The sequence below is a fragment of the Vibrio sp. 1641 genome (assembly GCF_033339995.1).
GTDB lineage: Bacteria > Pseudomonadota > Gammaproteobacteria > Enterobacterales > Vibrionaceae > Vibrio > Vibrio alginolyticus.
This window is the reverse complement of record NZ_JAWOVP010000001.1, coordinates 285,742-401,084: the sequence shown is the minus strand read 5'-3', so window position 1 is coordinate 401,084 and position 115,343 is coordinate 285,742. Positions and strand designations below refer to the sequence as shown.

Sequence of the window (115,343 nt, the reverse complement as noted above, 5' to 3'; positions counted from 1 at the left end):
CCAGCCTCTAGGATGCTCTGAAGGCTTAGGGAGTTTTACATGCTTAATGATCACCGAACGAGTAGAATAAGTAACTCGGACTAACTCTCCATAGCCTCCCCATAGCGATTGTATGACTTCTACAGAGCGGTAATTACCTAGATTGAGTTCCTGGCCAATATTTTGGTAGCGTTGGTGGTTGTTACTCATCATGCGAGCAGATGTGACCACGTTTGGTTCTTCTCCATGTAGTGAATAACATATGGGCAAACTGGTTTGATTTGATAACCGAGTGACTCAATTTCTGGCAACACCGCTTCCATCATCACTTTTCCGTACCCCTTACCTCGCAGTGCTTCAGGAACAACCGTTGATGTAATGTGCATGACATTACCCTTAAGCTGATAAATTAACTTGGCTTTATAGCCCTGCTCTAAATCAACCCAGAATGTACTATTCGTGGCTTCATGAGTTACTTTATGCATATCTTGCTCTCTAATTTTTGTTACAGATTGATTGAATCAAACTATATCACTGAATAAAATCGATACCATGCGAGAGTGCTGCTTCGCCTCACGCGATTACCTTCTTACATCAGGTACGACAATTATAATGAGAAATATGAGCCCAATTGCCAGAGACGGCAAGCTACCTCTGCAAAGCAAGAAGGCACCAGAACGTCAGGCAAGTACATTAAATAGCACCGATGCAATGGCAATGGTCGAACATGGCAGTGAAGTGAGCTTAAACGTCACCACCCCCGTTGGTACAAAGTTTATTACAACCAGCACATTTGTTGGCTGTCACTCAAATAATACTGCATTGATAGAGGTTCCGAACATCTCCGATGAAGACTTGAAATTCTATTTTCAAGAAGGCTTTTGGATCAATGTAAAAGCCTACTCTCATCGAGGTGAAGGGGCCGTTATCCCATTTCGGGCCCAATTACAGCATCGACTAGGCGATCCGTACCCAATTTTGGTGCTAGACCTACCCAACACTATGCAGGTCTTTCAGCTTCGCAAAGAAGTGCGTTACGAAGTAAATTTGAGAGCGCGTGTTTGTTTAGAAGCCTATCGAACTGAATGCGAAATAAGAGATTTATCTCGTAGTGGCTGTCGTTTTGTAACATCACCAATGAGCCGGCCACTTCAGGTTGGTGACCACGTTTCATTGGATCTAACGATGCCCGGAGAAAGTCGTATGCTAGCGCCATTGCGAGGTCGTATTTGTAATTTACAAAAATCAACGCACTATGCTCGCTACGGAATGGAGTTTGATGAGGTTGGTAAAAACAACGCTAAAAACCTCCTCAGTCACCTCAAATTTGATGGTACTAAGCTCACACTAAAAAGATAGATTTGATAACCCCTATCGCTTATCAAGAAGCTTTGAAGTGCTAGAAAACAAGAAACCCCTTACTTTTCAGTAAGGGGTTTTTATTTACTAAGAATAAGGCAGTATCTTAGATAAGAGTCATGACTTAGAAGTCGTAACGTAGACCTAGCGCTAGCTCATCTTTTTCAGCCGCGCCTTCGTTATCCATTAGATCGAAGTTGTATGATGCGTAGCCACGGAAGTTAGGCTTGAAGTAGTAAGTTACATCAACAGCTAGGTTTTCTACAGTATCTGCGTCTTCTAGTTCACCTTTGTTGAACGTAGAAGTGAATACAGTTTGACCCATAGTGTAAGCAGCGGCTAGTTCGTAGCCTTTGTAATCAAAAGTCTTACCTGCAACATCCATATCCGCGCCAGTGTAGTTACCAGCGAAGTAGAAGTCACCTACAGAGTATGCAGCTACCAGCATGAACTCATCGCTGTCGTTTTGATCTGCGTAACCAGCACCTAGTTCAAAACCAGTGTTAGCAAACGCGTAAACACCAGATAGAGAGAAGCCATCTTCCTCGTTGTCTGTAAAGCCTTGTGCATCTGTTGTGCGATCAGCAAAACGGTAGCTTGCGCGTACAGCTAGTTGCTCGAATTGGCCTTTGTAAGACAGCATGTTATCTGTACGGTCAGAAACAGGCAGTTTAAGTGCTGCTGTGTTACCGTGGTAAGCCATAATGTCAGTAAAGTCAGTAAGAACCACTAGTGCGCCGTCGTTTTTACCGTAAGTTACTTCACCGTATTTGCCACCCAGACCCGCATAAGCGTAACGAGTTTCAAGATCACTATTGTTATCTACGGCACCTTCTTCTTTTGTTTTGAACTCACCTTCCCAAAAACCAACGCCGTATAGGTTTTCATTGATTTCCTGTTTGCCTAGGAAGTTAAGACGGATGCGAGTACGGTCTTCTGCCTTACCATCCATCATAGAAAGACGCGCTTCAGCGCGGCCGCCCATCTCAAGAGAAGTGCCATCTTGGTTGTATAGTTCTGAAGCGACAACTTGAGATCCTGATGCCATTAGCGCCACTGCTACAGCTAAAGTTTTTAATTTCATTGTTATTTTCCATATCATTGTTTTATATGTGTTTTCTCACCAGAAAAACAGGACTTTTCTGTACCAACGAGAAAACTGGCGGCATAGTAGCAGCTGTTATTTTTCACGCAACGTGTTGAATAAACAGCGCTTATAGAAGAAAACACCACTTAAAATGACGATATGAATACCTCTCAACCATCAAGTTATCGGTTGAGTTAAAAAAAATGTTCGCGTCAAAAAAAAATTGACGAAAAAAATGTAAAAACAATATCACAAAACGTGATATTGCCCGCAAAAAAATCTTGTTAACTGACTGTTTTAGATAGACTTATTGATAATAAATCCGATTATTACAAACAAAAAAATCCCTGAGCATTCACTCAGGGATTTAGAGATTTGATAAGTAGATGATGAATTAAAGCTTAAAGAAACTTAATTGCTCTTTCTGCTTCTCTGCAAGTAATGAAAGCTCAGTACTCGCACTTGCACTCTGGCTGATGCCCGCTACGTTTTGGTTTACAAGCTCCGACATGTTAACCACGTTGCGATTGATATCTTGAGTAACTTGAGACTGCTCTTCGGCTGCGGTTGCTACTTGCGTGTTTGAATCGTTGATGTTGGCGACCGACTCGGTAATTCCAACCAACGCTTCATTCGCTTGTTGCGTCAGCTCGTTGTTGCGGCTAAGCATATCAAGGCTGACTTGCATACTGTCATTCGCCAGCCCAGACTGCGCTTGAAGCTCTTCAATGATCGTTTGGATCTCTTGTGTCGAGTCTTGAGTACGCGCTGCTAGCATGCGTACTTCATCAGCTACTACCGCAAAACCACGACCAGACTCACCAGCTCGCGCCGCTTCAATCGCAGCATTCAATGCTAGCAAGTTGGTCTGCTCAGATACACCGCGAATCACTTCAATAACATCGTTGATCTGTACAGATTGCTCTTTTAGACGCAAAACAACTTGCGCTGCATCGTTCAATGCTTGAGACATTTGCGCACTTGCTTCCGCACTTTCTTGGAAGATAGCCAAACCTGATTGAGCAAGTCCATCAGCTTCACGCGCGGTTGCGTCAGCAGAGGTCGCGTTATCACTCACATTATTCGCAGTGCTTGCAAGCTCGTTAACCGCAGATGCAACTTGCTCGATCTCCGCCAACTCTTGTTGAGCGTTCGCTTCCGCTTGCGTCATTACCGCAGCCAATTCGGTCGATGCAGATGCAACTTCCTCACTAATACGGGTTAACTGGTCCACAGTGTTGTATAACTGCTCTGCGGTTTGGTTTACATCTTTGCTCAGCTTAGAGATCTCATTGTCCCCATCGACATCTGCACGTACTGATAGATTACCCATTGCTAACTGACGCATCACTTCTTGCAGCTTTTGGATTGGTGTAACAATCATGCCAGATAGGAACCAAGCGCCTATCAATGAGAAAGCAAATACCGCTAAAACCGTCAACATAGCGTTATTTTGCACACGTTCATTTTGCTGATGACTTCTGATAGTAGATTGTTCAGCTTGCTCGTTTACATGCTTTGATAGTGTGTTAATTTGTTGGACCATTTCTCGGCCAACATTGCGATACTCTTTGACAAATGCACGGTACTCGCTATCCGATTTCAAACCTTGATCGTATTGGTTGAAGAAAGCAACTGAGCGCTCTGAATATCGCACATAGGATTCAATTGCTTGGCGAACTTTAACGGCATCGTCACGGAATAGGTTTCGGGCTTCAATTGCGCTTAAATCGGCATCAACTTGCTTTAAGCCTTCTTTCAATTCGGTTAGAAAATTCTCACGACGAGAAGCATCGTAAATAGCGTAAACCGCGCTTATGCGCAGAGGGTAAATTTGGTCGTCAATACTCGCCAATGTGTCTTTGTGAAAAACCAAAGATTCTTGGTTGGAAGCAATAACATCTTGCTCTGCTTGAAGATTGTTTTTAGTAATCCAAAGAGCAATAAACAAAACAATCGCGGTAAATAATACCGGAACCAAAATTTGCGTTCGTACTGACAAATTTTTCAGTGATAACTGCATGACAGGGCCTCAGTTGTATGCGTGATGTCTATATCCAAACAAACTCGAGCAGTGCTTATAACAACGTTACTTTTCGGCAGTTTGAATATCTATGCTTCCTTGCGACGGGATAAATCCCAGACGAATAAACAAGCGGCGAATATTAGAGGTCGATCACACTTTTGTCTAGTACAAAAACTCTCCATTTTCAATCTGTTATTGACAATATCCCGACAGTAGCGTCGGGATATTGTCGTTATGATAAATTATGATCACTTATGATGAGATACATTCACATTTAGGACGGTTTCAGCCTATTTTCTCAACGAATTGAGCTTAGCTTGAGCAAGGCCAAAAATGGTATCGATTGGATAAGAACCTTCATCAGTTGGCTCACCAGCAACTTTCCCCGTAAACAATTCGATAGCTTCAGTAACATGGTCAATCGCCCAAATATTAAACTCGCCTTTTTCGACTGCTTTCACGATGTCGGAACGAAGCATTAGATTGTGAACATTAGAGCGCGGAATAATGACCCCCTGCCCGTCATGACGACCTTTAATTACACACACATCATAAAAGCCTTCGATCTTTTCGTTTACGCCACCAATAGGCTGAGCTTGGCCAAATTGATTCATCGACCCTGTTATCGCGATGTCTTGTCGGTTTGGTTGCTTTGAAAAAGCAGACACAACCGCACACAACTCAGCCATGCTGGCACTATCACCATCAACACCACCATAAGATTGCTCAAAGGTAATGGTTGTCGTTAATGGCACTCGTGCCGTTTTACCAAATACGGAAGATAAGTAGGCAGACAAAATCATCACGCCCTTAGAGTGAATACTGCCACCCAAATCCACGCTGCGCTCGATATCGATAACATCCCCATCACCGTAACACGTCGTCGCTGTGATGCGATTCGGTGCACCAAACATGTAGTCACTAGTGCTCAATACCGAAAGTGCGTTCACTTGGCCTACGGCTTCTCCTTCGGTGCGAATCAGCGTTGTGCCGTTAATAAAGGTTTCCATTACGTTATCGCGTAATCGGCTTACTCGCATTTCTTGGTTATTGAGCGCCTCTTCAACATGCCCAATACGGATCATGTTAGAGTTGGCTTGACGAGCCACGTAGTTCGACTCTCGAAGCAAGTTGGCGATATTAGCCGAATGTAGAGATAGCTTGGATTGGTCGCCAGACAAACGTGAGCTGTATTCGATGATTCGAGCAATGGCTTTGCGATCGCAATGCAGCATATTGTTGTCATGCACCACGCTAGAGATAAAGCGCGCGTAATGCAGCTCAGACTCCGGCGTACGTTTCATTTCGTCTTCGAAATCTGCCGTCACGCGGAACAACTCGCTGAACTCTGGATCGTAATGTTGGAGTAATTGGTAAGTTCGGTAATCACCAAATAAGATAATTTTGATATCAAGCGGAATCGGTTCAGGATCGAGTGATACCGCCCCCGTCAATGTGACTTCTTTTTCTAGAGACGTAAAACTCAATTGACGAGCACGCAATGCGCGCTTCAAACCATCCCAAACGTAAGGCTGTTCAAGTACTTTCTGAGCATCCATTAATAGAACGCCGCCATTCGCCTTATGCAAGCTCCCTGCGCGAATCAGCGAGAAGTCGGTAAACACCGTTCCCTTGAAAGTGGCTGTCTCAATCGACCCGAAGAGTGAATGATAGTTGGGATTTTCTTCAACAACGATAGGAAATTCGCTGCTTTTACGGCTTACCAAGACGTTCACTTTATAACGACGTGGCAATTTTTTATCCAAGGATGCCGTCGCAATTTCGCCTTGCTCGCCACTTTGGTCAAGGAAGATATCTGCGTTTTCAACAATATCTTTTTGCAGCTCAGTTAAGTAGGTTTTGATTTCGGAATATTGCGCGTAATCCACTTTGAGTTTTTTGATGAAGTGAGTAATCACATCAAGCGTCACTTCATCATTGAGCTTTTTGATTTTATCGCTGTATGTCTCTTCCCACTCCGTAAGCTCACGAACCATCGAGCGCAATCGCACTTCGAGTTCATCAATAGCATCGCTGAATTGCTCTTGTTCTTTTTTGCTTAGTACATCAAAAGACTCTTCCGTATGAAGCTCATCACCGTTCATGGCGACAAACTGATAATCCCCCTGCGTAGTCAGTGTTAGGCTGATGCCCTTTTCTTTTGCCTCTCGACTAATACGATCCAGCTCGTTTTGTTGCTTAGCTGCCAATTGATTTTTTAATCGCTCAGCGCGGCTAAAGTACATTTCATTGTCGAATGCTAGGGGTAAAGCATTCAATAATTTGCCCATTAAAGCTTCAATATCAACACGTAGCTTATTTCCGATACCACAAGGCAACTTTAATACCTTTGGTGTACGGGTATCCTCAAAGTTCGCAACGTAACACCAATCAAACAGGGCTGCTGCATCGTGCTGGTGGCGATTCAGATAGCGCAAGATCATGGTGCGTTTACCTAGCCCATTCTGACCAATGGCGTAGATGTTATACCCTTTCTCTTTGATGGACATCGCAAACTCGACCGCTTTTTGCGCGCGCTCTTGGCCCACGATTTCATCAATTGGAGGTAACTCCTTGGTCGACTTACATGGCATATTCTCTAGATCTGCTACAGAATATAGCTGCTTAGCTTCCAATCTTAGTATTGCCATATCCACTTCCTTTTTTCTTATTTTCGTTATTTGAGTGTAGAGATTATTTGCTTAATTTTAAGTGATTTACCTTCCACCCTAGATTGATTGGACATTTTATGAACACATAAGTGATATTAACACGCACTTGCAATTGATAATCAATTTCATTTAATATCTAAACAAATCAAATGTTGTGGAGATGGATATGAATATTGAGCAATGCTGGATGCGCTACTTAAAAGCGGAGCAACTGATGGAACAAGGCCATTGGCCAGAAGCTCATCGTTTATATGACGACGTGCTCAACAATCTACCCAACCACATTCATCTAGCGCTAGAAAATGCACAAACTAAACCTTGCCAGTTTGTATGTCTCATTACGGGGCTTAGAGATGCCAGCGTGACGCAATCAGAGATTCTCAACAAACTCGGCTTACAGCATGATGCGTTCTCAATACTCAATCAAACTTACGCGCTATTTCAATTTTTGCAGCTAGAGAGCCATGAACTGATTGAGCGCGTAGGTCACCTACTTGGTCAACAGAGCGAAGACTTGTTAGCTCACATGGCGGCATTTTGCTCTGCCCAACGTAATGCTCAATGGATGATAGAACTCGAGCACGTAACGCGCGCGCATGAGCAGTTCTTACATTTGCAAGCAATGAGTTCGGCAAAATCTTCGCCTTCTCACCTGTATAATTAATCTAAAGCTCAAGCATTGAGGCCAGCTAGGTTTGTGCTGTCCATTACTTGAGTATCATTTGCTTTATCAACCACAAGGATCTGTGATGTCTTCTAAAACCATTCTTTCGGTGAACAACCTATCAGTCAGCTTTACGACAAACGATGGGATCGTCGATGCAGTAAAGAATGTTAGCTTCGATTTAAAAGCAGGCGAGACGCTGTCCATCGTTGGCGAATCTGGCTCTGGCAAGTCAGTATCAACCAATGCACTGATGAAACTACTGCCAGACAACGCTATTTTGCATGAAAGCTCATCCATCATGTTTGAGGGTAGCTCCATCTTGGATAAAACAGAGCGTGAAATGCAAAGTATTCGCGGTGATCGCATTGGCATGATTTTTCAAGAGCCGATGACCTCACTAAACCCGTACATGCGGGTGGGTATCCAAGTCGCTGAGGCCATCATGTGTCACCGCCCGGTCGACAGACGAACAGCAAAAGCAAAGGTGTTAGAGCTGTTTGAATTGGTTCATATGCCAAACCCAGAAAAAGCGTACAACAAGTACCCACACGAATTTTCTGGTGGTCAATTGCAACGCATCATGATTGCGATGGCACTGATTAACGAGCCCGATATTTTGATCGCCGACGAACCTACAACAGCGTTGGATGTCACGGTTCAAGCAGAAGTGTTGCACCTGATTAAAGAAATTCAGGCTCAGATGGGCATGGCAATCCTATTTATTACTCATGACTTAGGCGTCGTAAAACACTTTGCAGATCGTGTCATTGTGATGTGTAAAGGAGAAGTCGTCGAAGAAGGCGAAACGCAAACACTCTTCGAGGACCCAAAGCACGAATACACACGTATGCTAATCAACTCGATTCCTAAAGGCAGTAAGGAGCCTATTAGCGAAAGTGCTACACAGCTTTTAAAGGCCGACGATATACGAGTCAAATTCTTGGTAAAGTCGCACTTTATTGCGAGCAAGAATGAGTACTTCGAAGCGGTAAAAGGCATTTCTCTTGAGCTTAAACAAGGAGAGACCCTCGGGATCGTTGGGGAGTCCGGTTCAGGTAAGTCTACACTCGGCCGAGCTTTGATAGGTCTACTGCCCTCAACTGGCAAAATAGAATACAAAGGCCAAGATATGGCCTTGCTGACAAACAAAGAACGTTTTGAGCTGAAAAAAGACGTTCAGATGGTATTCCAAGACCCTTATGGTTCGCTTTCTCCTCGTATGACTATCGGCGAGATCATCACAGAAGGATTAACTGTCCACCAACCAATGTTGAGTAAAAAAGAACGTATGCAGAAAGCGCGCGACGTGCTCCGTGAGGTCCGCTTAGATCCCGCGTCCATCAACCGTTATCCGCACGAGTTTTCAGGAGGCCAGCGTCAGCGTATTGCTATCGCGCGAGCACTGATCCTTGAACCTTCGTTTATTCTGCTTGATGAGCCAACCTCTGCATTAGACCGCTCGGTGCAACTGACAGTGATTGACCTTCTGAAAGATTTGCAGAAAAAACACAATATTGGCTACTTGTTTATTAGCCACGATCTATCAGTAGTTAAAGCACTCTCTGATCGTGTTCTAGTCATGCAAAAGGGCGAGGTCATGGAACAAGGTACGGCCGAAAAGATTTTCCAAAACCCTAAAAATGACTACACGAAAAAACTGATAGATGCCTCATTTGATCTTGAAAACAGTGAAAATCAGCACAATGCGGCTTAGGTTCATCACAGTTTCATATTCATAAACTAGGATTAAGAAAAGGTGATAAATTCATCTTGTCTTAAGAATGGCGTAGCTGCCTTTCGGTTTGGCCGCCGAGACTGGTTGGTTCAAGGGTCAGACTTAGTCAACCTGGCTCAAATACTGGCAAACAGTATGAATTGAGTTCCCCCAACCATGAAAAATGCCGCGACACTGTCGCGGCATTTTTTTATTCTCAGAAGCTTCGAACAACTAGGGCATTAAATCGACTCAATACCCATATTATGTAACGTAAATGCATACACGTCTGTGGTGAGGTCAATTTGCTTACTCAGCGGCATTCCTGCACCATGACCTGCATTGACATCAATGCGTATTAATACTGGATTAGCGCCTTGCTGCTTGTCTTGCAGCTCCGCAATAAACTTGTACGAATGTGCTGGCACAACTCGGTCGTCGTGATCGGCGGTTGTCACCAATGTCGCAGGATATTGCACGTTTTCTTTTACATTGTGAACAGGAGAGTAGCCAAGCAAGTATTGGAACATCGCTTCACTTTGCTCCGACGTGCCATAGTCATACTTCCAGCCTTCTCCAGACGTAAACGTGTGGTAACGCAGCATATCAAGCACGCCAACCGCAGGCAGCGCGACTTTGAATAGTTCAGGGCGTTGCGTCATACACGCTCCAACTAACAAACCACCATTAGAACCACCGCGAATCGCTAGGCGATCCGAGCTCGTGTAGTCGTTTTCAATCAGGTATTCCGCCGCCGCAATAAAGTCATCAAACACGTTTTGCTTTTGCTGCTGAGTGCCTGCGTTGTGCCAGGCTTTACCGTATTCACCGCCGCCTCGCATGTTGGCGACAGCGTATATACCACCCAACTCTAGCCAGTTGGCTACATTGCCAGAAAACATTGGAGTGAGGCTGATGTTAAAACCGCCGTAACCATACAACATGGTTGGTGCTCTACTATCAAGTGCAATGCCCTTCTTGTATGAAATGATCATCGGAACTTGCGTGCCGTCTTTTGAGGTGTAAAACACCTGTTTTGATTCATACTCATTACGATCGAACGGTGCCTTTGATTCTTGAAACAGTGTCGATTCACCAGACTCAACATCAAATGAGAAGATCGTCGGAGGCGTCACGTAGTTAGTGAATGTGTAATAAAGTGTGGTTTCTTCTTTTTTACCCGCCAGACCATAAGCCGTGCCTTCTCCCGGCAATTGTACATCTCGAATCCACTCACCTTGGTAGTTAAACTGCTGCACTTTAGAAAGCACATCTACCATATAAGTCGCAAACAGATAACCGCCACCTTTGCTGATTTCTAACGGCTGTTCTTGTTCAGCAATCACGTCAGCCCATTGTTCTGTCTGAGTGTTGTAGCTGACAACTTTGCCATTCGGCGCGTCTAGGTTGGTGTAAAGCAGCAAGGTTGCGTCTTGGCTATCAATTAAGTAGGTGTCGCCTTGCGTTGTATCGCGCAGCGTCACAATTGCTTGGGAGTCAGACTGTAAATCGATATAAAACAGACGATTACCCGATGTAGATTCTGCGCCAGAGATAATGAGGAAGCGATCATCTGTCGTCGTCGTACCAGACACATAACGATGAACTTGCGTATCCAACTCACCAAAAATCACTTTATCTTCAGATTGAGGTGTACCAAGTTCATGATAATAAACCTTGTGATGCTCAGTTCGAGCAGACAACTCGCTGCCTTGCGGCTTATCGTAGCTTGAGTAATAGAAGCCTTTGCTGCCCAGCCAAGAAATCGACGTAAACTTCGCATCAACAATCTCAGGCTCTAACTGTTCTTTGGTTTCCGTATCAATGACAAAGATCTTACGCCAATCACTGCCCCCTTCCGAGATGGAATACGCGACCAAACGATAGTCTTTAGAGAAGCTGACTTCGCCAAGAGAGGTCGTGCCCTCTTCGGAGAAAGTATTTGGATCAAGGAAAACCTCGGCTTCTCCCTCGCCTTTACGTCGATACAATACGCTTTGGTTTTGCAAACCGTCGTTTTTGTAGAAGTAGGTGTAGTCACCACGTACAAATGGCTGGGAATATTTTTCGTAGTTTTGACTCTTCGCCACTAAGTCACGGATTTGTTGGCGGTACGGTATCTGACCAAGGAAATCGAAGGTGACCGAATTTTGACCCGAAACCCATTGTGCGGTTTCTTCACTTAGATCATCTTCTAACCAGCGATAAGGGTCGGCAATGTCGTGACCAAAATAAGTGTCCACGACAGAATCTTTACGTGTTTTTGGGTAATGCATAACGTCCGTGTTACTCCGTTGTTTTTATTAAGTTGTTTATCTTCAATCGTTTTATTGCGGTGATTACCTTAGAGCACCCAATTTTGATTTCAACGACATTGTTTTAAATCTATGAAGAACCTAGAAATAATGAGATATCGTTAAGTACCGGTCACGAATGTGCTCAATAAGCAGCTTTACTTTGTTCGGTGGTTGACGAGTAAACGGATACACCGCGTAGATACCCAACTTTTTACCTACTAATTCAGGAAAAATATCCACCAGTTGACCATTACGAATATCGTGATACACCAAACAGCGCGGGACGTAAGCAATACCATGGCCGCCCAGAGCGGCTTTACGTAATGCGGTCGCGTTATCAGTAGAAAAGCAGCCCGATACTTTGACGATGTAATTGCCATCTTCTCCTTTAAACTCCCAATCCGTTGCACCTGTGGTTTGGTAAGCGTATTGCAGACAATTGTGCGTGGTGAGATCAATCGGCTCGATCGGTTTCCCATTTTTCGCAATATAAGAAGGGGACGCGCATACCACCCATTGGGAATCGAGAATATGTCGTGCGATCAAACTGGAGTCGGCTAGGTAGCCAGTTCGAATGACTAAATCGTAACCATCAGCCACTAAATCGACAAAGCGATTATCCAATGACATGTCCACGGTCAGACCCGGATGAAGGTTACAAAATTCGGCAACAGCATCAGCAAGTATCAAATCTCCAGAGATACACGGCACGGACATTTTTATATGACCGCTCACATTCTCTCCAAAGCCTGCAACAGCATCCATAGCCTCCTGAGTGGCCTGCTTCACATTTTTAGCACTGTGGAGTAACACCTTACCTGCCTCGGTCAAGGTTAATTTGCGCGTTGTTCGATATAATAGCTGAGCCCCTATTTCTTCCTCCAACCTCGCCATTCTTTTGCTAACTACCGAATTTGTAAGGTTATTTGCCTCTGCAACCTTACTAAAGCTGCCAAGTTCGATTACTTGAGAAAATAGGATTAAGTCGTCTGCTCTCATACCATTATGTCACTTTTGGAATTAATTATTTTCATTATTTCCCTATATCAACAAAAAATAAAGGAGTAAATTCACGCCAAATTAACAAAACCATTACAACAAAAAGTCACCTCTACAGCGGATTGACACCGTTCGAGAAGTCAGCGTACGAAGGATGTACAAATGAGTGAAACCCTACTTGCCCTAGTGGCATTTTCGCCAATTGTTGTTGCCGCCATCTTATTGGTTGGTCTCAACTGGCCTGCTAAAAAAGCCATGCCTGTTGCGTTCGGTCTAACCGTCGCTATCGCACTAATGTTTTGGGATATGTCAGCCAATCGCGTACTGGCCTCCGTATTCCAAGGACTGGGCATTACTGTCTCTGTTCTATGGATCGTGTTTGGTGCCATCTTCTTGCTCAACACTTTAAAACACACTGGAGCGATCACCACAATCCGTAATGGATTTACCGATATTTCGGCTGACCGCCGTGTACAAGCCATCATCATTGCTTGGTGCTTTGGCTCGTTCATTGAGGGCGCATCTGGGTTCGGTACCCCGGCAGCAATCGCTGCACCACTACTGGTTGCAATCGGCTTTCCTGCGCTAGCCGCTGTCCTTATGGGCATGATGATTCAGTCAACGCCTGTTTCATTCGGCGCGGTAGGCACGCCTATCATCGTAGGTGTAAACAAAGGTTTAGACACCCATAACATCAGTGAGTCGTTGGCCGCACAAGGTGCAACGTGGGAAATGTACCTGCAAGATATCACAGCGCACGTTGCTGTCATTCACGCAGTCGTAGGTACGATGATCCCAGTATTAATGGCGATGATGTTAACACGTTTCTTCGGCAAGAACAGAAGCTGGAGTGAAGGTCTGGATATTCTACCATTTGCACTATTCGCTGGTGTCTCTTTCACCGTTCCATACGCGTTAACCGGTGTTTTCTTAGGTGCAGAGTTCCCTTCACTTATCGGTGGTTTGGTTGGTCTGTCTATCGTTGTTACCGCAGCGAAAAAAGGCTTCTTAGTACCAAAGACTAAGTGGGATTTCGAAAGCGAAGACAAGTGGCCTGCAGAGTGGTTAGGCTCGCTAAAAGTCGATCTAAACGACAATCCGGGCAAGCCAATGAGCATCGTAAAAGCTTGGGTTCCATATGTAATGCTGGCAGTTATTCTCGTCGCAAGCCGCGTAAGCCCTGAGCTGAAAGGCTTTGTACAAAGCGTAAGTTTGTCGTTCAGCAACATTCTTGGTGAGACTGGCGTTAGCGCTGCGATTCAGCCGTTATACCTTCCTGGAGGCATTCTGGTGTTTGTCGCACTACTTGCTGCAATGTTACAAAGCGGTAGTGTAAAGCCATTGCGTGAAGCGTTTGGCGAGTCAAGCAAAACACTGATTGGGGCGGGTTTTGTCTTGGTATTTACCATTCCGATGGTTCGTATCTTTATCAACTCAGGCATCAACGGTGCTGACCTAGCAAGTATGCCCGTCACAACCGCAAACTTCGCCTCTGACCTTGTTGGTTCTGCGTTCCCAGCGCTGAGTGCCACCGTTGGTGCACTGGGTGCGTTCATCGCTGGCTCAAACACGGTATCAAATATGATGTTCAGCCAGTTCCAATTCGAAGTGGCACAAACGTTGTCTATTTCGAGTGTGATTGTTGTATCACTCCAGGCCGTCGGTGCTGCCGCAGGTAACATGATTGCGATTCACAACGTTGTTGCCGCATCAGCCACGGTAGGTTTGCTTGGTCGTGAAGGCGCAACATTGCGTAAGACGATTATCCCTACGTTCTACTACATTGTAATGACAGGCATTATTGGATTGGTGCTGATTTATGGCTTCCAAATGACAGATGTCTTGATGAAGTAACGCGAAATGCAGGGTTTACAGCCCTGCCTAATTTGACACAGCTGTCTGCACTACTACCCCGACATGTTGATTTAGCTTGCTACATCAATTCCCCCGACAGCTGTGTCACCCTTTCCAGTTTGCATAACTGATTGAGTGATTTAACAAAATTTTTCAACCAATTATGTAAATGGGTTACCAACATCACCGATTCAAACGTAAGTGAACCATAGGTAACTATACTCATTTTGATGTCTTCACTGCTTTGCGATGAAGGCTCAACGAAAGAGCAAATTGCTCCACAACTTTGCTTAGAATAACCGCTAGGACACCATTATGATTATCTCAGCTTCTACTGACTACCGCGCTGCCGCGAAAGCCAAGCTTCCCCCGTTTCTATTCCATTATATTGATGGCGGCTCTTACGACGAACGCACGCTGAAGCGTAATACTGACGATTTAGGTGATGTCGCTCTTCGCCAACGCGTCCTACGCGATATGACAGATTTGAGCCTCGAAACCGAGATCTTCGGTGAGAAACTGGCAATGCCAATCGCGCTAGCTCCTGTTGGTCTAACTGGTATGTACGCGCGCCGAGGCGAGGTGCAAGCAGCAAAAGCAGCCGAGAAAAAAGGCATCCCATTTACTATGTCGACTGTTTCGGTTTGTCCGATTGAAGAAGTCGCACCTGCAATTGAACGTCCAATGTGGTTCCAGCTTTACGTGCTTAAAGACCGTGGCTTTATGAAAAACGTACTTGAGCGTGCAAAAGCAGCAGGTGTAACAACGCTGGTGTTTACCGTTGATATGCCAGTTCCTGGCGCACGTTACCGTGACATGCACTCAGGTATGAGTGGTCCTAACGCAGCCATGCGTCGTGTATTCCAGGCGATGCGCCACCCAAGCTGGGCGCTGGATGTGGGTCTACTTGGTAAACCGCACGACTTAGGTAACATCTCAACTTATCGTGGCGAACCAACAAAGCTAGAAGATTACATCGGCTGGTTAGGCGCAAACTTCGACCCTTCTATCTCCTGGAAAGATCTTGAGTGGATTCGTGATTTTTGGGATGGCCCAATGGTTATCAAAGGCATTCTAGATGAAGAAGACGCGAAAGATGCGGTACGTTTCGGCGCAGATGGCATTGTGGTATCTAACCATGGTGGCCGTCAGTTAGATGGCGTACTTTCAAGTGCTAAAGCACTACCAAGCATTGCGGATGCGGTAAAAGGTGATCTTAAGATCTTCGTAGACTCTGGTATTCGTACTGGTCTTGATGTCGTTCGTATGCTCGCACTTGGTGCAGACTGTACGCTTCTTGGCCGTTCATTTGTGTACGCATTGGCAGCACAAGGCGGAGCAGGCGTTGAAAATCTACTGGATCTGTACGATAAAGAAATGCGTGTAGCAATGACGCTGACTGGCGCTAAGTCTATCGCGGATCTTTCACGCGATTCGCTAGTGAAAATCCCATAATCTTTGCAATCGAGCAAAACAGAAACGAAAAAACGAGCCAACAGTGGCTCGTTTTTTATTGCTCTTCAACCCGATAATTTGACGAGCAAGCTAGCTAACTTGGTGAACGTACTCGATCACGACTTGGTTTCCGTCGATAAACACGTTACTGATATCGCCATCCACCGTCACACGATTTTGTAAATAAACGGTACCAGATGCAGATAGGTCACGCTCCGTCAAAGACGGAATCACCTGACCAGGACGTACATGTAGCTGCTCGCATAGCTGTTTTACAAAACCTAGCGTCAGTGGAGAATTACCACGTAACAAGCCAGAAAACTCGTGTAGACTCAAACCAAGGCGCTTCGCCATTTCCATTTGAGTGATGTGCATTTTGGCTTTTTGTGACATCCAGATGTCGTAGAGCGCGTTTCGATCCAGCTCTGTAAATTCCATATCTGCCTCCGCTAATTCAAGAGCCAATACACTCTCACACTTACTTAAGATAAATGTTAGCGATAAGTCAGAGAAGTTATAATTGATCGTCCAAATATCAACCCTCAATCATTGGTAGCGTACCTCTGAACATGCATGAGGCGGTCGCTCAGCAAAACGTAAAGGTAACTCTCTTGTCATTGGAAGGAAAAGTCCATCTCGGGCGGTTTAGACATAAGTAAATGATTTAAAGGAAATCACTGGGGTGAAGGAGTAATATCTGCTACCTTTCCTTCCATGGTTCACTAGAAATAAGTTACATATGCCACAGTGGTTTACCGAATTACAAAGCTACATTGAAACGTCTCATCAAAATTGGAGTGGAAGCGTCCTTTTCATTACGCTCGCTAGCTTTATAGCTTGGATAGCTTGGCGGCTGATCCGCTCTCGCCTCGCTGCGCTCGTAGAGAAAACGCCCTTCCACTGGGATGACATGTTGCTTGATGCGCTAAAAGCGCCCGTCAGCACACTCATTTGGTGTTGGCCAGCAACCGTCTCTATTGGCATCATATTGGAGAGCGAGCTCAACGATAAAATAAACTGGTTAAGTACGCTGAAACTGATTTTAATCATCAGCATCTTCGTATGGACCGTTATGCGGCTCATTACCAATGTTGAAGAGCATGTTCTCGAACAAAAGAACCGAGATGAAACAACAGTACAAGCGATAGCTAAGGTCGCGCGCCTGTTCTTTATTACCGTCGGAATTCTAACCGTAATGCAGGCATTTGGTCTGTCACTATCGGGCCTACTTACCTTCGGTGGTGTTGGTGGCTTGATCGTCGGTTTAGCGGCGAAGGATTTGCTGTCTAACTTTTTTGGAGGTCTTATGATCTACTTCGATCGTCCATTTAAAGTTGGCGATTGGATCCGTTCTCCAGACCGACAAATAGAGGGGACGGTAGAACGCATTGGCTGGCGTATGACCATTATCCGAACTTTCGATAAGCGTCCACTGTATGTGCCAAACTCAGTGTTTAGCAGCATTGTCGTAGAAAACCCATCTCGCATGCTGAACCGACGTATCTACGAAAAAATTGGACTTCGTTACGACGATGCTGAAAAAATGCCGCAAATTATCACCGCGGTAAAAGAAATGCTGAAAAATCACAAAGACATTGATGCACGCCAAACACTTATCGTCAACTTCGATACATTCGGTCCATCATCGTTGCACTTCTTTATCTATACCTTTACTAAAACCGTGAATTGGGTGAGATACCATGAGGTTAAGCAGGACATACTGCTTAAGGTAATCAACATCATTAAAGAGCACGATGCAGATATCGCGTTCCCTACTCAGACGCTTAAGCTTGATCCTATACAAATGGTAAAAGCGGAAGAGCAAGAAGATCACGGCTTCTAGTTCTCACCAATACCCAAATAATCAAGCCCGCTGTGTTTAAGCGGGCTTTTTATTTTTCTTCGCATGAAGTGGTTATTGTTGCGTTAACACCATACGTGCATTCAGCGGTTGGATTGGGCGATTGTTTTTCCCCATTACTTCCGAAAAAGATTTTATCTGCTCAGGAGAAATAGTTTGTGCTTCTTTCATCACCAACCAACGTACACCTTCAGAGCATGGCGGTGTCGTTAGTGAGCCGTTAAAGCGGTAGTAGTCTTTATCACTTGGGATAAGGGCATCAGCATCAAATGGAACCTTGATGGTAACGTCTTGATCTTTAGTTGGAATGTTAGCTAGCATCTTAGCTAGATCTGGGTTCGCGTCACCCAGTTTAAAGAACACCGCGACAACAGCTAGATGACCTACTTTGTCGGCATGCACAAAGTGTGCTTCTAGAGGGTATTCTTTACCGTCCACATGGTTTTCAGATGGCGTATGGAAGTGGAACTGTTTCAACGTAAACTCTTTACCATCAATGGTGAGTGTGTTTTTACCTTCTAAACCAGTCTGTAAAGTGTGACCGTTGTTCAGCAGTGAAATTGCCTTACCTTCGTAGTCGAAATTCAATTTTTCTAGCTTCGCTTCGGTCGCCGATTCAATGTTGATTGGGCTCTGGTTTTGACCTTTTGCGCACTCAGATGCAAACTCACCCCAATGAGCAGGTCCATGGTTTCCCTCGTAGCCCCAGCTTGCTGCATAAGCTGTTCCTGTAAATACCAGTGCCAAACCTAATGTTGTTAGTGACTTCTTCATCATTTTCCTTATTTCTGAAAGTTAAATTCCGTGAGAATAAAGCCATACTAATCTCACAAAATTAAGCAGTGACAGAGTGAAAACTATGATTACAAAAGATTTTTGGAATAGAAGCCTCTAATGATGTAATTGACATGATGCTCAAAATTGAACGTCAACGATTATTGAGTCGGTGTAAGTACCTGCAGGAGGGGTCGTTTGGCTGGTTAGTATCTGCGCGCGATAATTATAATTCTGTGGAGTGATACCATCAGGAATAGAGCCGCCAGTATCGACGTCACTGTGTTCACGACGTTCAGAACTGGTTCCTCCCCAGCGATCCATCGATGATGACTTATAGATTTCATACTCCAAATAGTGACCACTAGAAATCATTCGCCGCTGACCGCCGGACGCATTTAGGCCATCATTCAAGCCAATGGAGAAGGAACTATTCTTGGTACAAGTTAACGATATAACCTGACTGACTGGCTCAAAACCGGCCACTAATGGGGACGAACCAAAATCAATATCTGGCGCCGTGATCATACAATCAGGGGTCACTTCCAACTCAACCGTAATCACGCTTTGAGCGCTGCCATTGGCGCGGCCAATGCATACCCCTAGAACCCCGATACCCTTACAGTAATCCCAAATCCAGGATACGGTGATTTGGTCTTTGTAAGTCCCAGCGGAAAGATTACTACCCACTCCCGTCCGAGCATAGAGCGGAAACTCGGCTTGAGTGCCAAACAACCCGAGTAAATCGAGTAACCCGATTTCAAAAAAATTGTAAGTTTGGCCGAATACATACTCTTGTGAAAGACCTGGATCGCCAAAAATCTGATAGCTGAGCTCCGAACTCGGATCATCCTCATTTAATAGCAAACCATTATTTATACTGTTAAACGTTGCTGATACGTAGTCGCCACTTAACAAAGACACAAGTGTAGAAAAGTCACACGTAATCCCCGCATGAGGCTGAGCTGAGCTTTGCTGCTGAGAGCTTGCAACAGTAAACGAAGAAACATTGCCAAACAAGATTAAAGGTGCTGCCGCCGTGAGCTGACAAGCCATTGTCGAGCACGAGAAAAAGAGAAGTAGGCTAGCAAACCAGCTGCGCAAAATCATAGTGCGGTCTCTTCTTCGGCTTTGATACAAACCTGCTCAGGCAATGTTTGTATTTTTTGACTGTCACGCTGATACAACCCCTCAATAAACACTTTACATGGCGACTGTCCTTGAGGATAAAACTGAATATAGCGGCCTGGGTCAACGCCTTCAAAGTACGTAAAACCATCCCAACCAATTTGGCTTGTTAAGCCCGTTTCTGAGCGGCCATATGTACCAATCGGAAGGAACAAATGATTTTCGTCTACCACCGTCATGCTCAGTGCAATTTGTAGCTCTATTGGGAACTCTAACAGGTAGCCGTAGCCCGAATGTATCGAAGCAAACTGCTCTGTTGCGGAAAACGCAGCATTGGCAGGTAAATTAAGTGGATCGATTTCATATTTGGCGGTGTAATACGCCGTAGCCCAAGGAACAAGTAAGTAACCTTCATCATCTGTCACTCCGACAATTTGATTTTCATATTTAACCGGAATACCTTCAAAACCACTGGTGCTCACCACAGCGAAGCTGTCATACACTTCATTCGCTGGGAATATTTCTCCATCCAACGTAGAGACCGAACCTGCCATTTCCGCAAAATAATCATAGTCGCCACTGGTGCCATTTAACCCCGCTCTGAACTGCGCCCATGACGCACGGTAGGTCAAATCAGCCTGTTTACGGTTTTCTGGGTGTTCGTTAATATCATGCGCTAAATTGACGCCCCATCCACCTCGTATTGGCGCAAGGCGGCTGTAACCCACTCGCCCTCGCACATCGCCATCGTCCTCTCTTTTCAGCGTTAGCCCCGAACTTCCCCCCAAAGAACTGAAAGGTGGAGAGAATTGAGCCAACGTAACACTCTGACCACCAATACTATGGTTGTAAGAAAGGGACATATTGATATTAAAAGGCAGAGCGTAGCTATAAGTAAGATTTAGGGTACGTGAATCTGAGTCGGATTGTTGAATATCAAAGTACCCACCAGAAAGTGAGCCCCAATCTCCCAAACGGACTCCCATATTGATTTGTGATAGATGGCGCGACGCGAGTGAAGCGTCCTTGCCTTCATCGAGCATTTCGTAATTTGGTAAATGAGATAAGGTATAAAAGTCGGCTTGTTCTACTTGAGTTCGAGCAGCGAAGCTAAACAGCCGAGACTGATAACTATAACCTAGCGCATATGAGGTAGATTGATCCTGAAAATTACTCACACGAAACGAGGCATCCACCGTACCTAAGTTGAAAGCATTGGTGACAAAGCCCAGCCTCGCAACGATCAGGTCATCTTTTGCTTCAGCTTGAGCTTCTAATGTTAACCAATCAGTCATGCCATGACGCAGAGCGGTAACCACGCCACCGTCTCCATAGTCGTTAGATGCATTACCGAAATTTTCTCTGATCGCACCAATACTCGCACTGTAAGATGTAAATCCGGTCTTGAGTAGATCGGAAGAGAGAAAAAATGGGCTGGTCATGACCGTTTGCTTACCCTGAGCATCCGTTGCAATTACCGTTGCTTCCCCAGCACCAGAGAGCATTGGAATATCGTTAATAATGAAAGGACCGGGACCAACATTCATTGAGTCAGTTTTAAAGCCATTGATAAACAAATCTAACGTAGTGGGCGCTGTGACTTCACCGTAAAATGCAGGTAACGGCGTCGTCACGACATCCGGACGCATAGAGAAATCATGTGATAACTGAATACCCGCCAGTCTTACTGGTTGGCTCCAAGATAAAGGGCGAACAATATAGTCCCCTACCTCCATACGAATTCGCTTCTCTTGATTGACGTACTCGTAACTCGTATCAAAACGAGTGTACTGGCTGCTTTGCTGGGACTGAACATCGCGATGAAAGTTAGATTTAAATATCCCGGTAGTAGAAAAAACGCCAAACTCAGAAAAGGCTCTGACTTCATGATTTATAGAAACCTCCTTTTGTCGGCTTTCGTTCTCGTACACACCAAATACGTTGTAGTTAAGCAGGCCACCACGCCCAAACTGAGCCGGGGAAAATCGCCCCATATCCTGCGCTGATAAGCTCTGCATCGGTAACCAATTAGGCGGTACGTCAATTGTAAGTTGCAATGACGATTGCAAGTAACGCACGTTAACTCCTGGGATAGACGTAACCTCAAGTCTCTCTTCAGTTCCAGGCAACGACTTGGCGGTAACCCCAACTGAAATGAGGTCCTCCCGGAGCAAAAAGAACTGATCGCCAACTCGCTCAACTTTCGCAACAAGCCCGGTTGCTCTTTGATTGATCACCAACTCCAGATTGAGGCTAATATTCTCAAACTTTTCTAATGAGAAATTTTCAGGACTCGGTAGCTCAGAGAAGTGGTTTGCTGAATTTGCACAAAGACCAATACTGCTCCACGTTACGCTAAGTAATATCAACCAAAAGAAAGCATTCATTGTATTAAATCTATTCATTATTGCTTCAATGGTATTTGGTAACGTTTACCTCCAATATTCGCGCTCAAACTCATAGGTCTGACATTACTATGGGGAATAGACCAAACCTTATACTGTTCAGGAAGAATATAGCCAGCTAGTCCATCGGAAATAACGACAGGATCTTTATTTGGTAGGTTCAATTGTAAATTCACTAAGCGAACATGGTGTTTTCCTGAATTTTTAATGTGAACAAAACTCTGATTATTTTTCTTAATAAACTGTGCCTGTAAATCATCCCATAATTCACTGTCACGGTTTGGTTTTTGAGTATCAGTCAGCCCTTTCCCGTAAATAAACAAAGGTATCGAGTAACGCATTCGGACTTTTACAGCGAGTTCATTTTCCGTCAATTCTGTTTGAGGGTTTTGAGTTGGCGGTAATTCATCTATGATCACTCGGTATGCATACTCCTTACCCGCAGAGGCCTCATCTTGGTTGATGATGCGGATTAACTGCTTTTCACCTGGTTCAATTTTGACAAACGGAGGAGTTGCAATTAACTGGCTTTGACTTGAATAACTATCTTCTCCTTCGTTTTGTTCCCACTTAAAAATTCTCACCTGTAAATAAGAATCAACACTGCCTTTATTTACCATCCAAAGTGATGTTGCATTACTCTCCTCTGATATTTTGGGGTAAATCGGCCAAATTAATAATGAGTTAGCGTTGGCATTTGAGAAAAAAACAAAAAGGAAGGTTATTAATAATAGTTTTTTGAGTATGAATTCCATTTCACCCCTCCAAAGTTCACTTACCACTCTAATGTCAGCGTAAGCGTATCCATATAAATTCCAGCCATTTCATTCCCATTTATTGTCGCCTTTGCCCAGATAGGAAACTGAATATTATCTGGGTCTTGGTCAGTATCGACGGAATATTGCGTGTCAATATCAAGCACCTGCGTGTAATTTAGATCCTGGAACAAAAAGTAATCTACCGTTGTCGCTTCTTCACTGTGCTTTAGCTTACGTACACCATCCGATGCATTCATCCCGCCATTTACGGAAACATTCATCGTAATACCCGGAGTACAACTTAATGTGAGTGATGAACTGTAAGTGATGCTGCCTTGTACTTCCGTCGCGTAAACTGAAGAATGCTCACCAAAATCTAACGTGCCTATTTGCCCGGCTTGGGTTGCGCTTTCTTCTTGTACTGCGCCGTTAATCAAACAACCTGTATCTACGGTGGCAGACACCTGAAAAGTTTGTGTCGCATCAGCCAGCACAGTTAAAGAGCACAAACTCATCGCGACAAGTGAAAAGCCCCTAACAACCAGCGTCACGTTTTACCAGCTTAGCGTCACACTGATGGTATCGGAGTATGTACCGGCAATGCTGCTCGTACCGTAAGCTTTCGCAAAAAGCTCAATAGTTTGCGATGTTGCACTAGTAAATTCAGACAGAGCTACCGTCCCGCCTTGTATAATTTGTGTGCTTCGGTCTGAGTCGGTAAACAACGTATAATCAATAAATTGCGCGCCATTTGACATCGCGTAGGTACCAACGGTCGCACTTGCATCATACAATCCGGTGCCCAATGTAAACGTCGGTGTCACACCGTTACTACAAAGCACTTCAATACCCGTCGCACTACCACCATTTACCACACCATCTTGTTCACTGAAGATTGCAGGCACGTCTCCAAAGGCGAGTGAGCCAAAGCCAACGCCAGAAGCTGCATCTACCGCATTGTTTCCATTAATCACACAACCTTGTACAAGGTTAATTGAAACATCAATCGTACCGCTCACTGACGCTCCACTCGCTTGCCAACTAAATGAGGTTAAGAGCAGAGGCATCATCAGATAAAATCTTTTCATATAAAGCTCCATTTTTACATTCCACTGTATATCGGTAACCTTTTTATTAGTTATAGCTCAATTATGACAAACCAAATGCATATGAAATGTAAAACAATAAAAAGAAGCAGGATAAGGATAAAGACGAACAGCAAATAAAAATATTAAACTTAAAAGTGACGATTTTTAAGCATGTAATGCTAAAAAATAACCACTAAAAACAAATGGTTATTATCTTGTTCCAAATACAGAATCGACAATGAGTTAGAAGGTAGGGTGAAGTTGAGTGGAAAAAATCTAAAAAAAGTAGCAGAACGACACGAGAAGTTTAGAAAAGATTGGCGACCATTTCTTCCCGAAACAAGAATCTTCATGAAACAAAAATGCGCCCCAAAAAGGAGCGCATTTCTTACTTGAATAAGTTATTCCCAATCAAGAATAACTTTGCCTGACATACCGCTGCGCATTACATCGAAGCCTTCTTGGAAGTCATCAATCTTGTAGTGGTGCGTGATGATTGGCGATAGATCCAGACCAGATTGGATCAGTGAAGCCATCTTGTACCAAGTTTCGAACATTTCGCGACCGTAGATACCTTTGATCACCAAGCCTTTGAAGATAACTTGGTTCCAGTCGATACCCATGTCTGACGGTGGAATACCTAGTAGTGCAATGCGACCACCGTGGTTCATTGTGGTTAGCATTGAGTTGAATGCTGCTGGGTTACCAGACATTTCTAGACCAACGTCGAAGCCTTCTGTCATGCCTAGCTCAGCCATTACGTCTTCTAGCTTCTCTTCAGCCACGTTTACTGCGCGTGTTACACCCATCTTACGAGCAAGTTCTAGACGGTATTCGTTCACGTCTGTGATCACTACGTGGCGAGCACCAACGTGTTTAGCAACCGCTGCTGCCATGATACCGATTGGGCCAGCACCTGTGATAAGCACGTCTTCGCCTACTAGGTCGAAAGAAAGTGCTGTGTGTACTGCGTTACCAAACGGGTCAAAGATAGACGCTAGATCGTCAGAGATGCCTTCAGGGATCTTGAACGCGTTGAACGCTGGGATCACTAGGTATTCAGCGAATGCACCTTCACGGTTAACGCCCACACCAATCGTGTTGCGACATAGGTGAGTACGGCCGCCACGACAGTTACGACAGTGACCACACGTGATGTGACCTTCGCCAGATACGCGGTCACCGATTTCAAAGCCACGAACTTCCTGACCAATCGCAACCACTTCACCCACGTATTCGTGACCAACAACCATAGGCACTGGAATTGTCTTTTGTGACCATTCGTCCCAGTTGTAGATGTGTACGTCTGTACCACAGATAGCGGTTTTCTTAATTTTGATCAGAATGTCGTTATGGCCAACTTCTGGTTTATCAACCTCAGTCATCCAGATGCCTTCTTCAGGCTTTAGCTTTGATAATGCTTTAATTTTCATAATGTAACCTTAATTAAAGGCCCTATTGTCTAAGGCCTAGAATCTTAAATAAGACCCATGTCCTTACCAACTTGGATAAACGCGTCGATTGCACGGTCTAGCTGCTCGCGAGAGTGCGCCGCAGACATTTGAGTACGGATACGTGCTTGACCTTTTGGTACTACAGGGAATGAGAAGCCGATTACGTAGATGCCTTTCTCCAGCGCACGCTCTGCGAATTCTGCTGCTACTTTTGCGTCACCAAGCATGATCGGAATGATTGCGTGGTCAGCACCACCCATTGTGAAACCAGCGTCTTCCATACGAGTACGGAAGTGTGCTGCGTTTTCCCATAGACGATCACGTAGGTCACCGCTCTCTTCTAGTAGATCTAGAACGCGGATAGAAGCGCTTACGATTGCTGGTGCAACAGAGTTAGAGAATAGGTATGGACGAGAACGCTGACGTAGCCAGTCAATCACTTCCGCTTTACCAGATGTGTAACCGCCTGAAGCGCCGCCCATTGCTTTGCCTAGCGTACCAGTGATGATGTCGATACGGTCAACTACGTTGTGGTGCTCGTGCGTACCTGCACCTGTTTTGCCCATGAAGCCAACAGCGTGAGAGTCATCAACCATAGTCAACGCGCCGTACTTCTCTGCTAGGTCACAGATAGCCGGAAGGTTTGCTACTACGCCGTCCATTGAGAACACACCGTCCGTTACGATAAGAATGTGGCGAGCACCTGCTTCTTTCGCAGCGATCAGTTGTTGCTCTAGCTCTTCCATGTTGTTGTTTGAGTAGCGGAAACGCATTGCTTTACATAGACGAACACCGTCGATGATTGACGCGTGGTTTAAAGCGTCAGAGATGATTGCGTCTTCTTTGCCTAGAATAGTTTCAAATAGGCCCGCGTTTGCGTCGAAACATGATGTGTAAAGAATCGTATCTTCTTTACCTAGGAACTTAGAAAGCTTCTGCTCAAGCTCTTTGTGGATGTCTTGCGTACCACAGATAAAACGTACTGAAGCCATACCAAAGCCGTGCTCGTCCATGCCTGCTTTACCCGCTTCGATAAGTGCCGGGTGGTTAGCAAGACCAAGGTAGTTGTTCGCACAGAAGTTTAGTACTTCTTCACCAGTAGAGATTTTAACAGCCGCTTGCTGTTGAGACGTGATGACACGCTCTGATTTGTAAAGGCCTTCCGCCTTTACTTCTTCGATTTGCTGCTGAATCTGTTGGTAGAATGCAGAAGACATTTGAAATTCCTTCCTAGTTATTTTGGCGAGTATTTACTCGTTTAGAATTAGGCTTAGCCTTTATGTGACGGGCGTCACGGGCTATCACTCATCAATTAATTGTAGTGTAATTCAAGGAAGGAGGAAGGATTATACCTTAAGGTGGAAAAGCATTAATGAATCCTAGGCACAAATTCAATTAATGCTTTTCTATGAGGTTGTTATAAAAGGAATTATAGCCAGGTAGGCTTAGCCAAAAGTGCTTCAAAGTCCTTAGCAGGTAATGGTCGGCTATAGTGGAAACCTTGTCCGAACTCACAGTTTAGGTTTTTCAGGTAATCCACATGACGCTGTTCTTCGATGCCTTCTGCGACGATCTTAAGATCCAGCGCTTTTGCCATTGCTATGATTACGTTCACAAGCTCGCGGTCTGAGTCGTTCTCGAACATATTTTGCATAAAGCTACGATCAATCTTTAAGCGGTCGAACGGAAACTTCTGCAAGTAACTCAGCGCAGAATAACCAGTACCAAAATCATCAATAGTAAGTTTGGTGCCTAACGCTCGTAAGTTATTAAGCATGTCTAATAGCTCAGAATCGTGATTGAAGAGGAGACTTTCTGTCACTTCAATATCGAACTTATCTGACGGAAGACCAGACTCCTCAAGGCTGTGTTTAATAAACGTAAGTAAGCGCTCGCAGTACCTAAATTGAACACTAGAAAAGTTTACAGAAACAAACAACGGAGTCAGACTCTGCCATTGTGCCGCTTGTCGACACGCTTGTTGAATAGCAAACTCACCAATTTGATGAATTAAACCATTTTTCTCTGCAATAGAGATAAACTCTTCAGGGTTTACGAATCCGTACTTGTCATCATTCCAACGCATTAGCGCTTCTGCCCCTACGATTTTACCACTACTCAGCTCAATAATTGGCTGATAATACAGCTCTAACAACTGATTGGAGATCGCACTTCTCAGACGATTTTCCAGATCTAAGTAGCGTTGCAAGTCTTGGTTCATATTATGGTTATAAAAACAAAAGCCATCACGCCCATCTTGTTTCGCCCGATACATTGCCATATCTGCACATGCAAGAAGCTGCTCAGCGTTGTCTCCGTCATCCGGGAACACAGACATTCCAACGCTGCTACTCAAGAAGAATTCATGGTTGTTCCAAACAAACGGATCGTTAAACGCCGAAAGCACACTTGAAGCAACTCGCTTTGCAGTATCATTATCAGGCAAGTCTGGGATGACGAGTAAAAACTCATCCCCACCAATTCTCGCCAATAAGTCTGTTTTTCTTGCGACTTGATACAGTCGCTGAGCACTGAGTTTAAGGATTTCATCCCCAACAAAGTGTCCCATTGAATCGTTAATCTGCTTAAAGTGGTCTAAGTCGATGAACATCACCAAAACTTTAGACCCACTACGCGATGCCCTAATTAACTCCAAAGCCAATCGCTCGGAACCATAACTACGATTAGGTAAATTGGTTAATGTGTCATATTTAGCTTGGAAGGCGAGTTCTTTTTCAGACGCTTTTCGACGTTCAATTTCGTTCGTTAATTTTTTATTCTGTTGAGAAAGAATATCTTTACGCTTTTTTTCTTCCTCAAGCTTAATTTTCAATTCAATCCTATTATTGTTCGTGATGAATGCATAACATAAAGCAATGACGATCATAACGGCCAGAATACTCAAACCAATAATAAAGAGCCGTGATGTAAATATATCTCGTTCACTCAAAGGCTCGAACCACGCCATCAATTTGAAGTGGTGTTTATCCACAGGCACTTCAAAGTAAATTTTTCCGTCTACAGCCTCAGAAACGAAATAGTTCTCATCCTTATTGTGAGAAGGTGTTTTATTTATGGTATCCCATACAACCATTTCCACGTCTTTTATTTTTAGCACCATTCGGCTATAACTATCTTCGTGTTCTTGGTTAGTAAGTTGGTCAATAACAATATTCTTATTAAGATCGGCAATTAAAAAGGCAACAGGCTTTCCGGAGAACTTAACTTGCTTAATGACTTGAATGCGAACGTCATCATTGTATCGCGTCGCACAAACCTCTTCGGGATGCCCGTGTTGAGTCATTAAGGTTTGTATGTCCATTTTGTGCTCGGCAAGGTTTTCAGATCCAGTGGTGACAATGGTGACTCCATCACTGCCGACCAGCGTGAGCTTTTTATAGATTTGGCTGCTATTAATTAGCTTACTGTCTATCTTCTCATCGAAGCGACGCTTTAAATTAATTAAACTGGCACCTAACCCATACTCCATTGACATGCCAGAAGCTAAATTACCAAAGAATGTTTGTATTGTTTTATCTGTAGCTAGATTATCAACATCTTCACTCGCTATGGTAAATAAATTATCGAGTGTGCTTGCATAACTTTTTACTTTTAAATCTAGTTCTCTGTATTGAGATTCTTTTAATTTATTTTGACCTACGCTAGTCACAGTAATAAGCATAGCTAAGTAAATTGAAACTAATATTGCGCTTATTGTAATAAATCTTTTACTGGAAAATTTTTTAACGGCCTTATTCATCGGACTTTCTTTTTATCTTCTATAAAGTAATCGTTATAAAAGTAGTAAATAGATGGATAGTATTTTTTTACTAGTTTTTCGTATGATCCGTCTTTTTTTATCGAGTCTAAATAACGATCAAATGCTTTGCGTAATTCAGGGGAATTTTTACGGAATGCAACAGCCATTTTTTGATTTTCAGATATAGGGCCAATGACTTTTATTTCACCCGGCCATTTTTCGAGGGCAATTAGCGTATCCGCAACATCTAATAATGTGCTTTCCGCATCATTTTTCATTATCGCTGGAACCATCTCATTAAGGAGACGCGCCCCATCAGGTAATATAACTTTTGCACCTGTGTCATATAAGTCATAAAGGTTAGGATCCAAGCAAGAATGTTCTAAAGCTAACACTTCGCGACCATCGATCAGCTGCTTGACGTTTTTAACATCTTCATCGACCGACCCACTTGGTTTAATCGGGCTCAGACTAGAGTCGGATCTGGAAACCAACCATACACCTGAAGGAAAATAATCTTGTGAAAAATCGACAACCTCAGAGCGCCAATCAAGAATAGTAACGCCATTTGCGATCAAATCGCCTTCAATTGGAACACTTTCTCCGACAACAGCCTGCTTGTTGTGATATTGCACATTTTGCCCTGTCAACTTACCAACCACGTCGCTCCACTGTGCTGGAACATACTGGTACTGAACACCTAACGACTTGGCAAAACCTTTTATTATCTCTACATCCAAGCCAGTCAAAGTTTCCACTTCACCTTGTTCAATATAGGAGACAAAGTTAGCGTACGGGACACCAATATGACGCAGTACACCGCGTTCACGGATTTGTTGTAAATCGTCTGACCAAGCGGCAGACGACGCAACAGAGGTAACCATGAGCGCCACCGTCGCTAAAGTTCTTTTGAATGTTATGACTGACATAATAATATCCTTACCTTTCACAAAGCGCCCAATAATGGGCGCTTGAGTGATAAACAACGATGTTAGAACGACGAGTAATACAAATTCGTCATCGCCACTACGAGCCCTTCCACATCTTGTTCGTCATGGAACAAATGCGTAGAGATACGCAGCGCGTAAGTATCAAAGTCATCATCCTTATGCAGCTTAAAGCTAGTCGTACGGATGATGTAACCATACTCTTCACGTAAACGATCTCGGAATTCCGTCAGTATCTCTTCATTAGTTACATCGGAGAACGGGTTAACCGTCGTTAAGCCACTGGTTAAGCCTTCCACGTTTGGTGAATACATTTTGGCTTGTGGTAAGTACTCTTGAAGCAAGGTTTTACATAAACTACCAAGGCTTACAACTCGCTCTTCGATACGGTCTCGACCAATCTCATCCCACATTTTGCAACTATCAACTAGTGCTTGTTTCGCAGGATAGTTATCGTTACCAATGTATTGCATTTGCAGCTGTTTACCCAGGTAATCAGCATGAGAAAGTGAGGAGTTGATCAACCATAACGGGTTCTCTCGGTCACTCCAATACTCATTCAAACGGTTACCGTTATCACGAACATACAGAATACCCGTCGCGCCCGGACCACACTGCCACTTATGACCAGATCCTGCATAGAAATCACAATCCATATCGTGGAAATCAAGGTCAAACATACCGACCGTATGCGCGCCATCAACAAGAGTAGGTACACCATACTCTTTTGCTAAAGCACAAATGGCTTTTGCTGGTAGCGCGGTTCCTGTTTTGTATGTGATATGAGAGAAAACAATTAGGCGAACGTTTTGATTCGCATCAAGCGCGTCTCGGAACGCTTGAATGTAATCTTGCTCAGAAACGTTTTCGGTACCAGTAAATACTGGTAGTTGAATTTCTACCACATCCACACCAAAACGATGTTTCGCTACGTTCATAGGTGATGTTGCAGCAATATGTTCATGGTGTGTCGTTAGAATCACATCACCTGGTTCAAAGTGTAAGCCATTAATGATCGAGCATAAGCCATCAGTAGTGTTGCGGCTGAGAATGATCTCTTCTGGGTTAGCACCAAAACCTGGTGCGACGTCTTTAACCATCTCAGAAACATACGGCCAAGAGCCAAATTTGCCTTTCATATCCCAAGGGTATTTAGCCACCAGCTTGTTGTTATGCTCGTAATCTTCAAGAACATGTTTTGGCATTGAACCTGTTGTACCAATGTTCATGTAAGTGGTTCGTTTATCCAAAACGAACTGTCTTCGCACTTTACGCCAGAAGCGCTTATCGTGTTTTCTACCTAGCCCGCGGCTGCTCCAATCAATTTTCTGTTCTCGTGCTTGAGCTACGCCTGAGAAAGCGGAAGCACTCACACCAGCAACAACAGCTCCTGTTGCGCCTTTCAGAAAATTACGGCGGCTGCTATTAGTCTGAATAGATTCCTTGTCTTTCATCTTTTTCAATCCTTGTCGGAAATTAGCCATATTATTAATTTTAAGTGCGTAACTATCTGTTACTAAAACATTATTACCCATTACAATCAGAGTTTAATTTTTTCCTCTGCCATTAAGTGACTTTAGTTCCAATTTTTTATCTTATTTGATGATATAAGCAACAGTTTGACCACAAATCTATAAACAACAATGTTCACATTAATATATTCGTTAATTTGATTATTCTTTATTGCGGACAATTCCACCAAATTCTTTATAAAACAATTATGAGCTTTGTTATAAAGTCATTAAAAATTTAACTTTGCGTTAATTTAAAAATATTCAGGCTATTTTAAGATTGGCGTCTATTCTTTTTATATCTTAACGATCTCAACATGTTAAGACTAAATAAAAGAAAGCTGATTTCGGATCGAGATATCAGTTTAAGACCATAAAGTGATACACATCACTCTATGACATAAACTCACCGCTCAACAGACATAAGTAAAACAGGTTTTCACTAATATGTGCTTGAGCGTACACCCTAAAAGAAGGAGGTCCCATGTTAAAAGGATTGCTATGCATTTCAGTTGCATCCGCTCTTGTCGCCGCCCCTAACGCGCTAGCAAAAACGGTAGAAATGACTGCTCTCAACACCAATGAGAGCGCTGGTACCATTGAGATTTCACAAAGTGATTATGGCGTTGTTTTTACGCCTCAATTATCAGGTTTGTCAGCAGGTGTGCACGGTTTCCATGTTCACACTAATCCATCTTGCGATAGCATAGAAAAGGATGACAAAACCGTATTAGGCGGCGCAGCAGGTGGCCATTATGATCCTAACAACACAGGGAAGCATGGCTATCCTTGGACCGATGACAATCATTTAGGCGACTTGCCTCCACTCTATGTGGACATGGACGGCAATGCCAATCAGCCCGTTGTCGCGCCTCGCCTAAAATTATCGGATTTAAAAGGTCGAGCGTTAATGATCCATGCAGGTGGTGACAATCACTCCGATCACCCAAGTAAGCTAGGTGGTGGCGGCGCTCGCGTCGTATGTGGTGTTATTGAATAAACATTAACTTATGTCTCACACTTCTCTTTAGATTGCGAGAAGTGTGAACTTCTGTTGATATTGAGAGGATGTTGCATTGGTCTCAAGGTAGCTGTGGTGAAGCATTAAGATCGATTGGACAATCTTCGTCCCAATCCCCAAAGAACCGCCCTCCGCTTCTTCCTCGATATGATTAACGAAGGTAAAGTGGATACGCGACTTATCCTCACTCAAATGCGCTTGGCAATGCACTTCCGAACCAATTGGGCTGTGGCGTAAAGCATTTTCAAGTAAGTTAAGCACCAACCGCTCCAATAGCCCCTTATCACCCACGGTTTGGATTTCGCTATCGATATCCACTTTCAACACCACTTCTTTACGAGAAAACTGGCTCTGCATCGTTTCGGCACATTCTGCCATCAACGTGCCAAGATCCACGGGGCGGTACTCGTAGTTTGGCATTGGAGCTTCTTTACGCGCTGCGTCTAATAGAGAGTGCAATTGAGTTGAGAGCTTCTCACAATTTCGAAAAGCAACGTCAATCAAAGGATCGGATTCAGGATGTTGCAAACGCCATGTTTCCAAATAGCCAAGCACACTCGATAACGGCGTTTTTAAATCGTGACTGAGCTGCAACAAGCTTTGACGACGATGAGACGATTGATACTCCAACTGTAAAAATTGCTGCTGAATGTGCTTCGCCATCATCTGATAAGAGTGAGCAATCGGCACGAGTTCTGGCACTTGGTGAGTAAAATCAGGTTGCAGGCGGAAATCATGTTCAGCTTGTTGTTGAAGTTGCTTGGTCACACGTTCAATCGGATTCAATAGACTACGTTTGACCAGCACATAAGCCCCGAGGGCAAAGCCTAAAATGGACACTAAGACCAATCCTGCCAGCGCGATGTAAGGAGTATCGACTTGAGCATTGGCAATGGCGTCATGTCGGGTACTGCCAATCACCACGTAGAGATAACCGATCGTAGAGCCTAATTCTTCTATCGCAGCGACAGAAAAGACTTTGTGCTCGCCACGATTACGTGGGTCTTCACCCAAAATAGGAAAAGGCTGGTCATTTAAGAATTGCTTAATGGGATTGAGATCCACCTTCCCCATGATCTCCGCCCCTTCCGGTGCTGCATGAGTGGTGATGTTGCCTTGGCTATCAAGGAAGTAGATTTCAAAATCAGGGCCGATCAGCATGAGCGTGTGAAAAATCGACTTAAGTGCTTTAGGGTTGTAATCCGTCCCGATCATCAGCGGATTATCGTCACGCATATGGCTAGCTAGCTCTTTATGCAGGCTTTGCTTAGTGCGTAACTCAATGGTTTCTTTTTGCCAATTGTAAGTCAGTGCAATCACCACCGCCGCGAGGCAAAACCACAAGCTAGTAAATACTACCAAGCGAGATTTGAAGCTCATCCTATCGCCTCCTTAAACAGCGGTGTTTTTGAAACACCCGTGATGATTGAAAAATGACGGTGAAAACAACTGCCGACTTACTGTCTTGGCTTGATGTTTTGACTTACTTTCTTGCATTAGTGTCTTGGTTGAAACTTATATCCAACACCCCACACGGTTTGAATGAAGTGATGATCAGAATCAGACAACGACAACTTGCTACGTAAACGGTTTATGGTGCTACACACCGTGTGGTGATAACCAGAATGACTGGTGTTCCATACGTGATCGAGCAATTCATCTTTACTGTAGACTCTGCCCGGGCGAGTCGCGAGAAACTGCAGCAAAGTAAACTCTGTCGCGGTAAGAGTGACATCCTTGTCGTTTAGGGATACTTGGTGCAACTCCGGAATGATTCTCAGCGGACCAAAATCCATCGCATCGTCGAGGACTTCATCTACTACTTTGGCTTCTGCGGTTTGGCTGACTCTGCGTAACACGTTTCGCACTCGTGCTTGGAATTCTAATACGCTAAATGGCTTAGTGATGTAGTCATCAACGCCCGCTTCTAAACCGTCAACCTTGTCCATTTCACCGTCTCTGGCTGTCAGCATGAGCACTGGGCTCCAATCTTGTTGCTGACGCAAATAATGGCAAATGTCTAGACCATCACCATCTGGTAAACCTCGGTCAAGGATCAATAAATCAAAGGGTTGTTGCTGGTATTGCGTTTTAGCATCGGCGACATTTGTGGCTCGCGATACTTGGTGTCCTTGAAACTTGAGATGCATCTGAACCAGTTCTGCCAAATCATTGTCATCTTCCACCAACAAGATGTTCGCGACTAAATTGATTGCCTGTTGTTCCATGGTCCTTTCCTTGCCTTCGAGTATCCTCACTTTGCACATGACCGGAACAAATTAGAAATTCTTTCAAAAAAGGTTCCGATGACGCCATGAGGGATAAAGCGCTCGGCTACAAGCGCTTTGGAAAGGAGACGTCATCGGAGCCTGTGTTACTCGACTCGAGTGATGGTGACTTTCGCACCTGGGTTCAGGAAACGATGGTTCGCAGAAAGTGCTGAGTTTGCTAATCCATCATCTTGGCTAACTACTCCCGCATGAAAAGCAACAACGTCATTGCTGTCATTACGAGCGGCATTGAAACCCTCACCGCCACCTGCTGGGCCTGGGATGGTTGCGGCAAGCTCATCGTTTAGCTCTGTACCGGAATCCCAAACGTTCATGCTCATTTCGTAGCTTTCACCTACTGCGAGCGATTTGAGCGATAGCCCCGTTTCGCCAACAAAGGCATCATTGGTATTCACAAACATAGACGCCACAGACAAGTAACCGTAACGACTAGGGTCAACCATGATGGTGACTTCGTCCGATGCACCCGGCAACACCAATCCATTGCCCGAAATACCTTGGTAAACACTGTCATTGCTGTTCATCAATTCAATTAGCTCTGCGTTACTACCGCCTTCGGCAAGATGCTCAAGTTCTACAGATGCGGCTTGTCCAATTTCAAACAGTTGGTAGTCACCATTGTGAGTGAGTACCGCGAGCGGAGACATTGGTTGATTCGCAGTCAAGTTCGCCACGTTGACGGTGTAGCGGTACGATTTCACTACATCGTTATCATCATCGCTTGGACAACCGGCGAGCAAGCCGACTGAAGCTGCTACTAGTAAGATTCTGTATTTCATACATCCCCCTTACTTCACAACGATTGTGATGGTTGCGACTGGGTTTAACCAACGATGGCTGCTGCTGTCTAGGTCACTGATACCGCCAGTCGGGTCACTATCACCAAGGTTACCCGGATGCACGTGAACTTTGTCGTTAGTTACCGTTGCTTCAACGCCTGTGCCGCCAGTACCAAAGGTAATGAAAGGTGGGTTTGGCATGCTAGACGCAAGTTCATCGTTCGCTTCTGTACCAGCATCGTAACTTCTTAGCGTTGCTCGGTATGTACCTGCTTCCGTTGGAATCTTCCAACTATCTAGACCGACAAAACCGTCATTGGTTGGCAGCAACATCGCGCTCAGAGAAAGATATCCGTGGTCGCCACTGTCTAAGGTGAAGGTGGTTGCAACACCCGGATTCAAAATACCACCAGCAGGGTTCTCTACCACCGCACCACCAGCGTTACCAATCACACTAGCAAGCCCAGAGATATCACCGCCTTCTGCCATTGCTTCTAGTTCTGGCGTTGCTGCTTGACCCGTTCTGAACATTTGAAGATCAGAACCATGTGCGGCAACAATAAGAGGCGTAAAGTAGATGCCTTTGGTTGCGTTTGTCACGGTGATTTCCAATTCCGCCGCATTCACTGATGCAGAGCCTAGTGCCATAGCGACTGAAGTCATGACGAGTCCGAGTTGGGTACGTTTTTTCATTGTGATTCCATCCTTTAATGAGGGTTGAACTACCCAAGCCCATGTGTACGGCTTTACTTCTTTGTTCGTGACTTGAGTAGGTTAAGCATTACGTTTCGAACGTTTTGCGTTCTTGCCTCTAAGAATGACGAGCAAATCTATCAGCAACTTCATCGAATTCTCATAAAATTCTCACAAGTTCTGTTCGAATTCTGTCAGCAGCACTTTTTTACTCTTAATCAGGTGTTTACACTTCGCGCTTTCCCCTCCTACAATGCGGTATTCCCTGTTTAAATCACGATTCTCACCATGATTCATAACGTTCTGTCTGCCTACTATGGCGAAATCTACGGCATCGCTTTTTTCAACCACTACTTGAGCCATTACGCCCAAAGTGAACAACAAACGCTGTGGCAAATCTTGATTGAAGTGGAAGAACTCACTGCAGAAAAGCTCAGACCTGTACTTCTGACAAATGGCATGGATATCGAAAGTCGACACCAAGAGATGCTGGATAAAGGCTTGGCAGATGCAACCAAGTGGATTGGTTTACCATGGCAAGAGTTAATGGCGACTCTTTTGAAGTGGGTGGAACCTTATGAGGTTAAGTATCGAGAGTGGCATGAAGAAGTGAAAGATTCACAGCAGTATTCAACCGCTGAGCAAGAAGCTATCGAATTGATTGCAGACCACGAAACGGCCATTTATCACTGTTGGCAGCAATACCATACTGGTGAATCTGGCTTGCCTGCACTCAATGCATTTTTGGCAAAATATCGTTAAAGCGAGACGGTGACACTTGAACCTCGTGAAACCGTACCAGACAATATCGTTATTCCGCTGCGCAGAACTGAACAATTATGGTTAATCCAAAACTCATTGCCCTACTTCCTGATCTTGCTTCGTTTATCTTGGTGGTAAACGAAGGCAGTTTTACCGCTGCTGCTAAACAACTCGGCGTAACGCCATCGGCTTTAAGTAAGTTGATCACACGGTTGGAACAAGCCCTCTCGGTCAAACTGTTTGAGCGCACGACTCGTAAGTTGATCATCACTCAAGCTGGGCAAAAGGTTTACGACCAAAGCATCGCAATGGTGAATGCAGCGCAGCAAGCCGTTGAGCTATCTGCGGAAGATCATGCTGAGCCAACAGGCGCACTCACAGTAGCAGCCCCTGAAGCATTTCTTAATTCGGTGCTTCAACCGTTTGTGTTGCCATTCCTAGAACGTTATCCAAATATTCAGCTTAAGCTGCGTGCAGCAGATGGTGAGATCGATCTGTTCCGCCAAGGTATTGATGTCGCCTTTAAGCTCACCGACAAACCCGATGAGAATCTGGTACTCAAAGAGATCAGCAAGACCAACCTTGTTTTGTGCGCCTCTCCAGATTACCTAGCCAAACATGGTATGCCTGAGCATCCCACTGAACTTGAGCAGCACGACTGTATTTACCTTGCCGAGAACGACAAAGACAACATCTGGTCGTTCTTTAAAGAGGAAGCCTTTCATTCGATTGCAGTAAGTGGACGCTACGCCGTCAACCATTCTCAAATGCGCTTGAATGGGGTTAAGTCTGGCTTGGGAATTGGAATCTTCCATGACTTCGTGATCAAAGACGCGTTAGAGCAAGGTGAAGTGGTGGAGGTTCTGCCGGATTGGATGATCAAGAGTAACTACCACGGCGCTATCGCGATGCAGTATGCACAAACTAAATACATGCCTGCTCGTCTGCGCGTGTTTATCGACTTCGTTAAGGAGCATTTAGTCTCCGACGATACTAACCATGCTTGAAGAGGCTAACCATGTTTAATGCCATTCATCACGTCGCGATCATTTGCAGCGATTACCCAAGGTCAAAACGCTTTTACACTGAAGTGTTGGGATTGAAAGTCATTGCTGAGAACTATCGCGAAGCCAGAGACTCATACAAGCTTGACCTCGCTTTACCTGACGGCAGCCAAGTTGAACTGTTTAGCTTTCCGGGGGCACCCAATAGACCGAGCTTTCCTGAAGCACAAGGGCTAAGGCATCTCGCTTTTTTGGTTGATGATGTTGAACAGGTGAAAACCTACCTAGAATCGAATGACGTTGAAGTTGAGCCAATTCGTATTGACGAATTCACAGGCAAAGCCTTTACCTTCTTCCAAGACCCAGATGGCTTGCCGCTGGAGATTTACCAGAAATAAAAAGAGCCAGCACGTCGCTGGCTCTTTTACTATTTCATTCTTTGTCTGTTACTAATTCAACGCCGTTTTCAGCTTCTCAACGCGGTTGAACAACAGCCAATCCAGAGTGAGAACCGTAACAATCGCCAAACCGCCCATCGGGAACGCCAGACACAATACTACCAACGTTACTAAGCCAAGCTTCCAAATGCCGTCTTGCTGAAACTTAGGTGGCGCACCCAATGCAGCACTGCGACTTGGTCTACGAATCCACCACATCACCACACCTGTGATTGAGATTAAGATGAACGCCAAACAGAACACCACGTTGAGCACTTTGTTAAACACACTGACATCGCCTTGATGCAATGACACACCTGCCGCCATGAACTTGGCAAACAAACTGTAATCTTGCCACGTGACGTCCACCAACAAGCGACCGGAATATTGGTCAAAGTGGCTGATGCGATCTTGTCTTGGGTCGGAGATATCGCCACCCATGGAGTTAGCTGCAACGGTGTAAACGCCCGTCTCAGAGCGTGGCAAAAACAGCTTATAGCCAGTGAAGCCCATCATTTCAGCCTTGAGGATGATATCATCAATAGAGAGCGCATCATGGTTGCCTGCGTATGCCATATCTTCCTTCATATTGGCATGATCATGAGCGGGTTTGTCTTTCGATTCAGGCACAGCAGCAAGCTCTAAGTTCCATGGCATCTCTTCTGATGCACCATGATTCAGGTCTTTGTGTGTCAGTGTCGACTCTGGTTTCTCACCCCATGTGTAATAGGTTGGGAAGGTATTCCAAGCTTGCACCATTTTCGCGCCCCATATCCCAGCCCAAGACAGACCTGAAATCAAAAAGAACAACAGAACAATTGATAGCACACCGCCTAAATTCGCATGCAGATCTCGCATCAAAATACGAGTTCCACTGCCAAAACGAATTTTCAAAAAGCCAGCACGGCTTGCGTTGTCTCTTGGTAACCACAGGTACAAACCAGACACCAACAGTAAAATGCCTAAACTGGCGGCGATTTCAATTAAACGGTCGCCTAAGTCTCCGATGAGCAACGTACCGTGAATGCTGTTCATCAGTTCATAGATGCTATCACCACGATTAATGGTGCCTTGTACGTCTCCTGTATAAGGATTTACTGCAACAATCAGTGAGCTGCCTTCTTGGTTTTGAATCGAGAAGCGGTTGGCAATATCGGCCGTTTTAGCAGGTACAAATTGAGTGACATTAAAATCGGGGTAGGCCTGCTTTACGGTTTCTAATTGTACAGAGACGGGAACCATTTGCTCTTGTGGTGAAACTTGTAATGTCGCTTCGTATCGAGCCAATTCGATTTCGTCATCAAACAACATCACCAACCCCGTGAGGGAAAGCATGAGCATAAATGGAATGACGAACAAACCTGCGTAAAAGTGCCATCGCCACGTCATAAAGTAGATGGATTTTAAGCGTGAGGCTTCCTTGAGTTGAGGCTTTGCCGAGTTTCTCAACATGTGTATTTTCCTTTTTTCATTGTTGAACACCCAAATTCAGTCAAACGCATCCTGCACATACACATTCGTATGCGGCGCTAATTGACTTAGATTTGGGAGTACCACTGCTCGAAGTGGCAGTGTTGTTGGCTATATACCCAAGTGACTTCAAGATGCTGGATTCAGAGCGTTGTCATTGATTCGAGTGCAAAGAAAACAACGCTGTGTAATAGACAACTCTTTCCAAGTTGTTTGAAGCAGCAATCGGAGCAATGACACGCTCCCGAAGGGCGAGTTGTCTTGGCTTGTATACTTTGTTGTCGATATCTTGATTTAGACCCACTAGACCTTTAAATCGCCGCCGCGTCTACAAACCAAGTCATTCTCGCTAAACCAAGCATCTCGAGGTTACTTGGGTATCGTGTAATTGTTTTTGTTATGAGAAAAGGGAAACTGGCGGCGCTCTAGGAACTGGTGTTTCAAATCGCACACTTAGAGCCAAATAAGCGTAGCTGTCAGAAGTCACCAAGCTCTGTCTTGAAAGTATCGGTGTCGTTGGAAGTGTATCGTGATGAAAAGTCGAGAAGTGGCTAAACGGACAAGGCTTGCCTTTGTGGCTGACCGAATTGTCGCCCTCTTCTATTTGGACCAACTCAAATCCGTTAAGCGTACATAGCGTCGCCCACACGCCCATGCTGTTACCATGAGCATTGATAACAGGCATCAGTGTCACTAGCACCCAACTGAGAGCACTAGCAAATAACATCGAGCGGTAAAAAGGAATTAATCTACGCATAACGGTGACTTAACAAATTTCACACAGCGTAACCAATTTTGAGTGATAGCTCAAAAAACAGTATCAATAAGTGGTTGCTACCTCACAGGTTTTCTTGAATGCATCGATTGACAGGCGCAAAAAAGCCCGCCGAAATGGCAGGCTGATAATGTGTTCATTCATTACTTAGAGATAACGCGTAACCCACTGCCACGAGCAAATGCTCCGCTCAGTAGATAATTAGCCGAACAACTTGCTCCAAATGCTTGGATTGCGCTTGTCGTGGTACTCTTCACGAAGACTATCGATTTCACGCAGTTGAGCTTTTGCTTCTTGTAGCTTGCCCGCATCAAGATCCGCTTCAATCTTATCTAGCGTTACCGTCAGCTTGTTAAAGCCTTCTAAGTAAGTATCAAACTTCTCTGGTGGGTAATTACCACGCTTAGATTGTTCAACAATCGCTTGCAAGCTATCAATCGCAGATTTCATGGTTTCAACATCAGACGCTTCCGCCGCCTGTTTGAATTCCATCTTCATCTGTTTCATGTTTTGTTTTAAATCAACCGCTTCTGCCATTGCGTATGTTGAGCCAAACGCAATCGCACACCCTAGGACTAAAGGACGTAACATTTTTCACTTCTCCATTTATAGTGCCGAATTCTGTGTCGGCTTTATTCACCCAAATAACCTACGCCATAAGAGGCGAAAAACTAGCTTAGTTGAGTATTTCCGGGTCGCAGTGTAAAGCAATCTGGCGTCGGGTGCATACCTTAAATGTAATCAAGTTTATGCGTTGAGAATGCTGTCATATTCTGCAATTGGTTTACGGCCTCTCAAAGCTAAGAAAGACAAAAACTGCTGAGCGGTGTGAGTAATCACTTTCTTGCTATCAATACCCACTTTGTCCATTAACTCTCCAACCAAATCCAGATTACCAACATCGTGACAGAAATGCGCGTCACTGCCCGTGGTGAAGAAAACACCGAGATCTTTCCCGATTTGTGCAATCTCGTGGCAACGGTCTACGCTGCCTACTCGGCTGTTGCCTTTCAGCGTGGTGTTATTAATTTCAATCGCGACATTGTGCTCTTTCGCGCACGCTAAAACGGTCTGAAAATCAAAGTCGAAATTTGGATTACCAAGATGACCGAGCGCATCAATACGACCACTCTGAATGACATTAACAAGTGCTTCCGTGTGAGTTTGCTTGTTTGCAGGACGAAAAACGGGTTCATGAAAACTCGCGATCACCCAATCTAAGTTGCGGTCTACACTCAGCGGAATATCAATGTCGCCTTCGGTATTCATAATGTTAGATTCAACGCCGCGAATAATCGCAACGCCTTCAAGAAAGCGAGGCAGAATTTTCTGGTTAGAGAAGAACCAGTAATGAGGCGCACCCGGCATTGATTCTGCGTGATCGGTCGTGCAGAACATATCCAGCCCGTTCTCTTTTGCCAACTTTGCATTTTCAATCAAGGTACTGTACGCGTGACCACTGGCGTACGTATGTGTATGGGTATCAACTTTAAATTCCATCATCCACTCTCTAAGGTGCGCTATCTTGCGTGCTATTGTATACCTTCAGGCAACGCATCGTCAGCCCAAGATAAGCAAGAACCCTAAGCTTGCTCTTCACTAATGGCTTTTATCAAGGGTAAGGCTTTTTCCCATCCGTGATTAAACATGGAAACAAAGTCATTGTGAGTATGAATGGTAACATTGAGTAGTAAACGATCGTTGTTGGTATCGATCTGGTAGATCTCTCGCGATCCGATCCACCTAGATGCTAGGTCAGCATCGAGTTGTTGACGATTATCCGGATTAAAAATGGCAACATGATGAAATTCAAGTTTTTGAAGCGGTAGCACCGTATCTATGATCGCCCTTGTCCCGCCCATATCTGGATCAAAAAAAGTGATGCCACCTCCTTCTTCCCAAGCTCCTTCAAATTGAGACTGCGGTGAAAATGCTTGTGCCCAACGTTTATACAACTCAACATCGGTTAGCACTTCCCACACTCGTTGCGGTGTCGCCGAAATTTCGACGTAATAATTTAGCGTAAGCATGATTTCTCTCCCTGAACCTTTCTTGACGCTAGCCCATACTCAGGAAAAATCAAACCACACGACCAATTTATCTACCTGCCCCCTTCATTTTCCGACAGACTAAGAAGTTCTCGCTTGTAAACCGCCACTGCGATGCGCCGTAAAGCGAACCCAACATGTGTTCAGTATGATTGCGAGCACTATTAAACTCATCCCAACAATTTGACTTTGACTCATTCGGTCTTCAAAAAACAGGCTCTGCCAAACCGCAGTGAACAATAAGTTAGTAAAAATGAGTGGCGCAAGTTGAGAGCCACTGCTTGCCAGTTTATATGCTTTGGAGCGAAAAACTTGGGTGTTAATGATCATCAGAGACATCATACCGATCCACAGCGTATTTGAAGAAATCTCAGGCGCCATAACACTCATATTAAGTAACGCGTCGAAGTCATTAAACAAAGTTAGCGGCAACAGAAATACGGCAGCAAAACCAAACGCCCAAAAGTTGATTTCTAGCGGCGACATATTTGTTTTACTCACTTTATATAACGTAAGCTGAGAACCAGAATTGAAGAGTCCACCAGCCAAGCCGAGCAATAAATCCGCTCGCCAAGTAATCTCACTTCCACCGCCCGCCAACATAACCACACCAGTGAACGCCATTGCTAAAGCCGCCAATGTTGAAACACGAATGCGCCCCCTCATGAACAGCTTTTCAACCAAGGGAATAAATAATGGGCCAGTAGCAAACAACACAACCCCTTCAACGAGCGTTAACGTTTGTAATGACGCGATAAAGCAAAGTTGTGACAAACCGATACAAAGAGCACGCAATAAAATAGGCTTTAGCGTACCCGCTTTAGGAAAGGTAAGGTTTTTCACACGAAGTAAGATAAGCAAGATAAGCGCAGGCACCAAAAAACGTAAGAAGCTAAATAGTGTGACGGAAAGTTCGCCTGACAACTGCTTTGCTAACAGTCCAGTAACAGATAAGCTTAACGTAGACATCAACATGAAAAGGATAGATTTATTTACAGCATTCATTCAATACTCCTTAATATATGGAGCATTTTAAAAGACATCACTTATCGTAAATAGCGAGTAATATTAACCATTGATGTAAGAAAAACTTACAGTTTAACTTATCTATCACCAGCTACGGTTTTTAAATTATGCGGAAACTAGTCCCCTTAAAGTCCATCTACGCATTTGTTGCAGTAGCTGAGTCTGGCAGCATGACAGAAGCAGCACAGATATTAAGTGTGAGCCACTCAGCCGTAAGTCAGGCAATTAAATCGCTGGAGAGTCAAGTCAACAAGCCTCTATTTGATCGCATAGGCAGACAAGTTCAACTCAACGCGGACGGTAAAAAGTATTACAGGAAGGTGGCACCCGCTTTAGAGCAAATTGTCGATGCAACGGAAGCACTCATCCAAGATCAGAACTTGCAGCGTGTTACGCTCAATATGGTGAATTCATTGGCTCTTCACTGGTGGATTCCTCGAATGTCAGATTTACAAGGGTTTGCTCCTCAATTAGACGTTCGTTTATCAAACCTGTCTGGCAGATTCAATTTAGAACAAGAAGGTATCGACGCGGCCTTGGTGCATGGAAATCCCGAAGAATGGCAGGATTACTACTGCGAAAAGCTCAGTGAAGATGAACTGGTTTTGGTGTGCAGTCCTGAATTGATAGCGAAGACAAAGGACTCAAACATCACTCAACTCTTAAAGCAATATCCCATCATTGAAGTTACTAACGAGCGAAGAAAAAATGACTGGAACGTGTGGCAGGACGCGACGGGTATCCAGCGACCTAAAAATAAAAAACCAATCACTTTTAACATGTCGATACAAGCCGTCCAGGCCACAACTCGTCGTTTGGGGTTATTGGTCACTCATCGCTTGTTTGTGAAGGATGACATCAAATATGGTCAGCTAATCGAGCTGGGTGAACCCGTCATTAATCCTCATCAACAGCTTTACTTTGTATGCCCGCCACACAAGCTAAAGCTTGAATCGTTTCATCTGTTGCGATCTTGGCTACAACAATCATTCAACTATTAGAAACTTTTGTTAAGCACATTCACTGAAAAACTAGTATAAAGTTAGAGGAGCACTTTTCATCCAAGGATGGTTTATGAAGCAGTATCAAATATGGCTAAGCGCACTCTGTTTTGCAGTATCTTTGAGTGCGACCGCAGAAGCAGAAAATGATAACCGCCTTTCAGAACAAGGGATCTCCACGGCAATTATTGGAGGGCAGCAGGCGACCCAAAACCAACTTCCTTTTTTTGCACGTCTTATTCTACATAAAACTGGCGCTAATCAGTTTGCCAATATTTGTGGGGGAACCATTGTAAACGACCGTTTCATTTTAACTGCGGCTCACTGCGTAGAACCAAGCGTTTTCACTGACGGGTGGACAATCAACGATCTACGAGTGCTAGTCAAAAACCCTACGATGAATGACGTGTTTGTTGAAGAATTCAAAGATGTTCGCTCTATCACGATTCATCCTGATTATGTGCCTAGCGATTTATGGATTAATGACATCGCTGTCCTTGAATTGACTCGCCCTATTACCGATAACGTTCAATCCATCACTTTACCGCAAGACTTTGGAGACTACAGCAGCAAGACGGTTTATCAGATATTCGGTTTAGGTCAGACCTCGACTAGTGATGAAAACGGGCCAAACTATTTACGCTGGGCAGAAGTAAAACCCCTTACCGACACCCAATGCGCTTCGCTGGTAACAGGGTTTAATGCTCAGGAAAGTTTATGTGCGAATGGATTTCCTGAGCGAAGCTACACTGGTATCTGCCGCGGTGACTCAGGCGGTCCTCTCACTTATCAAGACAATAATGGCATGTATCAGCAAATCGGTATTGTTAGCTATGGTTCTTCTGTTTGTGAATCTGCTGCGATTCCGAGTGTGTTTACTGAGGTTCTAAATTATACAACGTGGATTGAAGCCCAAACCAGTTCGGGAGTGAAAACTCGTTATAACCCCCTCTTAGCAAGTACAGAAGATTATCATAGTGAAGGCGATTCCGGCTTTGAACCAGAAGATACTAACACGTCGGGCTTTGACGATAACGGCAGCGGCGGCGGCGGTGCTCTCGGATCAGGGTTGATCATGCTTGGAGGCTGGTTTGGTTGGCTAAGACACCGCAGAAATGATTCGCGCTCCTAGTTGCGTCAACAAGACATCATAATATCTTGCGCTTAACGCGAGAGTTAATGATGTCTTCAATCATCTTTTGCTCTTTTTTCGCTTTTTCATAGTTCTGCTTAGTACGCCAACGCTCAAGCACTTTTTCTAACCCTTGAACGCGTGCGTGCTTGTGTTCTAGTGTTTTCTGTACAGATGCACATTCCGCTTGCATAACGGCTTGCTCTTGCTCGTGGTGACGAAGCATTCTTTGTAGCATTTGGTCAACACGATTAAAGTTCATCAAAGCCGCGCTCGTCAGCGTCGGGCCGGTTCGGGTTGATTGTCCAGCGTGGCCTTTCAACGCCGATAACTGTTCCAATTGCATTGAAAGATGGGAGTGACGCTGACGCATGGCATCAAGTTGTTGACCCACACGATCACGCTGTTTTTCTTCCATTTGCTGTAACTTGCTTACGGCTTTTAACTTGGATTTCATTTCAGCCTTGTCACTCCCATTTGATTAAGCACTTTGAAAAAGCTGCGCGAGCTCGGTCAAACTGGTTGGGTAATCTACAGACTCATTGGCAGCTTGTTGTAGATATGCACGCAAGTTTGGATACATAGCAACAGATTGATCTAACTCAGGATCTTGTCCTGGTTGATAACCCCCTAATGGCAGTAACTCTTTAACCTGAAGGTAGTTGGAGTACATTTGACGGAAGTTATTCGCAATCGTGCTGTGTGCGTCCTGCGTACAAGTATTCATACAACGGCTAATAGACGCGTTGATATCTATCGCGGGATAATGCCCTTGCTCTGCCAGTTGACGCGATAAAACGACATGCCCATCTAAGATGGCGCGCGCGGAATCCACGACTGGATCTTGTTGGTCGTCTCCTTCTGCCAATACGGTGTAAATTGCCGTTAAGCTACCATGTTGATTTTCACTGTTACCCGCTCGCTCTAGGAGTTGAGGTAACACGCTGAAGACTGAGGGCGGATAACCACGAGAAGCTGGTGGCTCACCGAGCGAAAGAGCGATTTCGCGCTGTGCCATGGCGTATCGGGTTAGAGAGTCCATCAGAAGTAGAACGTCTTTGCCTTGGTCTCGGAAATACTCTGAAACGCGATGACAAAGTAGTGTCGCTCTTAACCTCATTAGCGGGGATTCATCAGCAGGAGCCGCGATAATAATCGCTTTCTTGCGCGCTTCTGGGGTTAAGTTTCTCTCAATGAACTCACGTACTTCTCTGCCTCGCTCACCGATAAGCCCGACCACAATTACATCGGCCTCCGTGTTTTTGGTGATCATCCCCATTAACACACTTTTACCGACGCCACTGCCAGCCATCAAACCAATACGTTGGCCTTTGCCTACCGTCAATAGTCCATTAATCGCTCGCACGCCTACGTTGAGTGGTGTATCAACTGGGCGTCGCTTCAGTGGGTTAATCGGTTTTGGTTCAAGTGAAACTCGATCTCCCCCCTTAAGCGGTGCCCCATCATCTAACGGCTCACCTAAACCATTCAGTACGCGTCCTAACCACTGAGAGCTTAGCTGTACGGTACTGTCACCATCAAGAGGGATGACTTTTGCACCTGCAAACAAACCGCCTAAACGGCGGATAGGCATAAGGTAAGCAATGGTGTGTTCAAAGCCCACAACTTGCGCTTCGATCATATCGCCTTCCGCGGTTTCTACGAGACAACGCTGCTCAAGCTTAAACCGACACCCTACGGCTTGTAACATTAGGCCGTTTACTTTTATCAATCGCCCTGTTACGCGAGCAACAGGGATTGAATCGAGCGAAGCCAAGGCTTCGCTCAAACGCTCACTTAATAGTTCATGGCTTAGGGTATTACTCATGCTCAGACTCTACCTGTGGAATACTGACTTCATCCAAAAGGTGTTGCTTTACATTGTCCATACAGGCTTCCAAGCGAGAGTCGCAGCTCGCATCCGCTTCTGCGTCATCAGTCACTAGCTGGCAACCACCAATAGGAAGCTCCGTATTAGGGACCAGTTTCCAAGATTGCGGCAAATCAGCATTGATGTGAGTAATGCGCTCTAAGTCTTGCGGATTTAAATGCACAGTTACGGTTTCCGCTTTACCAGGCATGGCAGACAATGTCTCGTCCACCAAAGCTAGGATCTGCTGAGGCATTAAAGTGAGCTCGGCACGAATCACTTGCTGAGCTACCTTTTGTACCAGTTCACAAATCATATGGCGTTGTTGCTGCTCTTTTTCATCCTGCCAACGAGAAAGGGCGTGAAAAAGTTCATTGACAGGCTTCGCCGCCTCCAAAAAGCCTTGCTTTCCAGACTGCTCACCGGAAACAAAGCCTTTTTGGAAACCTTCTTTTTGGCCTTCCAACAGACCTTGTTGCTTGCCCTGTTCGATACCTTGGCGTAAGCCTTCCTCATGCCCTTGTTGCAAACCTTGTTGAAAACCTTCTTCAAGTTGCTGTTGGATATCAATTTGAGGTTCTTGCCAGCCTTGGTTATCTAGCCCGAATTCGTCTTCGATAGTCTTAGGTTGCGCTAAAGGCGGAAAACGGTGTAAACGATACCCGCTCGGAGGCAATCGCATAGTACTTGATTTTGTCTCTAGCATGACCTTACTCCACCGTTGGCTCTTCATAGAGAAGCAGCTGAACTTCACCAGATTCATCCAGCTCACGTACCATTTGCATGATGTCTTGACGTGCTTTTTGAACTCGACTTAACGCAACAGCGCCGCGTGCGTCCATGTCATCTTCTAGCGCTTTCACCATACGTTGCGGCATTGAACGCTTAATAGCTTGCTGTAAGGTAATATCGGAACCTTTTAGCGCGACTGCCCACAACTCTAGCGGGATTTGCTGCACCAACATGTCCATAGTTTCTTCGCGTTGTCGGCCAAGAACCATAAAGTCGAACATGTTTTCTTCGATTGCATTAACAACATCTTCATCATGCAACTTCAGCATTTCCATCAATGAACCACGGTCACCTTCAAAGCGGTTAATGATATCTGCAGCTTGCTTAACACCTGATAACGGCGTGCTTTGACTTGCGGATACTTTTTCGATGCAACGCTCAACGAGTTCATGCAAATCAACAGCAACTTGATGATCGATATCTTGCAATTGAGCAATACGGAACAAGATTTCGTCATGGTAATCTTGTGGCAAGTGCTTCAATACCGCTGAAGAGCTGTCTGCTGGCAAATACGCTAGAAAAATTGCTTGCATTTGTGGGTGCTCGTTCACAATGAAACGAGCGAGAGTTTCTGCTTCCACCCACTGTAAGCGCTGCATATTGTTGCGAATTTCATCGCCATATAAGGTATTTAATAACCCTTTTGCCAAATCGTTACCCAATGCTTTACGCAATGTATTAGATAGGTATTCCTTCGAGGCTCCTCGAATACCGCTGTGCTCACGGAAATCTTCAAAGAAAGTTTGAATAACACCACGAGCAGAATCGCTCTTAATGCCATTTAACTTCGCCATTGCACGAGTCACACGCTGGGTTTCATCACGGCTAAAGTGTTGCAAAACCTTTGCTGCGGCATCCTCGCCCATGCCTAATAGCACGAGCGCGGTTTGTTCAACATAACTAAGCGTCTGCTTTGATAGAACTGTGTTCATTGATGTTTACCCATTGTTTCAGTATTTCGGCTACGCGCTCTGGCTCTTCATTAGCAATAAGCTGTAGGTGTTTCAATTGAATTTCTAATGGCGAACCTGCTGGTGGTAGCATGTCGCTGTTTACATCTAAACCTGAAGAGGCTGAGATGCCTTTTTCAGATAGGCGGCGATCAAGTACTTCTTCATGCTCGCGCTCTTCACGCGTTTGCAAGTTTTCGTAGTCAGGTTCTTCCTGAGGCTCAGCAAAATTTAGCTCAGGCACAGGTTTATCAACGCCAGTTAGGTGCATGATTAATGGACGCAGTACGAAGAAGATCATCGCCAAGCCTAACAAGCCACCAATAACGTAGCGTATTGGCTGCTGTACTGTAGGGTCTTGCCACCACGGCAGTGCAGGAGGAGCATCAATTTCAATTGGGGTGAAGTTGAAACTCATTAAACTTAAGCTGTCACCACGTGTGGCAGAGATACCAACAGCATCCATGATCATGTTTGAGATTTGCTCTTTATCGGCTTCACTCCACGCCACACCATCTGGCGAAGCTTTGGAGTTCAACAGAACCGATACACTAAGCTTTTCTATTTGGCCTTGTTGGTATTGAGTACGACGAACACTGCTCCCTACAGCATATTGACGATTCACTTCAGATCGCGCATTCGTGTTTTGGCTATCGTTCGTTTCCACTTCACCAGATCCTGTCACTGGCGGTTGGTTACTTAGAGAACCAGGAACACCCAACGCAATTTGATCAACCGAGTTGTTATGAATGGTGTGCTCATTACGCACAACCGGTGCGTTATCCAAAATTTCTTGTGTTTCTTCAACTTGGCTAAAGTCCAGATCGGCAGCGACTTGTACTCGGAAGTTACTCGGCCCCACAATCGGCGTAAGCATATCTGCTGCGCGTTGGATGATCTGTTTTTCAACATTCTTCTGGTATTCAAGATATTTCGCATTTACTTTACCAGCTTCCGCAGAAGCGACATCCGCACTAAGAAGACGGCCATACTGGTCAATGACAGAAACAAATTCTGGCTTCATTGCCGTGACACTGCCGACCACTAGGTTAATGATCGCTTCAACTTGTTCAGGCTTTAAGTCTTCACCAGGTTTGAGCTCAAGCATGACAGATGCTGAAGGATTCTCACTGTTTTGGCGGACGAATAGAGTTTGACGAGGTATTGCTAAATGAACACGCGCGTTCGCTACTGAGTTCAAAGACATGATAGTACGTACTAACTCACCTTCTAAACCATGACGATAACGCGCCGTTTCCATAAATTGGCTCGTACCAAGAGAGCTATCTTCCTTGAGCGAATCCAAACCTGTCGGCAGCTTAGCTTTAACACCTTTTGATGCAAGCAACATGCGTACCTTCGCAACCTCACCTTCTGGTACAAGAACTTGTCCATTTTGCTCTTGCATGCGGTAGCTTACGCCTTCGCTTTCTAATACCGACACAATTTCGCCGATATCAAAACGCTCTTGTTGGCTATAAAGCGGACGAAAGCTCTGCGAGGAACTCCATAGTGCAACCACAATAATCGCTGCAACAATCGCAGCTAACACCGCAGATAGCACTAAGTTTCTCTGACTGCTAGACCAGATTTGCTTCAGCTTCGTTGTCACATCGTCCATGCCATTGGCAGTAGAAAATGTCTGTGCTGTGCCGGTAGCCATAGCTGTGTTTCCGGCGACTTGGGGGGTTAGTTCTGACATGAATTACACCGGCATCTTCATAATATCTTCAAATGAGGTCACGACTTTGTTGCGCACTTGCATCAAAGCATTAAAGGACAAGCTGGCTTTTTGGCTCGCGACCATTGCACCAACTAGGTCATCACTTTTTCCTGTTTCTACGGCCGTCATTTTTTGACTAGCCACTGATTGATGTTGATTCACTGTATCCAACACATTTGTCATCGCTTGTGAGAACGATAAAGGTGCGTTTAGTGATTGTTGATCTAAAGGATTTGCACTCACGATAAACTCTGGCGGCTGCACTTGTGCCTGCATCGCCTGCATTTTTGACAACATAAGTTGCTCTGCCGAGACCGCATGAGTAGGTTGACTTGCCATCTATTTTTTCTCCTATTAGGCAGCCGAGCCTAGTGCCGACTGTAAATCAATACCATGTTCTCGCATTGCTGCGAGCTTGTAGCGTAGCGCTCGAGTAGAGACTCCAAGCGCGTTTGCGGTTTTCGTTCGGTTTCCACCAAACTGACGTAACTTTTCCAAAATAAACTGATATTCAGCTTGCTTCTTCGCTTCTACATGACCAAAACTTGAAGTTGGCTCTGCTGTAGGAACTGACGCGACAAGCTCAATAGGCAGCATCAGGTCATGGGCTGTAATGTAATCACCATGACGCATGACCAAAGCGCGTTGAATGACATTTTCCAACTCACGAATATTGCCCGGCCAGTGATACTGACTCAGCGCACTAATCGCATCTTGGGATAGGTGACAGCGGCTGCTATCTTGATACTTTTCAATAAAGAATTGGCTAATCGGTAGAATGTCCTCTTTTCTTTCACGCAAAGGCGGCCAGTGCAGAGGCAGCACATCTAATCGATAATAAAGATCTTCACGGAACGTGCCTTTTTGAACTTCCTCACGTAAGTCTTTGTTGGTTGCCGCAATAACACGAATATCGAGCTGAACGGCTTTATGGCTACCAACACGTTCTACTTCACGCTCTTGAAGGACGCGCAACAATTTCGCTTGAACCGCAGGTGACATTTCACCAATCTCGTCAAGCAGAATCGTCCCGCCATTTGCTTCTTCAAACTTACCGCTTTGAGAATTTGTCGCTCCGGTGAACGCGCCTTTTACATGACCGAATAGCACAGCCTCTAACATTGACTCTGGAATGGCGGCACAGTTAACTGCCACAAATGGACCATTGATACGCGGAGAGTGCTCATGCACATATCGCGCCAGCACTTCTTTACCCGTTCCCGATTCACCTGTAATAAGCACACTCGCGTTAGTACATGCTGCACGATGCGCTAATTGCAGAACTTGTTTGCTTCTCCAAGACTCCGCAACAATGTTGGCCATTGGCTTACCTAACGCTTCAACACGTTTAAGCAGATTAACCAACTGATTAGATTCAAATGGGCGTAATAGATAATCAGTAGCGCCCGCTTTCATCGTCTCAGCAGCCAAGATGCCTTGTTCTTGGTCGACAATCGCAATAACAACACCCGAATTTCGCTGCTTTTGGTGACACGCGACAAACTCACGAACACACATATCCGGCAGCGTAGAGCTCACTAAAGTGATTTCTGCTCGCTCTTCAAGCAAAGCGCCTCGACCAGTACGAGTGTGTTTCGCGGTGTAACCTGCATTTTGCAACACATCCAATACTGGTTGAGCAAGAGCTTCATTTGGCTCAACCAACAAAATTTTCGTTTTCGTCATCATTGAACCTTAACTTTCGTTTGTTGATTTTGTGATTGTAGATCTGGGTAGTGTTTCGCAGCCGTATACTCGTTGTCCCTCACTAAACGCAGGGTGACACGTCGGTTTTTTGCTTGGCCATTAACCGAGTTATTGCTGGCAATTGGGTAACGTGAACCATGAGCTCGTGTTTCGATCATCGACTCGTCGACCCCAAGCTCAATCAAAGTATTGGTGACTTGCTCTGCTCGAGTACGTGACACAGAAAGGTTCGTTAAACTTGAACCAACGTTATCGGTGTGACCGTCGATGAGGATTTTGGTCACTCGATCATCCACAGATACATAGCTATACAGCGCTTCTAGTGTTGCTTTCTGTCCACGACTTAACGTCTTCTGACCAAACTCAAATGAGAGCGCCATATCCCTTGCCTCTGAAAAAGACAATTTAGGCAATCGCGCGCGACACGCATTAAATGATTTCAATGCGTTTTGAATTTGAAGAGTAGGAATCACAATCTCTGAAACAGAGGAAGCATTACTTCCTTTAAGTGACAGCGTCACCCAACTGCCCGAAGCAATTGAATCCATGAATTCTTCAGCGCCTTTATTAAAGATGAAGCGCTGAGACGGCTTAGTAAATTCAAGGGAGCCAAATTCTTTTCTATAAAGCTCATTACTCCAAGGAGCATTTTGAGTTGTTAAAGCAATCGTTTTCCATTTATTGTTTTCATATTCTATATCGGAAATAAAATAGAATTTATTATTAGGTTCCGCTAGGAAATAAAACTTCCCATAGTCATTATTTGATTGCAACAAGTTGCATTTGAATTTATTTCCCTCATATGTCCATTTAGAGAGGTCCATAGGGATTGTTAAGACTTCTTCTGAATATGACACTTTTGAAAAAATAAAACTGATAACAATAATTGTGTTACAAATTATCAAACGGACATGATTCATGTATATCTTACATTCCCATGACTTAAACCGTTTAATTAAATATGCCACCAAGCCGAGAGAACTGGCATAGCTAATCATTTTAATTACCTATTCTGAATATTAAAATTGGTTACAAAACGCTCAAGAGAGCACGCTTAGCCTCCAATGGAAGCTTTAAGCATAAAAAACAGTATCTTATAATTTATTTATTTGAAGTTGTTGTTACGCCATAAAGGCAATTTAAAAAATCTATAACAACTAAAACGCTCAACATTGTTATTTTATTTATTAAGCGATTTATAAAGAAAACTAACTCTTTTTAAATTTCATTAAAAGATTATGACTATATGAACAAAGCAACATGTGAACTAAAGTCACAATCTTAGAGTTTGGAGCTAAAAGATCATTAAAATTTCTGTGTAGACTACACGCCATTAAGTTAAAACACTTTCGATTGTTAACGCACGGTAAAATATAAATGGAAAATAGAGTTAGCGAGCCTATTTCTGATAGTCAACTACTTGATGTAGAATTATTAGGCAAACCTATTCATATCATTCGTGAGAAGCTCGATAATTTAATTTCAGAATCTTGCTCAAACCTTACGACTGAATTACAAAATTGGCTCAGCACAGGAAAAGTGGAAGCTAGCTTAACCTCAGTAGACTTGCACCGCTTTACATCGGTTGAGATGGACAAAGAGCAAACGTCGACCTATCAACATCAGGAAGGCGGCATGGTATTCATCCATGGTAACCCTCACACGCTAATAAAGTTGGCTGATAGATTTTATGGTGCAAGTGCAGAGCGTTCAGCCGCTACTCTGACGGCCAGTGACTTACGTTTACAAGAGCGCATCAGTCGAATCATCATCGGTTGGCTTGCTCCTGGTGAAATGTGGGACACGGGTGAGTATGAGACCCCTAGAGGAATTGGCATTAACGTTCAATTAAACATTGCGTTTGACGATCATCAAGGCTCAATTCATCTCAAGCTAGATGGTCATCTTATTCAAACGCTGATCGAGCAGCTTGAACTACAACCTGATACCGATTTATTTCAACCTTTCTGTCGTTCTTTAGAGACGACCCCCGTTCGACTGAACGTTGTTCTAAGTAAAAAGAAGATGCCTTTAAGTGATGTGGTTGGCTTACAACCCAACGATATTTTACCTATTGAGCTTCTTAACACGGTTCCAGTAAGCATTGGCAACCAATCTCTATTTACAGGTCGTATTGCCGAGCAAGACGGCCAACTTGTTTTGATCTTTAACCCTGATAAGGAACCGCAGCGATGAGCGAAGCGCTAGAAACTAATGCATTCGACGCAGAAGAACTGAACTTTGATGATTTTCAATTAGAAGACTTTGAAGCCGAAGATACGCTCCAACAAGAACCAGCCACTGCGGAACGTGACCTTAGCTTTTTCAAAAGCATTCCTGTCACAGTCACGCTGGAAGTTGCGAGTAAGGAGATCCCACTTGGGGACTTAATGAAAGCGGGTGAAGGCACGGTTATCGAGTTGGAAAAGCTCAATGGCGAGCCTTTAGACGTGAAAGTAAACGGTTCTCTTATGGGCCACGCTGAAGTTGTCGTTGTCAATGATAAGTATGGACTTCGTCTGATCGATGTACATGACTCTGCATTGAGTGGCGTTGGTCAATAATCTTAGGTAGGCATCACAATGAAAAATCTGAGCGCTTGGCACCGTTGGTTACCTCTTTTGGTATTGGTGTCACTTTTGTTTGCTTTCCCAACAATGGCGGCTGACAACGGCTTAACTATCTTGTCCGTTTCTGATGGCGACACACAACAAGAATACAGCGTTAAACTGCAAATTCTGTTGTTGATGACGGCGCTCAGTTTTCTTCCAGCATTTATTTTGATGGCGACGAGCTTTACTCGAATTGTCGTTGTCCTTGCGATTTTGCGCCAAGCTCTTGGTCTTCAACAAAGCCCACCTAACAGAGTGTTGGTCGGGATCGCTCTCGCATTGACGTTACTGATTATGCGCCCTGTCTGGAGCGATATTTATGAAAATGCGTTTCAGCCATACGACAACGGCGAAATCACGCTAATACAGGCTTTTTCTGTTGCAGAGAAACCAGTGAGAGAGTTCATGCTGGCACAGACGCACCAAAGCTCTCTTGAACAAATGTTACGTATTGCCAATGAGCCTCTCGACCAAAACGTTGAGGATATTTCATTTGCCGTTGTCTTGCCTGCATTTGTCATTAGTGAACTAAAAACCGCCTTCCAAATTGGTTTTATGCTTTTCATCCCGTTTTTGGTCATCGACTTGGTTGTCGCCAGTGTCCTGATGGCAATGGGTATGATGATGCTATCACCTTTAATTGTCTCACTTCCCTTTAAGTTGGTGGTATTTGTACTCGTGGATGGTTGGGCAATGACAGTTGGCACCTTATCTGCCAGCTTCGGTTAACTAGGAGCAGTTATGACCCCAGAACTAACCGTAACGTTATTTTCCGATGCAGTATGGCTGATCATTTTGATGGTTGCCGTATTGGTTGTTCCAGGCTTAATTGTCGGTTTGTGTATCGCCGTATTTCAGGCTGCCACACAAATCAACGAGCAAACACTCAGCTTTTTGCCACGTTTGCTCGTTACCTTATTAATGGTGATTTTTGCAGGTCACTGGATGCTCCGTAAGATCATGGAACTGTTTGATTTCTTGTTCCACAACATACCAGGGATGATTGGCTAATGGCCATCACATTTGCAGAGCTCTCGGCGATACTCGGTCAACTCTGGTGGCCGTTTTTTCGTGTGGGAGCCGTATTTATTTCAATGCCTTTCTTTGGTGATGCGATTATTCCTGTTTGGGTTCGTACTTTACTGGCCCTCTCGATCGTTGTCATTACTGGACCGTTAATGCCACCCATGCCACAAGTCGAGTTATTCTCTATGACTTCTCTGTTCCTTGCTTTTGAGCAAGCTATTTGGGGAGTAATGTTTGGGTTAATTTTGCACATGCTCTTTAACGTTTTCACCATGCTTGGTCAGGTGATTTCTCTGCAAATGGGCTTAGGTATGGCGATGATGAATGATCCTATTAACGGGCTTTCTGTCGCCATTTTGGGACGCATATTTCTGATTTTCTCAACCTTGTTGTTTCTTGCGCTAGAAGGACACTTACTCGTCATAGATATCGTGATTCAAAGCTTTGTTGTTTGGCCAGTCGGATCTGGTATCACATCGCTTTCTCTGCAAGGTGTTGTCAATATTTTCGGTTGGATGTTTGCCTCTTCACTCGCTTTGGCTTTGCCCGCTATTGTTTCCATGCTTCTAGCCAACATCAGTTTTGGTGTAATGAACCGAGCCGCACCATCACTTAATGTCTATGCGTTAGGTTTTCCTATGACGATGCTGCTGGGTCTATTCAGCGTATTAATCTCAGTTTCTGGTGTTCCTGGTCGCTACACGGCGCTCGTTCACGACACCATTAGACACTTGAGTAACTTTATGTTGGGGGGAGCATGAGCGATCAATCTTCTCAAGACAAAACTGAAAAAGCCTCACCGCAGAAGGTAAAGAAAGCCCGTCAGGAAGGACAAATTCCTCGCGCGAAAGAGTTTACTACTGCGGTTATATTTCTAGCGGTGGCGCTCTACTTTTACTCTCAGCTTAATAGTATTTGGGAAAGCATGTCGGGGATCTTTCGCTACAACATGATGCTGACGCGAGCCGACCTAGAAAATCCTAAACAACTTGTCGAGCAATTGGGACAAAGTTTAGCAGTCATCATCGACATGCTATTACCATTGTTTACCGTCATTATTATCGTGACCTGTGGTAGTAGCCTTGTGCTAGGCGGCTGGATGTTCCGTCCCGCGAACGTGATGCCAAAGCTCAGCAAAATTAATCCTTTGAGCGGGATAAAGCGCATTTTTTCGACCCGCTCAGTGGTTGAGCTCTTAAAGTCGACGTTCAAAGTAGCCGTGATCTTCGGCATCTTATATGGCTATTTAGACAACCACTTACAGCCATTACTTGGCATGCAAAACCTCCCACTCAGCCAAGGTTTTTCTCTAGTAATGTCAATTCTGTTTGAAGGCTTACTCTTAATGGGCTTCGCCTTGTTGTTATTTGGGGTTATCGACATTCCTTATCAGCGTTGGGAACACCTAAAAGAACTCCGCATGACGAAACAAGAATTGAAAGAGGAATTTAAAAATAATGAAGGTCGTCCGGAAGTAAAACAACGTATTCGTCAAATACAGCAACAGTTTGCGCGCCGTAAGATCGATAAAATGGTGCCGACGGCTGACGTGATCATCACAAACCCAACGCACTACGCAGTCGCACTGAAATACGAGCCTTCGCTTTCTGACGCGCCCTTTGTCGTCGCAAAAGGCGTAGACGAAACTGCTATGCACATTCAACGTATCGCCCGAGAAAACAAAGTGGAAATCATTAACTCCCCGCCACTTACCCGTTCGATTTATCACACGACGGCGATTGAACAAGCAATCCCAAGCCAACTGTACATCGCAGTGGCACATATTCTTACTTACGTTTTGCAATTGAAAGCCTTTCGTAAAGGTGAGGGAAAAGAGCCAATTCCTTTACCTCATTTTTCGATTCCAAAACATTTGCAGCACTGATTAACCCGCGTTTATCCAAGGACACGAAAGTATGCTTAACCGGTTAAAACAACTTCAAACATCAACCAAAGGCTACGTTGGCATTCCAATCGTCTTGCTAATGATATTAGCAATGGTGATTCTTCCTTTGCCTCCTCTGCTACTGGATGCGCTGTTTACCTTTAATATCGTCTTAGCAATCCTAGTATTGCTGGTCAGCACAACCGCAAAGCGACCATTAGATTTCTCTGTTTTTCCAACTATTTTGCTGGTCGCAACATTATTACGTCTCACATTGAACGTGGCTTCTACGCGAATTGTACTCCTAGAAGGACATAATGGTGGTGACGCAGCGGGTAAGGTCATTCAAGCATTCGGTGAAGTCGTCATTGGCGGTAACTACGTCGTTGGTATGGTGGTGTTCGTCATCTTGATGATCATCAACTTCGTCGTAATCACCAAAGGTGGTGAACGTATTTCTGAGGTTTCAGCCCGCTTTACGTTGGATGCTTTACCAGGCAAACAAATGGCAATTGATGCCGACTTAAACGCTGGCCTTATCGATCAGGAAACGGCTCGCTTACGCCGTAAAGAAGTCGCCAACGAAGCCGATTTTCATGGTTCGATGGATGGTGCATCAAAGTTTGTGCGTGGCGATGCCATCGCAGGTTTGTTGATTCTGTTTATCAATATCATTGGTGGTATCAGTATTGGTGTCTTCGAGCATGGACTCGCTGCGTCTGACGCCTTTAAAACTTATGCCCTACTCACAATCGGTGATGGTCTAGTTGCTCAAATTCCTTCACTACTATTGGCAACGGCTGCCGCGATTATCGTTACGCGAATTAATGATAGCGATAATGGCATGTCGGAAACCATGCAAAAGCAATTACTGGCAACTCCTGCAACGCTATTTACTGTCGCAGGTATTATGGCGGTAATCGGTATGGTACCGGGTATGCCACACCTAGCCTTTTTTGCGTTTGCTGGCGCATTAGCGTTCGCAGGGTGGCGTCAAACCAAGAAGCCAGTGCAAGACTCCCAGATTGAAGAGGTCGAAGCACTTTCACAAGCAATGCAAGACGATGATACACCGCTGACATGGGATGATATTCCTCACGTCCAAACATTATCACTTGCGCTTGGTTATCGACTCGTCCATCTAGTCAACAAAGAACAAGGGGCTCCTTTATCACAACGTATCCGCGGTGTGCGTCGAAACCTTTCTGAACAAGTTGGCTTTTTATTACCTGAAGTTCGTATTCGTGACAACCTGAGCCTCAAGCCAAACCAATACACAATTTCTCTAAATGGCGAAGTCATTGAGCAAGGTTTTATTGAACCAGAGCGTTTAATGGCGATAGCGGTTGGCGAAACTTACGGTGAGGTAGATGGCATTTTGGGTAGCGATCCTGCTTATCAGTTGCCAGCTGTGTGGATTGAGCATCAAGATAAAGCAAAAGCACTTAATATGGGTTACCAAGTTGTCGATGATGGCACTGTTATTGCCACTCATATTAGTAAAATCATGAAGACAAACCTTGCAGAATTGTTTACGCACGACGATGTGGAAGCAATAACCCAGCGTTTGACACAACAAGCCCCGAAACTAGCAGAAGCATTAGCAGCAGCACTTAATCCAGCACAGCAGCTGAAAGTATATCGTCAGCTTTTATTGGACCAAGTGCCACTAAAAGATATTCGCACGATTGCCAACACAATGTTGGAATCCGCGGAAAATACAAAGGACCCGATCCTACTTGCATCTGATGTACGCTGTGCACTAAAGCGTACGCTTGTTAACTTAATTGCAGGACAAAAGAACGAATTAAATGTCTACGCACTGTCTGATGAGTTAGAACAAATGCTACTAACTTCACTGCAACAAGCACAATCTTCTGGTACGGTAACACTAGATAGCTTCCCAATTGAGCCAAACATTCTTGGTCAGTTCCAACAAAACTTGCCATTGATCAGACAACAGCTTAAACAACAGGGGCTACCTCCGATCCTTCTCGTTATGCCACAGCTGCGCCCTCTTCTAGCGCGTTACGCTCGTACATTTACACAAGGGCTGGCAGTATTGTCTTACAACGAAATCCCAGAAAACAAACAAATCAATGTGGTAGGAAACCTTGGTTAATCTTATTTCAACACATGCGATGTACGAACATTTGGTTGGTCTCGCAGTACAACATATCGTCACGGATGACGATCAATTAGTCTTTGATGCTTTAAAACACAATGATGTCCAACACGCATGCCAAGCAATTAGGGAAGCTCAATCAGGAGAAGTAGAATTCCAACACCTGACGTTGAGATTTGGTATGCGTGGAGAACAAAGTGTCTATCAATTCAAACTCTCTGAACAAATGCAGTACTGCCTGGATTTGTTCAGTCTTTACCTTGCACTAAGACAAACACAATTTCAGTTAGAAGCCTTTCATCACGACTTGATTAGTAATGTTGTCGTGCCGATTCGCGTGGATGCATTACTGTGGGAGCCTGGGGTTTATTTCCTCGAACAGACGATTCAATTCCACTCTTCTGCTTTTCAACATGTGATTCCTTCTCTTCAAGCTGATGAAACGTTATGTGATCGTGATAAAGTCGCCACACTCACCAAAAAGTTAAAAGAGAATGCATATTCACTTTGGTTTGAAGTCGCGACATCGCAAGTGAACTTCGAGCGCGTCGCAGACTTTAGTCCCGATATGATCAAATTGTCAGTCACACTAGAGGATAAAGAAGAAAGACACGCTTTCCTACCTATTGCTAAGTTCTTAAGAAAGCATAAATATACTTGGGTTGCCGGACGTGTAGCGAGTCAAACGGAACTTAACCGCTATCGTTTATTGGGTGCCAGTTATTATTTTGGTTATTTCAGCGATATCCCAACCTCTCTCTCCTTTCAGTCTTTTGATGAGGAATAGTTGAAACTCAACCATTTATATTTAAAACAGCACGATTTATTCGTGCTGTTTTTTTATTTATAACGGATAACCACAAGATCATTGGGCAATAGTTTCTTTAACTTAACTAAAAAATTTAGGCTTATATGATGATTTTCCCGGTTTTCATGGAATACAAATCACTAAAAATCATCAATTTTTATCTTTTTTAGAAATTTTTTAATTTTCAAATTAATCATTAAAGCCGACCGACCGCCTCTAGTTAGTGACAAGGGAATATCCCGAGGCCTGAAAGATATAGTGACTAACTAAGGAGACTAAGATGGCTTTATCAATGCACACTAACTACGCTTCGCTTGTAACTCAAAACACAATGAACACAACAAGCGGACTTCTAAACACAGCAATGGAACGTCTAAGCACAGGCTACCGTGTGAACTCAGCTGCTGATGACGCTGCTGGTCTTCAAATTGCTAACCGTCTAGAAGCGCAAACACGCGGCATGTCAGTAGCAATGCGTAACGCACAAGACGGCATCTCTATGATGCAAACTGCTGAAGGTGCGATGGATGAAATGACAAACATCGTTTACCGTATGAACGACCTTGCTACACAATCGTTGAACGGTTCAAACAGTGCAACAGACCGTGCGTCTCTTAACAAAGAGTTCACACAGCTTACTGCAGAACTAAACAACATCGTAGACAACACTAAGTTCGGTGGTCAAAACCTTCTTAAAGGCGGCGGCTTCGGTGCAGGTGACGTAACATTCCAAATCGGTGCATCTTCTGCTGAAACATTGACTGTAAGCGCAAGCGCAGGTATCGGTGAAATCACTACTATCCTTGCTGATGCAGCAATTACAGATGGTATCGATGACGCGACTAAAGCAAAAGCAGCACTAGACAAAATCAGCGGCGCTGACGGTCTAGTAGAAAAAATTGGTAGCTCTCGTGCAGACTTCGGTGCGAACATCAACCGTCTTGAGCACACTATGGCTAACCTTGGTAACATGGTAGAAAACGTTACAGCATCTAAAGGTCGTATCATGGATACAGACTTTGCAGTAGAGTCTTCAAACATGACTAAGAACCAAATGTTGATGCAAGCAGGTACAACTGTTCTGTCTCAAACTAACCAGCTTCCAAGCATGGCAATGTCACTACTACGCTAATTACTTAGTTAATAGTGCGCTTAATTTAAATCGTCTTAATTATAAAGCCTTCCTATGGAAGGCTTTATTTTTATCTACGAATATAAATAGAGCTCGTATTATCTTTGTGAGATTCAGGCACTCTGAATCCGAATTTCAACATAATATTAAATAAAACCTTATTAAACAGTTCTAATTCTATCGTCTCTAATTTGCTTCCTATTTTACTATCTCTAAGTTCAGGAAAATTGAACTTAGCTTCCTTTAAGATACTAGCTATCTCATCAGAATTGATGCTCTGTTTACTTAATAGTTTTTTGTTAATGAACTCTTCATATGCACGAGCACATTTCATCAATCGTAACGCAAATTCATTCATAACTGACATTCTTTGAAACGTAAAAAATTTAATTTTTAGTGAGAACACTTGCACATCGCACTATCAAAAATAATATCAGAACGCAATTAATGCACTCTGTAAGAATTATCTGAATCAAGCTGAAGTAAAGGCTGAATATAACGTCTAATTAAAACATCTCTCCTAATTAGAACCGTCAATACAATTAAATATTTTCTTTGTTTAGGTCGCCTTTTCTTATAAGGAAATTACTTTTTCCATGGAGGAAGGCGGAACAAACAAGGTGGAAACACCACTTCCTCCCAAGAAAACAAAATAGCTTTAAACCTTTGTTTTAATTGAATTTAATATACGGCACGCATCTTGCCACTGATAATTAAACTAAGGCGTAGCATTCAAAGTATTCAAGCCAATAAGAGATGAGAGGAGCACACCTCATGAGTTCTTTAGACCCAGTAAAAATGGCAACCCAATTCGCACAATTGGACACAAACCCATTCAAAAACCGTTACCAAGCGCAAGCTAATGTGTACCAGTCACAACTGTCAGCTTTTAATAAAGTTGAAAGCGCACTACGTGATTTTCGTACTGCAATGAAAGAGATGAATAACAGCACAAACAGCATCATCAAAAACAGTGCGACACTCTCTCAAGAAGGTAACTTTACTGCAAACGCGGATGCTAAAGCGCTAACGGGTAACTATCAGATTTTTGTAGAAAAAGTGGCAACGGCGCATCAAGTATCTACAGGAATGCCTGCAGACCTTGAGGCGACGACAGAAGTACCAACAACTGGATCTTTAGAATTCACCATCAACGGTGAAACAATGACACTAGACTTGTCCTCCGTTGATATTAATGGTGACGGCACTGCAACGATCAGTGATTTAGCAAGTGCGATTAACAATCACACGGATAACCCTGGCGTTAACGCCACTCTAGTTCGCTCGAATGGTCAAACACACTTTATGCTATCGAGCACTGAGACTGGTGTCGAAAATAAGATCAACGTATCTGCAACGGGTACTGGCCAAGCGTGGTTTGAAGACGCCTTCACCAACCTCAAGCAAATTAACGCTCCGCAAGATGCGGTTATGTGGCTAGGTGCAAAAGACTCAGGCCTGAAACTAACCAACGCAAGTAATACTTTTGAAGGTGTCATCGACGGTGTTGACATTACCGTATCTAAACCGCAAGCCGCGGGAGATTCGCCAATCGGTTTAAAAATTGGAGCTGATAGCGAAGGCACTAAAGAACAACTAGATAAGTTTGTGGAAACCTACAATGCCCTTGTTTCGACTATCGATCAGTACACCCAAATTGGCGGTGAAGATCAGAAACGCGGCGTGCTCGCTAGCGACTCGACATTGCGTTCTATTGAGAGTCAGTTAACGGGGTTAATCCGAGGTGAACACAATGGTATGCGCCTAAGCGAGATCGGCGTGAGCCTAGACCGCAACGGTAAAATGAAAGTTGATCAAGAAAAGTTCAAAGAAGCTCAACAAACAAACAGCGCAGGCTTAGAGGCGTTGTTTAATGGGGATGACGCTTTGCTAGATTCTCTTGACGCAATGGTAGAGCCTTTCTTGAAGTTCTCATCAGGTACCTTCAGCACGCGTAAAGACGCAATACAGTCAAGCTTAGACCGAATCAAAGATAAACAAACCAATTTAGAGCGTAAGTACGAAATGTCGTACAACCGCTACCTCAAACAATTCACTCAAATGAATTCAATTATGACCCAAATGAACCAAACCATGTCCATGTTTAAAGCTCAAAAATAAGACATTTGGTTCCAAATTTAGGAGAAATATTCATGCTTATGGATTCTGGTTACGATTCGTACCAACAAGTCGATCTCGACGCTCAAGCGGCAGCAGCAAATCCACACCAATTGGTCATCATGTTAATCGATGGCCTACTCGATGAAGTTGAACGTATTCGCGGCCACCTAGCCGCAAATCGTTTGGCCGAGAAAGGGAATGGAATCAACAAATGCATGAACATCTTGATTGGACTAACAAGTGCTTTAGATGATGAAAACGGCGGTGAAATTGCGGAAAACCTACGCCAGCTGTATGACTTCTGCCAAGTCGAACTTTATTACGCTAGCGTGCAAAACGATGCAAATCGCTTGGTTAACGTTGAGCGTGTAATGGGTAACATTCGTGAAGGTTGGATGAATTTTGGACAACAAGCATAAAGTATCGCCAGAGCGATTCCGTCATTTATCTCAGCTCATCCAGTTCGCCGCAAAAACGGCCGATTGGCATGCGCTCAAGCGGTACGACTTGCAGTTGCGAGAGCTTTTGATCAGTCACAAGCCTTTTTTGAAAGATCCTAAGCTTGCACCTGAAATCCAGCGAGCGAAAGCAGTGCACGCTAATGCCTTCGCAGTATTAGAGAAGTCGACCAACGAGTTGAAAAAAGAGATGAACATGGTCAATGACCATCAAGAACGCGCTATGGCCTATCAATTAGCAATGACCATGGAGCTAACTCAATGATCATACCTTCTTCAACTCAGCACTCAGTTAATTCGCCAGCTAACAATGAGGGTCACATCAAGCAAGCGAACTCGGTACACGGCTTTTCTCATGGTTTTAAATCAGGGAACAAGCAGAATGGTGAGCAAGACTTTAACTCTGCGTCAGCGGTACCGAGTTTTCACCTTACGGCCTCTACTTTGAACAACGCAAACAAAGTACAAAGTCATGGTTTTGATACTGATGACCGCTCAGCTTCAGATCCGGATGCCAACTTGACCAGTACACCAGGGTTAACAGAATCGACTGATCTTGCAGCGCAAGCTCAAGCTTTAACCCAGGGTATGATTACCATGGCAGAGAAGCAGGCTGAGAAACTAGGAAAAGCGTCATCTTTAATGACTGCGAGCGAAGTTAAGTCTGTTACTCAAGATTCGTCTAACGCTATGTTAAACACATCATCAAAACAAGATGTGAAGCAAAGTCTGCCGACTTCATCGAGCTCGCGTTTGCCTATCTCCGGTGTTGAGTTTCAAACTCTTTTGAATCAACCTGTTCAAGGGCAACCAACCGCATCTCTACTTCAAGCACAAGCTCCTACAACACAACCTGCACATTCACCGGTTGCGACGAGTCATGTTCAAGCTCAAGGCTCTGAGTGGGCAGCGGTGCGTGTTGATACCACTGCCGGAAAGTGGGGCGAGCAAATGATGCAAGTTTTACATGATCGCGTGACGCTCCAAGCTCAACAAAATGTACAAGAAGCAAAAATCCGCCTAGACCCACCAGACTTGGGGAAACTGGATTTACTTGTACGTGTTGAAGGTGACCGATTGAGTGTCCACATCAACGCCAATGCCGCAGCAACACGAGAAGCTTTAATGCAAGTTTCGGAACGATTGCGTACTGAGTTACAAGAGCAAAACTTCGTTCATGTCGATGTCAATGTTGGCTCTGATCAAAACCAAGGTCGAAATGACCCACATGCAAACGAAGAAGACGCCAATATTTTCGCCGCACGAGAATCTGGTGCATTCCAAACCACGACAACAACTAACTATTCAGAACACTGGCTAAGCACTCAAGCTTAGTGAATCTTCGAGGAAAAAGGTTATGACCAAACAACAAATGATCGCCCTGTTTATCGCCATGATCATCACCAGTGCCCTCGTTTCGGCCGTCACAATTATGGGCGGAATCTGGTACTTAAACAAACACGCTCAAGAGTCACCTGACTCTGGTTCACTGATCGAAGACTCCCCACTGTCTTTTTTGGTCACAGAACAACCGACAAGCAAAGGTCCTAGCTTCCATCCTTTGGACAAAGTCGTTTTGACCGTTAAAGGCAAGAAACAGACTCACTTTGTGATGCTAGAACTGGCAATTGAGACACGCCGCCCAGAGCGTATCAAAGAGATCGATGAATACATGCCTATGGTACAAAACTCTCTATTAAAACTGTTTAGCGACAAAACGTTTGATCAGTTACAGCAAGCGGGTGCCATCGATATTCTGCAAGACGAAGTGAAGCAAACGCTTCTACTCGCTTTTGCTAAAACAGACATCGTCCGAGAAATCGACGATGTTTTGTTGACTAAATATGTTGTGCAATAACGGAGCACAACCATGTTAGACATGAATGTACAAGACACTTACACCACAGAAGAGGAAGTGACAACACCGTCACGACCAATTGATGAAAACGCATTGCTACAACGTCATCAGGTCATGGTAAAACGCGTAGTTAACCAGCTGCGCGTTCATGCCACTTCTCACTGTAGTATTGAAGATATGCAGCAGATAGGCCTTATCGCTCTAGTCGAGGCTGGACGCCGATATGGCGATGTTGACGATCCTCACTTTCCTGCTTTCGCCGTTTGTCGAGTTCGGGGAGCTATTTTAGACGAATTACGCCGACTAGATTGGCGTTCACGTAAGACTCGTCAACAAGCCCACGAGCTCAACGACGTGACTCGAGATCTCACTCGAACGTTAGGTCGAATGCCAACGGATGCCGAAATCATCCAGGCTTTAGGGACGAATGAGCAAGATTATTACAACCGCCAAAATGCCGCTCTCGCAGGCGAGATGCAAAGCCTTGACCAACTGATGGAGAGCAGCGGTGATAGCTACATTGGCGGGCAATACGATGGCATGGAACATGAACATATTCGTCGTAGTTTAGACAGTGCTTTGGGTAAATTACCTAAGCGCGATCAACTGCTCCTGACTTTGTTCTATCAACATGAACTCAACTTACACGAAATAGCTCTGGTATTGGATCTGACACCACCTCGTATATGTCAGCTTCACAAACAAGCGCTGAAACAACTCAACCAATTAATGTCCTCTTAGGAGTCACAAGATGCAAAAGTTTTTTGGAGTGCTCACTATCCTGGTGTGCGTCTTCGGTGGATATATGTGGGCCGGTGGTAGCTTAGGTGCTATCTGGCAGCCAGCCGAATTCCTTATCATTATTGGCGCCGCTGCTGGTTCTCTGATCATCGGTAATCCGCCTCATGTACTGAAAGAAATGCGTCGCCAAGTGCCAGCGACCATTAAAGGTCCAACAGAAGAGCATGAGTACTACATGGAATTAATGGCACTACTCAACAACTTGCTAGAGACAGCGAGAAACCGCGGATACAAGTTTCTGGATTCTCATATTGAGGCTCCGGAGCAAAGCTCTATGTTCCTCGCTTACCCGACGATCGCAGAAGATCATCGCCTAATTTCTTTCATTACTGACAATTTACGTTTAATGGCAATGGGACAGATGTCGCCTCATGAATTAGAGGGACTGCTAGAGCAAGAAATCGAAGCAATACAGAACGAAATGCTTTTACCTTCACGCTCACTACAGCGTACAGCAGAAGCACTACCTGGCTTCGGTATTCTTGCAGCAGTTGGTGGCATCATTATCACCATGCAAGCTATTGATGGCTCAATCGCTATGATTGGTTATCACGTTGCGGCAGCTCTCGTTGGTACATTCATTGGTATTTTCGGTTGTTACTGTGGCTTAGATCCACTAAGTAACGCCATGGCTCAGCGAGTAAAACGTAATATGACTGCTTTTGAGTGCGTTCGTGCAACCTTGGTTGCCTACGTAGCGAAAAAGCCGACATTGCTCGCCATTGACGCTGGTCGTAAACATATTCAGCTAGACATCAAACCAACATTCAACCAAATGGAGAAGTGGTTAGCTGAACAGGAGGGATAATGCAAAAACAAGAGCATGTAGTGTTCAAACGTGCCAAAGTATACAGCCATGATGAGTCGTCTCATGGCGGCGCGTGGAAAGTCGCGTTTGCTGACTTCATGATCGCCCTAATGGCGCTGTTTCTTGTACTTTGGGTTATGCAGGTGGTAGACAAAGAAGAGCGTAAAGCGATTGTTGCCCACTTGCATAGTTCAAGCGTATTCGACAAGAGTTACGGCAACCCATTTGATACGTCACAAAGTATTTCTCCTATCGACTTGGCACAGGACTCTTCTGTGCCAAGTAAACACAACTCCAACCATGTGGTAAGCTCTTACTTCAAAGGTGATGGGGATGGACCAGAAATTGATTCTTTGATTCCTGGTAACTTCGATACTCAAGAGCAACTTGCCGCACTAGCGAAAGTAATTGAGCAAATGACTGCCCAAATCAATGCGCAGGGAAATGTAAACGTCACGGTGACACCACAAGGTTTGCGTATCGTCCTTCAAGATGATTACAAACAGCATATGTTCAGCCGTGGTGGTGCAGAACTTACTCCTTTTTTTGAAGATTTACTGCTCGCACTAGCACCTGTATTTCATCGTGTTAACAACCCTCTGATCATCAGCGGACACACAGATGCAATTCCATTTAAAAAGCGTTTTGGTCGTCAATCTAACTGGGCGTTATCAGCCTCTCGAGCAGACGTAGCAAGAAATACGTTAGTTGAAGGCGGTATGCCGGATGATAGAGTAATGCAGGTAACGGGTATGTCAGATAGAGCGCTGCTTAATCCTGATGAGCCAGATTCTAGCGAAAACCGTCGTATTGAGCTGTTTGTTTTAACGACTCCTGCCGCTAAAGTGCTTGAGACCCTTTTTGGCAACCACCAAGAAAGCGAACTGCAAAAAGCGAAAGATAAGGCTGAATTCAACCAACCAGTCATTCGTCAAGAAGTCATCAATTACTCCGGCGATACCGCCACCAGCGAAGTAAAAATTCAAGAATTATAATCTTAAAAGGTCACCACTCTGATGGTGACCTCTCTAACCAAAGCCTCTGTTACTGTGACTTTTTAGTTGAGTTCTATATGCACATAACATCATCCGAAAAAAGAAAAAGCGACTTACTAAAGAAAGCCTTTTTATGGCTCATTGTCTTCGATTACCTTTTATTGGCGTTTTTCTTAACTCAGCTATCAAGTATGACACTAAACAGCGGAACCATGATCAGCTTGTTACTTGTTGTTTATAACGTCTTACTTGTTTCGCTATGTTTTCAACGAACCAACAAGCAGGACTCTTACATTATCTACCCTGTTTTGTCCGCAACGTTATTAGCATTTGTCTGCTTTCTTTACTTCTTTTTTTTAATTTAGCTCCCCGACTCGACCATTGATTTTATTTTTACTGCTTTTTCGAAGTGGTCGAGCTGATGAGTCTGAATCCACCACGTAGCCGCTTCCATCAACAGCTCTGGGTCGTCATTTTTATTAGCGAAAAACGCATAAAATGAGAGACCAACCAATTCACCTTTACTCGCGATCTTTTTGTCACAGATCTCTATAATTTTGTCTCTCAGCGAAGCTCTCATTTCTAATCCCTTAACCTAGTACATACTCACTAACCATACGGTTGAAAGAAATCAAATCAAACGAGCCTTTAATTTCAAAACGCACTCTTCCCACCTCACTCATGAAGAACTCGATTTCACAATCCAAATCAAAAGTACCAGAGGTCTCGATAGAAAATGCATTGATCTTACTGTAAGGCAAAGAAGTGTAATCCACTTTTGAGCCGGTAATCCCTTGCACATTTGCCGCTATCACTCGCTTGTTCGTAAACACCACTTGGTCACGAACTGTTTTAAAAGCAGCGAAAATAGTCTCACCATCAATCAAGAACTTAAGGAAGTCTTCTCTGGCACTAGCAACGTCAATCGGCTTAAGCTTAAATACAGAGGAATTGTCGAAATCAATCATAATTAATCCTTTGAGTGGGCGTTAGAACGAATTATCAACGTATCAGATAGCACCACTTTTGCCTACTCGCAACGCACGTTTCTGCTTGATTCGCCCAACAACGAAGCGTCACTCACTTCCACCCTTGCATCCATTGCTCAGAGTCTTTTAGGTCTTGCCAGTTCATCTCTCGGTCGCGTTTACTCATGACTGCCTCGATGACACATCTCACAACGTTACCATCTTCATCTAGTTCCATTTCCGTCACGACAAAATGCTTCTCTTTGTTTTTAGGTGAAATTGCCGTCCATTTACTGTGCAATAGTTTCTTAGGGTGGATTCTGTTCATCGCATTGTACCAATTTAACTACCATGTTGATGTATACGACTGAATACCAAGAGAGAATCAGATTTTGTTTTTGCAAACCGACAAAAGATAAAACCGCAAAAGAGATCACTCCCTTTCGCGGCTCTAACTACAATCCGACTAGGTCTTCTGACCATTCAGTCGAGGGTTTAAGTACTGACTTTGTAGCAACTGTAACCCTTTACCGACCAGAACAATCACTATCGCGCCAATCAGGACAGGCGTGAAGAGAAAACTCCATCCCTGCCCAGACGCCATGATCAAAATTGGATTTGCACCCGCAGGTGGATGAGTGGTCTTCGTAATCAGCATCGCAGACACACCCAGCCCCGTCGCAATCGCGAGCGTGACCGGCGTGACGTCAACATACTGGCTAAACGCAATACCGATAGAGGCCGTGATGAAGTGACCAATGATCACGTTTTTGGGTTGAGCAAGAGGGCTGCCTGGCACCCCAAACACCAGTACTGCGGTAGCACCAAATGGTGCCATCAGGAGTACAACCTCCGTCAGTGATACCTCAGCGTAGGACAATACGCCAATAGCCAACGTAGCGCCAAGCCCGGCAACCAACGATAAAATTAAATTATTCATAAACACCTCAGAGTAGACCGAATTGTCTACAAAATAAAATAGACAAACCTGTCTACCTTTGTCAATATGTGTTTATGGAACTTTTTGAGGACATAGTTATGAACAAAAAGAAACAGTTATTGATCGACACAGCTTTGTCACTGTTTTATAAACAAGGCATCAACTCTATTGGCATCAATGAAGTCCTCAATGTTTCCGGCGTGGCTAAACGCACGCTATATAACCATTTTGAGAGCAAAGAAGCGCTTATCATCGCCGCATTAGAACAACGCCACCAAGTATTTATGGAATGGTTGGAGGAAAAGCTTTCTTCAGCACAAACGTGCGCGGAGGTGATCGATCAGTTATTTACAGCACTCAACGGCTGGTTTCATGGCTCTGAAGAAAAGTTGGGCGAGTTTCGCGGTTGCTTTTTCATCAATACGTCCGCGGAATTCAGTGACGACAGTGGCGAGATCGCAACGTATTGCCGCTACCATAAACAGCAAGTCAGAGAGCTAATTCAACGCTATCTCAAATCAGAAAACGCTTCATTACTCGATGCCATTTGCATCATGAAAGAGGGCGCGATCACTACCGCTTACATGACGAAAGAGTACGACAACATCACGAAGAAATGCGTGACCATTTTGCACAAGCTTTAATGCGTTCAGGTATAGTCATTTGCGGATTAAGTATTCAAACGAAAGGCACCAATCGGTGCCTTTCGTTTTAGTTAGTGAGTGTACTTACAGCTCGTGCTCAGTACGTGCGATGATGTCGTCTTGCGCATCTGGTGATAACGCGGTGAAGAAAGCTGAGTAGCCTGCAACTCGCACAACGAGATCACGATATTGCTCTGGGTTCTTCTTCGCGGCTAACAAGGTCTCGCGAGAGACGATGTTGTACTGCACGTGCCAACCTTTGTGGTGGTTGAAGAAGGTACGAATCAACATAGAAAGCTTGAGTTTATCCCCTTCAGACTCAACCGCTGCCGGGCTTAACTTCTGATTAAGCAGTACGCCACCAAGGATCTTATTTGCTTGGATCTTACCGACCGAATTGTACACAGCCGTTGGACCTAAACGGTCTGAGCCAGATGACGGGCTTGCACCTTCTGCCAATGGCGTTTTCGCTTTACGACCGTCTGGCGTTGCCATGGTTGAAGCACCGAATGGGACATTTGCCGAGATACTTGATGTACCTGCGTAGTAACCGCCGCCAATTGGACCACGCCCATGACGCGTATTAACAAACTGCTCTAGCTCATCAATGTACACTTGGTACGCGTCTGCGAGCAGTTGGTCTACCGCGTCATCATCGTTACCGTATTTTGGTGCAAAGTTGATAAGACGTTGGCGAAGCTGTTCGTTCTCCATGCCGTCGAAATCTTCTGCCAATGCTTTTGCCAGCTGTTGTTGTGAGATAAGGGGCTGGGTGATTTGCGCATCATCGAAAACAAGGTGCTTGATGGCGGCTAGGCTGTTGCCCAAGTTTGCGATACCGACTTGCAAGCCAGATACCCAGTCGTATTTCGCACCGCCTTCTTTCACAGTTTTACCACGAGCCAAACAGTCATCCACCAGCGTTGAACAGAAGATGTCTTGTGCCTGCTGTTCAAGTACGCTGTCGACTACCGTATCAATCTCAATCGATTTACGGGTGTAGTAGCGGATTTGCTCTGCCCAAGAAGCTGTCACTTGCTCAAAGTTCTCAAAGTTGCCTTTTGCTAATGACTTATCGTGCGGCAAGAAAGCTTTACCCGTTGTTGCATCCACACCTTCGTTCAATGAGGCAAGCAAGATACGAGCGAAGTTAATGAAGCTCATGCCCGTACAACGGTAACCCCATTTGCCCGGAACCGCCGTCTCGATACAGCCGATAGAGGCGTAGTTGTAAGCGTCTTCTTTCTCTACACCAAGCTTGATGAATTCAGGAATAACAATCTCATCGTTGTTGAACGCTGGCATACCGAAGCCGCATTTAATCACTTCGATACAACCCATTAAGAATTCTTGGTTCAAACCTTCGTGGTAACGCACACTCAAGTTAGGTTGCGTTGAACGTAACTGACCGCAAGATTCCAGAATCGCCCAAGAAAGTGGATTAACTGCGTCTTCAGGCTCACCCTTTTCATTCAACTTCTGACCGCCGATACACACGTTTTGGTACAGCGGAGAACCTGCCGATGCTTTTGAGTGCGCGCCAGAGCGAATCTTGTTTACTTCAAGCAGCTTCAACCAGCAGCTTTGTAAAAGCTCTAGTGCAAAGTCTTTTTCAATCGCGCCGTTTTCGACATCGCGAACATAAAATTCGTTTAGGAATTGGTCCATACGACCGAAAGAAACCGAGTGACCATTCGATTCGATTTGTAGCATCAACTGAACGAAGTAGCTCAATTGCAGTGCTTGCCAGAAGTTTTCTGGTGCGTGGCTCGCGACATGACGACAGTTTGCCGCAATGCTTTCTAACTCAGCTTTGCGCAGCGGGCGTTTCTCTTCTAACGCCATTTTTGCCGCCAATTCAGCGTAGCTCACCATGTGGTCTTGAATGGCAAGCAGTACAATTTCGACCGATTTGTAGAACTGCTCTTTCTTCAAGCCTTCAAAGGTCGAAACATCATTGTTAGCACGGTGCTGACGAACATCCTCTAACAAACCGTTCATGCCTAGCTTCAAGATTTTCTCGTTATCCACCGCAAGGTGCGCGTCACCCGAAGTCATGTTGCCTTCAGCTTTAATGATGGTGCTGGCTAAGATTTCTTGCTGCTCATCAGTGAACAAGCCATAACAACGGTCTTGAACGGTTTTACCGCGCCAGTACGGTGTGATGCTGTGAATGCTTTGCTTATCTTCTTCAGTAACAGCAAAGCCTGCACCAGGACGGTCGGCTAGCTCATCAATTTCCGCTTCAATCCAACGCACTGTGTATTCTGGGAAAATAGGCGCAGCGCGTACTTTGCTCGCTTGGTTACCGACGATTAGCTCATCGTGTTTAATCCAAATAGTACGAGTGCGTAAGTGCTCTTGCAGTGCTAGCGCACGTTGGACAATCACAGGTTTGTCTTCGTTTGCTTGATAAGCACGAGTGTATGCCTCTGCACGCTCGGTACAGACAGGTGGCGTTACGATATTTACCAGTGCCGATTTGTGCGCTTTGATACGCTCAGGAAGGTAATTCAGGTCCATAGTTAACCTCTTACAATCACGTTAAGTTGGGTGTTTTCGCTTGCGTATTGCATGGCGCTTTCTAGCAGTTCTGGTTTGTTTAATGGCTTGTCAGAACACTCGTAAGGCATATCGAGCAAACGGTATTTATTGATGCCGAGCGTGTGGTACGGCAGCAAGTGAAGTTCTTGGCAGCTCTCTAGTGAAGCCGCAAAATCGATGATGTCTTTCAACTCTTCGATGGTGTCATTGAACCCCGGCACCACGGGAACGCGAATCACAATGCGTTTCGCGATAGGCGCCAGTTTTCGGAAATTGTCTTTGATACGTTTTAGTGAACCTTTCGCCCAGCTAAGAAACTTCTCTTCATCGGTGTGTTTTAAATCCGCCAACCAACAATCGATATGCGGCGCGGCTTTTTCGACGTTCTTCCACGGCACATGCATGCACGATTCAATCGCAGTCGAGACTTGGTTGTCATGCAGACGCTGCGCGAGTTCTGCCACCAAATCCACTTGCATGAGTGGCTCACCACCGGAGAAGGTCACGCCACCTTGGCTTTGGTCGTAGAAAGGTTTGTCTTTCATTAAGGTGTCGAACAGCATGTCTGATTTTGCATCTTCACCACAGACGGTCAGTGCTTGCGTAGGACATACGTTTCGCAGCGCGATCAGTTGGTCTTCTTTGATGGCTTTGCGATTAATGATGATCTGGTTGTCGATACGTTGAATACCATCGCTCACCGTTTCAGTACCCGCCGTGGTTTGAGTTGTAGCTTGATACGCAGAAACGCACAGCTGGCAATCTTCCATGCAGCTTCGCTGATCAAACAACAGTGAATGCTTTTCGCTGCGGCTTTCTGGGTTTTGACACCAAGGGCAAGACAAGCTGCATCCTTTAAGAAAAAGAATGGAACGAATGCCATCGCCATCATGGGTAGAGAATCGTTGGATATTGAAATACATCTCTGCTTGCCTCTTGGTCTGTGCTACCGCTGTGTACTTAATCCGTTTCTTGCTGGTTAAGTCTTACGAGCGGCTTTTCTTTGTTCGAACTGAAAGCTTCATTTGACCCTTTACAAGTTTCACTTAACTTTCATTTAATGAAATTATTATTGTTTCAAATGAAATTTCAATTGATCAAAATCAAGATCTCGTTCGATTGTCAGATCTATAGTGATCCCATCATCAAAACGAAGATTTTGTTTAAGGTAGAAACCATGATTGAACTTTATTTAGATACTGCTGATGTGGCAGAAGTAAAACGCTTTAACCAGTGCCTACCGCTAAAAGGCGTGACGACAAACCCAAGCATTTTGGCAAAGTCAAAACAGGGACTGAATGAAACCCTAGCAGGCATGCAAGAAGCACTTGGTGGTACACCTCGCTTTCATGCTCAAGTTGTGAGTTCAACCGTCGAAGGTATGCTGGCAGAAGCGCGCCAACTGAATGAATTGCCCTACGATATGGTGGTAAAAGTGCCAGCAACAGAAACCGGCTTAGCAGCAATTAAGCTAATGAAAAAAGAGGGAATTCAGGTTCTTGCTACCGCTATCTATTCAGCTCAACAAGGGTTCCTTGCAGCACTGTGCGGCGCAGACTACCTAGCGCCTTACGTAAACCGCATCGATGCGATGAACAGCAATGGTGTTGAAGTGGTCGCGGATCTTCAATTGTTGCTCGATCAAAACCAACTACCAGCGAAGATTTTGGCAGCGAGTTTCAAGAATACTCAACAAGCAATGGAGGTGATGAAACTGGGTATCGAAGCCATTACATTACCAACAGATGTGGCAGCGCAAATGTTCGCTCACCCAGCAGTAAAACCTGCGGTTGAACAGTTCGATAAAGACTGGAAAGAGACGTTCGGCGACAAGCTTTCATTTGAAAGCTAATTAAAAGTAAGAACTCAATATTTTAGTCAACAATAAGGGAATCTTAACTCACCCTGTGCGCCGGTGAGTTTAAGATTCCCTTGTGTCTTTCATATAAAGAGGCGATGTTTACAGCAGTTCTCTATTGGTCAGTGACCAAAGGTACACGCGCTTGAGTAAACTGATTTTGAACCTCTTACGAATACCTCGTTTGGAATGTCGACGTCGGTTTGGTGGCACAATGGCTTTCATCTCGGTTTTCATTTCTTTTCCATCCACCAACGCAGTAGACCCCCGATGCAGTAAGCCAGCATATCTTTCCAACCAAATGTGGCGCCCAAAATTACAGCCAGAGGAGATGAAGATTCGATACCAAGCCAAACTGCGACCTGTAACAGTTGCCCCAACTCGACGGCAAACGCAATCAACACCACCAGTGAAACCAGCCAGTTAACGGGCATGGAGAACAAGCTTGCAAGAAAGTAGTAGAGCCAAACCACAACCAGAACATCACCAAATGTCGGGCGAATAAAGCTGTCTCGAACATAGAGCGCAATAACGACCAATGTGATAAAACACACCAAGCTTTTCAGTCCATTTTTTGCAGAAAATTGCAGGCGGATAGCAGACGTCTCTTCCACCATATCGCTTGGCTGCCCAGTGAGAACTGCTCGCTTAAACGTCTTCATGATTCGCCTTTGCACTTTCTTCTGCTTTCTTATTTCGTGCGTACCAGTCGATGTTGCGTGTAATAACCATAGTGAAACTCAAAATCGCAAAACACAGTAATGTCCCCATAACCAATGCGTAGCTTTCTGCTTGTAGCAAGCCAAACAGTAATCCGTAGAGAGTGAGCAAACACGCTCCGAAGATCGCGCCGTGTTTGGTGTTGCTCAACATACCGCTCACGTAAACACTTAAAAGCCCCGTCGATGCGACTGCTGACACCACATATGCCCAGTTAAAGCCGAGGTGTTCACTCATCGAAATCAGCAATAGATAGAAAAGTGCTAAAGCCAGACCAATAAAGCCGTATTGCACTGGGTGAACCGGACGCGCTTGGAACAGCTCCAGTAAGAAGAAACTCGCAAACACTAATGTGATAACCAACAGTGAATAGTTCACAGCTCGGTGGGATTTCAAATAGTGGTCCACGGGATCAATCAAATCTACGCCCATTTGTCGCTGTTCAAGCTCGTGACAAGCGTGATTCGATGACAAACAGCTTTGGAACAGCTGCGCGATATTGGTAGAGAAGTTATTGCTCGCCCATTGTGCATTAAATCCATCCTCAGAAACTTCTGATGACACCGGTAAGTAATCACCGATAAAGCTTGGATGTGCCCAAGTTGAAGAGAGCTCCACCGTTGTTTGACTGCCGATTGGTGTGACTTGAAGCTGCCCCATCCCTTGTAGCAAGAAGTTAAGATCGAATGCCAAAGGTTGTGCTGGGTTTAGGTCTGCAAGTGTCAGATCACTGTGGAAGCCTTGTGGTAACTGATTTAACCCCGTTCCCGGTGCGACTTCGATATCAGAGCTCGCCATGGTCATGTCATCCAAACGAATCAATCCACGGCTGTCTTCAATGCCAACGACTAGGCTCATGTTGTCAATATCAAGCCCCTGCAACGCCGCGAGTTCGTCTGCATCAAAAGTGCCTTTCAGTGCCACTTGTGCTTTGTATAAACGCGCACGGTAAATACCTCGGTACTTTTCAAAACTGTCCAGATTTGCGCTCATATCAAAAGTGCTAGGTAGGAGGAATTTACGACGCTCTTTAATCTGTACTTTGTCATCTCGGTAACTGGTTTCGGTGTAGTTAACCATGATGAATGGGCCAATGATGCGCTGTTCGCCGCTGCTGCTGCGTGCGATGTCGTTTCTGACTTCATCTTGGCGATATGAGCGTTCTGAGATCAGCCCTGTGACCATTGAAAGCGGGATTTGCAGTAAGACAAACAAAAACAGCACGAAGGCGAACTTCGTGCCGAGTTGGTTATTGAGGATCTTTTTCATGTTTCATTCTCCATTTGCTGATGGAAGTAATCTAAATCAGCAATTTGGAGAACGAATGGAGCTAATGTGGAGTTTCTATGGAGTTGGTAAAATCAGGGTCACTTTCACGCCAGAATCGACGTTTTCGACTTGTAACTGACCTTTGTGCAGCTTGATCACTTGCTCAACAAAATTCAGCCCGAGCCCAGTGCTCTTAACGCCATTTTCCCGAGCGAGGGAGTAGAAGCGTTCCGTCAAACGCGACATCGCGTAGTCGGGAATGTGAGGACCTGAATTGAAAATCGACAGGCACATTTTCTCTTTCGCGACCTCAGCTTTCCATTCAATGCATCCCTCCGAATCAACAAAATCCAGCGCATTGTCCATCAAGTTAAAAACGGCTTGTTTCAGTAAGAAGGCATCACCAAGCACGGCGAGATGGTCATCAATTTGGATGTTGGCAATCACCGACTTTGCACTCAAGCGCGCATCCGCCGATTCAACCACTTCATTGACCATTTGTTTTAGCGAGATAGCTTCGACTTGCTCTAGCTCGGGGCGCTTTTCAAGACGAGCCAGTTCGAGCAACTTATCAATCAATGACTGCATGCGGTCGCTTTCTCGCTCAATGTTACCAGCAAAGCGCGCGACCTTTTCTTCAGGCAACGGCATTTGTAATATTTCACTCGCGCCTTTAATCGCTGATAACGGGCTTTTCAGCTCATGAGTCAGCGTTTGTACGTACTCTTCCACATATTGTTTGCCATCGAGCTGATTGCGCATTTTCTCTAATGCGTCGCTTAGCGTGCCGTACTCATAAAAGATACGAAATGTCGGCTTAGAGACCTTTTCACCCTCACCCATTTTGGTCGCGTAGTCTTCTAGCTTGTTCAGTGCTGAGTGAATTCGCCAAGCAAACAATGCCCCTGCCAATAGCACTAAACCACTCATCCACACCATCCAAAACAGCACATTGCGTTTAGAAAGATCGATGAAGGGTTGTACTGAGCGATTGGATTTTGCCACCGTCACGCTGCCAATGATTTCACCTTTGTGGTAAATGGGCGCAGCCACGTGCATAACGGTTGAGAGCGGATCTTTCGGGTCTTCGATAGTACTGCGCGCGCCGTATTGACCACGCAACGTGAGATAAACATCGTTCCATTGCGAGTAGTCTTTGCCTACGTCTTGCAGCCAAGAATCCGCAATCACAATCCCTTGTTTATCGGTGATGTAAATTCGATGGTTAATCGCTTTTTTACCGATTTCCCAAATGCGCGCTTGAGGCTCTCGCTGTCCATAAGCCGTTAATAGTTTGGAGAAGCGACTCTCAGACAACTTTCCGTTCGCAACGTCTTCTTCCGCCAATACCGCAAGCAAGTTCGCCATATCCACTAGCGTCTCTTCGGTGGTTTGGCGCACGGTTGGCTTAAGTTCTTGGACAACCGTTTTGCTCACCATGTAAGCCGTCATCCCGACTAAGATGAAGTAGAGAAAAAACAGTCTGAGTCCAAGCGGGATCTTCGGCCAGCGATTCATCATTCACCTTTTATGCAGTAAAAGTAACCAAAGCCACGCTTGGTACAGATGCGTTCAGACATCTCAAACGGCTTCAACTTATGGCGAATGGCTTTGATGTGGGTATCGATATTGCGCTCGTACGCAGCTTCCGGCGCCATGTCAGCAGCGATCATAAGTTGCTCTCGACTCAATACATTGGAAGAGACGGAAATCAGCTTATCGAGGATCTTAAATTCCAGCGCAGTTAACCCAAGCATTTGCCCGCCAACACCGTAGTCAAAGTTCTGCGCAACCAAATCTTGACTAAATTGAGGTTGATCTGGAACAGCCACAGGCTCTGGTTTGTGCTCCATCATTGGCGCTTTAGCTTTGATTCGAAGTTTAATGCGAGCCAACATTTCGCGCGGGCTAAATGGCTTAGTCACGTAATCATCCGCGCCAATCTCCAAGCCCACGACGCGGTCAATTTCATCGCTTCTTGCGGTGAGAAAGATAATGGGGATATCAGAAAACTCACGGATGGTTTTGCACAATTCAAAACCATTGCCATCCGGTAAGCCTACGTCTAAGACAAGTAACGCTGCGGAGTTGTGCTGCAAAAAAGCTAAGCCCTCTCCTGCTGTTGCAAACCACTCTGCGTGGTAGCCATCCATCTCTAATACATGAATCAGGTTCTCTGCGATAGCAGATTCATCCTCGATAATAAGGACGGTGGGTTGTTCGCTCAATGTCTTAGCCTCATTGACGGTGTTTATCTTTATGTTGGTATTATCACTTAATTTGGGGCCAAGGCTAGTGGATTGATGCAGCAAAGGCGCAGTTCGTGGATAATACTAATCAAACACACTTCTATTCAGCATAATAAATTTATCACTTAGATTAATGAGTCACCACAATTGTGAATACAATGATTTCAACCATTGATATGAACAGTGTTCATTTTAAACTCAAGTTATCAATTCGATTTTATTTAAAGGACAGTCACTGATGAAAAGAGCGCTAATCCCCCTGGCTTTACTGACTTTGCTCTCAGGTTGCGCCAGCATGTCTCCGGATGAGTGCAAAACGGCAAACTGGTACAACGTAGGTTATCAAGATGGCCGAGACGGCAACGATCCAAACATTATCAATAGCTATACCGAAGACTGTGGTGAAGCGGGTGTGACACCCGACCGAGCGAAATGGAAAGAAGGCTTTGATAAAGGCACTATCCAATATTGCTCACCAGACAATGGGTACACTGTCGGTATCGAAGGCAAAGAATATTACGGTGTATGCAGCAGCAAAGAGTTTATTGAGAACTACCAGTTAGGTCATCAAGAATATCAACGCCAGCAACGCATCCAACAAATCGATACTGAAATCTCGGTCATCGATAATCAGCTTGATGGCAATCCAGACAAAGATAATGCCAAGAGACTGAAAGAGAAGAGAAAGCGATTGGCTGACGAGCGTTCAAGCCTCCTATCGCCAACCATCAACTTGAATCTGAATTTCTAAATCGATTGGATTTAGCTTCTAAAAATTCATGGCCCTAGCTCAGTTCTAGGGTCATGAATTGACTGTTCGGATCGAGTTCGTAATCCCCGAACGGCTCGCAGTACACAAAGCCATGCTTTTCATACAACAGGCGCGCTGGTTTAAAAAACTCCATCGAGCCCGTTTCTAAACTCAAGCGCTGCAAACCTTTTTGCTTCGCTTGCTCAATCACATGAATCAATAATTGAGATGCCACACCTTGGTTTCTTGCCGTAGGCGTGGTGCGCATGGATTTCAGCTCCGCGTGTTGGTCATCCAACTCTTTAATCGCCGCACACCCAAGCAGTTGCTCACCTTTCCATCCGGTCCAAAATGTCACTTCTGGCGCCTTGAGCTTATCTAAATCTAACGCATGCACGCTTTCTGGTGGTGACGTGGCGTACATGTCCTGTAAATGTCCTTCCAACAGCGCTATCACTTGCGGCCGTTCTAAATTGTCGATTTCAATCCTCATCTTTCCATCCTTGGTTTTTCCTAGCTAAAGCGGCTGTCTCATAATGTGTTGCGGTCCAACGGGGCCTCCGTGGTAAAGCTCATTGGTATCTTCAAACCCTGATTTTAAATAGCACTGATAAGCGGGTATGTTGCGGCAATTCACAGTGAGATAAAGCGCATCAAACTCGGGATAATGGCGTTTGGCGAAATCGGCAAACTGTTGAATGGCTTGCTTGGCGATGCCTTTGCCTTGATGACGGTGATCCACCAGCAAAGCACGTACGCCTAAACTGTTTTTCGGGCAAAAATCGTATTTCTCGCTGTAAGCAGCATCAAATAGAAAAAAGCCAACCACGTCATCGTCTGCCAAAATCAGATGCGGAAGCTCTGTGGGTTCAAGACGTGTAAGCATTTCACCCACATCCGCGACCGTAAACTGCGATTGCTCTTCTAGAACGCTAAGTTCGCAAGTGTGTTCATGTCGCTCAGGCGAATACTTTTCAATAGTAATCATAATCTTCCTTGTTGTTTTTATGCTCAATTCATACAGGGTATGTCGTAAATAGAAATACCTAGTGTCGTATTTCCCACTCGCAGGCAAACGTTTAGCACTCTATTATCCTCGCCATTCGATAGAGAGGTTTCCATGTCCCGTTTTTTACTTTGTAGTTTTGCACTCGTTTTACTCTACCCTACTGCCATTGATTTGTACCTTGTTGGTTTGCCTCAAATTGCGTCAGATCTCAACGCCAGTGAATCTCAGTTGCATATTGCGTTTTCGATCTATTTAGCTGGCATGGCTACCACCATGTTATTCGCGGGGAAAATTGCAGACTCTGTGGGACGAAAACCTATTGCCGTCGTCGGCGCGATGATCTTCGTGCTCGCGTCTTTTCTCGGCGGGATGGCTGAGCAACCAAACACTTTCTTGATTGCTCGCTTTTGCCAAGGCATCGGGGCTGGATCTTGCTATGTCGTCGCATTCGCGATTTTACGCGACACGTTAGACGATGAACGCCGCGCGAAAGTATTGTCGATGCTCAATGGCATCACCTGTATCATTCCAGTGATCGCACCCGTGATTGGTCACTTGATTATGCTGAAATTTCCTTGGCCGAGTTTGTTTACCACAATGGCAGGAATGGGCATTCTCGTCAGTGTATTGGCCATTTTTGTTCTCAAGGAATCACTACCCAGCCAACAAGGTGAAGAACAGACAACGCCAGAGAGCCATCAAGAGACTTTCTTCGAGCGATTTTTTATCAGTAGGCTGATCATTACTGCACTTGGAGTGACCACCATCCTGACCTTTGTTAACGCTTCACCAATTGTTGTGATGAGTATGCTTGGTTTTGATCGCGGTGGCTATTCTTCCATCATGGCGGGGACTGCGACGATCAGTATGTTGATTTCGTTCTCGGCGCCATTGGCATTGGGGATTTTCAAGCAGCGAACCTTAATGATGAGCTCTCAAGTATTGCTCGTTTGTTCAGCCATCGTGCTCAGTGCAGCCCATTTCCATGATGGACAACCTTTTTACTATGTGTTCGGACTTGGGCTGATTTGCGCAGGCTTCGCTTGTGGCTTTGGCGTGGCCATGAGCCAAGCGCTCAGCCCATTCTCTCAACAAGCTGGCGTGGCGAGCTCGTTACTGGGCATTGCTCAAGTTTGTAGTTCCGCGTTCTATATTTGGTTTATGGGTTTCATCGGCGTTACTGCACTGAATATGTTGGTGTTTATCTTAGTGCTAGGTAGCGTAATCAGCCTTGCTCTAATACTATTGATTCCAAAGCCTGTTCACGATACCCATTATGAAGAAATCCCTAGCGCGACTTGATTTAAACTTACTGTTCACTCTGCAATTATTGTTGCAAGAGCAAAGCGTCTCGAAAGCCTCGAAATAGCTGAACGTTACGCCCTCTACCGTAAGTAAGTCGCTCAACAAACTTCGTCATTGGTTCGATGATCCTTTGTTTGTCAAAACACCTAAAGGTCTTGCGCCAACGCCTTTGGCACAAAGCATGGAGCAAGATCTTGCAGAATGGCTGCAAATTGGCAGCCAAATTGCAGAAAAACGCAGCGATATTACGCCTAAAGGAGTGCGTTTTGATATCACGATTGAGTCGCCATTAGTGCTCACAGTGCTGGACAGACTCATCGTCGCTATCCACCAGCGATACCCTGAAGCGAAAGTAAAAACCAGTAACTGGGATTACGATTCACTCGACGCCATCATTCGAGGCGAGACGGATATCGGTTTTACCGGCCGAGAAAGTCACTCTAGATCGAAAGAGTCGTTGGATCTTCTGCCTTATTTCTTGGATTTTGAGATTCTATTTTATGACCTGCCGATGGTGTATTTGCATAAAGATCATCCGGCTTTACAGCAAGAGTGGAATCTCGAGACCTTTCTGAGCTACCAACACATCAATATTGTTTGGGAAAAAAGTGAAACTTGGGCGTTGGATGAAGTATTAACGGAACTAGGGCTACAGCGCTCTATCGGGCTGACGATGTCCAACTTTGAGCAATCCCTTTTTATGGCAGCGCAGCCGACGCATGGCATGATCACCACCGCGCCGCACTATTGCAAAAGTTACACAGAAAAGCTGCATCTCGATTTGGTGTGCTTGCCAATTCCGTTAGACCAAGCTCAACAAGACAAGTTACTGATTCCATTCACCATGATTTGGCATAAACGCAATGCGTACAACCCCAAATTGCTATGGTTGAAAAACACCATTAAGTCATTGTACAAACAACCTTCCCAACCACAGTAAGACTCAGGCTAAGGTCAGGTTTTCTCTGGTTATTTTTAATGACTTTCTTGCTCTGATAGCTATAACTAATCACTTTATCAACTAATAAAAATGTTCTTTTGGATCTACACTAGCTGTTCATTTACACGCTAAGGATCAAGGATGTCGACCTTCTTACTCACTGCTATTGCAATGCTGGCGTTCGCTGCCAATTCATTATTGTGCCGACTTGCCTTGGCAGAAGGGTTAATTGATGCAGGAAGCTTCACGCTCGTTCGATTGATATCTGGCGCGATTACCTTAATCGCAATGCTTGTCGTGAGAGGTCAGTGGAAAACCGATCGGCCAACTTCTCGCTTTCGCTTTTTTGCTGGCGTGGCGTTATTTGGTTACGCAGCCCTTTTCTCTTTCGCGTACTTACAACTGGCGACAGGAACTGGTGCTTTGCTTTTGTTTGGTGCCGTGCAACTTACGTTACTGGCAATCTATTGGTGGCAAGGTGAGCGCTTTCAGTTTCTCGAAATCATCGGTATCGGCCTTTCAATTGTTGGATTTGTTTGGTTGATGTTGCCATCTGCCACTCGCCCCGATATTAGCTCTGCACTTCTCATGTTGATTTCTGGCGTTTGTTGGGCTGCGTTTACTGCGCTCGGTAAACAAGCGCCTTCTCCAAGTAGTGGAATCACGTGGGGATTCATCGCAGCATCAATAATTGGCGTGCTCCTTTCGCCATTAATCTTGTCCTCAATCCAACTTTCTTTGAGCGGAGTGTTGCTCGCTATCGCATCTGGTGCCATTGCCTCTGGCCTTGGTTATACACTTTGGTACCAAGTCGTACGTAAGCTCTCTTTACTTCAAGCCGCCGTCAGCCAACTTTCCGTGCCAGCCATTGCTTTACTACTCGGCAGCATCGTACTCCACGAGCCTCTTTCACTGCATACTCTTTTAACCAGCGGCATCATTCTTGGTGGGATCGCTTTGGTTTTTTTATCTCGATCCAAAAAAACAAACGAACAATCGGCAAGCCGATAAAAAGTAATAACTTTCCCTCTCAAATACCCATTCATCATCTATGCTTTTTAAAGCAGTAAAGCTCATTGCAGATGGTACAAGTGGTCTGCTTTGGTACCAGGCGAAGAATATAAGGTGAGAATTGGCTCACACAATGCAGCGATTTTGTTTCAAAAGTGAGAATCATCACAGATCGCGAATTTGCTCGTTTTAGGCGTTTCACCAATAACGCCAAGGGCTAGCACGAGATCAAGCCAAATACGCACTTTTTGTTTTGACAAAGGGTTTACAAAGCACACTTTTTCACCCGCTATATTCCGCCCCCCGAATTTATTCAGAACAAGATTCTGATTATTCATATAAGAAATTCATCAACTTATAACGATAAGCCTGAGCAAACTTTGACACTATGAACGACAAAATAAAATTCGCTATTAAAGTATCGCTTAGCCTGACTCTGGCTTATCTGATCCCGTTTGCCATGGGTTGGCCGCAAGCATCGACGGCCGCAACTACTGTAATGCTGATTGCATCGACAGGCAGTCGTCGTGAATCACTCGCCAAAGGTACCTTACGCGTGTTAGGTACATTGGTTGGTGCCGTGGTTGGCTTGTTACTGGTGGGGTTGTTTGCTCAAGACCGCTTGCTGTACATGCTGAGCGTGTCGGTTGTGGTCTCATTCATTTTTTACTTCCGTAATGCCTATCAAAAAGATCCAACGCTACTCATGCTGACCGGCGTGATGACACTGATGATGTCCAATGGCGGTGACGCAGAAGGTGCGTTTCTTTATGGCGTTGACCGCGCCTACATGACGGTGTTTGGGGTGGTGGTTTACACACTCGTGGGGACTTTCTTATTCCCGACCAAAACAGAACAAAACCTAAGACAGCTCATCGAACAACTCAACCAAGCACAACGCGCGTTGTTCACCTCTATCTTGCAAAATTTCGAGCAAAAATCGGCAGGGCAAATCTCTCCTCAAGAAGGCGGAGAAGAAAATCCAGAAGCGGAAGAGCCACAACCTCCTAGCGTGGACACTCTCATCGAACAGATGTTTGCCGCTCAAAATGCGCTCGAACAGCGTTTTGCCACGGTCAGTGTGGAATGCAGTGACGTGTCGGCCTACATGAAAGAGTGGCGCTTGGCAGTTCATTTGAACAAGCAGGTAACGCAACAATTGACCGTCGCGGCGCACAGCCACTTTAGCCACCAGCAAGACCGTGAAAGCATCAGCAACTTTGATCAAGCCGTGGCGGAAATTGACGCGCTATTTGATACCTGCCAACAAGTCTGGGACGAAAAAGAACCCGCTTATCGTGCCCAGGAATTCAAAGTCAAATACAACCAAGCGTTGCTAGAAGACGCAGCTCACCTAGAGAAAGGCTCTGCGCTTACGCTTGGTCACCTGTTGGAACTGATGCATCAAAACTTGTCGCGTTTAGCGGAGAGCATTAGCTGTATTGACTCTGTGACGAACAATGTCTCCTTTGACGTGCCACTGCCGAAACCGAAAGGCAAGTTTCTATGGTGGGACGCAGAAAACTTTAAAACCGCGGTCAAAACCTTTGTCACTTATTGGGTTGCTGGACTGATTTGGATTTATTTCAATCCACCAGGCGGCTATTCATTCGTGGTCTTCTCGACCATGTTTATGTCTTTGCTGTCGTTCGTGCCTGTGCACCCAATTTTGTTGCTTGTGCTGTTCACTTTCGGCTTCTTGTTCGCGGTGCCTTCTTACGTCTTCATTCTTCCGCAATTGGATCTCGGGTTAGAACTTGGCCTGTTCATCTTTATCTACACCTTTATCGGCTTTTATCTGTTTAACGGGCCAGTGACGATTTTCTATATGATTGGCTTGTTTGTTCTTGGTTTAGACAACAACATGTTTTATCACTTCGGGATCCTCATGACGATCATGCTGTTGTTCTACATGGTGGTGTTCATGATTATTTTCGCGCACTACTTCCCGTTTAGCTCACGACCAGAACACCTCTTTTTGACCATAAAAGAACGCTACTTCCGACATACCCGAGAGCTGTTCACTACCTATCAACAGCAGTCCAGCTCGGTTATTACGCCGCTCAAACGGGCCTTGCACTTGGTGACGCTCAATGTCTCATCGAAAAAGCTCAAAGTCTGGGGTTCGAAAATCAACCACAAACACTTTGATAAAACCACGCCAGAAGCGATTGGCGCGTTTAGCAAAGCGTGTGATGTACTCAGTAATCACATCAACATCTTAATGGCCGCCGAGAAAAAGTTGATGACCAATCCACTAATTACTCAGCTTCGCCAACAGCACCGCGATTCCATCATTCCTTTGATGGCGGGCGCTTTAGCCAGCCATCAAGCAACACAAGAACTCGACTCCGTATTCGACCAATACAGTCAGGATTACCAAACATTCGAAGATAAACTGGAAGATTTTTTTAGTGAGTTGGATTTATCTGACTACGCTTATTCAGAGATAGCCGGTTTTTATATCTTGCTGAATTTAAAACGGAACGTGTTCGAAGCAATCAAGCATTGCAAGCAAACCTACGAGGATATCGATTGGGTGAACTTACAACAGAAGCGTTTTTAAAGGTGGGGATATGATGCTTCCAAAACTAACCAAACCAAGCCTCGCCATACTTTCTTTGCTCGGACTCAGTGCGTGTACCACGGTAGGACCAGATTATGTTCATCCAAAGCAGGCGCCACTGCCAAGTGACTGGTCGGTGCAAAAAGCAGCCAAAGATACGCAGCAATCAGAGCAACAGCTACAACAATGGTGGCAGCAATTTAATGACTCAACTCTTAATCAGCTGGTTGAGTTGGCGAGCAAACAAAACCTCGATTTAGAAGCCGCAGGGCTACGAATTGTTCAAGCACGTTCATTGCTTGGTATTTCGACTGGCTTGCAATACCCACAAGTTCAAACCGTGTCAGGAAACCTAGCGCGTGCCTACGTAAATGATCAGGGCGTGAATAACGCCACTTTGTCGTTTGATGCTGCTTGGGAAATGGATGTTTGGGGCAAGTATGCTCGCGGAATTGAGTCGGCAGAAGCGGGTTACTACGCATCCATCGCATCGTATCACGACATCATGGTCACCATAACCGCCGAAGTGGCGCGCAATTACATCAACTATCGCACATTCCAAGAACGTATTTTGCTGTCTCGCCGCAACATAGAGATTCAAGAGCGTGTCGTACGTATTACTCAGGTGCAGTTCGACTCTGGCAACGTTACAGAATTGGACGTTCAACAAGCTAAAAACCAACTCTACACCACCAAAGCAGCGTTACCGAGCCTCGAAGTGGCAATGAAGCAATCACGTACTGTGTTGGCTTTGCTACTGGGTCTGTTACCAGAAGAAGTAGATCGACTGCTACAGTCAGATGGGATGCACAAGCAAATCGCTGAGTACGAAGCCCAGTTCAAATCGACGGGCAGAAAATCGGCGCTATCGGGCACCGACGAGCGTTCCATTGTGCCACGTCCACCGCTTTTGGATACGCAAGTGGATGCTAACTTAGTGATGCGACGTCCGGATTTGCAAGTCTCTGAGATGCAAGCTCGCGCGCAAAGTGCGCAGATTGGCGTGGCAGAAACCGCTCTGTACCCAAGCTTTTCGTTGTTCGGTTCCATCGGTATCGACAGTACGGTTCCCGATGGCAGCAGTTTCAGTTTTAGCGATTCGCTCACCATGGTGGTTGGCCCAACGTTCAGTTGGAACATTTTCCAATACGGACGCGTGAAAAATAACATTCGTTTCGAAGATGCTCGCTTCCAAGAAACGCTGACGAACTACAACAAAAAGGTACTGCAAGCCGTTAATGAAGTCACCAATGCAATCGAAGCGTATGACCTGTATTTGCAACAAAAAGATTTACGCTTGCAATCGGTCAACTCTTCCATTCGTGCGTTCAACATATCCATGACACAGTACGAAAACGGACAAATTTCATTCGAACGTCTGCTTAACTCGGTAGAAAAAATGACCCGCGCAGAAGACAGCTACGCAACGATCAAAGGTAATGTTGCGAACCAAGTTGTCGCGCTCTACAAAGCCCTCGGTGGAGGCTGGCAAACCCAAACAGGCAAACCTTTCATCAGTGAATCGATTGCCACGCAGATGACAGAGCGCACTGACTGGGGAAGTTATTTAAATGAAGAAAACCGCGTATTGCCGCCTTTGCGACTCGAAACTCCGGCTGAGACCAGTGATGAAAACAAAACGGAGGATCGGTAATGCCTCATGAACTCTCTTGGGGAGACGTTTACTTTTCTCCTACGCTACTGGTGCTCTTTCTCGCCGTCACGGCCACGTGGATAACGGTGATGATATTGAACAAGACACGTTTGTCTCGCTTCATCGCTTTTCCGTCTCTGACGTTTATTGCCATCATGGTCGGTTATGTGGTGGCCATCGACAGCTTTTATATTCAATTTTAGGTGCCAAACAAGATGAAAAAACTATTCGTAATCGCACTCAATCTTGTCATTCTTGGTGGCGCAGCTTGGCTCGGCTATCAAAAGTTTGAGGAATACTTTAATAACCCATGGACACGAGATGGGCAAGTGCGTGCTAACGTCATCAAAGTGGCTCCTCGCGTATCAGGCCCAATTGTAAATGTCGCAGTGCAAGACAACCAAGAAGTAAAAACGGGGGATTTACTGTTTGAAATCGACCCTGCGACTTACCAGGTTGCGTTATCTCAAGCCGAAGTAGCACTGGAGCGCTCCATTGTTAGCTCTCGCGGTAAAAAAATCGAATATGACCGCTTAAAAGACATTCGTGCCAAAGACCGTGGCGCAGTTTCTCATAAGGATCTGATTCGTCGTGAAATCGCTTACGAAGAATCGCTACTGCAAATCAAATCTGCAGAAGAACAACTAAAATCAGCACGCCTTAACCTCAGCTTTACCAAAGTTTATGCGACCGTCGATGGTTTTGTATCTAACCTCGATATTAGAAACGGTACGCAAGCGGTCGCAAACCAACCACTGCTCGCACTGATCGACAAAAACAGCTTTTGGGTATTTGGTTTCTTCCGTGAAAACCAACTTGCGCAAATCGAACCTGGCAGCCAAGCGCGTGTCACTTTGATGTCTCACCCAGACACGCCAATTGACGCGACGGTTGACTCGATTGGTTGGGGTATTGCGCCCAAAGACGGCACGGTCGGCTACAACCTTCTTCCAAACGTAAACCCTGTTTTTCAGTGGATTCGCCTAGCACAACGTATTCCGGTGCGAATCTCCCTACAAGAACTTCCTGAAGATGTTGATCTTCGATTCGGGCTTTCTGCGTCCATCATGGTGATGAAAGAGTCATCCGCAGACAGTGAACAATAACTAAGTGAGAAGAGCCATGGTCATTGGTAAAAACCTCAAAAACATTAATGAAGAAAACAACTTCTTCTATCTAACCTTAGCGCTAGTGATTTTGTTGCTAGGGAGTGCGATGGCACAAGTAGTAGGTGAAGGGACGATTGAACACATACTTCAGGCTTTCACGGTTCTGACGTTTATCGTCTGTTTTGCGAGCCTTCGCTTTGACAAAACCTGGTCTCGTTTCCTCTACAGCCTGTTTGGTGTTTGGGTTCTTGTGATTGTGATCAAGACCGTTTTCGACATCAGAGAGATGAATGTGGTGATGCTTGCCCTCACCTTTGCGTTCTTTTTCGGCACTTTCAAATCCATCGCAAGACAGATTCTTTTCACCGGCCATGTCAACAGCAACAAAGTCATTGGCTCGGTAGCGCTTTTCTTGCTGCTTGGTCTGATGTGGGCGATTGCCTACCTCATTCTGCTTGAGTTTTCGCCTGAAGCCTTTACCGGTATGGAAGCGATTTCTTGGGGGCAGAACTTCTCCAATGCAGCGTATTTCAGTTTCGTTACCTTAACCACGCTCGGTTATGGCGACATTAGTCCTCTAACACCACTGGCTCAAGTCGTGGTGTATTTAGAGGCCATCACAGGTGTTTTTTATATGGCGATTGTTGTTTCAAGTCTCGTCAGTTCTAACATTGATCATCAGGTAAACAAAAATGGATAAACAATCGGTAAAAATCGACAGTAAGCTTTTCATCAGTAATATGGTGGAATCGGCAATACGCATTGGCTTGATCTTTGTCTTGCTGATGTTTACGTACGACATCATCAAACCCTTCATACTTCCGGTTATTTGGGGCGCTATTATAGCCGTCGCTTTAATGCCGCTTACCCAAAAATTGCAGCGTGTATATGGTGGTCGTAGAGGCTTGGCAGCCACAACCATTGCTTTACTTGGTATTGCCCTCCTTGTCACGCCACTTGTTATGGTATCAGGCTCCATTGTGGATGGTGCAACGCACGCGCTTGAAGTACTACAAAATGGACAAGTGAAAATACCAGGGCCAAAACCTTCCGTAGCGGAATGGCCTATCGTGGGTGATAAGCTCTACGAAGTGTGGACCCTATTCGCTACTAATCTTGAACAAGCTATTCAAACCTTTATGCCACAAATAAAGGCAGGACTCACATCTTTACTGGGTACACTGGGGGGCGTATTGGGAAGTTTACTGCTTTCAATCTTGTCACTTGCGATTGCAGCAGGTTTCATGACGTACTCTGAATCTGCAGCATCAGGCTTAAGAACCATCGCGATTCGAACCGCTGGTGAAAACGCAAAAAGCTGGACCACGCTTATCGCTGCGACAATTAAAAGCGTACTGCTTGGCGTAGTCGGTGTAGCAGCGATTCAAGCACTGTTGATCGGTGCTGGTTTCTTCGTATTTGGCGTTCCGGCAGCAGGTTTACTCACACTGCTTCTAATGATTTTATGTATCGCTCAGCTCCCGGCGTTGCTCGCAGTGCTACCTGTGATTGGCTTCATGTACATGACCCAAGACACCTCAACAGCAACCATGTTTACTGTTTGGGTCGTAGTTGCGGCTCTTTCTGAAAACCTGTTCAAACCAATGTTAATGGGACGTGGCGTCGACGTGCCAATGCCTGTGATTCTGCTCGGTGCCATCGGTGGTATGCTTTTCTACGGTATCGTTGGTCTGTTCTTAGGTGCCGTTATCCTAGCAATTTGGTATGAGTTATTTGTTTGGTGGTTGAGCATTGAGAAAGCACAACAGCAAGAAGAAATGGCAGAACAACAAGACGCTTCTGATGACCAATCAGAACCTGGACACGGTGCTGGCATTTAATAAATCAATAAGTTAGAAAGAAATTTAATCTATAACTTATGATATCAAACCGCTGCATTTCAGCGGTTTGATTCTATTTGGATCACAGTTTCGTCGTAATAAATGCGATAAAAATGACGTTCTTGTTAAATTTTCATACTTATTACACTTGGGAGTTGCAATCGGGCAATGAACGATGCACTCTCGATGACCACTAATTTGCTTAGGATAAAAACAATGAAATTGATCAAGCCTTTAACTTGTGCGCTTGCTCTCGCAATGAGTGGCATGGCATTCGCAGATGTAACCGTGAGTGTTCCTGACAACGTTTCAGTATTAGCGGCTAACGGTGAAAAAGCAGATCTTTCGGGTGGTTTTTTCGCCTCTGAAAGAACACTGACGTTACCTGATGGCCTTAACCAAGTCGTATTTCGTTTCGCCCCTTACTTCAACCAAGGTAATGACCGTTTAAGTGTTGAAAGCGATGTTATCGTTACACGATTTGACGCGACCAATGCCGAACTCACTCTACAAATGCCAGAATACCGCAACCTACGTGATGCGGAAGAGAAGATCAAAGACTTAGATTGGAAACTGGTTGATGATTCTGGCAACGCAATCGCGGTTGACCAGGACAAGTTGCTCAAACCGGGTATGCAAATCGGTCGTGATTACGTACGTGAAATCGAAGATTATAACCAAGCTGGCGGTGCAGCAGCCGTGGCTTTTGCTGGCGCAGCAACCATGCAGCCAGTCACGCTTCCTGCAAAGGTTCCTGCGGATATGAAGCAAGTGAGAGCAACTGCGGTTAAAGCGGATTCGACAGCTGAAGAGATGCTGCACTTCTGGTACCAAAAAGCAGACGCAGAAACCAAAGCTCGCTTTAAGAAATATGTTAATCAACAGTAAATCTGGTTAACTTTATCGATATTAAAAAAGCCACTTCACGTGGCTTTTTTGATCAAAAATTAGGAAGCTTGGACAACTTTAGTATTGGCGATCAAGTCATGCAACAAACGTCGCTCCGGATGAAAGAACAACAATGCCAAATTTACCAACGGGATCCCCGGAATGAGCATCTCCAGCAAGTAGCTAATAACAAGCCTTAACCCTGCTGTAACTTTCGTTGCCTTACTATCATTTTTCATTACAACTTTAATACCAATCATGCGCATACCAATGGTTTGCCCATGACTCAATGCATTCCAGTTGATCATTAAAACCGTTGGTAAAGAAAGCAAGTAAAACGCCTGAGTTTCACGAACAAGCGTGAGGTTATCTGCTAAAGAGAGCTGAAAGTCGTTAAGAAAAGAGTTAATACTCAATGCGATGATTAACACGACCACCATCGTAAAGAGCAGGTCGATAAAACCAGCAATGATTCTCTGTTGCTTGCTCGCGATAAAAGCATACATGGACTTCAGTCACCTCAATGTAATTGGTTAAGCGAGAATGACTGAGTGTACAGACGCGCAATGGTGAGCGCAGTTTAGGTATTGCCAACATAATATTCAACTAAGAACATACTAAATCGCGGTCGTATCTCAAAAGTAATCATTACATCTTGAGCATAACCGTATCAATTTAACAAAACGCTACCAGTAACGTTCGTAAATGATATTTCCCCCGGTTTGATGGCGATACTTTTCCAAGCCTAGCTCTTGTAAGACGGGCACGGTATCTTTGATCATTTGTGGATTCCCACACATCATGACAAAGCTACGCTGAGCTGAGAATGGCGCATCAGCGGCGTTGGACAGTAAACCCGATTCGATGAGTTCAGGAATTCGGCCTTGTAATTTACCGTCAACCACTTCCCTGCTGACTATCGGTATATACTTTAATCTGCCTTCATATCGTTGCTGAAGCTGTTCAATAAGGTATTTATAAACCAGATCTTTTTCGAAACGAACGGCATGAACCAGCACAATGCGCTCATTGTGAGGCGGTAGGTTTATATCATCCAGCAGCGACAAAAACGGTCCAATCCCCGTACCTGTAGATAGCAGCCACAGGTCATGAGCCTGTTTAGGAATAGAGTCATGGATTAAATCGCCATGTGCGGTGGCACCGACATAAATGCTATCACCAGATTTAAGCTTTTGGAGCCGTGGAGAAAGTTGTCCTTGAGGGTCGGCTACTATTAGAAATTCCAACCAATCGAATTGCTCGCTTGGTGCATTAACCACAGAGTAAGCACGGCTGATCGGCTTACCTTCATCATCAAGCAAAGCAAGCTTGGTGAATTGGCCAGCTTTAAAGGAAAGAGGCGCGCCAGATATTCTCAAACTGAACAGCTCACCTGTCCAATCAATGCGTTTCTCAACTCTTGCGAGGTTGAAACCTTTGAGTTCAATCATGAGACACCTCCTATCTGGTTACTCTTAGTTAAACTTACGCCTTCAACTCGATTATGTAAAGTTTCTAGTTTACATAATCAAACCACTATTTCATTTCACATTTTAAAAACAATTTTATTACATATTAAATGATTACATCTAGAATAAATGCTCAAAGTGATAAGTCGCGTCGCAATTTGTGGCAAAGCAGATGAAAAAGGAGCAATAAAAATGGACACACTGTTAAAGGACTTTCCCGTTATCACAGAGATAAAAGTCGCATGGGGTGAAATGGATGCTCTGCAACACGTAAATAACGTGGTCTATTTTCGCTACTTCGAGACCGCACGTTTAGATTACTTCAACAAAATTAACCTGCTGGTCGACCTGCAGACCTCGCAAATTGGACCAGTACTGAGCGAGACTCAATGCCGCTACAAATTGCCTGTTACTTACCCAGACACGCTATTAGTCGGTTCTCGCGTAATCGACATGCAAGAAGATCGCATCACGATGGAGTACCAAGTGCTGAGTAAGAAGTGGGGTAAAATTGCGACCATCGCGACCGCCACTGGTGTGATGTTTGATTTTAAGAACAACGTTAAAGCTGCGATTCCAGATCACGTTCGCCAGTCGATTTTAGAATTGGAAGGAACCGTGGGTAGTACGCATCATTTGGAGTAGCAAGAAACGAGAGATTAAAGGCGAGGTTCCCGACAGCGATTCTTCATCGCTGTCGGGAATAACGTATGGCTAATTTTCCAACCTACGCGATAAGAGAACTAGCGTCATTCTAGCGAGCCAAGGCGAGACTAAGAATCTACTTACCGCTTGCTGCAGGCCTATAGAGATATGAATAAACTCAATAAAATCCTGAGGGTAGATTCTGAATCACGCTCGTTCCTCGCTGTTCAGAATGACGGTTCGAGTTTAGCTCTGACCTCTATAAAACCATCTAAAAAGCTATTCCAGACAAGCCTAAGTGACCATCCGGAATCTCGCCTTAAATGTAACAACATAGCTACTCTTCCAGCCTACGCGATAAGAAAAACTTCGTCATTCTAGCGAGCAATAGCGAGACTAAGAATCTACTTGCCGCTTGCAGCAGACCATAAAGCCATGAATAAACTCAATACAATCTGAGAGTAGATTCTGAATCACGCTCGTTCCTCCCGGTTCAGAATGACGGTTCGAGTTTGACTCTGATCTCTACAAAACCATCCAAAAAAGCGATTCCAGAAGAACCTAAGTGAGTCACTCGGAATCTCGCTTTAGACGTATCAGCAGAGCGACTCTTCCAGCCGACGCGATAAGAAAAGCTGCGTTATTCTAGCGAGCCATAGCGAGACTAAGAATCTACTTACCGCTTGCTGCAGACCATAAAGCCATAAATAAACTCAATACAATCTGAAGGTAGATTCTGATTCACGCTCGTTCCTCGCGGTTCAGAATGACGGTTCGAGTTTGACTCTGACCTCTACAAAACCATCTAAAAAAGCGATTCCAGACAAGCCTATGTGACCATCCGGAATCTCGCTTTAGACGTATCAGTAGAGCGACTCTTCCAGCCTACGCGATAAGAAAAACTTCGTCATTCTAGCGAGCCATAGCGAGACTAAGAATCTACTTACCGCTTCTGCAGGCCATAGAGCTATGAATAAACTCAATACAATCTGAGGGTAGATTCTGAATCACGCTTTAAACATAACAGCAGAGCGACTCTTCTAGCCTACGCGATAAGAAAAGTGGCGTCATTCTAGCGAGCCAAAGCGAGACTAAGAATCTACTTACCGCTTGCTGCAGACCATAGAGCGGTTAGCAGAATGTCTCGATGTACAGCGCTTCCACCTTATCTCTGGCCCATTGCGTTTTGCGCAGGAACTTCAGCGACGATTTGATTGAAGGATCTTTCTTGAAACAGTTCACACGAACGCGCTCATACATGCCATTCCAACCAAAGTGTTCAACTAGTCGGGTGACGATTTTCTCTAAACTCAACCCGTGAAGTGGGTTATTCGGCTGCTGTTGGCTCATGCTATTGATCCGGTAAAGTGAAGTTGCGCGCTAATCTAACTCAAACTCGCCGTGCAACCTAATGTTTTAACCTTGAATTGGCCTACGACTCTCCCCTATAGTAGCCCAAACTTCTTAAAAGCCTTTTTCATTATGAAAGCCCTCAACGACCTCAATATTTTTGTCGAAACCGCGCGCCAAGGCAGCTTTTCAAAAGCCGCTAACAGCATGGACATGACACCTGCCGCCATTAGCGCATCGATTAAGCGTCTTGAAGGGCAAATCGGTTTCCCGTTGTTTGTGCGTTCAACCCGAAGCCTGCGTTTAACCTCAGATGGCGAACTGTTTTTAGACAAAACCATGCAAGCGTTGGCAACATTGCAAGAGGGGTTGGATCAGATCTCAAGCGCGCGTGGCGAGTTATCTGGTCAGCTGCACATTACTGCACCCTCCGATTTTGGTCGCAATATGTTGCTCGATTGGGTGGATGAGTTCATCGATCTCTACCCAAATGTTTCCATTAAACTAGAGCTGTCCGATAGCTTGACGGATATGTATACCAAGCCTGTCGATATTGCGATTCGCTACGGCGAACCGGCCGACTCCAATCTGGTCGTATTGGCATTGTGTGGGTCAAACGAACGGATATTATGTGCATCGCCAGAGTACGTAGCTACACATCCAGAACTCGCCTCTCCTGCCGATTTAACGCAACACAACTGCTTGTGCTACATGGTCGCGGATTCGGTCTACAACAAATGGACGCTCACTCGTGGCAGCGAGAAAGAACAAATCGTGGTCAGCGGTAACTTGTTGAGCAACGATAGTGACTTGCCACACCGGTTAGCGATCAAAGGCAAAGGCATTGCGAATAAATCATTGATGGACATTAGCCGAGACTTAATCGAGGGAAGATTGGTACGAGTGTTACCAGAGTGGGATTGCGGCCCAGTGCCGCTCTACATGGTATGTGCCGATCGTCGATTATTGACGCCAACGATTCGGACTTTCCGCGACTTTATCCAACAAAAATGCTGCCAGCAACGCGCCAACGTGCTGGCAACCTTCTGTCATTAGGCGATAAATCGAAGAGGACGAATCTGGGTATATTCAACCCAATCATTCTCTTCCAATGTTTCAAGAAACGTCGCCATATGCGGGCTTTGCAAATGCTTATCCAAGGCCTCTTGCGATGCCCAGATTTCTTGGAACATAAATAGGCCATCAACTTTTTCGTCGAGATACAACTCGTATTGGCAACAGCCTTCTTCTTTGCGAGTTGGCTCTAGTAAACCAGCAAGCAAATTCACCACCTGATCCTTACTATCTGGATAGGCTTTCACTTCTGCGACTAAGTGGATCATCGTTTTATCACTCTTTTGCGATTTATATATTGATTACAAGGTTCTACGTCACCTGCAAGTAAGCTCGAATTAGATCTCGGTGAATACGGTTTCTGCGTCCCAGCGAGACTTTGGCGTTTTCGCGTTGAAGTCATCTTCCGCGTGGTAGCCAAGCGGCACGATCACAACACTGGTATAACCTTTTTCACGCAAGCCAAATTCTTCATCCAGCACTTTTGGATCAAACCCTTCAATTGGTACTGCATCGATTTCTAACGTCGAAGCACCCAACAGCAACGTACCCACGTTGAGGTAAACTTGTTTCTCCATCCAATGGTTTGCATCTTTCAGATCAAAACGGTGCATGTTCACAAAGTAGCTACGACCACCGCGTACAGCCGCTTTCGCTTCTTCAGTTGGGAATCGACCATCTTTTTCTTCTTGCACCATTAGCGCTTCAATGTAGTCGTTATCAATGCCTGTTTTCGCACAAAACACCAATACGTGAGAAGCGTTGAGAATCTTCGCCGCGTTAAATGCGTAGTTCTCTTGCGCCGCTTTAGCGATGCGCTGTTTGCCTTCTTCTGTGCTTGCCAGAATGAAATGCCAAGGTTGAGAGTTCACACTCGATGGACTAAAACGAATCAGCTCTTTAACTGCATCGATTTTTTCTTGAGATAGCTTGCGCGTTGGGTCAAACACTTTCGTTGAGTAACGAGATTTTGCAGCTTGTACGATATCCATGAGGCTCTCCAATTAATGAGTTTAAGCTGAGTAACAGCATAACCTCATGAGATAAAGGGAAAAACCGATTTCGATTAAAAACATTTTCAAAATAAATTTGAAAATAAAACGATAAGAAAGGCTTTGAGCGTTCTCACTGAACTTCTTCATCTTTTCGGCAATAATGCATGTTTGCTCGCAACCAAACTCAACTCATGCTGCCTCAAGATAACGTTATTACATCCTTTCTGTGCAAAAAGCTCGGTCACAATCACCTTCGAATTGCCGGCGAATATTGGCACATTGAGAAGTTGGTGGCCTTGCAATGCATGATGTTGAAAGAAGCGCCTAACCTCCAAGAAGGGCTGCTTTGGTGGAGTAAAAGTGTCTCATTATTCGACCGCCGTTTGTACGTCACATTGCAACATGGTGATGCCCAAATCCATCTTCAAGTCGAATGTAGAACGGGCGATATGCCAAATTGGGCGGAGTCGGTGTTTGGCTTGCTCAAAATGCAGTTGGAAATGCTTGAGTTAAGCGAATCAATACAGGTACAAGTTCACGCCAACAATCCACTCGCGGCCAATATTTTTCTAGAGGAAACGCGAGATTCTAAAACGAGTTCAAGCGTGTTTGAACTGGTGAAACATGTTTATTTGCTGCTTTCTCACCAACCAATTGAACAGCCAGAATTGCTGAGTGTTTTGAACGCCTTGTTCATCAAAAACAGTAATTACGCGCTCAAGTTAGAGCAAGCGGCAAGGCAACTGGGCGTCTCCAAACGCACCTTGCAACGTCGACTGCAAGAAAAGCAAATGAGCTACTCTCAATGCGTTGATTTCGCTAAAAGAAAGCAAGCACTCACTTTGCTTGCCGACACCCAACTCACAACGCAGCAAATCGCCTATCAACTTGGTTATGAAGAACCTTCGAACTTTCACCGCACTTTTCGTCGTTGGTATCCGTTTTCACCCATGCAATATCGCCAACAATGTTTGGATAACCGAACTCAACTAAATCAACAACCGATCCGCTTATACTACGCCAAAGCCAATACCTTCGACGATAACCACATCGACCAACCTGTCGGCAAAATCTGGATGGAAGTGGACAATATTGCGTTTGAAAAAGTGGTCTCGGTAGAATGCCGTGACCGTGATGGCGCATGGCGGCGCTACCCCGCCTTCTTCGAGCGTTTTTTAAGTCATGGTACCGAGCTATGGGCAACGACCGAACTTCCGGTAGCGCATCCCCTTACCTTTCGCCTGTGTTATGAAGTCGATGGAGAACGTTACATTGAGAATAACCACCAGCGTGATTATGTGGTTTCTAAGGGGCTTTTAATTGGCGCAACGGAATATATTGTCCCGACTCGGCAGCTTATTAATATTGGGGCGCAATACACGCTCTTTATCGAACTGGCATGCCGACTTGAAAACGTTGTGAGGATTGACTGTTACGCCGATGATGACCCCACACCTCACGCAATGCGCTTGACCCAACACTCGCAACATTATGCTTGTTGGGTGCTGCAATTATCGCTCACTCAAACTGCAAAGCAGTGCCGTTTCCGCCTTTATGATGAATCCGACAACGAGCTCGCGAAAGAGCATTACCCGATACAATATCCTATTGTGCAACCGCTCAATTAAAACTGTCGGTCAGATCAAAACCATCACTTCGTGACATCATTTCACGTCTTTTTTGGCGTGAGATGACACTCTCAATTTCAAACCTTTGCTTTATCGTTTCTGCATTGCTGCATAACGGAGGCAAAAACTGTGTTTGAAACTCTACCTAACCCAATGAATAAAATAAAAATACTTCCTTTAGCGATCGCTCTTGCTCTTTCTGGCTGTGGAAGCGACGAAACCACACCAGTCGATACAGGCAGCCACGTGGCATCTCCTGATTGGCAAGATCAAATCATTTACTTCCTGATGATCGACCGTTTTAACGACGGCGACAGCGCTCTTAATGATCAAGGGCAAAACGAATTCGATCCGACTTCGGATAAAAAATTTAGCGGCGGCGACCTCGTTGGTGTGAGTGATAAGTTAAGCTACATCGAAGATCTCGGTGCCACATCGATCTGGATTACTCCGCCAGTTGCTAACCAATGGTGGGATGCAGAGCAAAACTACGGCGGCTACCACGGGTACTGGGCGCGCGATTTCCAAAAAGTGGATGAGCACTTTGGTGACATGGAAAGCTACCAAGCGTTAGCACGCGAAGTGCATGCGCGTAACATGTTCTTAATTCAGGACATCGTGACCAACCATGTAGGCAACTTCTTCACCTACGATGATCCTTACAGTTATGATCCAAGCCTACCTTGCCAAGGCTTCCGTTTGATTAAAAATGCACTACCCGCCGGGCAAGAACTGCCGTACCCACTCAACATGAACGAGTGTAAAACAGACGGCACAGGCAGCTACCACTGGACGCCGACCATCACCGACCACAACGATCCAGTACAAGAAAAAACCTGGCAGCTCTCTGATTTGGATGACCTTAATACGTCCGATCCTGAAGTACGCGCTTATCTAAAAGAGAGCGACCGAAAATGGATTCGCGAAGTCGGCGTCGACGGATTCCGTATCGATACGGTGAAGTTTGTTGAACATGATTTCTGGAATGACTTCCTACACGCCGACGATGGTGTGATGACGCAAGCGGTTGATACCGGTCGTGACAACTTCCTCACTTTTGGTGAAGTATTCGAAACATCGACGCCATACCACACCGAAGGCGAAGAGAAGATGCTGACTTACATCGGTGAAAATGGCTCACCGAAACAGCTAACCTCGGTACTGAACTTCCCATTGCAAGCGACCATGACGCGCGTATTTGCAGCAGGGCAACCGACCGACTATTTACGTTTCCGTCTTGAGAAAATGATGGAGATGTTCCCGAATCCATACATCATGCCGAACTTCATTGATAACCACGACATGCCGCGCTTTCTGTCGCAAGGTAGCGTGAATGACATGAAACAAGCATTGATCACCATGATGAGCGTACCGGGTATTCCTGTGATTTACCAAGGTACAGAACAGGCGATGTCAGCGGCGCGCGATGCTATGTTCGCCGGAGGGTACCGTGAAGATGGCAACTACGTAGACTCGTTCGACCAAAACAGTGAGATGTACTTGTTTATTCAAGAACTTGCCAAGCTACGCACTGAAAACAAAGTCATGACACGTGGCGAAATGAAGGTGATTGGCAGCGACAAAGCGGGCGCGGGCGTGTTCGCCTTTACCCGAACGTTGGATACCGACGAAGTCTTGGTGGTCATGAACACATCCAACTCGCCGATGTTGATGAACCAACTCGATGTAGAGCAAGCGGGCGGTACCGTCTTCAAACAGCAAATCATGTCGAACTGGGCAGACGCTCCAGAGCAGTTAGTCGCCGATGAAAACGGTCATGTAACCCTAGAGCTACCAGCCAAGTCTGCAGTGATTTACTCAAAAACAAGCAGCAATCAATCTGTAGATACGCCAGACCTCAACATCCAACTAGCGCAAGATTGGGAAGGAAAAACCATCACTGGTGATATTGTTATCGCGGGTAGTGCGAACGCCAACGAGAAGTTGAACCTTGTCGTCGATGGTAACTTGGAAACAGCACAAACCATTACTGTAGGCGCTGATGGTCAGTTTAGCGTCACGCTGTCGACTCGTCACTTTGCAATTGGCGAACAGCAACACCGCTTCGCGATTTACTCCACCGAGAAAAAAGCAGGCATCGAGGACGTGAATTTTGTCTCTAACCTAAGCTGGTCAAACACACCGGATGACACCATTGATGATGCAGGCGATGCACAAGACGGCATGGGCGGCCCTAATGGTAACTACTCGCTACCAACTGATCCAACGTTCGACAAAGACAACAGCCAACTCGCAATCAATAAAGCAGAAGTGTTTACCGTTGGCAGTAACGTACGTTTGACCTTCACTATGGACAAAATCACCGACACTTGGTTACCACCAAACGGCTTCGACCACGTAGGTTTCACCATCTTCATTGATTTACCTGAAGAAGCCGCAACCAACTTGTCTGAGCTACCGAAGATCAACGCTTCTATGCCAAGCGGAACCTGGAGTCGCAATGCGGTTGTTTTTGGCTGGCAAAGCTCTATTTACAACACCAAAGGAGCAAATGCGACGACATGGGGAGAAGCCGTAACGCCAGCACCAACAGTGACAGTAGACAAAGCCAACAACACCATTTCAATGGACTTTGCTAGCGATGCACTAGGCCGCCCAGATTCGCTCGATGGTATCCGTTTCTATGTCACGACTTGGGACTTAGACGGTCTTTCAGCAACTTACCGTCCGCTAGAACAAAACAAAGGCCCTTGGAACTTCTCCGGTGGCGCATCGGATGAAAGTAAGATTTGGGACGATTTACCAATCATCACCTTGTCGGAATAAACCGTTAAATAAGACACCGCCCAGCGTTATGACTGGGCGGTCATCAACAAAAGAATGCAGAAAGAAACTTCTGCTCGTTTTTATTCTAGCTAAAGAATGATTTCACCCACAGCACCAAACTGTCCCAAAGCTGACCAAACCACGAGCCCTCTTCTACCGCTTGGCTGCTGACCAAGGGATAACTCGCCACGGTACTGTCATCGCTTTTCCAAACGACCTTACCAATCTCATCTCCTTGCGCGATCGGCGCAATCAACGGTTCATTTAGCACCACACTCTTATCAAGCCCAGCCGTCATTGAACGAGGCAGAGTGAGATAGGCATCTTTAGCAAAGATCGCCTCAACTTGATTGGTATTTCCCTTCCAAACGCGAACTTTAGACTCAACTTGGCCTTGCTTAGCAACTTGCTTGGTGTCATAAAAACGAAAACCATAGCTGAGTAGATTCTTCGATTGGCTGATCCGAGCCTGTTTACTTGGCGTACCCATCACCACCGAGATAAGGCGCATTCTTCCTTCTTTGGCCGAGCTCACCAAGCTGTATCCGGCATTGCTGGTGTAGCCGGTTTTTCCCCCGTCGACATCAATGGAATTGTCCCACAACAACTTATTGCGGTTGTACTGCGTAATGTCGTTCCACTTGAAGACTTTCTCACTGTATAGCGCGTACACATCAGGAACATCGCTGATGATCGACTGCATGAGTCTTGCCATATCGGTTGGTGAGGTTTGGATGCCATCACTATCAAGACCATGGGAGTTCACAAAATAGGTGTCTTGCAGTCCTAATTTCTCCGCCCAACCATTCATCAAGGCAACAAAGCCGCGTTCACTGCCTGCAACATGCTCAGCCAGTGCAACGCACGCGTCATTTCCTGATTGGATGATCACGCCGCGCATTAAGTTCGCAACACTAATTTCATCTTTCGGTTTGATGAACATTTTAGAAGAACCGGGAAACTTGGCCGACCACGCGTTTTCGCTCACGGTGACAACATCATCCCATTTCAAACGCCCCGCTTTGATTTCTTGTCCAACTACATAAGCGGTCATCAACTTGGTTAAACTCGCCGGAGCAAGGCCTGCTCGCCCGTTATACTCGGCAATAATGGCACCGGATTGAAAGTCCATTAATACGTAGCCTTTTGCCTGTAACTGAGGTGGGTTGGGCGTAACAACGGCAAAAGTAGGTACGCTTATTAAACAAGTCACAATTGTCCATCGAGCCAGTGACACTTTCATCCGACTTCCTCCATGCTCTTACTTTGTCGCAACTCTATTGAGCATAGCTCACTCAACCAGTTGCACCAGTCGCTAATCGTTTCATTTTCTTGAACTTACATTGATTTGACCAAGGTATAGAACTGAAGAGGCGATTGGGAAATAGCATTGGTTCTTCATGCCATTCGCAGTAAAGTAGCGCTACCCCTCAATAAGGAAATAAAGATAACAATGAACGCTCAATCATTTATCGACGCAGGATTGCTTTACACTCCCCACAGTTTTACCGTTCCTCTGGATTACCAAGACGCGAGCAAAGGCACCATTGAAGTCTTCGCCCGTGCGGTTTGCCTAGTTGGCGATGAAGAATCGACCAAACCTTGGTTGGTTTACTTTCAGGGCGGGCCTGGCTTTCCCTCTCCGCGTCAAAACGGCAATAGCGGCTGGGTAAAACGCGCGCTGCAAGAGTACCGAGTTTTGCTTCTCGACCAGCGCGGTACGGGCAATAGTTCAGTGATTAATCACCAGACGCTTGCTCACCTCACGCCAGAGCAACAAGCAGACTACTTGAGCCACTTCCGAGCGGATAACATCGTGCGCGACGCGGAGTACATTCGTAAGCAATTTGGCGTCGAAAAATGGGCGATCTTAGGTCAAAGCTTTGGTGGGTTTTGCTCCCTCACCTATTTGTCTTTGTTCCCAGACAGCTTGCTACAAAGCTACATCACAGGTGGCGTGCCATCAGTCTCGCGTCATGCCGACGATGTGTATGAAGCCACTTTCAAACGCACTATGGAGAAAAACCAAGCGTTCTTCCAACAATTTCCCAATGCACAGCAACTTTGCCAAAACATTGCGAATCACTTGCTAGAAAATGAAGAGTACCTACCAAATGGTCAACGCTTCACGGTGGAACAATTTCAACAAATCGGCATCAACTTTGGTGTGAGTGATACTTTCTTACCAACTTACTATTGGCTAGAAAGCGCGTTGATTGAAGTGGACGGCAAACCACAACTTCGCTATGAGTTCTTAAACGATATGTTGGCGCAGCAAAACTTCCAAACCAACCCGATCTACGCCATTTTGCATGAATCGATTTACTGCCAAGGCTTTGCGTCGAATTGGAGTGCGCACCGTGTTCGCCAAACCCGACCAGAGTTTAATTATGAACCTGGCCAGCCATTTTACTTTACGGGGGAAATGGTCTTCCCGTGGATGTTCGACCAATACGTCAACCTCAAACCACTAAAAGACGCCGCAGAAATATTGGCCGCGAAAGACGATTGGGCTGCGCTGTACGATCAAACTCAACTGGCTCAAAATAAAGTGCCTGTCAGTTGCGCCGTTTACGCCGATGATATGTTTGTTGAAATGGATATCAGCCGAGAGACGCTCGCGTTAATCCCAAATTCAAAAGCGTGGATCACAAACGAGTACGAGCACAACGGTTTGCGTGCCGACGGTGAACGCATTCTCGACAGGCTCATTGCCATGGGTAAACAGACCGCAGCTGCGTTGAAATAAGCAGGACAGACGTTAGAAATACGCCTTTTTAGTATTTGATGAAAAGGCGTTTATAGCGGTTTATGAACAATGGCGATCAGTCATTCACTCTTTGTCCCTAAACCTTTATCCCTCACCACCTCATGTATAAAACTGCGACATGTCCTTTCCTTGTCAATGACTCCGGTGATTACTTGGTGCTTCTTGCGCCTAACTTTTTTGAAGGGCCCAAAACAGCATAAATTTAAACCAAAAGTATCGGCTCCAACCTACCTAACCCACTATAATTAATGCTTATAATTTGAACACATAGCGGCTTCACCTGCGGACATGCTCCCCCTATCAAAGACCGCCAGGCCCCGCCTACTCATAATATCCGTATAATTTGTCCGTATTTCCGACTAGTTTAGTCAGGTATACTTCGTGCCGCTAAAATTTTAAGGTCGTTGACCACCTGTATTTTTAAAGGAAACCTCATGAGTCAGTATGTAGTTTGTGCGCTGTACAAGTTTGTTGAGCTGAATAACTATCAAGAGCTACGCGAGCCATTACTTGCGTTGATGGAAAAACACCATATTCGCGGGACATTACTACTGGCAAGTGAAGGTATCAACGGCACAGTTGCATCTGATCGTGCAGGTATTGATACGCTACTGGAGTGGCTAAACAACGAACCTCGTTTGACTGGCACCGTATACAAAGAGTCGTATTCTGAGACCCAGCCATTCAATCGCACCAAAGTGAAATTGAAAAAAGAGATCGTAACATTAGGTGTTGAAGGTATAGACCCTCGCCACGTAGTGGGGACTTACGTGAAACCTCAAGAGTGGAACGATCTTATTGCTGATCCTGAAGTGTTTGTTGTCGATACACGTAATGATTACGAAATCGAGATCGGGACATTCAAAGGCGCTGTAAACCCAAATACTGAAACCTTTCGTGAATTCCCAGACTATGTAAAAGAAAACATGGACCCGGCAAAACACAAGAAAGTTGCGATGTTCTGTACCGGTGGTATCCGCTGCGAAAAATCAACGGCTTACATGAAAGAACAGGGCTTTGATGAGGTCTACCACCTAGAAGGCGGCATTCTTAAATATCTTGAAGAAGTTCCTCAAGAAGAGAGCATGTGGGAAGGCGATTGTTACGTATTTGACGGTCGTGTTGCCGTGAACCACCAGCTAGAAAAAGCAGATTACGATTTATGTAACGCTTGTCGTCTACCGATCACTGAAGAAGACAAACAGTCAGAATTGTTCGAGCAAGGCGTGAGCTGTCCAAAATGTCACGGCACACACTCAGAAGAACAAATTGCTCGATTCCGCGAGCGTGAAAAACAAGTTGTTCTTGCAGAGCAGCGAGGCGAGCAGCATGTTGGTGGTGAAAGTGCCAAGCAAAGAGAAGCCCGACGTGCCGCTAAGTACGCGCAAAAAGAAGCGCAGCGTAAACAAGACTAAGCCCAACTCTCCTTATATTTAGCGAGCTGCCGTAAGGTGGCTCGCTTTTACTACGCACCAATACTCTTTCAATACAATTTTGTATCCCTCACCAATACCTCTAGTTGATTGCCTCTTTTGCCTTCGGGTAGCCCCACCATTTCATCATAAGCACTTTGATGCACTAGAACCTGCTTATTTGCTTTGATATTCCTGCACTTCTTTTGCATCTCGATCAGGGAATGAGCCCTCAAAAAGATGCCGTTGTCATCAGTGATAAATTGCGCTTCTCCATCAATCACAACAGATGCCTGATACAATGCGAGATCAAGCGAATGAATGACCAATTTATCTACATAGAAGTATTTTTGTAACTTACTCAATGGTATTGCCATGTGTCACCTCCCTAAAAGTTACCTCTACGTTTTGTAGAATAAAACCGATCATTGGATGAGATTTCTTCGGTTTACTTGCGTACAACATCGGAAACTAAAGAGGATTCCGATGCAAACAATCAATGTCGTGTGGTTAAAACGAGATTTAAGGCTGACTGACCATCAACCACTAACTCAAGCATTATCAACAAAGCACCCAACTGTGCTTTTATATATTGTTGAACCATTGCTATTGAACAACCCACACTATTCTGAGCGCCACTGGCGATTTGTTTGGCAATCACTGCAAGACATGGATGAGACGCTCAAAGCATATGGGCATCGAATCACGGTGCTGTTTGACGATGCCTTAGCATGTTTTCAATCAATTCAAACGCAATATCAAATCAACGCTGTTTTTTCTCACCAAGAAATAGGACTCAACTGCACCTTTGAGCGCGACAAACAAGTTGCCGCTTGGCTATATAAGCAGAACATCGACTGGTTTGAGTTCGAACACGGTGCTGTTATCAGAGGTGCAAAAAACCGGCAAGGTTGGGACAAACATTGGGACTCTGTCATGAGAGCCTCAATAAGCCCTATTGAGCTCCAAACCGACTTATTGCATTCATTGGATGCAGAAGCTCTCGGCTGTTCGTTTTCGCCACCATCATCCTGGCTATCAAAATGCAAAGGAATGCAAACGGGAGGAAGCCGGCTCGCTTGGAAAACACTAGAGGATTTTTTTCATCGTCGAGGTCGTGATTACTATCGAAGCATTTCTAGTCCCACAGCCTCACGCACAGCCTGTACTCGACTTTCTCCATATCTCGCTTGGGGTAACATATCCTTGCGTGAAGTTTATCAATACCTTTTGAAACACTGGCAAGTCGCTGGGTTTCGTCGCAGCTTAATTGCATTGTCTTCACGGCTTCATTGGCACTGTCACTTCATCCAAAAATTCGAATCGGAATACGACATGGAGTTTTACTGCGTTAATCGGGCTTACGAACCATTGATTAGACAAAGTAGTACTTTCGATGAAGAAAAGTTAGCAGCATGGAAATCCGGGCATACTGGCGTACCTTTGATTGATGCCTGCATGCGCTGTTTGCACCACACTGGTTACATTAACTTTCGCATGCGTGCCATGCTGGTTAGCTTTCTTACTCACCACATGAACATGGATTGGCGAGTAGGTGTAACGCATTTAGCGCAACTGTTTCTCGACTTTGAGCCTGGAATTCATTACCCACAATTCCAAATGCAAGCAGGAGTAACCGGGACTAACACAATACGTATTTATAATCCGATCAAGCAAGCCCAAGAACATGATCCTAACGGTACGTTCATCTACAAGTGGGTGCCTGAGTTACAAATGGTTCCTCCCCCTCTTTTATTCGAGCCCTGGACAATGACCCAGATGGAAGCTGTCATGTATCAGTTGCAGCCAGATAGCCGTTACCTTGCACCTATTATCGCACCAGACAACGCAGCTAAGGCAGCAAGAGAGCGCTTATGGGCGTGGCGGAAACGAGCCGATGTGAAACAAGAAGGCAGACGAATTCTTGCGCGACATGTTAGACCCTCAAAAGAAAGTAGGACGCGATGATCATCTTTCAATCACAATGCGTACAAATGCAAACACACTCCAGGGAACCCGTTGTACCCTCAACTAGTAAGGAACACACTATGTTCAAACGTATCTTAGTTATCGCGGCTACACTGATGGCGACATTATCTTTTATGCTTCCCGTTCAGGCTCATGAGCATGGCATGATGAAAGCCGATATTGTCGACGTTGCCGCTGAAAATGGCTCTTTCAATACGCTTGTTGCTGCGGTGAAAGCAGCGGGCCTGGTTGACACTCTCAAAGGGGAAGGCCCATTTACTGTTTTTGCACCAACGGATGACGCTTTTGCAAAACTGCCAGACGGCACAGTCGACATGCTCTTAATGCCGGAAAACAAAGACAAGTTAGTATCTGTTTTGACTTATCACGTCGTCCCAGGGAAAGTGATGGCTGCCGATGTTGTTAAGCTAGACAAAGCGACTACGGTTCAGGGGCAAGATGTGATGATTAAAACCATGGGCGATAAAGTCATGGTTAACGATGCAAATGTCATTGCAACCGATGTGAAAGCTAAAAACGGTGTCATTCACGTGATTGATACTGTCATCATGCCGAAATAACACCATTCAAAGGGCGGTACACTCCGCCCTTTAGACAGAACTTCTTCCACCCTTAGCACGATTCCTCTCCACTTATCCCCAACAAACCTCCACCCATTCACCATGACTATAAAAAAGATAAAAACAAAATTAAAATCAATGCCTTGCAAGACGACACTGCACAATATTGACGAGGTTAAGATATCGTTATCTTTCAATTTGAGAACAGGATTCCATGTCAGTGACGTTTACTTTTCCACATGTAAATTCTTAAGCTAAATTTTGGCTGCTCAATCACATTTCGGCAAACCATTCGAAAGGGTGGGACGCAAAGCTTCCGGTCTGTCTGCATTTAAAAATCTAAAAGAATGCTCATGATAGCGGGGTTACCATGACGCAGTGTTACAGAAGTCCAATTTCTGTAGCGTTGCTTTATGCTCAGCATGCGCCGGGGTGTGACACTAGTTTGTCAGCCATAACAGAGGACATGTGATGAAATCATTTCCAACCAAATCCGTACTCGCGTTAGCACTTGCAAGCATTAGCTCAGGTGCTGCGGCTCACGGTTATGTATCAGAAACCAATGGTGGTGTCGCTGCAAGTCGCTCGGCACTATGTAAGTATCCAACGCCAGATACTAACGAAAAAAATAATAACTGCGGTGCGATTCAATATGAACCGCAAAGCGTTGAAGGCCCTGATGGCTTTCCCGAAACAGGGCCTCGCGATGGTAAAATAGCGAGTGCCGAAACCGCTTTAGCAGCTGCCCTTGATGAGCAAACTGCCGACCGTTGGGTAAAACGCACTATTCAAGCAGGTACACAAACTTTTGAATGGACATTTACCGCTAACCACGTGACGCGCGACTGGAAATATTACATCACCAAGCCTGATTGGAACCCAAACGCTTCACTATCACGAGACTCTTTTGATCTAACTCCTTTCTGTGTCGTCGACGGCAATATGGTTCAACCCCCGAAACAGGTAAGCCATCAATGTAATGTGCCTACTCGCGAGGGATACCATGTCATCCTGGCAGTATGGGATGTTGGCGACACTGCAGCCTCATTTTATAACGTGATCGATGTGAAATTTGATGGTGACAGTCCCGTTATTCCAGATTGGAAGCAAGGCGGTCAAATTATTCCTACAATGGATTTAAATATTGGGGATTCAGTTTATACGCGCGTATTTGATCAAGCAGGTGAAAACGTGGCGTATAGAACTGAACTAGAAATTACCGATGCAGCAATGGGCCAAGCGAAAAACTGGTCTTACGCACTCGCGACTAAGCTAAACCAAGAACAAGCAAAACTGCAAGCCGGGCAGTATGCAGAGGACAAATTCACTCCTGTTTATGGTACTAATCCGGTGTATCTGCAAGCAAATAGCGGCCTTGAGCGAGTAGAGATCGGCTATAACATTGAAACTCCTGTTCCAGAATACTCACTCACAGTAGATGGCTTAGCAGACGAATATATCATTGAGTCAACACCGACAACGTTGGATCTGACACTAACTGCTGAAGGCGATTTAAATGCAGAACTCACCGTTTACAATCACCATCGCGAACCACTTGCAAGTTGGGCAAACGAAATGAAAGACGGCTCGGTAGAGGCGATATCGCTCGCTTTAAGTAAATCGGAGCCGGGTCACCATATGCTCGTAACACGTATTAAGGATAAAGATGGCAACTTGGTGGATCAGCAAACACTCGACTTTCACTTAAAAGAAGAGTCAGTTACTCCACCACCATCTGATGAGTACGATTTTGTCTTCCCTGAAGGACTATCTAGCTACACGGCGGGCACAAAAGTGCTTGCCAGCGACGGGGGCATTTATCAATGTAAACCTTTCCCATATTCTGGTTACTGTATGCAGTGGAAAGAAAGCGCAAATCATTACGAGCCTGGAATAGGTTCACACTGGGAGATGGCTTGGGATAAAGTCAACTAAATCACCCTTTGAACGTTACGCAAAAGAGCCTCACTATGAGGCTCTTTTATAATCAAATGCAAAAATGACAATTTTCCCGGTCTAAACCATGAACACCAGATAAACTAGTGAGATGCGCTCGCCCCTCAATCAGTCCCATTTCATACCCTTCTAGTAAAACGGATTGTCGCATTGATAAGCGCTGAACATGAAAATTATCTGGTGGGGCAATCACCCTAACATGTGTTCCTGGTGGAGGGTTACGAATAAACTCTAATGATTGATTATAGTTATCTGCACGTCTTAACATCGCATCCGCCATTTTGGGGTGCTCCGCAAAAAGTTTCTTCATCAGCCATGTGGTCTTAACTGGCTTTTTGGCATAATTCAGTGGGTGAGAGAGTACTACGGTTATGTCGCGAGCCCCTCGACGATAAGCCTCACGCACTGGGATAGAATCAGCGACCCCACCATCGGTATAACAACCGCCAGAAAAACAAGGGGTATGCTTGTAGGCAATCGGTAATGCTGTTGTCGCTTCAATCGCATGGTGAAAATTATCACGTGTCACGCGGTAATAATCTGCCTGCCCTGTATCTACATTTGTTGTCGCTGCGAGAAAAGGAACGCCATTAAACAGTTTATTTTCATCGACGGGATACAAGCGATTAGATTCTTCAAACAGCCACTTCACATCGATGAGGTCCCCACCTTTAACGAAGCGAGTTGGGTCAAAAAAGCGTTTGCTTGTGGCCAGCTTAGTAATGACGTTAATACTGCGATGCGGATAGTCGGTCAAATACCCAATCAAATTTGATGCACCAGCAGATACACCGATTGCAAAATCAAACGGTTTATAACTCTGCTCTAAAAACGCATCTAACACTCCGCTTGCGAAGACACCTCGCATCGCGCCACCTTCTACTACAATTGCTTTTGTTGCCATATTTCCCCCATTCTCCTTGCCAAAAGAGTAATGAAATTCGTGCAATCACAACAATTGAATATTCTTATTATTGAAATAGGTGAAGTCTATTTATTTCTCTCTTAGAAAATGAAAACTAAAGTTCAAAAAATCCGTACCCGTTAGAAATGTAATTGCGGGCTTAACCAAGGTGGCAAGGTCTAAGAGAAATCTAGGAGAAAACCGTTTTATAGGCTTCGCCCGCGCCATCAATGAACATTTGAGTACCAATAACCGCTAGAATTAAGCCCATCATTTTAGTCACAACATTTAGAGCACTTGGTCCAACCGCTTTGACCAATTTGTCTCCAAATAAAAACAGTACATAGGTGATCACACAGAGGACAGCGAAAGAAACGATAGTAATAATGGTTTGATCGAAACCACCCGCTGTCGCAAAGTTCATCGCGGTAGCAATCGTTCCAGGCCCAGCTAATATTGGCATCGCCAGTGGAGACACTGCAATACTCAATGCCGCCCGTTGCTGAGCTGGTGAATACGCCTTCTCTTTGGTTTTCTGATGCGTCGAATCACCTTGAAGCATGTTAAAACCTATCAAAAACACCAAAATACCGCCTGTTATTCGCAATGCATAAAGCGTGATACCAAACAAATCAAAAATTAACTTACCGGCAATAGAAAATATCGCGATGATAATAAATGCAATAAAAACCGAGCGGAGCGCAATGGAACGGATGGTTTCTTTATCTTCATCAGCAGTTAAACTCAAAAAGATGGGAATATTGGCGATAGGGTTCATGATGGCAAAGAAGCCCATAAACACCGTAACTGTATGAACAATGAGTTCTTTCATATTTTCCACTGCATTTAAATTATTGATTCTAAAAACAGTATATACGCTCTCAAACAGAACGAGTGGTGTATTCTCGATTCGTCTTCACACTTATGCACCAAGCATTGTTTTTCTTTTGAGATAGTTTACCGACTCATCAAATGTCGCTAAGGTGAGTCTTCAGCCTTTACACGTAACAGGGGATGTTAAGTCACCATGAACAGCACGATTCAAACAATTCTCAATCACCGCTCAATTCGAAAATTCACCTCACAACCGATTGAGAGCGAACAATTAGATGCCATTCTTCAAGCCGGCCTTGCGGCGTCCTCATCAAGCATGTTGCAAGTCGTTTCAATTATCCGCGTGACCGACAAAGAAAAACGTACACTATTAGCTCAATATGCCGGAAATCAAGGGTACGTTGAAAGCGCGGCTGAGTTTTTGGTGTTTTGCATTGATTACCAACGCCACGCCAGTATCAACCCAGATGTTCAAGCTGACTTTACCGAGTTAACGCTAATAGGCGCTGTAGACTCGGGCATCATGGCACAAAATTGCTTGCTAGCGGCGGAGTCGATGGGACTAGGAGGTGTGTATATTGGTGGTTTACGAAACAATGCCCAAAAAGTAGACGAATTATTAGGTTTACCTAAAAATACCGCCATTTTATTTGGTATGTGTCTTGGTCATCCAGATCAAGCCCCTGAAGTAAAACCTCGCCTACCTAAGCATGTCGTGGTGCATGAAAATCAGTATCAAGACCTAAACTTGGATGATATTCAGACGTATGACCAAACTATGCAAAACTACTATGCAAAC

112 protein-coding genes, 1 pseudogene and 1 riboswitch (2 of these 114 only partly in view) are annotated in these 115,343 nt (G+C 45.0%); of the genes and pseudogenes, 53 read left to right on the top strand and 60 right to left on the bottom strand.

The window, feature by feature from the left end; all coding sequences use genetic code 11:
• Both R7Z47_RS01820 and R7Z47_RS01815 read right to left on the bottom strand, forming a co-directional pair.
• A protein-coding gene (locus tag R7Z47_RS01820; protein WP_154204428.1) for a phosphotransferase crosses the window boundary here: on the bottom strand, positions 1-192 show its 5' portion. It extends 786 nt beyond the left edge of the window; the window shows 192 of its 978 coding nt (coding positions 1-192); its start codon is at positions 190-192; its stop codon lies beyond the left edge, outside the window.
• A complete protein-coding gene (locus R7Z47_RS01815; protein ID WP_104976440.1) occupies positions 189-464 on the bottom strand; it encodes a GNAT family N-acetyltransferase in 276 nt (91 codons plus the stop codon). The genes R7Z47_RS01820 and R7Z47_RS01815 overlap by 4 nt, the downstream gene beginning before the upstream one ends.
• A 127-nt stretch (positions 465-591) precedes the next feature.
• Between R7Z47_RS01815 and R7Z47_RS01810 the strand changes: the two genes are divergently transcribed.
• Positions 592-1,338: a flagellar brake protein gene (locus R7Z47_RS01810; RefSeq protein WP_042521645.1), complete on the top strand. Its 747-nt coding sequence runs from the start codon at positions 592-594 to the stop codon at positions 1,336-1,338.
• A 124-nt stretch (positions 1,339-1,462) separates the two neighbouring features.
• Here the strand turns inward: R7Z47_RS01810 and R7Z47_RS01805 are convergent, their stop codons facing one another.
• From R7Z47_RS01805 to R7Z47_RS01795, 3 genes are all read right to left on the bottom strand, one after another.
• The gene (locus R7Z47_RS01805; RefSeq protein WP_064354918.1) at positions 1,463-2,422 is read right to left on the bottom strand and encodes a porin; all 960 of its coding nucleotides are present in this window, start codon (positions 2,420-2,422) and stop codon (positions 1,463-1,465) included.
• Between the two features lie 397 nt (positions 2,423-2,819).
• Positions 2,820-4,448, bottom strand: coding sequence for a methyl-accepting chemotaxis protein (locus tag R7Z47_RS01800; RefSeq protein WP_005375120.1), 1,629 nt, complete (start codon positions 4,446-4,448; stop codon positions 2,820-2,822).
• A gap of 293 nt (positions 4,449-4,741) precedes the next feature.
• Positions 4,742-7,102, bottom strand: a complete 2,361-nt coding sequence (locus tag R7Z47_RS01795) for a Lon protease family protein (protein ID WP_005375118.1) — start codon at positions 7,100-7,102, stop codon at positions 4,742-4,744.
• Positions 7,103-7,289: 187 nt separating this feature from the next.
• Here R7Z47_RS01795 and R7Z47_RS01790 point away from each other — a divergent pair, with 187 nt between their 5' ends.
• Positions 7,290-7,787, top strand: a complete 498-nt coding sequence (locus tag R7Z47_RS01790; protein WP_005375116.1) for a hypothetical protein — start codon at positions 7,290-7,292, stop codon at positions 7,785-7,787.
• An 85-nt stretch (positions 7,788-7,872) separates the two neighbouring features.
• The gene (locus R7Z47_RS01785; protein ID WP_017635486.1) at positions 7,873-9,504 is read left to right on the top strand and encodes an ABC transporter ATP-binding protein; all 1,632 of its coding nucleotides are present in this window, start codon (positions 7,873-7,875) and stop codon (positions 9,502-9,504) included.
• 242 nt (positions 9,505-9,746) lie between these two features.
• On the opposite strand, the gene R7Z47_RS01780 is transcribed toward R7Z47_RS01785, so the two are convergent.
• Together R7Z47_RS01780 and R7Z47_RS01775 are read right to left on the bottom strand one after the other, a co-directional pair.
• Positions 9,747-11,780, bottom strand: a complete 2,034-nt coding sequence (locus R7Z47_RS01780; protein ID WP_262606617.1) for a prolyl oligopeptidase family serine peptidase — start codon at positions 11,778-11,780, stop codon at positions 9,747-9,749.
• A 120-nt stretch (positions 11,781-11,900) separates the two neighbouring features.
• Positions 11,901-12,800, bottom strand: a complete 900-nt coding sequence (locus tag R7Z47_RS01775) for a LysR family transcriptional regulator (RefSeq protein ID WP_005375112.1) — start codon at positions 12,798-12,800, stop codon at positions 11,901-11,903.
• 162 nt (positions 12,801-12,962) lie between these two features.
• On the opposite strand from R7Z47_RS01775, the gene R7Z47_RS01770 reads away from it, so the two are divergent.
• Together R7Z47_RS01770 and lldD are read left to right on the top strand one after the other, a co-directional pair.
• Positions 12,963-14,654, top strand: coding sequence for an L-lactate permease (locus R7Z47_RS01770; protein ID WP_005375111.1), 1,692 nt, complete (start codon positions 12,963-12,965; stop codon positions 14,652-14,654).
• 315 nt (positions 14,655-14,969) lie between these two features.
• The gene (lldD, locus tag R7Z47_RS01765; RefSeq protein WP_005383962.1) at positions 14,970-16,109 is read left to right on the top strand and encodes an FMN-dependent L-lactate dehydrogenase LldD; all 1,140 of its coding nucleotides are present in this window, start codon (positions 14,970-14,972) and stop codon (positions 16,107-16,109) included.
• A gap of 90 nt (positions 16,110-16,199) precedes the next feature.
• Here the strand turns inward: lldD and R7Z47_RS01760 are convergent, their stop codons facing one another.
• Complete coding sequence (locus R7Z47_RS01760) at positions 16,200-16,547, bottom strand: helix-turn-helix domain-containing protein (protein WP_005375109.1); 348 nt, start codon at positions 16,545-16,547, stop codon at positions 16,200-16,202.
• A gap of 301 nt (positions 16,548-16,848) precedes the next feature.
• Here R7Z47_RS01760 and R7Z47_RS01755 point away from each other — a divergent pair, with 301 nt between their 5' ends.
• A complete protein-coding gene (locus tag R7Z47_RS01755; RefSeq protein WP_005375107.1) occupies positions 16,849-17,952 on the top strand; it encodes a mechanosensitive ion channel family protein in 1,104 nt (367 codons plus the stop codon).
• A gap of 72 nt (positions 17,953-18,024) precedes the next feature.
• Here the strand turns inward: R7Z47_RS01755 and R7Z47_RS01750 are convergent, their stop codons facing one another.
• From R7Z47_RS01750 to R7Z47_RS01700, 11 genes are all read right to left on the bottom strand, one after another.
• Positions 18,025-18,744 (bottom strand): carbonic anhydrase, encoded by a 720-nt coding sequence (locus R7Z47_RS01750; RefSeq protein ID WP_005375106.1) that lies wholly within the window; start codon positions 18,742-18,744, stop codon positions 18,025-18,027.
• 141 nt (positions 18,745-18,885) lie between these two features.
• The gene (locus tag R7Z47_RS01745) at positions 18,886-19,854 is read right to left on the bottom strand and encodes a spore coat U domain-containing protein (protein WP_154204007.1); all 969 of its coding nucleotides are present in this window, start codon (positions 19,852-19,854) and stop codon (positions 18,886-18,888) included.
• Positions 19,851-22,277: a fimbria/pilus outer membrane usher protein gene (locus tag R7Z47_RS01740; RefSeq protein WP_411913048.1), complete on the bottom strand. Its 2,427-nt coding sequence runs from the start codon at positions 22,275-22,277 to the stop codon at positions 19,851-19,853. The genes R7Z47_RS01745 and R7Z47_RS01740 overlap by 4 nt, the downstream gene beginning before the upstream one ends.
• Complete coding sequence (locus R7Z47_RS01735) at positions 22,277-23,032, bottom strand: molecular chaperone (protein ID WP_154204008.1); 756 nt, start codon at positions 23,030-23,032, stop codon at positions 22,277-22,279. The genes R7Z47_RS01740 and R7Z47_RS01735 overlap by 1 nt, the downstream gene beginning before the upstream one ends.
• Before the next feature lie 20 nt (positions 23,033-23,052).
• Complete coding sequence (locus tag R7Z47_RS01730) at positions 23,053-23,550, bottom strand: spore coat U domain-containing protein (protein ID WP_017820521.1); 498 nt, start codon at positions 23,548-23,550, stop codon at positions 23,053-23,055.
• A 39-nt stretch (positions 23,551-23,589) separates the two neighbouring features.
• Complete coding sequence (locus R7Z47_RS01725; RefSeq protein ID WP_005375099.1) at positions 23,590-24,135, bottom strand: spore coat U domain-containing protein; 546 nt, start codon at positions 24,133-24,135, stop codon at positions 23,590-23,592.
• Between the two features lie 389 nt (positions 24,136-24,524).
• Entirely contained in the window at positions 24,525-25,556 is a 1,032-nt protein-coding gene (tdh, locus tag R7Z47_RS01720; protein WP_005383983.1) for an L-threonine 3-dehydrogenase, read from the bottom strand.
• Positions 25,557-25,600: 44 nt separating this feature from the next.
• Entirely contained in the window at positions 25,601-26,794 is a 1,194-nt protein-coding gene (locus R7Z47_RS01715) for a glycine C-acetyltransferase (protein WP_005375095.1), read from the bottom strand.
• Positions 26,795-27,006: 212 nt separating this feature from the next.
• Positions 27,007-29,337 (bottom strand): putative bifunctional diguanylate cyclase/phosphodiesterase, encoded by a 2,331-nt coding sequence (locus R7Z47_RS01710; protein WP_005375094.1) that lies wholly within the window; start codon positions 29,335-29,337, stop codon positions 27,007-27,009.
• Positions 29,334-30,266, bottom strand: coding sequence for a transporter substrate-binding domain-containing protein (locus R7Z47_RS01705; RefSeq protein WP_005375093.1), 933 nt, complete (start codon positions 30,264-30,266; stop codon positions 29,334-29,336). Before R7Z47_RS01705 ends, R7Z47_RS01710 begins: the two co-directional genes overlap by 4 nt.
• A gap of 62 nt (positions 30,267-30,328) precedes the next feature.
• Entirely contained in the window at positions 30,329-31,738 is a 1,410-nt protein-coding gene (locus tag R7Z47_RS01700; protein ID WP_005375092.1) for an aminotransferase class V-fold PLP-dependent enzyme, read from the bottom strand.
• 541 nt (positions 31,739-32,279) lie between these two features.
• Between R7Z47_RS01700 and R7Z47_RS01695 the strand changes: the two genes are divergently transcribed.
• Positions 32,280-32,795, top strand: coding sequence for a superoxide dismutase family protein (locus R7Z47_RS01695; protein WP_005375091.1), 516 nt, complete (start codon positions 32,280-32,282; stop codon positions 32,793-32,795).
• A gap of 27 nt (positions 32,796-32,822) precedes the next feature.
• Here the strand turns inward: R7Z47_RS01695 and R7Z47_RS01690 are convergent, their stop codons facing one another.
• From R7Z47_RS01690 to R7Z47_RS01675, 4 genes are all read right to left on the bottom strand, one after another.
• Positions 32,823-34,196 (bottom strand): sensor histidine kinase, encoded by a 1,374-nt coding sequence (locus R7Z47_RS01690; RefSeq protein WP_167415870.1) that lies wholly within the window; start codon positions 34,194-34,196, stop codon positions 32,823-32,825.
• Between the two features lie 116 nt (positions 34,197-34,312).
• Complete coding sequence (locus tag R7Z47_RS01685) at positions 34,313-35,044, bottom strand: response regulator transcription factor (protein ID WP_167415869.1); 732 nt, start codon at positions 35,042-35,044, stop codon at positions 34,313-34,315.
• Between the two features lie 146 nt (positions 35,045-35,190).
• A complete protein-coding gene (locus R7Z47_RS01680; protein WP_262606618.1) occupies positions 35,191-35,886 on the bottom strand; it encodes a spondin domain-containing protein in 696 nt (231 codons plus the stop codon).
• A gap of 9 nt (positions 35,887-35,895) precedes the next feature.
• A complete protein-coding gene (locus R7Z47_RS01675) occupies positions 35,896-36,579 on the bottom strand; it encodes a spondin domain-containing protein (RefSeq protein WP_005384002.1) in 684 nt (227 codons plus the stop codon).
• Between the two features lie 288 nt (positions 36,580-36,867).
• On the opposite strand from R7Z47_RS01675, the gene R7Z47_RS01670 reads away from it, so the two are divergent.
• From R7Z47_RS01670 to R7Z47_RS01660, 3 genes are all read left to right on the top strand, one after another.
• Complete coding sequence (locus tag R7Z47_RS01670) at positions 36,868-37,341, top strand: hypothetical protein (RefSeq protein ID WP_005384003.1); 474 nt, start codon at positions 36,868-36,870, stop codon at positions 37,339-37,341.
• 77 nt (positions 37,342-37,418) lie between these two features.
• On the top strand, positions 37,419-38,348 hold the full coding sequence (locus R7Z47_RS01665; RefSeq protein ID WP_005384005.1) for a LysR family transcriptional regulator: 930 nt from the start codon (positions 37,419-37,421) through the stop codon (positions 38,346-38,348).
• 11 nt (positions 38,349-38,359) lie between these two features.
• The gene (locus tag R7Z47_RS01660) at positions 38,360-38,743 is read left to right on the top strand and encodes a VOC family protein (protein WP_005384006.1); all 384 of its coding nucleotides are present in this window, start codon (positions 38,360-38,362) and stop codon (positions 38,741-38,743) included.
• Positions 38,744-38,794: 51 nt separating this feature from the next.
• On the opposite strand, the gene R7Z47_RS01655 is transcribed toward R7Z47_RS01660, so the two are convergent.
• From R7Z47_RS01655 to R7Z47_RS01630, 6 genes are all read right to left on the bottom strand, one after another.
• Positions 38,795-40,234 carry a PepSY-associated TM helix domain-containing protein gene (locus tag R7Z47_RS01655; protein ID WP_262606619.1) on the bottom strand — a complete coding sequence of 480 codons (1,440 nt, stop codon included), beginning with the start codon at positions 40,232-40,234 and terminating at the stop codon, positions 38,795-38,797.
• 415 nt (positions 40,235-40,649) lie between these two features.
• Positions 40,650-41,009 (bottom strand): hypothetical protein, encoded by a 360-nt coding sequence (locus R7Z47_RS01650; protein WP_080276971.1) that lies wholly within the window; start codon positions 41,007-41,009, stop codon positions 40,650-40,652.
• A gap of 219 nt (positions 41,010-41,228) precedes the next feature.
• Positions 41,229-41,618: a cytochrome b562 gene (locus R7Z47_RS01645; protein ID WP_021035869.1), complete on the bottom strand. Its 390-nt coding sequence runs from the start codon at positions 41,616-41,618 to the stop codon at positions 41,229-41,231.
• Between the two features lie 156 nt (positions 41,619-41,774).
• Positions 41,775-42,527, bottom strand: coding sequence for a phosphatase (locus tag R7Z47_RS01640; RefSeq protein ID WP_005375066.1), 753 nt, complete (start codon positions 42,525-42,527; stop codon positions 41,775-41,777).
• 83 nt (positions 42,528-42,610) lie between these two features.
• Complete coding sequence (locus R7Z47_RS01635; protein WP_005375065.1) at positions 42,611-43,057, bottom strand: SRPBCC family protein; 447 nt, start codon at positions 43,055-43,057, stop codon at positions 42,611-42,613.
• A gap of 99 nt (positions 43,058-43,156) precedes the next feature.
• Positions 43,157-44,080 (bottom strand): DMT family transporter, encoded by a 924-nt coding sequence (locus tag R7Z47_RS01630; RefSeq protein ID WP_053307934.1) that lies wholly within the window; start codon positions 44,078-44,080, stop codon positions 43,157-43,159.
• Positions 44,081-44,208: 128 nt separating this feature from the next.
• On the opposite strand from R7Z47_RS01630, the gene R7Z47_RS01625 reads away from it, so the two are divergent.
• Complete coding sequence (locus R7Z47_RS01625; protein WP_053307935.1) at positions 44,209-45,102, top strand: LysR substrate-binding domain-containing protein; 894 nt, start codon at positions 44,209-44,211, stop codon at positions 45,100-45,102.
• A gap of 73 nt (positions 45,103-45,175) precedes the next feature.
• Positions 45,176-46,234: a S1 family peptidase gene (locus tag R7Z47_RS01620; RefSeq protein ID WP_158155482.1), complete on the top strand. Its 1,059-nt coding sequence runs from the start codon at positions 45,176-45,178 to the stop codon at positions 46,232-46,234.
• 16 nt (positions 46,235-46,250) lie between these two features.
• Here the strand turns inward: R7Z47_RS01620 and fliJ are convergent, their stop codons facing one another.
• The 8 genes from fliJ to R7Z47_RS01580 are packed head-to-tail and all read right to left on the bottom strand — an operon-like array spanning position 46,251 to position 54,274.
• Complete coding sequence (gene fliJ / locus R7Z47_RS01615; RefSeq protein ID WP_158155484.1) at positions 46,251-46,691, bottom strand: flagellar export protein FliJ; 441 nt, start codon at positions 46,689-46,691, stop codon at positions 46,251-46,253.
• A gap of 24 nt (positions 46,692-46,715) precedes the next feature.
• The gene (fliI, locus tag R7Z47_RS01610; protein WP_005375057.1) at positions 46,716-48,062 is read right to left on the bottom strand and encodes a flagellar protein export ATPase FliI; all 1,347 of its coding nucleotides are present in this window, start codon (positions 48,060-48,062) and stop codon (positions 46,716-46,718) included.
• Positions 48,055-48,810 carry a flagellar assembly protein FliH gene (gene fliH, locus R7Z47_RS01605; RefSeq protein WP_005375050.1) on the bottom strand — a complete coding sequence of 252 codons (756 nt, stop codon included), beginning with the start codon at positions 48,808-48,810 and terminating at the stop codon, positions 48,055-48,057. The genes fliI and fliH overlap by 8 nt, the downstream gene beginning before the upstream one ends.
• A 4-nt stretch (positions 48,811-48,814) precedes the next feature.
• The gene (locus R7Z47_RS01600; RefSeq protein ID WP_005375048.1) at positions 48,815-49,828 is read right to left on the bottom strand and encodes a flagellar motor switch protein FliG; all 1,014 of its coding nucleotides are present in this window, start codon (positions 49,826-49,828) and stop codon (positions 48,815-48,817) included.
• Positions 49,797-51,548 (bottom strand): flagellar basal-body MS-ring/collar protein FliF, encoded by a 1,752-nt coding sequence (gene fliF, locus R7Z47_RS01595; RefSeq protein ID WP_318129771.1) that lies wholly within the window; start codon positions 51,546-51,548, stop codon positions 49,797-49,799. The genes R7Z47_RS01600 and fliF overlap by 32 nt, the downstream gene beginning before the upstream one ends.
• A 3-nt stretch (positions 51,549-51,551) precedes the next feature.
• Positions 51,552-51,908: a flagellar hook-basal body complex protein FliE gene (gene fliE / locus R7Z47_RS01590; protein ID WP_005375045.1), complete on the bottom strand. Its 357-nt coding sequence runs from the start codon at positions 51,906-51,908 to the stop codon at positions 51,552-51,554.
• 15 nt (positions 51,909-51,923) lie between these two features.
• Positions 51,924-53,255, bottom strand: a complete 1,332-nt coding sequence (locus R7Z47_RS01585) for a sigma-54 interaction domain-containing protein (RefSeq protein WP_031778880.1) — start codon at positions 53,253-53,255, stop codon at positions 51,924-51,926.
• A complete protein-coding gene (locus tag R7Z47_RS01580; protein WP_154204017.1) occupies positions 53,255-54,274 on the bottom strand; it encodes an OmpA family protein in 1,020 nt (339 codons plus the stop codon). Before R7Z47_RS01580 ends, R7Z47_RS01585 begins: the two co-directional genes overlap by 1 nt.
• A 379-nt stretch (positions 54,275-54,653) precedes the next feature.
• Between R7Z47_RS01580 and R7Z47_RS01575 the strand changes: the two genes are divergently transcribed.
• The 9 genes from R7Z47_RS01575 to lafA all read left to right on the top strand — a co-directional run bounded on the left by R7Z47_RS01575 (position 54,654) and on the right by lafA (position 62,864).
• Positions 54,654-55,472 carry a FliM/FliN family flagellar motor switch protein gene (locus tag R7Z47_RS01575; protein WP_005375039.1) on the top strand — a complete coding sequence of 273 codons (819 nt, stop codon included), beginning with the start codon at positions 54,654-54,656 and terminating at the stop codon, positions 55,470-55,472.
• Positions 55,469-55,840: a flagellar motor switch protein FliN gene (gene fliN, locus R7Z47_RS01570; protein WP_005375038.1), complete on the top strand. Its 372-nt coding sequence runs from the start codon at positions 55,469-55,471 to the stop codon at positions 55,838-55,840. Before R7Z47_RS01575 ends, fliN begins: the two co-directional genes overlap by 4 nt.
• A gap of 18 nt (positions 55,841-55,858) precedes the next feature.
• Positions 55,859-56,617 carry a flagellar type III secretion system pore protein FliP gene (gene fliP / locus R7Z47_RS01565; protein ID WP_005375037.1) on the top strand — a complete coding sequence of 253 codons (759 nt, stop codon included), beginning with the start codon at positions 55,859-55,861 and terminating at the stop codon, positions 56,615-56,617.
• Positions 56,618-56,629: 12 nt separating this feature from the next.
• Positions 56,630-56,899, top strand: coding sequence for a flagellar biosynthesis protein FliQ (gene fliQ, locus R7Z47_RS01560; protein ID WP_005375036.1), 270 nt, complete (start codon positions 56,630-56,632; stop codon positions 56,897-56,899).
• A complete protein-coding gene (gene fliR, locus R7Z47_RS01555; protein WP_005375027.1) occupies positions 56,899-57,675 on the top strand; it encodes a flagellar biosynthetic protein FliR in 777 nt (258 codons plus the stop codon). Before fliQ ends, fliR begins: the two co-directional genes overlap by 1 nt.
• Positions 57,672-58,799 carry a flagellar biosynthesis protein FlhB gene (gene flhB, locus R7Z47_RS01550; RefSeq protein ID WP_005375025.1) on the top strand — a complete coding sequence of 376 codons (1,128 nt, stop codon included), beginning with the start codon at positions 57,672-57,674 and terminating at the stop codon, positions 58,797-58,799. The genes fliR and flhB overlap by 4 nt, the downstream gene beginning before the upstream one ends.
• 31 nt (positions 58,800-58,830) lie before the next feature.
• Entirely contained in the window at positions 58,831-60,921 is a 2,091-nt protein-coding gene (gene flhA, locus R7Z47_RS01545; protein WP_005375024.1) for a flagellar biosynthesis protein FlhA, read from the top strand.
• Positions 60,922-60,940: 19 nt separating this feature from the next.
• A complete protein-coding gene (locus R7Z47_RS01540) occupies positions 60,941-61,711 on the top strand; it encodes an EAL domain-containing protein (RefSeq protein ID WP_005375023.1) in 771 nt (256 codons plus the stop codon).
• Positions 61,712-62,012: 301 nt separating this feature from the next.
• Positions 62,013-62,864, top strand: a complete 852-nt coding sequence (gene lafA, locus R7Z47_RS01535) for a lateral flagellin LafA (protein ID WP_005375019.1) — start codon at positions 62,013-62,015, stop codon at positions 62,862-62,864.
• Positions 62,865-62,934: 70 nt separating this feature from the next.
• Here lafA and R7Z47_RS01530 read toward each other — a convergent pair whose 3' ends face one another.
• Positions 62,935-63,222, bottom strand: coding sequence for a hypothetical protein (locus R7Z47_RS01530; RefSeq protein WP_005375016.1), 288 nt, complete (start codon positions 63,220-63,222; stop codon positions 62,935-62,937).
• A gap of 416 nt (positions 63,223-63,638) precedes the next feature.
• Here R7Z47_RS01530 and fliD point away from each other — a divergent pair, with 416 nt between their 5' ends.
• The 9 genes from fliD to R7Z47_RS01485 all read left to right on the top strand — a co-directional run bounded on the left by fliD (position 63,639) and on the right by R7Z47_RS01485 (position 70,270).
• Positions 63,639-64,985: a flagellar filament capping protein FliD gene (gene fliD / locus R7Z47_RS01525; RefSeq protein WP_262606620.1), complete on the top strand. Its 1,347-nt coding sequence runs from the start codon at positions 63,639-63,641 to the stop codon at positions 64,983-64,985.
• Positions 64,986-65,017: 32 nt separating this feature from the next.
• Positions 65,018-65,404: a flagellar export chaperone FliS gene (gene fliS, locus R7Z47_RS01520; RefSeq protein WP_005375014.1), complete on the top strand. Its 387-nt coding sequence runs from the start codon at positions 65,018-65,020 to the stop codon at positions 65,402-65,404.
• The gene (locus R7Z47_RS01515; RefSeq protein ID WP_262606621.1) at positions 65,388-65,708 is read left to right on the top strand and encodes a LafD; all 321 of its coding nucleotides are present in this window, start codon (positions 65,388-65,390) and stop codon (positions 65,706-65,708) included. Before fliS ends, R7Z47_RS01515 begins: the two co-directional genes overlap by 17 nt.
• Positions 65,705-66,778, top strand: coding sequence for a flagellar hook-length control protein FliK (locus R7Z47_RS01510; RefSeq protein ID WP_262606622.1), 1,074 nt, complete (start codon positions 65,705-65,707; stop codon positions 66,776-66,778). Before R7Z47_RS01515 ends, R7Z47_RS01510 begins: the two co-directional genes overlap by 4 nt.
• 22 nt (positions 66,779-66,800) lie before the next feature.
• On the top strand, positions 66,801-67,301 hold the full coding sequence (gene fliL, locus R7Z47_RS01505) for a flagellar basal body-associated protein FliL (protein WP_005375011.1): 501 nt from the start codon (positions 66,801-66,803) through the stop codon (positions 67,299-67,301).
• Positions 67,302-67,313: 12 nt separating this feature from the next.
• Positions 67,314-68,042 carry a FliA/WhiG family RNA polymerase sigma factor gene (locus R7Z47_RS01500; RefSeq protein ID WP_005375008.1) on the top strand — a complete coding sequence of 243 codons (729 nt, stop codon included), beginning with the start codon at positions 67,314-67,316 and terminating at the stop codon, positions 68,040-68,042.
• A 10-nt stretch (positions 68,043-68,052) separates the two neighbouring features.
• Positions 68,053-68,910: a flagellar motor stator protein MotA gene (gene motA, locus R7Z47_RS01495; RefSeq protein ID WP_005375006.1), complete on the top strand. Its 858-nt coding sequence runs from the start codon at positions 68,053-68,055 to the stop codon at positions 68,908-68,910.
• A complete protein-coding gene (locus R7Z47_RS01490; protein ID WP_005375003.1) occupies positions 68,910-69,905 on the top strand; it encodes a flagellar motor protein MotB in 996 nt (331 codons plus the stop codon). Before motA ends, R7Z47_RS01490 begins: the two co-directional genes overlap by 1 nt.
• Before the next feature lie 77 nt (positions 69,906-69,982).
• The gene (locus R7Z47_RS01485) at positions 69,983-70,270 is read left to right on the top strand and encodes a hypothetical protein (protein WP_005375002.1); all 288 of its coding nucleotides are present in this window, start codon (positions 69,983-69,985) and stop codon (positions 70,268-70,270) included.
• Here the strand turns inward: R7Z47_RS01485 and R7Z47_RS01480 are convergent.
• The 4 genes from R7Z47_RS01480 to R7Z47_RS01465 form a co-directional block, all read right to left on the bottom strand.
• Complete coding sequence (locus R7Z47_RS01480; RefSeq protein ID WP_065275490.1) at positions 70,267-70,485, bottom strand: DUF6500 family protein; 219 nt, start codon at positions 70,483-70,485, stop codon at positions 70,267-70,269. The two genes, R7Z47_RS01485 and R7Z47_RS01480, sit on opposite strands and share 4 nt — an antisense overlap.
• A 10-nt stretch (positions 70,486-70,495) precedes the next feature.
• A complete protein-coding gene (locus R7Z47_RS01475) occupies positions 70,496-70,873 on the bottom strand; it encodes a PH domain-containing protein (protein WP_065275491.1) in 378 nt (125 codons plus the stop codon).
• 112 nt (positions 70,874-70,985) lie between these two features.
• Positions 70,986-71,201 carry a TIGR02450 family Trp-rich protein gene (locus tag R7Z47_RS01470; protein WP_005374999.1) on the bottom strand — a complete coding sequence of 72 codons (216 nt, stop codon included), beginning with the start codon at positions 71,199-71,201 and terminating at the stop codon, positions 70,986-70,988.
• 138 nt (positions 71,202-71,339) lie between these two features.
• Entirely contained in the window at positions 71,340-71,813 is a 474-nt protein-coding gene (locus R7Z47_RS01465; protein WP_064369614.1) for an HPP family protein, read from the bottom strand.
• A gap of 98 nt (positions 71,814-71,911) precedes the next feature.
• On the opposite strand from R7Z47_RS01465, the gene R7Z47_RS01460 reads away from it, so the two are divergent.
• Positions 71,912-72,457, top strand: coding sequence for a TetR/AcrR family transcriptional regulator (locus tag R7Z47_RS01460; RefSeq protein WP_065275492.1), 546 nt, complete (start codon positions 71,912-71,914; stop codon positions 72,455-72,457).
• A gap of 84 nt (positions 72,458-72,541) precedes the next feature.
• Here R7Z47_RS01460 and R7Z47_RS01455 read toward each other — a convergent pair whose 3' ends face one another.
• The gene (locus R7Z47_RS01455) at positions 72,542-74,980 is read right to left on the bottom strand and encodes a formate C-acetyltransferase/glycerol dehydratase family glycyl radical enzyme (protein WP_262606623.1); all 2,439 of its coding nucleotides are present in this window, start codon (positions 74,978-74,980) and stop codon (positions 72,542-72,544) included.
• 2 nt (positions 74,981-74,982) lie between these two features.
• A complete protein-coding gene (locus R7Z47_RS01450; protein ID WP_262606624.1) occupies positions 74,983-75,924 on the bottom strand; it encodes a glycyl-radical enzyme activating protein in 942 nt (313 codons plus the stop codon).
• 254 nt (positions 75,925-76,178) lie between these two features.
• Between R7Z47_RS01450 and R7Z47_RS01445 the strand changes: the two genes are divergently transcribed.
• Positions 76,179-76,853, top strand: a complete 675-nt coding sequence (locus R7Z47_RS01445) for a fructose-6-phosphate aldolase (RefSeq protein WP_262606625.1) — start codon at positions 76,179-76,181, stop codon at positions 76,851-76,853.
• Between the two features lie 108 nt (positions 76,854-76,961).
• Here the strand turns inward: R7Z47_RS01445 and R7Z47_RS01440 are convergent, their stop codons facing one another.
• The 5 genes from R7Z47_RS01440 to R7Z47_RS01420 form a co-directional block, all read right to left on the bottom strand.
• Positions 76,962-77,096, bottom strand: a complete 135-nt coding sequence (locus R7Z47_RS01440; protein ID WP_262606626.1) for a hypothetical protein — start codon at positions 77,094-77,096, stop codon at positions 76,962-76,964.
• Positions 77,093-77,521, bottom strand: coding sequence for a DUF2809 domain-containing protein (locus R7Z47_RS01435; RefSeq protein ID WP_262606627.1), 429 nt, complete (start codon positions 77,519-77,521; stop codon positions 77,093-77,095). The genes R7Z47_RS01440 and R7Z47_RS01435 overlap by 4 nt, the downstream gene beginning before the upstream one ends.
• On the bottom strand, positions 77,508-78,848 hold the full coding sequence (creD, locus tag R7Z47_RS01430) for a cell envelope integrity protein CreD (RefSeq protein WP_318129768.1): 1,341 nt from the start codon (positions 78,846-78,848) through the stop codon (positions 77,508-77,510). The genes R7Z47_RS01435 and creD overlap by 14 nt, the downstream gene beginning before the upstream one ends.
• A gap of 75 nt (positions 78,849-78,923) precedes the next feature.
• Positions 78,924-80,366, bottom strand: a complete 1,443-nt coding sequence (gene creC, locus R7Z47_RS01425; protein ID WP_213876152.1) for a two-component system sensor histidine kinase CreC — start codon at positions 80,364-80,366, stop codon at positions 78,924-78,926.
• Positions 80,366-81,076, bottom strand: a complete 711-nt coding sequence (locus tag R7Z47_RS01420; protein WP_318129767.1) for a response regulator — start codon at positions 81,074-81,076, stop codon at positions 80,366-80,368. Before R7Z47_RS01420 ends, creC begins: the two co-directional genes overlap by 1 nt.
• Before the next feature lie 259 nt (positions 81,077-81,335).
• On the opposite strand from R7Z47_RS01420, the gene R7Z47_RS01415 reads away from it, so the two are divergent.
• Positions 81,336-81,848 carry a DUF2799 domain-containing protein gene (locus R7Z47_RS01415; RefSeq protein WP_005374970.1) on the top strand — a complete coding sequence of 171 codons (513 nt, stop codon included), beginning with the start codon at positions 81,336-81,338 and terminating at the stop codon, positions 81,846-81,848.
• Between the two features lie 34 nt (positions 81,849-81,882).
• On the opposite strand, the gene R7Z47_RS01410 is transcribed toward R7Z47_RS01415, so the two are convergent.
• The gene (locus R7Z47_RS01410) at positions 81,883-82,341 is read right to left on the bottom strand and encodes a GNAT family N-acetyltransferase (protein ID WP_005386911.1); all 459 of its coding nucleotides are present in this window, start codon (positions 82,339-82,341) and stop codon (positions 81,883-81,885) included.
• Positions 82,342-82,365: 24 nt separating this feature from the next.
• The gene (locus tag R7Z47_RS01405) at positions 82,366-82,836 is read right to left on the bottom strand and encodes a GNAT family N-acetyltransferase (protein WP_017820545.1); all 471 of its coding nucleotides are present in this window, start codon (positions 82,834-82,836) and stop codon (positions 82,366-82,368) included.
• A 132-nt stretch (positions 82,837-82,968) separates the two neighbouring features.
• On the opposite strand from R7Z47_RS01405, the gene R7Z47_RS01400 reads away from it, so the two are divergent.
• The 10 genes and pseudogenes from R7Z47_RS01400 (at position 82,969) to R7Z47_RS01355 (ending at position 94,171) form a co-directional block, all read left to right on the top strand.
• A complete protein-coding gene (locus R7Z47_RS01400; RefSeq protein WP_262606629.1) occupies positions 82,969-84,159 on the top strand; it encodes an MFS transporter in 1,191 nt (396 codons plus the stop codon).
• Positions 84,134-85,102: pseudogene (gene yidZ, locus R7Z47_RS01395) on the top strand (HTH-type transcriptional regulator YidZ). The gene R7Z47_RS01400 and the pseudogene yidZ overlap by 26 nt, the downstream one beginning before the upstream one ends.
• A gap of 141 nt (positions 85,103-85,243) precedes the next feature.
• Positions 85,244-86,113, top strand: coding sequence for a DMT family transporter (locus R7Z47_RS01390; RefSeq protein WP_262606630.1), 870 nt, complete (start codon positions 85,244-85,246; stop codon positions 86,111-86,113).
• A 388-nt stretch (positions 86,114-86,501) separates the two neighbouring features.
• Complete coding sequence (locus R7Z47_RS01385) at positions 86,502-88,679, top strand: FUSC family protein (RefSeq protein WP_005386930.1); 2,178 nt, start codon at positions 86,502-86,504, stop codon at positions 88,677-88,679.
• 10 nt (positions 88,680-88,689) lie between these two features.
• Positions 88,690-90,333 carry a TolC family protein gene (locus tag R7Z47_RS01380; RefSeq protein WP_033906682.1) on the top strand — a complete coding sequence of 548 codons (1,644 nt, stop codon included), beginning with the start codon at positions 88,690-88,692 and terminating at the stop codon, positions 90,331-90,333.
• On the top strand, positions 90,333-90,536 hold the full coding sequence (locus R7Z47_RS01375; RefSeq protein WP_005374946.1) for a DUF1656 domain-containing protein: 204 nt from the start codon (positions 90,333-90,335) through the stop codon (positions 90,534-90,536). Before R7Z47_RS01380 ends, R7Z47_RS01375 begins: the two co-directional genes overlap by 1 nt.
• Before the next feature lie 12 nt (positions 90,537-90,548).
• Positions 90,549-91,439 (top strand): HlyD family secretion protein, encoded by an 891-nt coding sequence (locus R7Z47_RS01370; protein ID WP_047102391.1) that lies wholly within the window; start codon positions 90,549-90,551, stop codon positions 91,437-91,439.
• Positions 91,440-91,455: 16 nt separating this feature from the next.
• Positions 91,456-92,142 (top strand): potassium channel family protein, encoded by a 687-nt coding sequence (locus tag R7Z47_RS01365; protein WP_017634413.1) that lies wholly within the window; start codon positions 91,456-91,458, stop codon positions 92,140-92,142.
• Positions 92,135-93,283 (top strand): AI-2E family transporter, encoded by a 1,149-nt coding sequence (locus R7Z47_RS01360; protein WP_262638536.1) that lies wholly within the window; start codon positions 92,135-92,137, stop codon positions 93,281-93,283. The genes R7Z47_RS01365 and R7Z47_RS01360 overlap by 8 nt, the downstream gene beginning before the upstream one ends.
• 216 nt (positions 93,284-93,499) lie before the next feature.
• A complete protein-coding gene (locus R7Z47_RS01355; protein ID WP_017634411.1) occupies positions 93,500-94,171 on the top strand; it encodes a DUF2057 domain-containing protein in 672 nt (223 codons plus the stop codon).
• Positions 94,172-94,230: 59 nt separating this feature from the next.
• On the opposite strand, the gene R7Z47_RS01350 is transcribed toward R7Z47_RS01355, so the two are convergent.
• Both R7Z47_RS01350 and R7Z47_RS01345 read right to left on the bottom strand, forming a co-directional pair.
• Complete coding sequence (locus R7Z47_RS01350; RefSeq protein WP_047102393.1) at positions 94,231-94,677, bottom strand: RDD family protein; 447 nt, start codon at positions 94,675-94,677, stop codon at positions 94,231-94,233.
• A 180-nt stretch (positions 94,678-94,857) separates the two neighbouring features.
• Positions 94,858-95,622: a ferredoxin--NADP reductase gene (locus R7Z47_RS01345; protein ID WP_005374935.1), complete on the bottom strand. Its 765-nt coding sequence runs from the start codon at positions 95,620-95,622 to the stop codon at positions 94,858-94,860.
• A gap of 210 nt (positions 95,623-95,832) precedes the next feature.
• On the opposite strand from R7Z47_RS01345, the gene R7Z47_RS01340 reads away from it, so the two are divergent.
• Positions 95,833-96,285: an acyl-CoA thioesterase gene (locus R7Z47_RS01340; protein WP_167415851.1), complete on the top strand. Its 453-nt coding sequence runs from the start codon at positions 95,833-95,835 to the stop codon at positions 96,283-96,285.
• 1,131 nt (positions 96,286-97,416) lie between these two features.
• On the opposite strand, the gene R7Z47_RS01335 is transcribed toward R7Z47_RS01340, so the two are convergent.
• Entirely contained in the window at positions 97,417-97,635 is a 219-nt protein-coding gene (locus R7Z47_RS01335) for a VF530 family DNA-binding protein (protein WP_005374929.1), read from the bottom strand.
• Positions 97,636-97,767: 132 nt separating this feature from the next.
• Here R7Z47_RS01335 and R7Z47_RS01330 point away from each other — a divergent pair, with 132 nt between their 5' ends.
• Positions 97,768-98,691: a LysR family transcriptional regulator gene (locus R7Z47_RS01330; RefSeq protein WP_318129766.1), complete on the top strand. Its 924-nt coding sequence runs from the start codon at positions 97,768-97,770 to the stop codon at positions 98,689-98,691.
• On the opposite strand, the gene R7Z47_RS01325 is transcribed toward R7Z47_RS01330, so the two are convergent.
• Both R7Z47_RS01325 and R7Z47_RS01320 read right to left on the bottom strand, forming a co-directional pair.
• The gene (locus R7Z47_RS01325; protein ID WP_005374925.1) at positions 98,688-98,978 is read right to left on the bottom strand and encodes a putative quinol monooxygenase; all 291 of its coding nucleotides are present in this window, start codon (positions 98,976-98,978) and stop codon (positions 98,688-98,690) included. The two genes, R7Z47_RS01330 and R7Z47_RS01325, sit on opposite strands and share 4 nt — an antisense overlap.
• A 69-nt stretch (positions 98,979-99,047) precedes the next feature.
• A complete protein-coding gene (locus tag R7Z47_RS01320) occupies positions 99,048-99,701 on the bottom strand; it encodes an oxygen-insensitive NAD(P)H-dependent nitroreductase NfsB (RefSeq protein ID WP_005384588.1) in 654 nt (217 codons plus the stop codon).
• Between the two features lie 167 nt (positions 99,702-99,868).
• Here R7Z47_RS01320 and R7Z47_RS01315 point away from each other — a divergent pair, with 167 nt between their 5' ends.
• Complete coding sequence (locus R7Z47_RS01315) at positions 99,869-101,332, top strand: helix-turn-helix domain-containing protein (RefSeq protein ID WP_169644583.1); 1,464 nt, start codon at positions 99,869-99,871, stop codon at positions 101,330-101,332.
• Positions 101,333-101,461: 129 nt separating this feature from the next.
• Positions 101,462-104,119, top strand: a complete 2,658-nt coding sequence (locus R7Z47_RS01310; protein WP_213968238.1) for an alpha-amylase family glycosyl hydrolase — start codon at positions 101,462-101,464, stop codon at positions 104,117-104,119.
• Positions 104,120-104,204: 85 nt separating this feature from the next.
• Here R7Z47_RS01310 and R7Z47_RS01305 read toward each other — a convergent pair whose 3' ends face one another.
• Entirely contained in the window at positions 104,205-105,362 is a 1,158-nt protein-coding gene (locus R7Z47_RS01305; protein WP_213968237.1) for a D-alanyl-D-alanine carboxypeptidase family protein, read from the bottom strand.
• A gap of 210 nt (positions 105,363-105,572) precedes the next feature.
• On the opposite strand from R7Z47_RS01305, the gene R7Z47_RS01300 reads away from it, so the two are divergent.
• Together R7Z47_RS01300 and R7Z47_RS01295 are read left to right on the top strand one after the other, a co-directional pair.
• Positions 105,573-106,868 carry an alpha/beta fold hydrolase gene (locus tag R7Z47_RS01300; protein WP_137283005.1) on the top strand — a complete coding sequence of 432 codons (1,296 nt, stop codon included), beginning with the start codon at positions 105,573-105,575 and terminating at the stop codon, positions 106,866-106,868.
• Positions 106,869-107,323: 455 nt separating this feature from the next.
• Positions 107,324-108,304 carry a rhodanese-related sulfurtransferase gene (locus R7Z47_RS01295; RefSeq protein WP_005374899.1) on the top strand — a complete coding sequence of 327 codons (981 nt, stop codon included), beginning with the start codon at positions 107,324-107,326 and terminating at the stop codon, positions 108,302-108,304.
• Positions 108,305-108,372: 68 nt separating this feature from the next.
• On the opposite strand, the gene R7Z47_RS01290 is transcribed toward R7Z47_RS01295, so the two are convergent.
• Complete coding sequence (locus R7Z47_RS01290; RefSeq protein ID WP_130545733.1) at positions 108,373-108,678, bottom strand: DUF6482 family protein; 306 nt, start codon at positions 108,676-108,678, stop codon at positions 108,373-108,375.
• Between the two features lie 109 nt (positions 108,679-108,787).
• Here R7Z47_RS01290 and R7Z47_RS01285 point away from each other — a divergent pair, with 109 nt between their 5' ends.
• The 3 genes from R7Z47_RS01285 to gbpA all read left to right on the top strand — a co-directional run bounded on the left by R7Z47_RS01285 (position 108,788) and on the right by gbpA (position 112,785).
• Positions 108,788-110,269: a cryptochrome/deoxyribodipyrimidine photo-lyase family protein gene (locus tag R7Z47_RS01285; RefSeq protein WP_213867904.1), complete on the top strand. Its 1,482-nt coding sequence runs from the start codon at positions 108,788-108,790 to the stop codon at positions 110,267-110,269.
• A gap of 80 nt (positions 110,270-110,349) precedes the next feature.
• Positions 110,350-110,850 (top strand): fasciclin domain-containing protein, encoded by a 501-nt coding sequence (locus R7Z47_RS01280; protein WP_005374896.1) that lies wholly within the window; start codon positions 110,350-110,352, stop codon positions 110,848-110,850.
• Between the two features lie 272 nt (positions 110,851-111,122).
• Positions 111,123-111,223, top strand: a riboswitch (cyclic di-GMP riboswitch).
• 98 nt (positions 111,224-111,321) lie between these two features.
• Positions 111,322-112,785, top strand: a complete 1,464-nt coding sequence (gene gbpA, locus R7Z47_RS01275; protein ID WP_064369594.1) for an N-acetylglucosamine-binding protein GbpA — start codon at positions 111,322-111,324, stop codon at positions 112,783-112,785.
• Between the two features lie 52 nt (positions 112,786-112,837).
• Here the strand turns inward: gbpA and R7Z47_RS01270 are convergent, their stop codons facing one another.
• Both R7Z47_RS01270 and R7Z47_RS01265 read right to left on the bottom strand, forming a co-directional pair.
• Positions 112,838-113,710 (bottom strand): patatin family protein, encoded by an 873-nt coding sequence (locus R7Z47_RS01270; protein ID WP_213907546.1) that lies wholly within the window; start codon positions 113,708-113,710, stop codon positions 112,838-112,840.
• Positions 113,711-113,900: 190 nt separating this feature from the next.
• Positions 113,901-114,542: a MarC family protein gene (locus tag R7Z47_RS01265; protein ID WP_005374889.1), complete on the bottom strand. Its 642-nt coding sequence runs from the start codon at positions 114,540-114,542 to the stop codon at positions 113,901-113,903.
• A gap of 195 nt (positions 114,543-114,737) precedes the next feature.
• On the opposite strand from R7Z47_RS01265, the gene nfsA reads away from it, so the two are divergent.
• A protein-coding gene (gene nfsA / locus R7Z47_RS01260) for an oxygen-insensitive NADPH nitroreductase (protein ID WP_005384597.1) crosses the window boundary here: on the top strand, positions 114,738-115,343 show its 5' portion. Its footprint extends 117 nt past the window's final position; the window shows 606 of its 723 coding nt (coding positions 1-606); it begins with the start codon at positions 114,738-114,740; the stop codon falls past the right edge of the window.

Coding starts and splice junctions, on each gene's coding strand:
- R7Z47_RS01815 (WP_104976440.1), bottom strand. CDS start 464: ATGCATAAAGTAACTCATGAAGCCACGAATAGTACATTCTGGGTTGAT.
- R7Z47_RS01810 (WP_042521645.1), top strand. CDS start 592: ATGAGAAATATGAGCCCAATTGCCAGAGACGGCAAGCTACCTCTGCAA.
- R7Z47_RS01805 (WP_064354918.1), bottom strand. CDS start 2,422: ATGAAATTAAAAACTTTAGCTGTAGCAGTGGCGCTAATGGCATCAGGA.
- R7Z47_RS01800 (WP_005375120.1), bottom strand. CDS start 4,448: ATGCAGTTATCACTGAAAAATTTGTCAGTACGAACGCAAATTTTGGTT.
- R7Z47_RS01795 (WP_005375118.1), bottom strand. CDS start 7,102: ATGGCAATACTAAGATTGGAAGCTAAGCAGCTATATTCTGTAGCAGAT.
- R7Z47_RS01790 (WP_005375116.1), top strand. CDS start 7,290: ATGAATATTGAGCAATGCTGGATGCGCTACTTAAAAGCGGAGCAACTG.
- R7Z47_RS01785 (WP_017635486.1), top strand. CDS start 7,873: ATGTCTTCTAAAACCATTCTTTCGGTGAACAACCTATCAGTCAGCTTT.
- R7Z47_RS01780 (WP_262606617.1), bottom strand. CDS start 11,780: ATGCATTACCCAAAAACACGTAAAGATTCTGTCGTGGACACTTATTTT.
- R7Z47_RS01775 (WP_005375112.1), bottom strand. CDS start 12,800: ATGAGAGCAGACGACTTAATCCTATTTTCTCAAGTAATCGAACTTGGC.
- R7Z47_RS01770 (WP_005375111.1), top strand. CDS start 12,963: ATGAGTGAAACCCTACTTGCCCTAGTGGCATTTTCGCCAATTGTTGTT.
- lldD (WP_005383962.1), top strand. CDS start 14,970: ATGATTATCTCAGCTTCTACTGACTACCGCGCTGCCGCGAAAGCCAAG.
- R7Z47_RS01760 (WP_005375109.1), bottom strand. CDS start 16,547: ATGGAATTTACAGAGCTGGATCGAAACGCGCTCTACGACATCTGGATG.
- R7Z47_RS01755 (WP_005375107.1), top strand. CDS start 16,849: ATGCCACAGTGGTTTACCGAATTACAAAGCTACATTGAAACGTCTCAT.
- R7Z47_RS01750 (WP_005375106.1), bottom strand. CDS start 18,744: ATGAAGAAGTCACTAACAACATTAGGTTTGGCACTGGTATTTACAGGA.
- R7Z47_RS01745 (WP_154204007.1), bottom strand. CDS start 19,854: ATGATTTTGCGCAGCTGGTTTGCTAGCCTACTTCTCTTTTTCTCGTGC.
- R7Z47_RS01740 (WP_411913048.1), bottom strand. CDS start 22,277: ATGAATAGATTTAATACAATGAATGCTTTCTTTTGGTTGATATTACTT.
- R7Z47_RS01735 (WP_154204008.1), bottom strand. CDS start 23,032: ATGGAATTCATACTCAAAAAACTATTATTAATAACCTTCCTTTTTGTT.
- R7Z47_RS01730 (WP_017820521.1), bottom strand. CDS start 23,550: ATGAGTTTGTGCTCTTTAACTGTGCTGGCTGATGCGACACAAACTTTT.
- R7Z47_RS01725 (WP_005375099.1), bottom strand. CDS start 24,135: ATGGAGCTTTATATGAAAAGATTTTATCTGATGATGCCTCTGCTCTTA.
- tdh (WP_005383983.1), bottom strand. CDS start 25,556: ATGAAAATTAAAGCATTATCAAAGCTAAAGCCTGAAGAAGGCATCTGG.
- R7Z47_RS01715 (WP_005375095.1), bottom strand. CDS start 26,794: ATGTCTTCTGCATTCTACCAACAGATTCAGCAGCAAATCGAAGAAGTA.
- R7Z47_RS01710 (WP_005375094.1), bottom strand. CDS start 29,337: ATGAATAAGGCCGTTAAAAAATTTTCCAGTAAAAGATTTATTACAATA.
- R7Z47_RS01705 (WP_005375093.1), bottom strand. CDS start 30,266: ATGTCAGTCATAACATTCAAAAGAACTTTAGCGACGGTGGCGCTCATG.
- R7Z47_RS01700 (WP_005375092.1), bottom strand. CDS start 31,738: ATGAAAGACAAGGAATCTATTCAGACTAATAGCAGCCGCCGTAATTTT.
- R7Z47_RS01695 (WP_005375091.1), top strand. CDS start 32,280: ATGTTAAAAGGATTGCTATGCATTTCAGTTGCATCCGCTCTTGTCGCC.
- R7Z47_RS01690 (WP_167415870.1), bottom strand. CDS start 34,196: ATGAGCTTCAAATCTCGCTTGGTAGTATTTACTAGCTTGTGGTTTTGC.
- R7Z47_RS01685 (WP_167415869.1), bottom strand. CDS start 35,044: ATGGAACAACAGGCAATCAATTTAGTCGCGAACATCTTGTTGGTGGAA.
- R7Z47_RS01680 (WP_262606618.1), bottom strand. CDS start 35,886: ATGAAATACAGAATCTTACTAGTAGCAGCTTCAGTCGGCTTGCTCGCC.
- R7Z47_RS01675 (WP_005384002.1), bottom strand. CDS start 36,579: ATGAAAAAACGTACCCAACTCGGACTCGTCATGACTTCAGTCGCTATG.
- R7Z47_RS01670 (WP_005384003.1), top strand. CDS start 36,868: ATGATTCATAACGTTCTGTCTGCCTACTATGGCGAAATCTACGGCATC.
- R7Z47_RS01665 (WP_005384005.1), top strand. CDS start 37,419: ATGGTTAATCCAAAACTCATTGCCCTACTTCCTGATCTTGCTTCGTTT.
- R7Z47_RS01660 (WP_005384006.1), top strand. CDS start 38,360: ATGTTTAATGCCATTCATCACGTCGCGATCATTTGCAGCGATTACCCA.
- R7Z47_RS01655 (WP_262606619.1), bottom strand. CDS start 40,234: ATGTTGAGAAACTCGGCAAAGCCTCAACTCAAGGAAGCCTCACGCTTA.
- R7Z47_RS01650 (WP_080276971.1), bottom strand. CDS start 41,009: ATGCGTAGATTAATTCCTTTTTACCGCTCGATGTTATTTGCTAGTGCT.
- R7Z47_RS01645 (WP_021035869.1), bottom strand. CDS start 41,618: ATGTTACGTCCTTTAGTCCTAGGGTGTGCGATTGCGTTTGGCTCAACA.
- R7Z47_RS01640 (WP_005375066.1), bottom strand. CDS start 42,527: ATGGAATTTAAAGTTGATACCCATACACATACGTACGCCAGTGGTCAC.
- R7Z47_RS01635 (WP_005375065.1), bottom strand. CDS start 43,057: ATGCTTACGCTAAATTATTACGTCGAAATTTCGGCGACACCGCAACGA.
- R7Z47_RS01630 (WP_053307934.1), bottom strand. CDS start 44,080: ATGAATGCTGTAAATAAATCTATCCTTTTCATGTTGATGTCTACGTTA.
- R7Z47_RS01625 (WP_053307935.1), top strand. CDS start 44,209: ATGCGGAAACTAGTCCCCTTAAAGTCCATCTACGCATTTGTTGCAGTA.
- R7Z47_RS01620 (WP_158155482.1), top strand. CDS start 45,176: ATGAAGCAGTATCAAATATGGCTAAGCGCACTCTGTTTTGCAGTATCT.
- fliJ (WP_158155484.1), bottom strand. CDS start 46,691: ATGAAATCCAAGTTAAAAGCCGTAAGCAAGTTACAGCAAATGGAAGAA.
- fliI (WP_005375057.1), bottom strand. CDS start 48,062: ATGAGTAATACCCTAAGCCATGAACTATTAAGTGAGCGTTTGAGCGAA.
- fliH (WP_005375050.1), bottom strand. CDS start 48,810: ATGCTAGAGACAAAATCAAGTACTATGCGATTGCCTCCGAGCGGGTAT.
- R7Z47_RS01600 (WP_005375048.1), bottom strand. CDS start 49,828: ATGAACACAGTTCTATCAAAGCAGACGCTTAGTTATGTTGAACAAACC.
- fliF (WP_318129771.1), bottom strand. CDS start 51,548: ATGTCAGAACTAACCCCCCAAGTCGCCGGAAACACAGCTATGGCTACC.
- fliE (WP_005375045.1), bottom strand. CDS start 51,908: ATGGCAAGTCAACCTACTCATGCGGTCTCGGCAGAGCAACTTATGTTG.
- R7Z47_RS01585 (WP_031778880.1), bottom strand. CDS start 53,255: ATGACGAAAACGAAAATTTTGTTGGTTGAGCCAAATGAAGCTCTTGCT.
- R7Z47_RS01580 (WP_154204017.1), bottom strand. CDS start 54,274: ATGATTAGCTATGCCAGTTCTCTCGGCTTGGTGGCATATTTAATTAAA.
- R7Z47_RS01575 (WP_005375039.1), top strand. CDS start 54,654: ATGGAAAATAGAGTTAGCGAGCCTATTTCTGATAGTCAACTACTTGAT.
- fliN (WP_005375038.1), top strand. CDS start 55,469: ATGAGCGAAGCGCTAGAAACTAATGCATTCGACGCAGAAGAACTGAAC.
- fliP (WP_005375037.1), top strand. CDS start 55,859: ATGAAAAATCTGAGCGCTTGGCACCGTTGGTTACCTCTTTTGGTATTG.
- fliQ (WP_005375036.1), top strand. CDS start 56,630: ATGACCCCAGAACTAACCGTAACGTTATTTTCCGATGCAGTATGGCTG.
- fliR (WP_005375027.1), top strand. CDS start 56,899: ATGGCCATCACATTTGCAGAGCTCTCGGCGATACTCGGTCAACTCTGG.
- flhB (WP_005375025.1), top strand. CDS start 57,672: ATGAGCGATCAATCTTCTCAAGACAAAACTGAAAAAGCCTCACCGCAG.
- flhA (WP_005375024.1), top strand. CDS start 58,831: ATGCTTAACCGGTTAAAACAACTTCAAACATCAACCAAAGGCTACGTT.
- R7Z47_RS01540 (WP_005375023.1), top strand. CDS start 60,941: ATGTACGAACATTTGGTTGGTCTCGCAGTACAACATATCGTCACGGAT.
- lafA (WP_005375019.1), top strand. CDS start 62,013: ATGGCTTTATCAATGCACACTAACTACGCTTCGCTTGTAACTCAAAAC.
- R7Z47_RS01530 (WP_005375016.1), bottom strand. CDS start 63,222: ATGAATGAATTTGCGTTACGATTGATGAAATGTGCTCGTGCATATGAA.
- fliD (WP_262606620.1), top strand. CDS start 63,639: ATGAGTTCTTTAGACCCAGTAAAAATGGCAACCCAATTCGCACAATTG.
- fliS (WP_005375014.1), top strand. CDS start 65,018: ATGCTTATGGATTCTGGTTACGATTCGTACCAACAAGTCGATCTCGAC.
- R7Z47_RS01510 (WP_262606622.1), top strand. CDS start 65,705: ATGATCATACCTTCTTCAACTCAGCACTCAGTTAATTCGCCAGCTAAC.
- fliL (WP_005375011.1), top strand. CDS start 66,801: ATGACCAAACAACAAATGATCGCCCTGTTTATCGCCATGATCATCACC.
- R7Z47_RS01500 (WP_005375008.1), top strand. CDS start 67,314: ATGTTAGACATGAATGTACAAGACACTTACACCACAGAAGAGGAAGTG.
- motA (WP_005375006.1), top strand. CDS start 68,053: ATGCAAAAGTTTTTTGGAGTGCTCACTATCCTGGTGTGCGTCTTCGGT.
- R7Z47_RS01490 (WP_005375003.1), top strand. CDS start 68,910: ATGCAAAAACAAGAGCATGTAGTGTTCAAACGTGCCAAAGTATACAGC.
- R7Z47_RS01485 (WP_005375002.1), top strand. CDS start 69,983: ATGCACATAACATCATCCGAAAAAAGAAAAAGCGACTTACTAAAGAAA.
- R7Z47_RS01480 (WP_065275490.1), bottom strand. CDS start 70,485: ATGAGAGCTTCGCTGAGAGACAAAATTATAGAGATCTGTGACAAAAAG.
- R7Z47_RS01475 (WP_065275491.1), bottom strand. CDS start 70,873: ATGATTGATTTCGACAATTCCTCTGTATTTAAGCTTAAGCCGATTGAC.
- R7Z47_RS01470 (WP_005374999.1), bottom strand. CDS start 71,201: ATGAACAGAATCCACCCTAAGAAACTATTGCACAGTAAATGGACGGCA.
- R7Z47_RS01465 (WP_064369614.1), bottom strand. CDS start 71,813: ATGAATAATTTAATTTTATCGTTGGTTGCCGGGCTTGGCGCTACGTTG.
- R7Z47_RS01460 (WP_065275492.1), top strand. CDS start 71,912: ATGAACAAAAAGAAACAGTTATTGATCGACACAGCTTTGTCACTGTTT.
- R7Z47_RS01455 (WP_262606623.1), bottom strand. CDS start 74,980: ATGGACCTGAATTACCTTCCTGAGCGTATCAAAGCGCACAAATCGGCA.
- R7Z47_RS01450 (WP_262606624.1), bottom strand. CDS start 75,924: ATGTATTTCAATATCCAACGATTCTCTACCCATGATGGCGATGGCATT.
- R7Z47_RS01445 (WP_262606625.1), top strand. CDS start 76,179: ATGATTGAACTTTATTTAGATACTGCTGATGTGGCAGAAGTAAAACGC.
- R7Z47_RS01440 (WP_262606626.1), bottom strand. CDS start 77,096: ATGAAAACCGAGATGAAAGCCATTGTGCCACCAAACCGACGTCGACAT.
- R7Z47_RS01435 (WP_262606627.1), bottom strand. CDS start 77,521: ATGAAGACGTTTAAGCGAGCAGTTCTCACTGGGCAGCCAAGCGATATG.
- creD (WP_318129768.1), bottom strand. CDS start 78,848: ATGAAAAAGATCCTCAATAACCAACTCGGCACGAAGTTCGCCTTCGTG.
- creC (WP_213876152.1), bottom strand. CDS start 80,366: ATGAATCGCTGGCCGAAGATCCCGCTTGGACTCAGACTGTTTTTTCTC.
- R7Z47_RS01415 (WP_005374970.1), top strand. CDS start 81,336: ATGAAAAGAGCGCTAATCCCCCTGGCTTTACTGACTTTGCTCTCAGGT.
- R7Z47_RS01410 (WP_005386911.1), bottom strand. CDS start 82,341: ATGAGGATTGAAATCGACAATTTAGAACGGCCGCAAGTGATAGCGCTG.
- R7Z47_RS01405 (WP_017820545.1), bottom strand. CDS start 82,836: ATGATTACTATTGAAAAGTATTCGCCTGAGCGACATGAACACACTTGC.
- R7Z47_RS01400 (WP_262606629.1), top strand. CDS start 82,969: ATGTCCCGTTTTTTACTTTGTAGTTTTGCACTCGTTTTACTCTACCCT.
- R7Z47_RS01390 (WP_262606630.1), top strand. CDS start 85,244: ATGTCGACCTTCTTACTCACTGCTATTGCAATGCTGGCGTTCGCTGCC.
- R7Z47_RS01385 (WP_005386930.1), top strand. CDS start 86,502: ATGAACGACAAAATAAAATTCGCTATTAAAGTATCGCTTAGCCTGACT.
- R7Z47_RS01380 (WP_033906682.1), top strand. CDS start 88,690: ATGATGCTTCCAAAACTAACCAAACCAAGCCTCGCCATACTTTCTTTG.
- R7Z47_RS01375 (WP_005374946.1), top strand. CDS start 90,333: ATGCCTCATGAACTCTCTTGGGGAGACGTTTACTTTTCTCCTACGCTA.
- R7Z47_RS01370 (WP_047102391.1), top strand. CDS start 90,549: ATGAAAAAACTATTCGTAATCGCACTCAATCTTGTCATTCTTGGTGGC.
- R7Z47_RS01365 (WP_017634413.1), top strand. CDS start 91,456: ATGGTCATTGGTAAAAACCTCAAAAACATTAATGAAGAAAACAACTTC.
- R7Z47_RS01360 (WP_262638536.1), top strand. CDS start 92,135: ATGGATAAACAATCGGTAAAAATCGACAGTAAGCTTTTCATCAGTAAT.
- R7Z47_RS01355 (WP_017634411.1), top strand. CDS start 93,500: ATGAAATTGATCAAGCCTTTAACTTGTGCGCTTGCTCTCGCAATGAGT.
- R7Z47_RS01350 (WP_047102393.1), bottom strand. CDS start 94,677: ATGTATGCTTTTATCGCGAGCAAGCAACAGAGAATCATTGCTGGTTTT.
- R7Z47_RS01345 (WP_005374935.1), bottom strand. CDS start 95,622: ATGATTGAACTCAAAGGTTTCAACCTCGCAAGAGTTGAGAAACGCATT.
- R7Z47_RS01340 (WP_167415851.1), top strand. CDS start 95,833: ATGGACACACTGTTAAAGGACTTTCCCGTTATCACAGAGATAAAAGTC.
- R7Z47_RS01335 (WP_005374929.1), bottom strand. CDS start 97,635: ATGAGCCAACAGCAGCCGAATAACCCACTTCACGGGTTGAGTTTAGAG.
- R7Z47_RS01330 (WP_318129766.1), top strand. CDS start 97,768: ATGAAAGCCCTCAACGACCTCAATATTTTTGTCGAAACCGCGCGCCAA.
- R7Z47_RS01325 (WP_005374925.1), bottom strand. CDS start 98,978: ATGATCCACTTAGTCGCAGAAGTGAAAGCCTATCCAGATAGTAAGGAT.
- R7Z47_RS01320 (WP_005384588.1), bottom strand. CDS start 99,701: ATGGATATCGTACAAGCTGCAAAATCTCGTTACTCAACGAAAGTGTTT.
- R7Z47_RS01315 (WP_169644583.1), top strand. CDS start 99,869: ATGTTTGCTCGCAACCAAACTCAACTCATGCTGCCTCAAGATAACGTT.
- R7Z47_RS01305 (WP_213968237.1), bottom strand. CDS start 105,362: ATGAAAGTGTCACTGGCTCGATGGACAATTGTGACTTGTTTAATAAGC.
- R7Z47_RS01300 (WP_137283005.1), top strand. CDS start 105,573: ATGAACGCTCAATCATTTATCGACGCAGGATTGCTTTACACTCCCCAC.
- R7Z47_RS01295 (WP_005374899.1), top strand. CDS start 107,324: ATGAGTCAGTATGTAGTTTGTGCGCTGTACAAGTTTGTTGAGCTGAAT.
- R7Z47_RS01290 (WP_130545733.1), bottom strand. CDS start 108,678: ATGGCAATACCATTGAGTAAGTTACAAAAATACTTCTATGTAGATAAA.
- R7Z47_RS01285 (WP_213867904.1), top strand. CDS start 108,788: ATGCAAACAATCAATGTCGTGTGGTTAAAACGAGATTTAAGGCTGACT.
- R7Z47_RS01280 (WP_005374896.1), top strand. CDS start 110,350: ATGTTCAAACGTATCTTAGTTATCGCGGCTACACTGATGGCGACATTA.
- gbpA (WP_064369594.1), top strand. CDS start 111,322: ATGAAATCATTTCCAACCAAATCCGTACTCGCGTTAGCACTTGCAAGC.
- R7Z47_RS01270 (WP_213907546.1), bottom strand. CDS start 113,710: ATGGCAACAAAAGCAATTGTAGTAGAAGGTGGCGCGATGCGAGGTGTC.
- R7Z47_RS01265 (WP_005374889.1), bottom strand. CDS start 114,542: ATGAAAGAACTCATTGTTCATACAGTTACGGTGTTTATGGGCTTCTTT.